Raw genomic sequence first — 115,343 nt, forward strand, 5'->3', positions numbered from 1 at the left:
CCCTCTTTTGCTTCTTTTGTTAAGAATGGTTTTTGTACTTTAAATTTCTCTCCAATAACCTTTCGCATACTTAATAACTGTTCCGACATTACTGTAAATGGAACCCATTCTCTTTTTGCTCTTTGCATCTTTACATCATTCATTTCTCTATCTCCTCGATTATTTATCCATTCTATTTCAAACATATTGTGCTTCGATTATTCTTTAATAATTGCTCGGCTCATATTTCTCCCGCATGAACAGGTAAGAAATCTCCTACCTCAAAATTCAAGACATACAAGGAAAGTAAGTCGAAAATCAACTCCCCGTAAACACCCGCTAATTACAGTTTCACTTTATTTCTAAATCTTATACTATCTACACTAAAAAGAACATTCGTTCTAATTATACACGAACTTACGTTCTTTTGAGAAGAGATTTATTTTTTCTTCATCAAACGATCTTTTCACTTCCTATTAAATGGGAGGTGAAAAGATCAACTAAAAAGTTTTAATTTTTTCGAGTTTATTAACCATCTATAAATGAAAGCATATATTATAAAGAACGAACTCACAAAATTTAAGGGATTTATAACGGACCTCCATTCGTTCCTTATGAATTTCTATGAAAAGAGAGCAATTTAAACACTCTCTTTTCGTACATACTGCATAAAACTATTCATTAATAATTCACTCTAATTATTAAATATATTTTGGTTGTACTATTATATGTAACTCCCTCTCTGTTACTGCTTTTTTCGGGTTTCGAAAATACTCTAATTCGTATTTTAATACCTCATATTCAACCATCCCGATTTTAATCCCTTTCGTTTCTTTTAAAATAGCTAATAGGTTATTTATATCTTCATCATACGATTCAAAAATTTTTCCTCCGTCTTCTCTTTGAAAAATTACTTTCACATTTTCTCCCCCTACATAATTTATTTATCTATTCAATAATTCATTTAAAAGTATTCATTCTTCTCCTTAAAATTTCATACTAAAAAGAACATCCATCTTAATAGAATGCTCTGCTTTTCACTTCATTTAACGTCAATATATTTCAATCTTATTGTATGTTTCATTCTGCAAATTATGTTTATCCACTTCTATAAAATGAAACTTTAATCAGTGGGGGTTTTCTTCATCCCCCACTGATTATTAGTTGAACCAATCGGACTTTTATGGGCAGTTGATCCCCACCTAACTTCTTTGCTTTCGCTGAATTTTGAGATGGGGGTCTTACTGCCCATTAAAGTGGGGTAAAGTGAAACTTTAATCCACTCAAGCTTTGTTCATTCCTGACTAATAATTAGCCTACGCAAATCTTACTGCCTACAAATAATGGGCTAAAATTAATTAATTCGTTTTATATTTAATGAGATGAAACAAAACATTATAATATCAATATTCTACGAAGTAATGATTAACCTACTCCAAGACAATTACATAAATTTCCATTGTAATTCTTAATATTTATATGTAATATTGTATTGTCTTACTATCTATTTATAACTCACACACTAACTAGAAAAGGGAACCTTTAAAGGTTCCCTTTTCTAATTACAGTCATTATTTCTTTTCTAGAAATTCAAATGTCTTTTTAAACTCTTTATCATTCACCTTAATATCAGCATCTTTCAATAAATCATTGACTACTTGTTGCTTCCATTTACCTGTCGTGTCTTGTAGTCTTTGCTGTTCTAAATCTTTACGAATATCATCTTTCACTTCATCAAATGGCTTCAATTCTTTTTTATCTGTCACTTTAATAATATGGTAACCGTAAGTTGTTTTTACTGGATCACTTACTTGTCCTGCATCTAATTTATATGCAGCTTCCTCAAATTCTTTCACCGTTTGCCCTGGTGCAAAACCAGCTATTTCTCCGCCTTGTTCTTTGGAACCGGTATCCTCTGAGTATTGCTTCGCTAAAGCCGCAAAGTCTTCACCATTATTTACTTTCTCTTTCACTTCTTTAGCAGTCTTTTCATCTTTCACTAAAATGTGACTTACTTTCAGTTCTGGCTTATAGTTATCTTTGACATCTTTTTCTGTGACAGTAGCTTTAATCGCTTTTTCAAATGCAATTTCTGGCTTCATTTTTTCTTTTAATTCATCTTCGTTTTTCAATCCAAGTTGTTCTAAAGTCGCTTTAAAGTTCTCACCCATTTTATCTTTTGCTTCTTCTACTTTCTTTTTTGCTTCCTCATCTGAAACTTTATATTTATCGAGCAACGCCTTACTTAACACCATTTGGTATAAAGTACTTTCCCCATATTTTTGTCTTAATTCTTTACTTAACTCTTTCTCTGTAACATTTCCTACTTTTGATGTTACTACGTTGTCTGAGGAACCACATGCGGATAATGCCAGTACTACGCATGAAATAATTGTTCCTAAAAATAGCTTTTTCTTTTTCAATTCAAAATACCTCACTTTTATTATTATACAAGAATAACTATACAATAAACTTGTGTAAACAATGTGTTTTCTACATGTAATTCATTTCATGTGAAAAAACTATGTATCAGTAGATAACATTAGTTAATCAATCTATCTTTTGCGCTAATATTAGAACCATTTTCTCTATTACTAATCTTCGTTTTTTGTAATTAATCTTCTTTATACTATGAAACATATGTATGAAAGTTAATTTACTGTATTTTTTGTGATTATTCTATATTAACGAAAACAATTTATCTCTCATTTCTTTTATATTTCAATTCAAAAATACTATCTTTACACTCTATATAAGATTCAGTAACAATTTTATCAGTGGAAGCCTCGTTTATCGTCCGCAATAACTCTACAAAATAACGTTAATGCATACGAAAAAGACATTTTCTATTAATGAAAATGTCTTCTCACAATTTAATAAAACAGTTTTGGTGTTAAATCTGTATTTTGTAATTGTGCACTTTCACTGCTCGGAACACAGCTTGTGGAGAATAATATTGGGATACCACAAACATCATCGTTCATTACATCATGAAATACATTTGCAGCAACACCAGTAAATGTTTGACATAAATTTGAAATGTCATCATTAAAAAATTGAATTACTTTTGCAGCAAAAACAGGAAAGACAACATTTGCCCCACCAGGGAGTTGAGGCTGTACAACAACTTGTTCGAAATAAGGATTATTTTCTAGCGCCACTTGAAATAAATGGGCAATTTCAAATGCATCTAGTGGACATGGCAGTGGATTTACAATGTCATTTTCATTATTAGTTACAATAACTGTTACACTTACATTCCCAAATTCCACAAAAGATTTTAGAAGCGTTGCTAACGCTCTCGCTTTTTCATCACTTAACGCGTGCACTAAAATAATATAATTCCCGCCAACTGGAATTAGCGGACCAACTGTAACTGTTGGATCAGCACCAATTGAATTTTTCAACTCATTGAAATATGTGATCCATGGTGGTGAAAGCTGAGGTTGAGCTTGTACATTTTCTTGCAATCTTTCATTACCTCCTAATACAATTCTTACTACTATAATATGTAGCAAGAAAAAAAGCGTATTAGATAAATTACTTATTTTTTACTTTTACCTATTATATTGATTATACATTGTATAGAACATTCTCAGTTTTTACTGCATTTTCCACATTTCCCCATGCCATAGAACTCCATATCATTATCAACTCAACTAAAAGTTCATATTATATTAGTACGTCTTTATAATTATGAACGAAAAAACGCAGTATACAATACTGCATCATAGGAGCTGATTTCATGGAGAAAAAACCTATTGTTTTCAAAGTTCCACCAAATTCAAAATTAAAAGTTACATTTTTCGGCCCTTGTAACGAGGTAATTACAAATGTTTCTATAATTAATCAACTTTCCACACCTAAATGTCAAACTATTACGCAATATCCAAACTATACGAAATACGAAACTGAAGTACAATCATTATCGAGTTGTTAATCCGTTCTATACACAATCCTTACAATTTGGTTAACTACACAACTTGATTAATAGACTAAAATTACTTATTTCATGATATTCCATTGATAATTTATTGATTTTTCACACATTTTCATTAACCAAGCATATATTATCGTATGGAGATTATCCACTCATAAAACCTATCTTTCTTTAGAGCGTACTTTTTATGTATGCTCTTTTTTTATTCATCCCTTATTCTGTACATATAAATCTGATTACTTTTATATTTCACGTAGTGTAGTAAATCGACCTGCCCTTTATAAACAATCTAGTCAAGGTGCCCCCATACTTCTTTATTATACATTCACTACTCTTTTAAATTAGTGTATCCATTCAAGCACCATTCACCTAATATATTTTCCTTCTAAATTGACCAAAGATGTATTAAAATTCTTTATATACTCAAGGAGGTCAAATATGTTCAAGTTGCACCCCATACTACTCATCTTAGGATTTATTTTATTTTTATATAGTGTACTTGCCTTAATGTTATTCCTTTCCATACAATAGTAATACCTGCGCAAACCGATGTTAAATATGTAATTTCTATATAGTAATGAAAAAGCCTGTAATTATACGGACATAAATTAAGATGTCTTTTTATACCGTTAGGCAACTAGCAAATGTAATGCCAAAGAACTTTTACAACCTTGTTACTTACTCTTTGTATTACCTGTAGAAGATCTCATACTTAAAATAAGATAGCCCTTTCGACATCAAAACTGTAAAAAATAATTTTAAAACTTTACCTTTCATCATTACATCTTTAGCATGTGAAATTTTCATGAAACAAACTATGTTTAATCGATTTACTTATATATTTTTAAAAAACAATAATAATCCCCCACCATTCGGTACAGGGGATTAACTAGACCTACTGAAAAGTATTTTATTCTCTTCGTTATTTAATTGGAGAAGGGAATCTTGCTGCTTCAAAATGTGAGACGTCTTCCGAAGTACTTAAAACTCCGTCTATGAAGCCAATCGGTGCTACATATATCCCCTCATCATTTATTTGCTTCTCCTCTAATCCTGTATTAACGGCATACCAAACGATATCAATAGTAGGAAACATATTTGTTACCTCTCGTCCTGGTTCGCGTTAGTAAATGTTCATGTATCCTTTCATATAGTGTCACTATCCATCATTTGTCATGATAAGATAATTCTCATTCTTTCTTCTATCGATATTTTCTTATCAAAAAAAACACTTGTAGAGTATGTATAAAGTTTCTCTCATCAGCTATTTACAAATTGTAGATGGAACGATTTGACGCTTACATATACACTCATCCCCCTCAATTGTTTCCGCTATTTGCGGCTACCTAAAAATTCGGCATATGCCATAAAGGTAGGTGGGAGCTGGGTTTCCCGTATATATCCAATTGATGATGGTTAATACTCGGTTTGAGTTACCAGCTCCCTACTAATTAAACTTTCCATTTATAAATTAAATACAGTTCCATATGGAATTGTAAGAAAAGAACTTCCATACGGTGTGATTTGATACACTGGATAAAAATACTCCATGGATGAATAATAAGGCTGGATACCTTGTTGCTGCATTTGCATTTGTTGTTGCATTTGTAACGCTTGTTGAACAGCTTGAACTGTACTTTGTGCTCCGCTAAACGTGATTGATGTACCATACGCTGGTCGCATACTAGGTTGATTAGCAAAATATGAATAAAACATTATTTTCAACTCACTTCCATATAAGCTATTACAAATCATAGTATGATTCTTTTTTTAGGAAGTGCTGAAAACTAGTACGTTAACTTTTAGTAAGTTTCTCATTTTATTCTTTCTTTTAATATCTTCAATTTCATATTTCAATTACTCGTTTCAATTATTAAACATGATTGAATTTTTAAAGCATAATAAAAAAATGAATAACCTTACATAAAATTCTAAATGGAACTTCATTAGACTCTAACTTAATTAACCTTATAATTATCATCAAATTTTTACAATATTACTAGTCTCATAAGAACACCTCCATTTTATTTACATATACTTAAAAAAAATGTTCCTGGGTATTTCACATATAACTTATACTCATAAACACATTACAATTAGAAGCAAATATTGATTATCAAATGTACTTACTATTTAAATTTTTTAAAAGGAGGTAATTATGAAAAACAATCAAAACTCAAACGACCCGTGCAAAAAGTTCCAATTTCCCTGTTTTATTTCTATATCCTCTTGCAATCAAAGTAATTGTTGTACACCTGTTTTTTTCTCATTTTCTCAACAACAAGAATTATTGTCCCTAATTAACCGATTAAACCAAGCTATCCTTTCTTTCTTTACCACGCCAAATCCGACAACTATACAAATACTCCAATCTGCATTACAGGCATTAAACGATTTAATTATTACAGTGCAACCAAATACTCCAAATAGAAATTTAGTTATACGAACTATAACTCAATTAATTAATTCCTTACCTACTGCATCGCTTACTCAAATCTCTGCGTTATTTCAATTTCTATTCCAAAATTTATCTTCGCTCATTAGTTGTTCCAATATATCAGACCCATTGTTACAACAAACATTCAACTTAATTTTGCAAGGAATATTGAATAGTTCTCTATTAAATATTACCGGAATACCCGGTCCTACTGGCGCGACTGGACCTAGAGGATTTCCAGGACCTAAAGGAGCGACTGGACCTCAAGGTGTCCAAGGTATTCAAGGGCCAGAAGGACCAGAAGGAGCGACTGGTCCTCAAGGTGTCCAAGGGCTTCAAGGGCCGGAAGGAATTGCAGGAGCGACTGGTCCTCAAGGCGTGGAAGGGCTTCAAGGGCCAGAAGGACCACCGGGACCGACTGGGCCCCAAGGTGTGCAAGGTATTCAAGGACCACCGGGACCACCAGGGCCAACTGGATCCGGAACCGGAATGGGAGTTCCTGGACCACCAGGGCCGACTGGACCTCAGGGGGTACAAGGAATTCAAGGGCCGGAGGGACCAGAAGGACCAACTGGACCTCAAGGTATCCAAGGTCTTCAAGGGCCAGAAGGACTCGAAGGGCCGACTGGACCTCAAGGTGTGCAAGGTATTCAAGGACCGGAAGGACCACCAGGGCCGACTGGACCTCAAGGTGTGCAAGGTATTCAAGGACCGGAAGGACCACCAGGGCCAACTGGAGAGTGTGAATGTCCACCGGGACCGACTGGGCCGACTGGACCGACTGGACCGACTGGACCTGCATGTAATTTCCTTGTTTATGTTACAAATGCAGGAGCCATAGATGATCCAACAAATGATACAGTATCTGTAATTAATACCGGAACAAATACAGTTGTTGCTACAATCACTGTAGGTAATGCACCTCTCGAAGTAACCGTTTCTCCAAATGGGACTCGCGCTTATGTTACTAATATTTTTTCTAATACCGTTTCTGTTATTAATACGGCTACGAATACAGTTATTGCTACCATCCCTGTTGGATCTAATCCAATCGGTGTAGCTGTTTCTCCAAATAACACAACTGTTTATGTTGGAAATCACGGTAACAATACGGTCTCTGTTATTAATGCTGCTACTAACACAGTTGTTGCTACCATTCCTGTTGGCAACGCTCCACAAGGAATCACTGTTTCTCCAAATGGGGCCTTTGCATATGTTGCAAACGAATTAAGCAACAATATTTCTGTTATTGATACTGCTACGAATACAGTTAGCGCTACCATTCCTGTTGGCATTCGTCCTAGAATAATCGTCTTTACACTAGATGGCACTCGTGCCTATGTCACAAATCAAAATAGCAATACTGTTTCTGTTATTGACACCACTACGAATTCCGTTATTAATACAATTAGCGTAGGTTCTGAACCGGTTGGTATAGATATTACACCAGATGGCACTCGTATTTACGTTGTAAATAAAGTAAGTAATAATGTATCAGTAATAAGCGTGGCGACAAATACTGTAATCGATACAATTCCTGTTGCTTTATCCCCGGATCAAGTAACGATCATACCAGACGGCACTCTCGCATACGTTACAAACCAAGGTAGTAATACTGTTTCTGTTATCAATACTGCTACAAATACGGTTATAGATACGGTTCCAGTAGGTGTTGCCCCAACTGGTATAGCAACCGGAACTATTTGTGAATAATATAAAAAAACAGAGGGACAAAATATGTCTCTCTGTTTTTTTATTTTTTGTGCTCCTTAAAAATTTCATATTTATAGCCGCCTTCTCTACGTACTTCTTGTTAATTGTAATATACATGAAGAGGATATTATTCGTCTCATTTCATATTATCTTATGTATACTTCTATACATTTGTTTGTAAACCCCATTGTATTAAAAGAAGTAACCGAGTATCTTTACGAGCTTAAATACATTCACAAATTCTCTATATCACGCTCTAACCTTATTTTCCTAACCTCCTATTCACCACCCTATAAAATTTCACAAAATAAAAAAGCAGCTATTATGCTACATTATATTCGTTTTATCCCCAAGAAAAATGATAAATATATTCTCCCGTTACACTTTGATTAATCCCAATAATTCTAGCAAACCTCATTAAGTCCGCTCCTTGAAGAAAATACATCGCAAGTGTAATTGGCACTTGTGACCACATGAATTGATAAAACTCTTCGACTCTTTGGTTTGTTGAAACAATTAAATCAGTTACAGGCCCTTGATTCCATGCAGAAGTTCTAACTGAATTAAACGGAAGATCTTTCCCATTAACCACTATTCGCGCCATACTTTGAGTTATGTCCACATCAATTCCCTCCATCATTACAAAAATCGGACCTGTGTATTTACTCCTTTCTTTATAAATATTCTTAACCTTCATAAATGTCTAAGGCAAACCTCTATTTTTGCTTCTATTCAAATGAATTTATTTCACACAGTAAACAGGCAAATGAAATTTCAGTATTACTCTCCTTCAACTTCCGTATCATTTACCCCCTTATTCAGCTTGACAATCCGGTATGCAAAATTACATATCTTATTATCTCAATATCACTTTATTTACTACAAGTTGATAGAAAAACATTCAAACCAATTGATAAATCAACGTTTGTAATTTAATTCCTTATTTTAAATTCCACCCCTTTATTTTTAAACACTATATTCGAATAATTATATTGGAATTTCTTGTTGTATACACATCTATCTTTTTCATGTATTATATACGAGAAGAGTAAGGTAAGAGTTACTCTTTGCCATTTTAGGAAAGGTCTTGTTGGAAATAACAGGACCTTTTTTCGTATTTGCAAAAGCAATCTTAATTTTCTCATTCCTTACATCTATCGCTTCCCTAAATACATTTTCAACCATTTCAGATTTAATCTCCCAAATATAAGATGCTATACGGACTCTTCTGAGTAAACGGCTACTCGTACTATGTGGGCTTCTCTTTACATACCCAACTTTACAATCCATCCCTACCGATTTATTGTCGTTAATCTTTTTAATTACCATAGATTGTTTGACTATTTCTTGAACATGATTTGTATCAACTTTCATTACTAATTCCTTTCTAACATAATTACTCTCCGTGTTAATTCATTAATCGTTTGTTGCAGTCCAGTAACTTGAATTCTTAATTCAACAATTGCAAATTCCATTTTTTTATTTTGATTATCCATCCTTCATTCTCTTCCAAAATTACTCTAATTCAGTCTTGAAATTCTCTAAAACTCATTGTATTATATTTTTGTATTTTCTCAGTTCCCAAGCCGAGAAAACATCATCACTTCTGAAAAGGACCCGAACTCCAGCGGGTTCTTTTCATTTACTTGAACTCATTTTCAAATCATTGTATTATATTTTCGGGTCTTACTTCATAAATCATTATCAGGAGAATCTGCATGTTTGCAGGTTCTTTTTGCAAAATAAAAAGCATCCACTACGTGAACACTTCATGTTATTGTGCTTCAGCTGCTTTAATTCAGATTGATATGCAGGTGAAACGAATGGAAAATAAAGAACATGAACAAAAATACGATTTAAGCAAAATATACACATACGAAGAACATCCTGATAATAAGATCAGCGGTCGCTGTGATAATTGTGGTAATTCCGTATTCAAAAGTTCCATTAAAAATTTCATCTTCTCAAGAGAATGCCGTCATTGTAGCATGAAGAAAATCATCTAGCCCCAGATAGGGCTTTTTTCTTTATAAAATAAAAAGCAGCGAATTCGCTACTTTATAGTAAATGATTTAATCTTGAATTTCCTTTACCTTCCTTCCCAGTTAAGGAGTACATTATATCTTGATGTTTAATCATCCTTTTATAATTCCATGGTACTTTAAACCCTTTTCTATATTCTTTAATTGTAATTATAGTTTGGCAATCTATATTCAATGCTTTCGATAACAAGTAAGGGTTATATCCACTATCTATCAATGAGATAACCTCATAAAACATAACTTTCCCATCAACCATCCTTAATAAATCTTTTTTTTATTTTTCTCTTTTTCTAGCTCTTTTGTTTTATAGATCACGTACTTCTGCTGCGAACTTCTGTCTCTTTTCCTCTTCTAACCTTTGTTTTGCCTGTTCAATTCGTTGAGTTCGTTTGTTTTGTTTAAATGGACTAATCTATCAATTCTATAAAATCAATTAATTCAACTATTACATATTAATAATCCGTTCATATACTATAGTAGATTGCTAGAAAGGAGGCGTAACCATGGATAGTTGCGTTGTGTTTGTAAATGGACAACCTTTTTTAGTTCTTTCAGTAGCTGGTATCGAAATTGCTAGATTAGAGATTTCGCTTCAAGTAGCATTGGCTCTAAGAGTGCTTGGAATACCAATTTGTGATTAATTACCACATCCAAAAAAAGAGAGCATTAGCTCTCTTTTTTTATTTTCCCTATTATCCCTGAACAAAAAAGAGCGCTTTTCTTCAAAGCACTCTTTCCAAGGAATTTACCAATTTCGACGATCATCATGATCATGATCACGATCACGTTCATGATTACGTCTGCGACGACACTCATCACAATCGCAGTCACGATCACGTCTACAACGACGGTCATCACAATCTCTGTGTCTGCATCTGCCAAACATTAAATCATCCCAAAATCTATCACAATCTCGAAAATTATTATTCCATCCCATAAATATGATTACCTCCTCTATAAATAGAATTCATTATATTCTATGAATAAAAGGGGAAACAGCTTGTTTACTAGCCTATGTTTTGTGTTTTAAACTAATAATATTCCTATTTATTCTTCAAATTGCTAGTCTACCTCTTTATCTTTCCTTAACAACAAACAAGACGCCCACCAGATCACAAGCAACGCCTACGATAATTGATATTGTTTTAACCATTATCATCATTCCTATCTCCTAAATGAAACTAAATCAATGGCTGTTATATTTACTCTTTTTCTTTATTGATTAACTGAGTACTTTCATAGACACCGTTTATCAAAGATTCCCTATGTCTTCACCCCTTGAATATTTTTCAAATAAAAATACATACTATTTTCAAGCCGCCGTATCCACGGCTAATACTTCTTTCTTTTGTTACAGCAGAAGCAGATAGGTTCTTCACTTATCTGCTTTCTGTGTATATTTTTTAAAATATCGAAAATAATACTAACAAGCTGTTTGAACTAGCAGCTTCACTCTTCTCGCAATGGGAATGCAATTTATCACAATTAGCTAACTCATTCGACTCACTGGCAGACAACCAAAATCGTTGTCTGCTTTTTGTATGAGATTTTTTCGTTTTACATATACTACTTTTGAACCTGTAGACCAATACGAGCCATTTTGGTGCTTGGGATTTCGCTTCCTAGAGACTGTCCCAAAAAGTGCTTTTTAGTCAAAATCGAATAAAAAGTGAAAGGCAGAAACGTTGATTTAATAACGTTTCTGCTTTTTCAATTTCATGTGATTTTACTTCCAAAGAGACTTATGAGACAGCTCCTTTTTTTGTATAGACACGTACATTTAGGTTAAAACTAATTACAAGCAGATTTTCTGTTTATTCGTAGTTTTAACCAAGAATACTTTTCTCCTACTAAAGGACGGCAGGTACGACTGCTAGTCCTCTTTTTCTTATATCGCATACTCTCCCTTCTGGTAGCTTCGAACCACGTTCCCCTCATCATTATAGTAAGCAATTTCCCAATAAGGATGGCAATTATGCTTCTCAATTTCCCCATCGAACAAAACGAATAGATCAGTTTTCCAGTTTCCAACGATCGCGTACCCCACATGCCAGCTACATTTTCTTAAACGCTTGTTCTGCGCTATACATTCGCTTGCTATCAAAAACACCTTCATTCTCGCACGTTACAAACTTCATGAATTCAGCCATCGGCATTATTAGAAACTTTGTTCTGAACTTTCGCCAATACAGGAATCTTGCCTTTCCTTCAGTTTCTGCTACCACATATTCTTCATTCGGCCATTGTTCGAAAATGGTAGTGAGTTTGAATTTGTAAAGGACCACTAGCCTTTCACCTCCCCCTTAATTCGCAATCAACTTACGGAACAGTTTTTCATTTCTTTTGTCTAGTGCGTAATCAATGAGTTGGTATTTTATTGACTTGTCAATTTCATCGTGATCTTCCCCATCAATATACGTTTCAAGTGAACACTCATCATCTTCATTTGAGCTGTATAAAATCGGCAAATCATGGCGATACCGCTAATCAATGATTTGATAGTAATGGAAGGATATTGATTTTGAAGGAAGAACTTTATCTATTAATCGTTCCCTCTCTCATATCACAAAAAAATTTCATAAACCTAAAACATCTATAGGAAATAGATTGCTGGTTTTGCCTGACATTACTTTAATGGCATTAAATGACCATCTGCAAAAAATTTCTGAGGAAAACGAGCAATATGGTTGAAGGCTATAACAACTACGGTTTGGTTTGTCCGCCATATAACGGTAACCCATGTAATTTCAGAAGTTTGACATAGCTCATGAAAAAGCTTATAAAGAAAAGTGAGGTTCCTAATATTCGTTACTAGGATTTAAGGTGTATATCCAAAAATCACAAATGAATGATCAGGACATAGAAGCAGTCGAAGATATTGCAAACAATCTATTTCATCAAAACTATTGTTTGCAATATGTTTGCAATTACGGATTTTGCATAAAAATACTAGCATATCCGATTGACATTGAGAGGAGTCAAAAACATGAAAGAAATCAAATCAGAACAGGAATTCAAAGACATCATCGCAAGCGAGGAGCCAGTAGTTGTTAAGTTCTATACTACATGGTGTCCAGATTGCGTGCGTATGGACAACTTTATCGGTGATGTGATGGAAGAGTTCAATAAGTTTGAATGGTATTCTATTAATAAAGATGAGTTCCCAAGTATCGCTGAAGAGTATCAAGTAATGGGTATTCCAAGTTTACTTGTATATCAAAATGGTGAGAAGCTAGGCCACTTACATAGTGCTAACGCAAAAACTGAAGAGCAAGTTACTGAGTTTTTAGAAGCATACTAAGATGAAAACCCTCTGAAAAATATTTTCTAGAGGGTTTTTATTTTTTCCAAATCAGCTGTCAGAAGTGTACATATTTGAACTCCCTTCTCCTCCCCCTTCCGTTATACATAGATCCAAATCGCGTTCATATCCTAACTTTGCACTTTACAACATATTTTTCCTTCACGAAACTTTGTTATCCCCTTCTTAAAAAGCTAAAAAACGTCAACAATGTTTGTATAGACCCACACGACTTTCGTTTGATACTCTATTTATAGAAAGAAATTCCTTGTAGAAAGGTGAGTGATTAAAATGGATACTCTTTCTCATAAAGAAGCTGATAAAGGTGCGATTGTCAGCATTATGGCCTACATATTTTTATCCTCTATGAAAATCATCATCAGTTATATTACCCTCTCTAGCGCATTACGTGCTGACGGTTTAAATAACTTAACGGATATCGGTGCTTCTTTAGCTATATTAATTGGTCTAAAAATCTCTCGGAAACCTCGTGATCCAGATCATCCTTATGGGCATTCGCGTGCAGAACAAATTGCATCACTTGTTGCTTCTTTTATTATGGCAACGGTCGGATTAGAAGTTGTTATTAGTGCCATTCAATCTTTTTTAAATCCGAAACAAGCTGCACCTAATGTACTTGCTGCATGGGTAGCTTTATTTTCTGCTGTCGTTATGTACTGTGTGTATTTGTATACGAAAAAGATTGCAGCACGAACAAGAAGTAAATCATTAGAAGCAGCTGCAAAGGATAATTTATCAGATGCCCTCGTAAGTATTGGTACAGTAGTAGGTATTGTCGGTTCGCAGTTCCAAATGCCTATTTTAGATCCTATTGCTGCTTTAATTGTCGGTCTTATTATTTGTAAAACTGCATGGGAGATTTTCGTAGAAGCTTCTCATATGTTAACGGATGGAATCGATCCAGATAAGATGGAAGAGTACGCTGATGCGATTGAACATATTGGTGGCGTGGAAAACATCGTAGATATTCGCGCTCGTATGTACGGGAATCAAACGTACGTTGATATTACAATCGAGGTAGATGCTCGTATGGATGTTGGAGAAAGTCACTGTATTACTGACAACATCGAGGCAATGCTTCGGAAAAAATTTGGCATTTATCATGCGCACATTCATGTTGAACCAATGGAAAAAGAACCTATTATGACATAGGTTCTTTTTTAATGAACGTTTTATGAAATATAACACATAAAACGAGCCAGCTACCGCCAGCTGCCCATCCTGCTAATATGTCAGATGGATAGTGAACGCCAAGATATATTCGGCTAACTGAAATAGATAATACAACAAAGCTCGCTATAAAAATAATCAACAATTTTTTATGCAACGTAATACGTTCTTCTGTAATCGTGACGTATGCAATAAATCCTAAAAAAGCAGTAGCATTCATCGTATGACCGCTCGGAAAACTATATCCAGTTGCAGTAACAAGCTGTGTTACATCAGGTCTTGCTCGCTCGTACCATAGTTTAAGCATACTGTTTAAATAACGAGATCCATAATAATTAATTGTTAGAAGTAAAGCACTAAGCAACTTTTTTCTAACGAGAAAATACATTACAAGAATAATGAGTAACGGAAAATATATTCTTTTGGAACCGATAAAAGACACCCAAGTAAAGTAGGCTGTCAAATAATCGTTTCGAAAACTTTGAATAAAATGTGCGACTATATTGTCAAATTTCTCAATACAAGCGGTATGATACGAAAGTGATAATACGACAAAACAAATGAGTAGCGTAAAACTTAACAAGTATAAATGTCGATATCGTTTCACATACATAACCTCACTATGCAAAAAAATGGAGCGGTTGTTTTAGTTTTCCTCTCCATTTCTTTTTTATGCATAGTTTATTAAAAAATATAATTGTTAATTGTTTCTTTCATCGTTGGAATATCTTCATTCGTTACTGTAAAGCGACTCACTTTCTCATCAAGATCAAGTGCTTCTGCAAATAAACCTGCTAATCCGCGAGATTTTCTGTCTACTTCCATAATAATCTCTAGGCGATCGTAAGCACTTGGTAAAATTAATAATTCTAGTTCATCTAATTTTCCATAATACTCTCCGGAAACAGGAACAAACTCAAATTCTTGTGCAAATGGAACTTGCTTACGTAATCGATACGGTAATTCTTCACATTCTATATGACGCGCTTTAAAACCTAATACCAACGCTTGCTAAAAACTTTTGAAACATGGATTCTCCATCCTTTCTAAAGCAAAAGCTACATCTTTTTTTAAATCTTGTACATTCTCATAGTACGGCGTTTTTATTTGTAACATACGCATCAACATTTCACGGTTGTAATTTTCCAAAGTTAATTCGTCATACCATGGCTTTTCATGTTTTTCATTAGATTCATAGCCTGCATATAATAAAAATAATGAGAAATGACCAAGCGCATAAAAATCGCTACGAAAGTGAACTTCTCGCATCAAAGCTTGTTCACCCTCATAAGTTGTAGCTCGTTCATCCCCCTCGCCTTTCAATTTCGCCAATCCAAAATCAATAATACTAATTTCGTTTTCTTTCATTAATATGTTTGGAATGCGTAAATCTCGGTGAATAATACCTTTACTATGAAAAACTGATACAATTTCTAATATTTCATATAAAATTTTAAAAACTTCACGTTCTGTATATACATGCCCATCCGAGAAAATATAATCCTCGAAATTTTTACCAGGCATATATTCCATCACAAAAAAGCTTTTTTTCTCCCATACGAAATGATCATATAAACTAGGAATTGCATGATGGTTTAATGTTTGTAAAATCATTTTCTCATGCTCAAATGATTTTCTACCGGACTCATATCTTTGTTTACTTTGTCTTAATTGTTTTAAGACTTTATATCTATTTATTTGTAAATCATTAACGACATATGTAACCCCATAACTGCCCATTCCAATTACTGATTCAATTTTATAACGTTCTGCGACAATTGTGTTTTTTCGTAGTGGTCTATCTAATAAAGCTAGTATACGACGCCATTTCATTAGCTACTTGAAAAGAAGCTACGGCTTTTACGTTTTCTTTTATAATGATGATGCCCATAACCAGATGAACGTCGTTTATAATCGCTACTTGAATAAGAGCGACCTCTATGGCGATAATCACTACTAGAATACGAACGATATTTTTTCTTTCCTAATAAAGAATCAATAATTTTTTTGAACATCCCTTCACCTCTTGAGTAAAATTTTCTTTTAATTATACCAACTATTGCTGGCTACATTTGTGACAAGTTTGTAAAGAGTAAAAAACGACGAGTTAGGCCCGTCGTTACTTTCACTCATCCTCTTCATCAAAAACTTCATCAATCATACATTTCTCTAATAAGTACTCGAATGTAATATCTGCAAGATCTTCAATTTCTTCTCGTTTTGGGACGTATCCTCTTTCAATTAGTTGCTCATAAAAAAACTCCGCAATCTCTTCCGTATCAATTACGACTTCAATTTCCTTCATGAGCATCACTCCTTTATTTCTGTTTTATGAAAAAATCTCAAAATTATGTATATGAGATTAGAAAAATAGTTTTTCTTTTTTTATAGGTCATATCCTTTGGACGAGATGCATACGATGGTAGTACAAGCTATCAAAAGGGGGAAATAATTATGGAATATCAATACGAGGTAACGCAAGAAGTAGGGCAAACAAAAGAAGAGTTCATGCATGAAGATCAATGGGCAGACTCTCTTATTAAATGGCTTTTTATTTTTTTAATAGTTGTAGGCATACCTTATACTGCATATGTTGTTGTTCAATTCATTCTCTCTTTCTAGTTAACTATTTTTTCTCTGTCAATTTAACTAAATAATTATGAACAACATCCATAACAATTTTGTATTCTTCATCTTTAAATGTATCAAATAACAATTGGTAATCGTTATAAATATCAAGTAATCCATCAATGATTTCTTGACGATTTGTCTTAACACTCACTTTTTTTGAGTTGTTAATTGACTTTAATTTTCCTAAATCTAATTTATTCATACCTGCTTTATCTTGTTTCATTTTCTTCAAAATTGCATTTGCCGTTTGAGCATTAGCAAGTAACGTTAAATCTGACTCATCCGCTTCTAACCATTCACCATCCGTAATTCGTGATAGTTCATATATTGTATCTTCCCATGCGTCATTTTTATATCTCCATACTTCTGTACGAAAACCAACAATTCGAAACACATCTTTATCGTATCCTGTTACTTGCACGAGATCACCAAATGTGAAATTATAGTTTAATTCAATCCACTCAGTTTCACCTTTTTTCATATCTTGCTCAGTAACATGCTGCAATGTTTGCTCTACGTAAAATCCATCATGATTATTGACTTCGTATACGTAAACTCCATCTAAAACCTTCATATTTGTGATTTTACCAACGGTTCCATATAGCGTAATCACGACTATGTCCCCTACGTTATATTTAGGTTGCTTTTTCCTTGCCATCTATATCTCTCCTTTTTTTGACGTCGTGATTTTGATAACAGTATATGCAACCTACATAAAAACGCTTATCACAGAAGCGTATATTCATAAATTTTTTCAATAAAAAATATCACCATATGAAAATTTATTTACAACGTAAAAAAAGCTAGCAAATAGACTAGCTTCACGTCAAAAAAGTTCATATAGTTTTTATCTATCTTGTATGTATAACTCCCACGCTTCATCAAATATAGACATACTTGCTAGCATTCCACTTAGCTCTAAGTATGAACTAATTTCATCGTAATCTTCAGATTGCTTCGGAAAACTTAAATCATCGTACATTGCCTCTGCTAAATTCGATATTTCATTACTAAATAAAGCTGCACGATGCTTCATCATATAGTGGTAAAATGTCTTTTTCAAAAATATTCCCTACCTTTCTAACTTGGGTACATTATACAAGGCAAAAAAGAAAAAAACCAGCATAAAAGCTGGTTAAAAGTCAAAATAATTTCTTTTTAATAGACGGGGTCTTCCCATTAATTCTTCATATGTTAGTTGTTTTGGTAAATCTTTCGTATAAATTAAAAACAATTGATCTTCTATTTCTTTCACTGTTTGATCTGATTGATAGTCCATACCACATGAGGAACAAGAAATGCATGGTGTCTCTTGGATTTCAATGGCTTTCGTACCATCTGGCAATTCCCAATATACAGTATTTAAGCTTTCTTTTGCTTCTGTACTGTCACACCACATACAATTCATACTGCATCACCCTCGGTTTTTTTGTCGTTTTCTTCTAATTTAGCCATTTGTGCTTGATATTTTTTATCTTTCAATTGGTCCCGCTTATCACGTTTATCTTTTAATGTTGCATGCGTTTCATTCTCTTCATAGTCTTTACGACGGTTCATACGCTGTAAGTCGTCTGGAACAAGGTTGAATTTCTTATCACTCATAAGGCCTGCGATACCAACATCTGAACGTTTTTCTTCGTAGTTTGGATAAATTTCTTTAAAGTACCCTTCTGCTCTTCCTGGAATGTAGCTTTCTGGCTCTGGATACGTTGTGATAACACCTTCAAAGTTACGAAGTACAACTTTATCTGCACTTTGCGAGATTAAATAGTTTGGTTGAAGCGCAATTTTACCGCCCCCTCCTGGTGCATCAACAACGAATGTTGGTACTGCATAACCAGACGTATGTCCGCGTAAACCTTCAATAATTTCAAGACCTTTAGAAACTGGTGCACGGAAATGACCAATACCTTCAGATAAGTCACATTGATAAATATAATATGGACGTACACGGATTTTTACTAAGTCATGCATTAGTTTTTTCATAATTGGAACGCTGTCATTAATACCAGCTAAAATTACTGCTTGGTTTCCGACTGGAACACCAGCATTCGCTAACATTTCACATGCTTTTTTCGATTCTTCAGTAATTTCAATAGATGTATTGAAATGTGTATTTAACCATACTGGATGATATTTTTTAATAATGTTACATAAGTTTTCTGTAATACGCTGAGGGAATACTACCGGCGCTCTCGTTCCGATACGAATAATCTCAACGTGCGGAATCTCTCGTAAATTTTTTAATACATATTCTAAAATTTTATCGTTAATAAGAAGACCATCACCACCAGAGATTAATACATCTCGTACTTGTGGTGTTTCACGAATGTAAGCAATTGCATCATCTAATTGTTTCTTCGGCACACCCATTCCAATTTGTCCACTAAAACGACGGCGTGTACAGTAACGACAATACATAGAACATTGATTCGTTACTAAGAATAGTACGCGGTCAGGATAACGATGTGTTAACCCTGGAACTGGTGAATCTTCATCTTCATGAAGCGGATCTTCTAAATCATATTTTGTTTTATATAACTCTTCCGAGATCGGTACAGATTGCATCCGAATCGGACAGCGTGGGTCATCAGGATTCATTAACCAAGCATAGTACGGTGTAATATTTAACGGGATCGTTTTCGTTGAAATTTTAACGCCCTCTTCTTCATCAGGTGTTAAGTTAATCACTTTCTTTAAGTCATCTAACGTTTTGATCGTATTCGTTAATTGCCAAACCCAATCATTCCATTGCTCTTCAGTAACATCTTTCCATAATTCGATATCCTTCCAGTGACGATTTGGTTTGTATACATCATGTAACATTGCTATTCCCCCTTTTTATACGCTCATCCTTTATATAAGCAATAGTTATGCCAACTTTACTTTATTGATAAGTAAATGTACGGATAACCCTATTATATAAGCGAAAAAAATATTTTTAAGCACTGTATGAAATCCATACATACTATCATATTCATTACTTTTTATATATGTAAACGCTCTTTTATTGGTGCAAACACACAAAAACCGCCAATTATTCGGCGGTTTTGTCGTACTTACTCAGTTTATATTGAAGCGTCTGACGAGGGATACCTAACATTTTTGCAGCTTGTAATATATTCCCTTCTGTTTCAATTAACGCTTGATCTATTAATTCTTTTTCCGTTTGATGAAGTGCTTCTCTAAGAGGCAATATGCCCTTCTTCTTTGGAAAACTCTCTTTCCGAAATGTACGCGGTAAACAATTAGCTGTTAATGTATTCCCTTCTGCAATAATGACAGCATGTTCAATCGTATGTTTTAACTCCCGAACATTTCCAGGCCATTGGTAAGCTTGTAGTCTTTCTTTCGCTTCCTTATCCATTTGAAGTACACCTTTTTTATAACTTTTATTATATTCTTTCAAAAAATAAGACGCTAACAATAATACATCCTCCGTTCTTTCACGGAGCGGCGGAATATATAATGAAAAGACATTTAATCGATAGTATAAATCAGTGCGAATTTTATTCTCTTTTAAACATATTTCTGGTGGCTGATTCATTGCGGTAATAACGCGAACATCTACTTTTCTCGTCTTATTATCACCAATACGACGAATAACACCATCTTCTAATACACGTAGCATTTTCGCTTGTAAATCGAGTGGCATTGAATTCAGTTCATCTAAAAACAATGTCCCTCCATCTACAAGTTCAAATAAGCCCGCTCGTTCAATTGCCCCCGTATAACTACCTTTCGTCGTTCCAAACAATAAACTTTCTAATAGAGACTCTGGCAAAGCTGCACAGTTTTGTGCAATAAACGGCTTGTTCTTTCGCTTAGAGGCTTCATGAATCGCTTGTACAAATAACTCTTTCCCTGTTCCTGTTTCCCCATATATTAAAACATTCGCATCGGTTGGGGCTACTTTTTGTGCTAATTCTTTCGTCTGTTTAAACCGAGCATCATTCGTCACGATCGTTTCAAATGCAACATCCTTTTTGACCGCTTTTTTTCTAGATGACCGCTTTATTTTCGACTGCAAATCGACTATTGTATCGGTAAGTTTTTGTACTGTGGAATAATCTTTTGCAATTTCAACAGCTCCAGCAATATTTCCATCTATGAAAATAGGTAACGTCGTATTTACTGTACAAATGTCTTCCCCATTTAAGTTTTGATAATGCTGCACTTGATGAACGATTGGTTTTTTTGTATCTAATACTTTCATCAACGTACTTGTTTCCCTAGATAAAGAAGGAAACGCTTCTAACAAATGTTTACCTAACACTTTTTCAATTTTTGATCCATCGTGTTTTGCAGCTACAGTATTATAGAAAATTGTAATACCATTTTCATCTACTGCGTGTATAGCCTCATCAATACTGCCCAAAATCGCCTCAATGACTTCTTGTGTCGAAACTGCTAGCAATGTCATCCCCCCTCTTGCCGAAAATCCAGCAAATACTATGCCGAATTTCCGGCACACCTATGTGCGATTATAAGCATGACGATTCCGTTCTATTTTTATAACGTACTATTTAGACAAATCTTTTACCCATATATTCATATCTTCTAGCTTATCAAAAATGTAGCAATTGTTCGCCAATCTTCCTGTATACGTATAGCCTAACTGATGAAAGGCTGCATTCATTCCGAAAGAAAGCGATCGAGCAATTGTATAAGAACAGAAAATCGATTTTTCTTGAAGTTCTTCTTCTAACTTAATTAATAAACTTTTCATAAACCCATGTTTACGATATTCGGGTAAGGTCGCACAATTCGTTAATTCTGCATTTCCTTCTTTTATATTCATTTCTGCAGACGCTGTACTAATTATTTTCCCCTCGAATTCATACACATAGTAAATTGTATCGTCTTCTTTCATCGTTTGTTTTACATAACTCGCTTCGTTTAAAGGAGTCGGATACACTTCAAATACTTCTCCAAAGACAGCTGCTAATTCTTCTGCGTCCTCTTCTGTCGCTTTTCTTAATAGGAATTTTTCCGGAACTATTTTTTCCTTTACTTCTTTTGCTTTTACACCGCTTAAAATAGTATCTTCCTCAGCCCAATGAATACTATTTCGTCTTTCATCATTATTAAATTTCACGAAGAAGTATGCATCGTGACCTTGAAAATAATGTGGTATTGTTGCTTCTAATAAAAAACCGAAAGAGAGCCATGTTGAAACATGCTCTCCCTTTCCTTTAACAATACATTTAGTGAAAGAATGTTTCTCTGCTAATTCGTCAATTGTTTGGATGATTCTCTCAATATTTCCTGTGTAGTGGTCTACTCGAATACGTTTATTAAAATAGTCCAAAACGCCTTCTACTGTATGGCCATTCGTCTGTTCTCTAAAAGATTCATAGTATTTCATTTTTTCACCTCACACCAATCTAGTAATGTACATGCAATAATTTTTGCGGCAGCTATCATTTTATCAACTTCTATATATTCGTTTGGATAATGCGCTACTTTCGTTTCTCCTGGGCCAAATACTATCGTTGGTACACCGGCGATTTGTGTAAATAAGCCTCCATCAGTCCCCCACGGAGATGCTTCAATAATCGGTTTATTCCCTTCGATTTCAACGAAGTTATGCTCGAGCGTTGTAATTAACTCATGATTTTCTTCTAGTTCACCTGGAACCCATCTTGCTCCAAACCATTCCACTTCTACAGGATTTTCAACAAACCAATTGTTCACATCATTTAATTCAGCGATCCAATTCTCGAACTCTTCTTTTGCTGCCTCTATAGTCTCATTCGGCGCAATACCGCATCTTCCTTCTAAAATTAACGAATCAGGAACAGAACTTGGCCAGCTACCGCCTTCAATTTTCCCAATATTAATTGGAATTGGGATCGGGATTCCTTTAAATAATGGATCTGTAATTCGGTCATTTCTCTTCTCTTCCAGCTTTCTCAAATGATCTACAACAAACATACTTTTTTCAATTGCACTTACTCCTTCATAACGCGTCCCACCGTGTGCTGCTTTCCCTTTCACATGTAGACGAAACCACATGGATCCTTGTTGTTTCGGGAAAAACTTCATATTTGTTGGCTCCGGAATAATAACACCATCTGCTTTATATCCTCGTAATATAGTTGCTAATGTTCCTGCTCCGCCGCTTTCTTCTTCTATTACACTTTGAAAATAAATATCTCCTTTTAATTCAATACGAGATTCAATAATTGCTTCCATCGCAAGCATTAATGCGACATTGCCGCCCTTCATATCTGTTGTTCCACGACCATATATACGATTTCCTATTTTCTCACCACTATAAGGATGATGATCCCACTGATTCACATCTCCTTCTGGTACGACATCAATATGCCCATTTAATATCATAGATTTCCCGTCGCCGCTTCCTTTAAGGGTTGCCACAATGTTCGGGCTATCTGAAAAACTTGTACGCGGTGATACAAAATAAGGATGATCTTTCATTTTAGAAAATGATGGCTCCCATATATCAAGATCTAAACCTAGCTCACGTAATTTTTCAATTACAATTGCCTGCGCACCACTTTCCTCACCAGATACGCTCTTTTCTTGAATTAATCGTTTTAAAAATTTTACGCTTTCTTCTTCATGACTCTCAATATAATCACAAACTTGTTTTTTTAATTGCTCCATATATTACATCTCCCCTCATTCAATTACTAGTAAATTAGAACCAATTTTAAAATTTGCTTCTGTATGTTGTTTTATATCTTCTACTGTGTATGGGCTCATTAATTCTTGCAAAATAAGTCCATCCTGCGTCACTTCCATTACTGCCATATCCGTAATAATTAAATCTACACATTTTTTTGAAGTTAATGGTAATGTACACTCCGAAACAATTTTTGCATTTCCATATTTATCGACATGATTCATCACAACAACGACCCGCTTCGCTTTTTGAGCTAAATCCATTGCTCCTCCAATACCTGGAACGCGTTTCCCTGGAACAATCCAGTTTGCTAAATCACCATTCTCACTTACTTGTAATGAACCAAGAATCGTTATATCTAGTAAACCTTTTCGAATCATCCCAAACGCTGTGCAACTATCAAAATAACTTGCTCCTGTAATAAGAGAAGTTGGCAAACCTGCTGCGTTACATAAATTTTCGTCTTCATTTCCTTTACTTGGCGTAGGTCCCATACCTACAATTCCATTTTCTGCATGAAACATAACGTTTATATCGTCAGGCAAATGATTCGGTACAAGCGATGGTATACCAATTCCCAAATTTACAATCATACCATTTTGTATTTCTTTCGCCGCACGTCTAGCAATCTTATCTCTCACTTCTACGCCCATACCCATTTCCAATTCACTCCTTCCGACGGTACGATATAATTTACAAATACTCCTGGGACAACAATTTCTTCTGGATCTAAACTTCCAAGTGGAACAATTTCTTCTGCTTCTACAATCGTTATATCCCCGGCCATAGCTACGTGAGGGTTCATGTTACGAGCGCTCTTATCAAACACAAGGTTACCGAATGGATCCGCCTTTTTCGCGTATACAATCGCAACCTCAGCAGTTAATGCTGTTTCAACTAAATATGTTTTACCATTCATTTCAACAGTACGTTTTCCTTCTTCTACAATCGTATCAACACCTACATCAACTAATACGCCACCAAGTCCTACACCACCAGCGCGAATACGCTCTGCTAATGTTCCTTGAGGAGAAAACTCAATTTGTAACCTTCCTTCGTTTAACTGTCTTCCTGCATTTGGATTTGATCCAATATGAGAAGTAATTAATGATTTTACTCTTTCATTCGTAACGAGACGACCGATTCCTACATCAGGAAATCCTGTATCATTTCCAATCAAATTTAAATTTGTAACTCCTTTTTCTAAAATCGCCTGTATTAAAGATGGAGGGGATCCAATCCCCCCAAATCCCCCAAACATTAATGTCATATCATCGTGGAATAAAGAAATTACTTCCTCTATCTCTTTTAATTTACTGAATGTATTCGTAATAGTTGTCATGCGATACTATGCCCTCCTTTTTGCATCATTTCTTCAACACTTTTTGCAAAAATTGAAAGTAATTCATCTAACTCGGAATATGTAGTTGTCATTGGCGGTGCTACAAGCAGTGCACTATCTTCTTTTCCTGCTTGCCCTGAAACAGCTTGGTATAAAAGAAGACCATTTTTAGCTGCAACCGAAATAAGTTCCGACGCTTTTGTAAACGGTTGCAATTCTACTCCAATTAGCAACCCTTTTCCGCGCACATCAGCAATGATTGTCGATTGTTGCTGAACTTTCTGTAATCCTTTTATTAAATACTCTCCCTTTTCAGCTGTTTTTTCAGGTAGATTATGTTTCTCCATATATTCAATAACAGCTAGAGCTGTTGCTGCAGATAATGGATTTGCACTTAACGTATGCCCACTCATAACAGAACGCGATCCTCGTAAAATTGGCTCCATTACACGGTCACTTACAACCGTCGCTGCCATCGGTGTGTATCCAGCTCCTAAACCTTTACCAAGGGTCATAATATCCGGTTCTACACCCCAATGCTCCATCGCAAACCATGCGCCAGTACGACCAAGCCCAGTCATTACTTCATCAGCAATAAATAAAATATCGTAATGACTACAAATATCTTTAATAACTTTATAATATTCTTTCGGCGGAACGACTGCGCCTCCAGCTGCTCCGATAATCGGTTCAGCGATAAAAGCTGCGATATGTTCTGCACCAATTCTTTCGATTGATCTTTCTAGTTCAGTCGCACAAGCAAGCTGACAAGTTGGATATACTTTTTGCACCGGACATCTAAAACAATATGGAGCTGGAATAGTTGGATAATCTTCTAAAATTGACACGAAACGTTGTCTACGCAGTGGATGCCCAGACATTGATAAGGCGCCCATCGTAATACCGTGATAACTCATCCATCGTGACAAAATTTTATGTTTCCCTTGAATACCTCGCTCTTGAAAATGTTGAATTGCAATTTTCATAGCTGTTTCATTTGCTTCCGTACCACTATTTACAAAAAAGCTCCAGTTCAAATCTCCTACACTTAAATCGCTTAGTTTCTTAGCTAATTTTTCAGCTGGTTCACTCGTAAACTGTGATCTATAAACGAAAGCAATCTCCTCAGCTTGCTTTTTGATAACGTCCGCAATCTCCTTTACGCCATGCCCAATACCTGCCGTAATTGCTCCTGACGAGCCATCAAAATATTTATTTCCGTTTTGATCATACAAATACACACCTTTTCCATGTGAAATCATTGGATACGGCTGACCAACAAGTGGTTTAATTAAGTAATCGCGCATAGCGCTCCCCCATTTCTCCAATTTGTATATATATATGAAGAAAATTGACGTTTCTTTCATAAAAAAGAACCCTCTGCGAAAGCAGTGAATTTATCAAAAAACTATTATAAAATATACAAATGAGTGCTAAATATCAATTTAAAAACAGAAAATTCAGAACTTAAATTAAAGACCAACCCTTATCTATACGCTCAAATAACCCTCCCTTATATAAAATTAACGCTTCACTAAATATTTTTCCAACATAATGTCAGCTTCCCTCAAATGCCGACATTGTGTAAACTTCGACGAAACTCCCTTTAAACTCCTTCCTGTTCTCCTACTTTATATTGCATATTTTCAAACAAATCTCGACAATTAATCCTACTAAATGCATAGCAATTATTTTTATAGAACCCAATATTTCACATACATTCTCCTCCATTTATACAATAAAGTGAAACTTTAATCAGCCCTCACCAATCGGACTTTTATGGGCAGCCCGACCCCCACCTAACTTCTTTGTTTTCGCTGAATTTTGAGATGTGGGTCTTACTGCCCATTAAAATCGGATAAAAAAAGAACCGATTAACCACATTAATCAGTTCGGCACGACGCTCTTTTATCAGTTAATACCGTCACTTGCTAACGTAAATAGAAACAATAGTATTACAAAATCACAATTCATCCTACAGTATAAAGCACAACACCGTCCATAACTCCATTCACAATTCCTTGCGGGATATCCCCATCCCAAGGTTTCATTCCTTTCCTTAATTTCAAACTACCTTTCCTTTATAATTTATGTAGGACAATTATTACTTTGTATGTGTATTTGCCCATAATTTAAAAAATCCCTAGTTTCCTAAGGGTTTCAGGACATGGTTTCGACATGTCACGTATTATGCTCTCAAATTTTTCATTTCGAAATATACACTTCATCAGCCAATATGGATGATATATTTTTGTATCCTCTAGAAAATTATAACTCTCGTTCACCTAAACTTAACTTATCCTTAAAAAATACTTATTATTAATTTTGAACCTTTCTCCTTTAAAAAACAATTTTTTTCGCATAACCTCATTCTTGCTAAGCATATAGTTTTAATGATGACAAAGGAGGAATGTTCATGTCTCAATCTGAAATCGAAAAATATGGACAAGAAGCTGCACGTTACGAACAGCTCGCTCGTTACTATCAATTTCATAATCCAAAAAAATATGCAGAACTATATATGAAATATTATGATGCGCTTACGAATCTTGTACAGGCATACGAAAAAAGAGATTCACAAGAAGCTGCTTTACCATCGCACATAAGATTTTTTCACTCTGCTTCAAATACACCTGCCGTTGACATTTTAGTAAACGGGCAAAAGGTAATTAAAAATATTTCATTTAAACAATTTAGTCCCTATTTAACATTAGTACAAGGTAAGTACCGAATAGATATTGTTCCTGTCGGAAATGAAACGCCCATCTTTTCAGCTTTAGTACCAATAATGGGAAATCACTCTTATACTTTTGCTGCAATAAATAGTGATAATCATCTACAATTACAACCTATGCTTGATAATACTCATTTACCAGCAGGCCAGGCAAAAATACGCTTTGCGCACTTTTCTCCCGATACCCCTGTTGTAAATGTAAGTTTAAAAGGTGGCGATCATTTATTTGAAAATGTACTCTTTAAACAAATAACAGATTTTTTAGAAGTTAGCCCTGGTACAGCGGATATAGAAGTTTCACTCGCAGATCATCAAAGTGTCTTACTAACTATACCGGATTTCAAAGTCGAACCGAACATTATTTATACAATTTCAATTTTAGGTTATTCAACGAAAGATCCTAAATTAGAAGCCGTTATACTTACGAATTAAAACAGTCTACACCATTCATTTGGTGTAGACTGTTTATTTTTGAAATGCAATTTGAAATTCTGTCCAATCATTATCTGAACGACACATGATGGACCCATTATGCTTTTCTACAATTTGTTTACATACAAATAACCCAATACCAGTTCCTAACTTTTTAGTAGTTACAAATGGTTCAAAAATCGTTTCTACATTTTCAGCTGGAATCATTGGCCCGTTATTTTTTATTACAATCCGAATCGATTGATCTTCTTCAAATACATCAATGATAATTTTTCGTTCTTCTTTCATTGATTCAAGAGCGTCAATTGAGTTCATTAATATATTTAAAAATACTTGTCTCACTTCACTCCGATAACCAGTAAGCGGAATTGGATATGGCAAATTCTTTTCAATAGAAACATTTGCATTGACCAAACTTGGATATAAGAACTGTATAATGTCTTGAAATAAATCATTTAGCCAAAACCGTTCAGATTCAGTCCACATTTCTTTTTTCGATACGAGTAAAAATTGCGAAATGCGAAAATTTAATTGGTCTAATTCATGAGAAATAATATCTAAATACGATAAACTAGGATGGTCTGCCTTTAATAATTTGACAAACCCCATAATGGAAGTAAGTGGATTACGAAATTCATGTACAAAACTAGCTGACATTTGCCCTAAAATCGTCAGCCTTTCTTTATGTGTTTCGTTAATATATTGCTGTTTTTCCTCTAAATTTCTTGATATAATTTCCGAGTATTTTAAAACAGTGTAATAAATTAATTTGTCAAAACAAGTATGTATTTGGGCCATAATTGGTTTCAATTCACGTGCACTAACATCTAATTCACACATCGCTTCGAAAAGCTCATTTCTTCCCACATTTGCATTATAAACAAAATCACCTATATTCGCATCTGCTCCTGCACGTTCAATAGCAATTTTCTCGCATAATGGCTGAAGATAATTTATATCTTTTTCTTCCATAGTAAGTTCAATAATAAACTCTAATAAATCCTCTCCATTTTGAACTGCTTCTAGTCTAAATGGATCTTTATCGGAAATTATCATTTTGTTTTTCCAGTTCTCAACGAATTGGTGCCTGTTGTTTTTCAAGTGCGAACAAAATACTTCTTTAATATCCTTATCGATTGGAAAAACCTCCATTCCTCCATTTCCATGCGACGAACACCCTTTATATTTTGAATATTAACACAAAAAACATGATTCGTTAATAGATTATTGTCACATTTTGTTAATATGTGTTGATAAAATTTTTATAACTTTATTAATTGTTTAGATTGTTACATTCCATTTTCCTTCCTTTCATTCAAATTTTTTATATTCGATGCGACTTTTTTTGCATCCTGCTTCATTCTTTCGTACAATAGAAAAGGAAAGGTGTGAAAAATATGGTAAATAAAAATGTGGAAGATTATCTCCAAGAAGGCATTTACGGCCAAAAGCAAAACAAACCAGAAGAACGTAATATGTATTTAACTACATTACGTGAGCGTGTAGAAATCGCTTTAACTATCGGTCAAGTAATGCAAAGTAATGTATATTCTGAAGTAGCTAGTAGCATGCGCTCTTCTCAATCATTACAAATATTCCTAAATGGTGGCATTGCTTACCCACATTTATCAAAATACATTAAATTAGCGAATGAAAAAAATGTTCCTTTTACAATTGTTCAAAATAAAGGTATAGAAACACCAATCGGTTTAGTATTATCTCATAGCACTGCTGTCGACAAAGAACAAATTTATGTAGAAGATGCTATTTTCAAACAAGAAATGAAGTAAAAGGTACACTTGATTAAATGAAATCATTCTAAGAAACGTCAAATAAACAAAAAAACGAGTATGGAATCGTAAACATTTCCTACTCGTTTTTTTGCGATGTTTAAGTTCTAGTTACTTTATTTTTTAATACACACTAATTTCATTTCTGTCATTTCTTCGATTGCATATTTAATTCCTTCACGCCCCGTACCACTTTCTTTCACACCACCGTAAGGCATATGGTCTACTCTGAACGTTGGAATATCATTTATCATGACACCACCAACTTCTAATTCATCAATTGCACGCATTGCTTTAAACAAATTATTTGTAAATACGCCTGCTTGTAGACCGTAACGCGAATGATTTACTTGCTCTATGGCCTCATCAAATTCTTTAAATGTATTTACTGTCATAAGTGGACCGAATACTTCTTGGCACTGTACAGATACATGCTCTGGAACATTCGTTAATACAGTTGGTTTAAAAATCCTTTCATCACGTTTGTTACCACCATACAAAACGCTCGCTCCTTCTTTAACTGCTTCTTGCACCCAGTTATCGATACGCTCGACATCTTTTTTCGAAATTAAAGCTGATACATCCGTTTCCTCAAGCAACGGATCACCAACAACAACTGTTTCCATCGCTTTCTGTAACTTAGATAAAAATTCATCCATTCTCTCTTCATGTACAAAAACACGTTGTACCGAAATACAAACTTGTCCATTATTAACAAATGCTCCCCATTTTACTCGTTCAATTAATTCATCTGTTAATTCAACATCTTCATCAATAATAACAGCAGCATTCGATCCTAGTTCTAACGTAACTCGCTTTAACCCAGCCTTTGCCTTAATTCCAAGTCCAACTTTCGGACTTCCCGTAAAAGTAATGGAAGCAACATCATCATTTGTAACTATTGCTTCTCCTACAGTTGAACCCGGACCAGAAATAATATTTAAAGCCCCTTTTGGCAATCCTGCTTCTTCAAATAGTTCAACTAATGCATAAGATGATAGAGGCGTTTGATCAGCTGGTTTTAACACAACTGTATTTCCAGCAGCAATTGCAGGGCCCACTTTATGTGCCACTAAATTTAATGGAAAATTAAATGGTGTAATAGCTCCTATAACCCCAATCGGTTTTCGTATTGTGTATGCAATGCGCCCATCTGCACCAGGTGCTGCATCAAGTGGCAGTGTCTCACCGTATATACGCTTCGCTTCTTCAGCTGCAAATTTGTATGTCTGAACGGTACGATCTACTTCTCCCCTTGCAGCACGTATTGGTTTTGCAGCCTCTTTTGCAATAATCTCTGCAAATTCTTCTCTTCTTTCATCCATTTTTTGTGCGACTTTCTCTAAAATAGTCGCACGATCATATGCAGATAATCTATTCATTTCTTTCATTGCATTCTTTGCAGCAATAACAGCCTCTTTTACATCTTCTTCCGTTCCTTGCGCGATTTCCGCTAATGTTTCTTCAGAATATGGTGCATATAATGGTTTATACGTATTTACAGACTTCCAATCTCCATTTATATATAAATGCTTTTTCATAATTCTTCCCCTTTCAAATATATGTATACAACAATACTTCACCTAGTGAAAGGTCTGACTTATGTCATTGTAACATAGCCCTTATTCTGCAAAAAACATTATGCTCAAAAAAACTCTGCCATCTAGCAGAGTCTACGAACTAATTTGTTCTTGCAATGAAATTTGTTTTTCATCTTCTAAAATAACAATTGATTCTACAATTTTTGTAACTTCTAGTCTCTTTATATAGTGTCCATCTAATTCTTTTACGCAAAACTTATAATTTTCAATTTCAATGAAATCCTCTTCAGCAATTTCTATATTCTTCGTTAAAATCCATCCACCTATTGTGTCAACACCATTATCATCAATCGTTAAACCTAATAACGTATTTACTTCACTAACAAGTACTTTTCCCTCTAGTATTGTTTTCGTTTCACTAACTTGTTGGATTTCTGGCTGTTCATCTGTATCAAACTCATCTTGAATATCTCCAACTATTTCTTCTAAAATGTCTTCAACAGTAACAAGTCCAGACGTACCACCATATTCATCTATCAATATAGCAATATGTGTTCTTTCTTTTTGCATTTTTAAAAATAAGTCGTGTATTGGGATGGAGTCGATAACTAAAATAATCGGCCTAATATATTGCTCTACTTTCTTATTACTAACCGCATTATGCTGCACAAAATCTGTGAAAATATCTTTAAAATTCACAAAGCCTATTACGTGATCTTTGTCGCCATCAACAACTGGATATCTCGTATATTTTTCCCGAGACATTTTTTGCAACGCTTCTTCAGCAGGCATTTCTTTACTTATAATATGCATCTCAGTTCGGGGTACCATTATCTCTTTTGCTATACGATCATCAAATTCAAAGATTTTATTTACATATTTATATTCAGACTGATTAATCTCTCCGTTTTTGTAACTTTCTGAAACTAATAACCGTAATTCTTCTTCTGAATGAATTTCATCGTGCCCTTTCGGTGGTTTCAGCCCTAGCAACTTCATAATTATTCGGGCTGATCCATTTAATAGCCAAATAAAAGGAAACGCCATACGATAAAAGAAAGTTAACGGTTTAGCAACAAATAAACTCACCTGTTCAGCTTTTTGAATCGCAAATGTTTTTGGAGCCAATTCCCCTATTACAACGTGTAAAAATGTAATAAACAAAAACACTAAAATTACAGCAAAAATATCTGCTAGTTGAGTAGAAATGTTCAAATTCACAAAAAATGTGTCAAACATTTGCTTTAACGCAGGTTTACCGAACCACCCAATTCCCAGTGCTGTAACTGTTATTCCTAGCTGACAAGCAGATAAATATTCGTCTAAGTTTGTAATGACTGTTTTGACAGATGTTGCGCGATTATTTCCTTCTGCAATTAAATAGTCAATTCTTGAACTTCGCACTTTAACAATTGCAAATTCTGCTGCAACGAAAAATGCCGTTAAGGCAATTAAAACAATCACTATACTTATACTATATATGTCCAAATACTTTTCCTTACTTACATTGTAAGCAAGGAAGCCACCTCCTACTTAATTTTATTCAAGTGAAGTAAGCATTCTAATACTCTAACAAAATTCTACATTAGCAACCACCTTTTTATATATTATATGCATACATAAAAAAGATATTTATCATTATGATAATCTAATTCATTTCCCTCAGTCAAATGATTCTAAATTTTAAGATAAAAACTTTTATATTCACGATATATTCTTCCTAACTTCATTTCGTGAAAAAACACTTTCTTTGCCGATTCCACACTTCTTTTGTCACACTAGAAGGGAACTTACTTCATAGATCGAAATCATTCAACAGGATATATATAGGAGGGATTATTTTGGAATATAAAACACCATTTATCGCAAAAAAATTAGGTGTTAGCCCAAAGGCTGTTGTCCGGATTGCACAACAATTAAATCTTACTATAGAAAAAAATAAATATGGTCACTTTATTTTTACACAAGATGATTTAGACCAAATGTTAGAATACCATCTTTCACTAATAGAGAAGTCCCAAAACACTCACCCTACTCAAAAAACATCATCAAATGATGTTGAAGAATTGAAAACTCAAGTAAATACAATTGTTCAAAACATATCATCACATGATTTTGAGCAATTAACCGCTCAATTAAACACAATTACGAGAAGACTAGATCGAATGGAAGAACAAATGCAAGATAAGGCAAATGATGTTGTTACGTACCAACTTTTACAACATCGCCGTGAAATGGAGGAAATGTTAGAGCGAATTCAAAAACTAGAAGCTACCCTCAAGAAAGAGGAACCAATCTATATTACTCCCGATACAAAGCCAATATATGAACGTGAAAAGAAACCGAAGCGCCGTAAAATGATTTTTAGTATATTTGGATTATAATTTTTAGACCCTTATTAAAATAATAAGGGTCTTTTTCATGAAGAATGATTTCATTTTAAAATCGCATTCTCTTTATTATACATATTCATTTCGTTTTATTTGGTTAACATAATATTCTTACTGTATTCTGCGATTAATGCCTGTGCATGGGCATTTCCTTGAATTACATCTCGAAATTCTTTTAAAGAATACAAATGCGTAGCCCCTTTTCGGGCATGAATTCGTACTGGTACACCTTGTAAAGTATCATGAAATTGAAATGGCTTATCTATCGGTTCAATTGGGAAACCGAGTGTTAATAAATACATATACATTCTTTTTGTAACCGCTGCAATATACCATTCTGCTTTCGTTTCTAATGCATGCATAAATAAAATAGCTGTTAGTCTTTTGAAGTGTCCTCTCCCACGAGACGTTTTCGCAATACTTAACTTGCCTATTTCATATACATTTTGCAAATCTTTCACTAAATCATTTTTAGAAAACGGATAGAAAAACTCAGAATTTGATTGTTCTGGTACCGTATACTTAATACATTCTACTGTACCGATATGATGTTCATCTTCTATTAATAAAAATCGTGATGGATTTAAATTACGTTCTACGAACATTAAGTTTCTTTCTTCACAAAAATCTCCCCACAGTTGCTCGAACCAAAAATGTTCTTCCTTTGTTTGAACACGCTGGAACATATTTCCCCGCCTTTCCCATCGCCGCTCTGTTTTTGATAACGCTTTCACTATCTATCATATAAGAACAAATCTTCGTATGCAACTAAAAACATTTACGCCTTATTATATTCTGCAAAATAAATTAAATTCCATCATAATCGCCTTTTATCCCTCATGTACCGTTCTTCTCAAAATATATTTCTATCACTTGCAAATTCATATCATATGAAGCTGTCTCCCATACTGCATATAATTCTTCTTAATCTAAAAAAATCCTTTATAAAAAAGGATTTCTTTTACTTCTTCATGCTTTTTAACCACTTCTCAAAAATTTGTACCATTCCATGTTTTCCCGCTAATTTCTCTTCTCCTTGTTTCGTTTTATATGGGTATAATTGCAAGAAAACACCGCATCCAGACTCAATTTTTTTACTATGCATATGACTTCCTGGGTATACACAAATGACTTCATAAATGGCCCTTCGATGATAGATTCGCTTTCCATCCTGTTCTTCTACAAATTTTATAGACCAGTACTTATACATTTGCTCAGTTGCTTTCGTATTCCCAACGTGCTGAAAAATATTGTACATTGGGCTATACTTCACTTCAATAATAATAGAAGATTGATATACGTATTTCTCTTCCTCCTTTACATAACAGTCTAATCGAATATCTGGCTTCTTCGTGTCTTCTCCATTATAAAAATTACTCCCTTTACTTAATGCAATAAGAGGATGTGTTTCAATTAAATCATTAAATGCGACATGGACTTTCATATCATCTCGATGTAAAACTACTGTCGTTCCATCTTGTAATCCATCTACATAAAAATGTTCTTGTATTTGTTCACGAATGGAATTTCTAGCTTCAAAACCAATTTGCTCTAACATGGAAATAACGATAAAGAAAGCGTAATATTCATACACTAAAAAAGTTGGTTTATAAACAAATAATAAAGATGGAGATTGATCTGTATATTGTGGAAGTAAATCTAAATGCTGTAGTAATTGTTGATGTGGTATCGGTAAATTATGTGAGTTCATCTTACCCGTTTCAGAAACTTCTCTCCAAAATGGAGAATACATTAAAGTTTGAAAGTATTGTACACTATCATGTACAAAATGCGCTAAAATTTTATATTCTTGTATCTTCATAGAACTTTTTCGTAAATCCGCCTCTTTTAGTAAATGTATATTTTTATATTTTTGTTTCTCTCTATCGGTCACTGATCCATTACGCTCAATTGTTTGTATAATCGTTTTTACAGCTTGAAATTCTTCTGATTTCTTCTTTTTTTCTCTTTCTAATATTTCAATTGTTTGACGCAAAAAATTTTCCGCTTCAAGTAAATAAAGATAAAATTGCATCGCTTTAAATTTAAGAAATGCATTTTCCATACTATTTTTTTGTTCGATAAACTTACGATTATAATATTTTGCATACGGTTTTCTTTCCGCCACTACCGCTCCTTTCCTCGTTGCTTTCCGCTCCTTTTCTTCCCATTTATATTCATGTATAAATTTTGAACTCGATTCTATTTTCTTAAAAATTTGCTTTATCTTTTTCATTTTTTGCGGCAACTTTCTAAGTAACACTAAATAAGAAGAATCTTCAATATCGCTAAGTGCAGAGAAAGTCTTTTTATAATAACCTCTATCTAAAATCAACTCATTTAAAATCGACTTCACATAGTTTTGAATCATTTCAAATTGATCATCAAAAAAATTTTTGGGGACGACTTGAAAAGCGCCATAATACGTTCGATCTTCTATATTCACTTCAAAATGATATAAACCACAACGCCATGGATAAAAGAATTCCGTTTTTCCATGTTCATATATTAATACCTTTTGTTTTTGGTCATTTATTTCATATTTTGTCTCTTTTATATTCTTCTGTCCCTCATAGACTTTATTCCATATAAAAGTAATATTCATTGGATTTTCATAATGGTATTGCAATCTAATTGGTTTTAATTCTTGCACTTTATAAATACATTGAGCTAATGCTGTTGCAGAGGTACAAAGACGATTTAATAAAATATATTCTCCTTTTGACTCCGTTCCAATAATTAACTTTAATACAAAAGGAAGCGTTTCTTTCGTATCAACGATTTCTGTTTCGTATCGTCCATCATTTTGCATAACCATACAACTCCAGTTCTCTACGCTTTTCTCTTATATATGCTAAAGAGTGTTCAAATGTAGATACTCTGTTTGCAAGTGGAGATTGCAAAAGAGGTACTAATGTTGCCCCCCTTTTTACTTCCTCTGAAAGTAAAGACCCAACCATCATTTCAGTCCCTCTTATTTTCGTCAATACACGTTGCTTTATTTGTAAATCAAATCCTTCCTCTCTACTAATCATATAAGAATGATTATTTTGGAACGGTATATTTTGCAAATAAGTAGCAATTGCATTTGCACATCGAAAAGAAATTCCCTTTGACGTATCGTGTGATGACAATACACCATGTAACTTATCTAATAGCTCTAACTCTTCTTCAGAAAACACCTCAATCATCGTTTTATTCCTGACCCAATTTATGCGAAATTCTCCTGCAGTTACTTTCAGAGGTGGTTGTAATACAACTTTCTCTTGCTCCATACACATCTCACAAAACGGAATCTTTCGTAAAGTTATTACATTCGTCCGATCTAATAATCGATCTGAGAGTTCCTTCGTCGCTTCATCAAAATTCACAGTACCAACAAATATAATATTTTCTCCAATTTCAATTGTTGGCGGAATTGGATTTTCTTTTTCTTGCACACCTTCATATAAATTTAAAATACGATTTTGCTTTTCAAGTTGAAGAACAGATAGAAATGGAGTAAACCAATGCTCAATATGTGACATATTCATTTCATCAAAAACGATTATATACAGCTGATTTTGATTTTCTTTTGCCTTCATTAACGCCCTAACTAATTTTGTTTCACTTTCAATAAAAGTACCATTTGGGTGAAGGTAACCAAGTAAATCATGTGGTTCTTGATATGATGGTGAAATCGGGATCCAAACCAATTCTTCCCCGTATTGTAATCCAAGTGCTTCTGCATAAGCTTGCACAAAACTTGATTTTCCAGCGCCTGGTATACCACCCAGAATCGTCAACATATTTGTTTTTGTACTTATATGAAAGTTATAAATATCTGTTTCATCCAAATATAGCCCTTTATTACGTACAAAACTTTTCACATACTGTAAAAAGACGGATTCACGCTCATCCCATTCATCCTTTTGCACTTTTATTTCCTCTACCTCTACAAGCTTACCTTCTTCAGTTATTCGTTTTTTTAATTGCTCATACACATGATTGCTTACAAAATATAATTGATCTTCTACCGCTATTTCTACATACTTCATCCAGTCATTAAGTTCTATATACTTACATTCCCGCTGCTGTTCAAAATATGCGATTGAACTAATTGACGATGACTTTAAAGATATATTTCCATATAACCTTCCCTCATGCCACAATAACTCAGGAGGCTCAAAGTCTTTCGGATATTTTGGCATTAGAAATGACAAATAACCATTACTAAGTTTTCTTTCTAAAGACTCTCCCTTTTTATAATCGGAAACTTTAGGTACTGGAATCATTTTATAACCGTTTGCTATTTCTCGCGCTTCTTCTGTACAAATTAACTCCACGTATATATGTCCTCTTTCATAATAGAGACGAAACATAATCAATTGCTTTTCTAGTTTTCTTTTCTTTAATTCCAAAAAGACTTTTTCATTCTTTTTATTGCTACATAAACCTTCAAATACATATGGTTCATTTTTCAATTGCTCTTGCAATGTGAATGGTATTGGCGATAGGCATTGTACAAAGAAATTCTCTCCACTCTTCTCACTCTCTGCTTTTGTAAACTTCCCAATAAACCTCATATAGTACATTCGTTTTATAAAACTTGGCTGAAGAGCTTTATGTAATTTCACCTTCGTCACCTTCTTTTTTTCATACTATTCTTAGTGTATGAAAGAAACGCAAAACTAGAAACAAAAAACCTGACGTTATCCGCCAGGTTCAAAATGAAATCGTATATTAATGAGATGGAAATGCGTTTTTCTCTTGTAAGATGGCATTATGAGCAATTTTCATTTTAGCAAGTACATATCGTAAACGATCTTCAGCGTTTTCATCTTTATGTTGCTGTAATTCCGCCAAATTCTCTACCGCACTCGCTAAATTTTCAATCACTCCTCGCAGTTCAGGATGATGATTAAAAAAAGATTCTTGCACTAACACTTTCCTTACTTCACTCGCTAAATCAACAATTCTGTTCAACTGTTCTTTTCCTTCCATTTTCATCCCTCCTGAATATCTTATGTATTAAATATTCTATAGACAAAGAAAAAAGCCCTTTAAATGAAAAGGACTTTTACATTTTTATATTTCCAGTCAATAACATATAAAGAGATGTAACAGCTGCTACAACAATTGCCCACATTACATATCTCTCTATACGAGTAAAACAACGATTTCCTTTTTCTTTTCTTGCGTACACATAAACAATGATCCCAATTCCGTATACGATTGAGACGAGCAATAAATTCTTCAAACCAGCTGCATAAATAAGCCATACAGAGTAAAGTGAAGCAATTAAAGCTAGCGAACCATTTTTCACTTTTGCATCTTTTAGTTCATTTGTAATCACTAATTTGAATTGGAATAAGGCTGATAATAAATATGGTACTAAAATTGATGTTGACGCTATGAAATACATAATTTGATATGTTGACTCTGAAAACAGAACGATTATAAATATAACTTGGGCAACGCCATTTGAGATCCATAATGCCATATGCGGCGTTTGTTTTTTATTTGTTTTCGTAAAGACTTTCGGAAACACGCCATCTTTTCCTGCTACATGGGAAATTTCAGAAACAAGTAAAAACCAACCTATTAATGTACCTACAAGTGAAGCAACTAACCCGATGTTAATCGCTACTGCGCCCCACGTCCCAACAACATGTTCTAATACATGTCCCATTGACGGCGTTTCTAAAACAGAAAGCTCTCCTCTTGTCATCGCTCCCATTGACAAGACAGAAATTAAAATATAAATAGACATTACTAAAATAAGTCCTAATACTGTCGCTTTACCGACGTCTCGACTATTTTTCGCTCTTCCAGATAATACTACCGCTCCTTCAACCCCGATGAAAACCCAAAGAGTTACAAGCATTGTATTCTTCACTTGACCAAGTATAGAGGAAACTGAAATAGTTCCTTCTCCCCAAAAATCATGTGTAAATGTATCCCAGCGAAACGCTGTTACCATTACAACAATAAATAATACGATTGGTACCAATTTCCCTATTGTTGCAATCACATTCATAATAGATGCTTCACGAATTCCAAATAAAATTAGAAAATGAAGTGTCCATAATAAAAGTGATGCTCCTACGATAGACGCAACACTATTTCCACCTTTAAAAATTGGGAAGAAATAGCCTAATGTACTAAACAGTAACATGATTGTTGCAACGTTTCCTAAAATTCCTGCTAGCCAGTATCCCCAAGCACTGTTAAATCCAATATATTCACCGAAACCAGCACGTGCATAACTATAAATTCCGCCCTCAAGCTCTGGTTTTTTTCTTGCTAACGTTTGATATACGAGCGCGAGTGGAATCATTCCCATCGCTGTAATACACCAGCCAATTATTATAGAGCCACTATTTGCTCCTACTGCTAAATCATGCGGTAAACTAAAAACACCGCCACCAACCATTGTTCCAACTACTAATGCAATTAATGGAAAAAAACCTAACTTCTTTTCTATTTGTACCACCCCATCTGTCATTCTAGGTGTTATGTTCGTTCAACTATTAAAGTCACCTTTTTCTCTAATAGACGCTTCTCTTATATTTTTTCAGGAAAACATTACTTATTCTAAAAGAAAATGAAGAAAAATGGAATACTTTTTTGAAAAAATGTATAAGTATGCACAAAAAAACCGTTCATTTTGTAATGAACGGTCATTTCATACATATAAATTTGTATATTTCTTGTAAATTTAACGAAGTAAGTTCTCTTTTTGTAAAAATTGTTTCGCTACTTCTTCACTACTTTTACCATTTACATTTACTTCATAATTCATTTTTCGCATTTCTTCATCTGTAATCTTTCCAGATAATTTATTTAATACTTTTTCAAGTTCAGGATATTTTTGTAACGTCTCTTTTCTTAATAAAGGTGCACCTTGGTATGGTGGAAATAATCCTTTATCATCTTTTAGCACTTTAAGTCCATATTGTTCCAATTCACTATCTGTTGAGTATGCATCAATTACATTCACATCCCCTGATTGAATTGCACTGTAACGTAATTTTGGTTCCATCGTTTTCACATTTGAAAACTTATAGTTATATAATTTTCGCATTCCTTTATAACCATCTTCACGATCAGCAAATTCTAATGTGAATCCTACTTTCGCATTCTGTGCAATTTTTCCTAAATCAGAAATTGTACTTATATTATTTTGATCTGCTATTTTTTTCGGCATAGCTAGTGCATATGTATTGTTATACTCCATCGGCTTCAACATAACCATATTATATTTCTGTTCCATTCCAACGCGAGCCTGTTCATATACTTCATCCCGATTTGTACTTTTTGGCTCTTCTTTCACAAAAGTAGATAAAGCTGTTCCCGAAAACTCAGGGTATATATCTACTTCTCCTGATTTTAACGCTTCAAATACAAATGCTGTTTTTCCAAGACCTGGTTTTAATTGTACGTGTAAATCGGTATCTTGTTCGATAAGTTGCTTATACATTTGAATTAAAATTTCAGGTTCTGATCCAAGTTTGCCCGCAATAACAATATCTTTCTTTTCTGTATTCCAAAGAAATGGAGAAGCAACCATTATACAAACAATACATATCGTCAATATAACACGCTTAGACGAGCGTTTTGGCCTCTCAAGCACTCGAAGTACTACATCAAAGAATAAAGCGAGTAACGCGGCTGGTACGGCCCCTAAAATGATAAGTGCATGATCATTCCGATCGATACCGAGTAATATGAGTTTACCGAGCCCACCAGCACCTATAAGTGCTGCTAATGTAGCCGTTCCAACAATTAATACCATTGCCGTACGAATACCGGCCATAATAATTGGTAAAGCAAGAGGAAGCTCTACCTTCCACAGTCTTCTCCAGCTATTCATCCCCATAGCTTTCGCTGCTTCGATTAAAGATTCATCTAACTCCCGTATTCCTGTATATGTATTGCGTAAAATAGGTAATAGTGCATACACAACTAATGCAATAATGGCTGGCAGTTTTCCGATTCCTACTAACGGAATTAATAATCCGAGTAATGCAAGTGATGGCACCGTCTGCATAACTGCAGAAGTTCCTATAATAAACTCAGCCATTCGTTCTTTTCTCGTTAATAAAATGCCAAGCGGTACCGCAATAATTACTGCAAAAAATAATGAAATAAGCGATATTTGTAAATGCTCACTTAATGCAGTTAGTAATTCTATTTTTCGTTCTTGAAACGTTTGTATAAAATCAGTCACTGTTTAGCCTCTTTCCTTCATTTGTTCAACAATATAATTGACAATATGACGACTTGTTAAAGCTCCAACATATCGACCATTTTCTTCAACTGGAACGACTTCATCAGCTCGCAGGCGAACTAATGCTTCTTGTAAAGAAGAATGTAATGATAGTGCTTCCCCTTCTATCCGCATACTTTCATCAAGTGGCAATACATCTTCTATACTTTTCCCCTCATACCAAGGTCGCCCACGATTTCCAATGAACTCTTCTACAAATTCATTTTTTGGGTTATGTATAATTTCTTCTGGCGTATCTAATTGAACAATTTTTCCCTCTTTCATAATACAAATGCGATCTCCAAGTGATAATGCTTCTTGCATATCATGTGTTACGAATACAATTGTTTTTTGAATCTTCTTTTGCAATTGTACGATATCCTTCTGAAGCTGTTCTCTACTTAATGGATCTAGCGCACTAAATGGTTCATCCATAAGAACGATTTTCGGATTTGCGGCTAATGCCCGTACAACACCAATACGCTGCTTTTGCCCACCTGATAATTCATCAGGCATGCGATCGCGATATACGTCTGGATCTAGCCCGACCATCTGGAGCAATTCATCGACACGAGCTTTTATTTTTTCTTTGCTCCACTTTCTCATTTCAGGAACAACTGCAATATTTTCAGCAATTGTCATATGCGGAAACAAAGCGATTTGCTGCAACACGTACCCTATATCCCAGCGTAATTCATTAATATTGTATTCTTGAATATCTTTTCCATCGATTAAGATTGAGCCTTCTGTCGTTTCAATTAAACGATTAATCATTTTCATTGTCGTTGTTTTCCCACAACCACTCGGACCAATAAGGACAAAAAATTCTCCATTTTTAATTTCTAAATGCAATGAATCCACTGCTTTTGTGCCACCTTCATATGATTTTGACACTTGATTAAACTGAATCACAAATACAACTCCTTTATCGTTGTTTCCTTTATTTTGATGGAATATGGAATTCATTTCAAATGATACGCATTATTCAACAAAAAAAGAGCTCACACTTGAGCTCTAACGGTCTAACAATATTGTTTTCATTATAGCGGCATATTCACGGACATACATTTTTCTCTTAGAGCGCATTGGCGTTTCAGCAGCTAATGCCTCCATCCTCATGCCTAAACGCTTCGCAATTATTTTCGTTCTATATAAATGATACGTATTGCTTACAACTACCGCATGTTTCACATCATATAAATCTATACTAAACTTTAAATTCTCATACGTATTTGTAGATTGATCTTCTATTAAAATACGACTCTCATCTATACCATGTACCATTAAATAGTTCCTCATACTATGAGCTTCCGGTATATCTTCATCTTCTCCTTGACCACCTGAAACAATTACTTTCGCTTCAGGATGAGAAACTAAATATTCCAATGCTACATCCAAACGGTTTTGAAGAGATAAAGACGGTCTATCTCCAAATAACTTTGCACCTAATATAAGAACGTATGGAGAGCGATGACTCAACTTTTCACGAGCAGCTTTCTTCATTCGAAACGTCATATAAAGGATGTATAGTGGAGGTAATAATACGATTATAAGTAATATCCATTTGTTCATATATATGTGTGCACTCCCTTTCTTTTTAATTATATAGAAAAAGATAGGAAGGCAGAAGTATTTTTTATCCCGCTTTAATGGCCAGTAAGACCCCCACCTCAAAATTCAGCGAAAGCAAAAAATTTAAGTGGGGATCGGGCTGCCCATTAAAGCCCGATTGGTGAGGGGTGATAATCAGTGGGATGGAAAAAAACCTACTGATTATTAGTTTCACTTTATATGATTGATTTATTAGAAACGTTCGTTCTTACTTTACGCATTGAAAGTACATAATAGATAGCGATTCCTAATGAAAAGATCAATATGCAGCTTAATACGTAAAAAGGAAGCATTACCCCAGCTTTAGATACACCAGCTGTAAACAGCATTAATAATACAATTCTTATTCCTGTACCAATTAATCGAAATAAGCTGTCAACACGTCCCATTACTTCGTTTGGGATTTCCTCCATCATCAATACATTTCTCGCCACTCTTGTCCCCGCATTTCCAATCGCATGAAAAATCGCTAGTCCATATAAGAACATTACGGAAGGTTCAATAATCATTGCGGTAATTGAAATTACATAAATGCACATCGTCATAACGATTGAAACTTCTGTTTTGACATATTTCATTATGAGTGGAATACAGATTCCTGCAACAACAGCTCCAACACCGTACATCATTCCCTCTATCGCGTATACAGAGGCATTAGCTTTAAGTATATCCGAAATATAAACTGGTATTAAATAATTTGCCATCATGACACCTATAAACGGCATATAAGTGGCAAGTAAGAACCAAAAGATCTTAGGACGGTTTTTCATAAAGTAAATTCCTTCGAACAATTGCTTCTTAAATGTTATTTTCTTTTTAATCTCTTTTTTCTTGACATACGGTATACATAAAAACAGCAAAAATGCTCCTGCAAAAGTTAACATATCTACTAACAATATCCACTTCAAAGACACAACTTCAATTAGGAAGCTCGCGGCTGCTCCTGAAATAACTTGTGTTAACTGTCCTTGTATTTCCATCGTTCCACTTAAACTTTTATAATGTTCTGCTTGAAAAATTTCTTGGTTGAACGCAAAAATTGTAGGATAAAATAATAGATAGTAAAAAGAGCCTGCTATATAAATAAGAATATAATGAATAGAATGATAGGTTTGCCCAGCAAATCCCCATATAACCATTATTCCGATTACGGCTATCCCAATACCTTCATTACATAATAATAAAGATTTTCTTGAAAAACGATCAATACTTTGCCCGATAAACGGAGTTAACAAAAACATAATCAGTGTTGAGATGATGGAAACATAACCAAACGTTGTCTCTCCTCCACTCTCTTTAATTAACAACCATGGAATCGTTATCATTACAATACCGGAGCCAATAGCTGATAGACTATTGGCCCCTAGAATGAAATACAAGCGTGAATCTTTATAAAGAGATGACATATCACTCAACTCCTAGTTGCTTTTTCACCTCTTTATATACGCTCATATATGCTTTCAATTCTTTAACTACATCATGAATTAATGGTTTTGCATCTTCCCCAAGTTCACCGTCTTGTACATGAAGTCCATCAAGCACAACTTGTTTTGGGATAGCATTGGCGTATACCCCTCTAGCAACAGTACGCATACTGTTTAATGCGTTAATTCCACCTTTACCGCCTCCTGCAACTGCAAGTAATGCGACAGGTTTATGAACAAATTCACTACTACTTAAGTAATCTAGCGAATTTTTCAACGCCCCACTCATTGCATTATGATATTCAGGTGTACATAGCACTACGCCGTCTGCATTTTTCACTAACGCCTTTAATTTTTTTACCGCTTCTAATTCACGTTGTGATTCTTCCCCATTATATAAAGGTAGTTCTTCTACTGCTAAATCGAATAACTCCCCTTCAAATTGGTCAGCAATATATTTTGCTACCACACGAGTTCTACCGAATTTTCTTGGTGTACCGTTAATAACAACTAGTTTCATCATCATTTCTCCCCTTTGTTTTCAAGTTATACTTATATATTATCAGAAATTTCTATACAAAACACAATATAAAGAGGGAACTAGCTTAATAAAATAGTATGATAGACGAAAAAAGAACTCATACGAAAGTATGAGTTTTTCACATTTACTTTTCTTTCTCTTTATTGCTCAGTATGCCATTGCTTCTTTTAGCTTCAAAATGGTTATACGCTTTTTCTGCTAATTTGATACGTTCTTCTGGCAATTCTACATATTTCATAATATTTTCTATTATTTTTTCATACGGAGTAAATACAATTCCCGGCCAATCTATTTCGTCCTCTGGGTTGCTATTTTCCGAAATAATAAATTTCTTATTTGCCACTGCATAAGAAACTCGAGGAGTTTCAAGAATACCAGATAAGTAAAAGTGGATATTTAATATAATTTTAGATCTGGCAATTAACTCATTTCTAACAATTCCCCACGCATTATTTTTAAAAACAATATTTAAATTCGGGGCAACGACTTTTAATTGATCCAATATAGCTTGCCGTCTTGGGTTAAGAGCACCTATAAACAGTATATCAATGTCTTCAGTTAATTCTTCATCAAATGCATCTTTTTTTATTTCTAAAGTTGGTGCATAGTTCATGCCTACATGTTTTATTTCTTTTCCTACTCCTCTTTGTTTTAACCATTCTATATTTTGTTTACTATAATCCCAAATTTCCTTATCTTTTAATAACATTAAATAAAGAGGATGCGCATAAGGGCTTCCTTCATATAGCTGTTCTAAATTATAAATAATTGCATTTTTCGGAAGGAGATGTGGGCTATGTGCATATGTATGCGCTCCAAAAACAATTGTATTCCCCACATTTTCGAGTATTGTTTCTGATATGATTGCTGTATTTCCCTCTTGCTCCAATCGCCATTTCAAAGCTCGCGCAACATCTATAAAACTACCATACGTCTTTGGGCATATAAACAAACAATAATCATATTCTTTATTCAAATAAGCTTCCATTAGCCTTAAATTATTCTTATATAAATCCACATCCGGATATTTCAGTAAAAGATCCTTCGCATGTTTTTTTGCTACTTTATATAGTCCAGCATAATAAGCAGCAATGCACCTTCTTAATTCGATTCTTTGCTGATGTTCATCTGATACGTCCATGTTTAACAGAAGATTTGCAATACAATACGCTTTTAAATGATCACGATCATAATAATAATCTAGTAGTGGCAACAATTCTTCATACGTATTTCCATGCACAGATTCTCCTAGCTCTAGCGCCCATCGTATTAATTCCATTATTACTCCACTACTCCTTTAACCGAAATTGTATTCAATAAAATTTCGCATTACTTTCTACCATATTTGCTATATGCAACGGTAGCTCTTCTTTTTTCGATTCCAAAAATTTTTGTGATACTGCACCTAAATGTTTTTTATGTGGTATATAAAATGCACTTATAGAAATTTCATAGTCAAATAAGTAATCATACACATGATAATCTACAAATAGAAGATCATCTTTTGGAAAAGGAATTTCCTTCCCTTGCAGGGCATACATCAAAGCAATATTATTTTGAGATTTTAATCGATACATTCTTGCAAGTTGGTATAATGGCTCAGCCCGAGTTGGTCTATATTCCCACGCTTTTTGAAAATAAAAAATAGCTAGCGCTGAATATTGCTCTTCTTGCGTCTTAGCATTTTCCATTTCATCTGCTTCTGTTACTTCATGTTGTTTATTTGCTGCACGGTTTGCTAATTGTTCATAACAAAACCCTATTCGCAACAACGAATAGAACACCTCTTCAACCCATCCTCCTGCTTCCACTCGTTTTTTATACCATTTAATCGAATCTTCAAATTGACTTAAATGAAAATAAGTTTGGGCTAAATAAAATAAATATCTTATATGCAAATCTGGCGTTGTTTCTGGATCACTCAACCCTTGTAACAACAGCCTCTCATCTCTTTCAAATTTATCCGCTTTACTCCCACCATCACCAGGGTCATTAACGACAAGCGTCTCCAGTCTAGCTACTCTCGTATTGTAATTCTCTCCAACTTTGGAACGATCTATATCCCAATACTCATGAGTAACACCGACAGATTTCCATGGTAAAGAAGCTTTTAACAGACGTGTAAGCCAATATTTAATATGAACATCATATTGCAATGTAAGATAATGATCTTCCGTTAAGCTCGTTTTATCGAAATTCGGATCAACCTCTAAAATCATATCCGCATCTAATATTAATAAATAATCTGCTTCTGGGTATGTTTTTTGCGCTAACGAAACAGCTAAGCTTCTGTTATAACCAAAGTTTTGAAACGGCTCATGATGAACCGTCCCAGGTATCTCATTTTCCTTACACCAATTTTCAATAATTTCAGGTGTATTATCCGTCGATCCAGTATCACAAATAGAAACAAAATCTACAATTGATTTCGTAGCATTTAAACATCTTTCCATAATCCTAGACTCGTTTTTAACAATCATACAAAGACATAACGTTTTTTCTTCCTTTACAGACTTCACTTGCTCATTTCCCATTTAACCACCTCATATTTTATTAACACGCTCTTTTCATATGTAACATCATTTCTTAGCTACACTGATGACATAACCATCCTTTTACTATTTATGAAAACTTCATTTTATTTATTCTTATTTTTATGTTGGGACATATTTCATGCAGCGCTTTATACTTGACACAATCAATACAAAAAACATAATGCGGGAATCCGTACATTTCAAAGTCTAAGAGGAGGTTTTATTTTGTTGGATTACATTTGGCTAGATGACAAATCACCCATTTTAGTACAACTACCAAGCAACTTTAAGTCTGCTGCTATATTGCTACACCCTTTTTCTTAAACTATAAAAAAGAAACTTGCGCTTATGCACAAGTTTCTTTTCAAAAATCATCCTCTATTTTTTCACAACCTCATGTCCACCGAACTGATTACGAAGGGCTGAAACTACTTTTCCGTGGAATGTATCATCTTCCTGAGAACGGTAACGCATAAATAATGACATTGCGATTACTGGTGCTGCAGCTTGCAGTTCAAGTGCAGTTTCAACAGTCCACTTTCCTTCTCCTGAAGAGTTCATTACACCTTTAATGCCATCTAGTTTCGGATCTTCTGCAAATGCTTTTTCAGTTAAGTCCATTAACCAACCACGGATAACTGATCCGTTCGCCCATACTTTTGCAACATCTTCATAATTGAAATCAAAATCACTTTTATCTAACACTTCAAATCCTTCAGCGATTGCTTGCATCATGCCGTACTCAATACCGTTATGAACCATTTTTAAGAAATGACCACTACCAACACGGCCAGCATAAGAATACCCATTCTCTACTGCTAAATCTTTAAATAAAGGTTCTAATTGATCGTAAATTTCTTTTTCTCCACCAACCATTAAGCAAGCACCGTATCTAGCTCCTTCTACACCTCCTGATGTACCGATATCTACGTAATGTAAACCAAAGCTTTTCGCTTCTTCAGCACGGCGTAACGTATCTTTATAGAATGAATTCCCGCCTTCAATAACGATATCGCCTTCCTCTAATAATGGATAAACTTCTTTTAATACTGACTCAACTACTTCCCCTGCAGGTACCATTACCCAAATTGTACGAGGAGCTTCTAGTTCAGCAATCATTTCTTTTAATGAATGGCGAGCAGTGATACCTAATTTATCCGCTTTTTCAACAAGTTCTTTATTTACGTCATATACAACTACTTCATGCTTGTCTTCATATAAATGTTCCGCTAATGGGAACCCCATTTTTCCTAATCCAATTAAACCTAGTTTCATATTAATCAATCTCCCATTCTATACAAATATATTTAATAACGAAATGAGTCCAAGTGCTACTACAGATAGTATAGTCTCCATTGCAGTCCATGTTAATAACGTTTCTTTCACAGTCATTCCGAAATACTCTTTAATCATCCAAAATCCTGAATCATTCACGTGTGATAAAATTAATGATCCTGCACCAGTTGCAAGTGCTAACAATTCAACATTTACACCTGGTGTACTTGCTGCAATCGGTGCAACAATACCAGCTGCTGTCATCATAGAAACAGTTGCCGATCCAGTTGCGATTCGAATTAGTGCCGCAATTCCCCACCCTAATAATATTGGTGAAATATGCGATTCTTTCGCCATATCTGCAATTGTCGTTCCAATTCCAGAATCTAATAATACTTTATTAAATGCGCCGCCTGCACCAATCACTAACAATATGTTTGCAATTGGCCCAAGGCAATCATTTGTAAATTGTAATACTTTATCTTTTGAGAAACCTTTTGCATATCCAAGACTAAAGAAAGAGTAAATGGTTGCAATTAATAAAGCGACAATCGGATCTCCAATAAAGTGTAATACTTGTGCTAGTTGACTCGTTTTATTTAATGCAACTTCCGCTATTGATGCACCAAGCATAAGAAATACTGGAAGTAAAATTGTAAACAATGTATTTCCAAAGCTAGGAAGCTCTTTTTTATTATCTTTTTCAACAAATTGCTCCGCTATATCTAATGGTACTTCCTTATGTATACGAGCACCAATCCATTTTCCATAAAGTGGACCTGAAATAATTGCAGTTGGAAGTCCGACAATTAACGCATATAAAATTGTCTTCCCTACATCTGCTTTAAAAATACCTACCGCTGCCATCGCTGCTGGATGCGGTGGCACTAGTCCGTGTACAACGGATAATCCTGCTACTAGTGGAATACCGATTGTAATAAGTGATACCCCTGTTTCTAATGCAATTGTAAATACCAATGGAATTAGTAGTACAAATCCAACTTGGAAAAATACCGGAATCCCTACTAAAAATGCAACAAACATCATTGCCCAGTGAACACGTTTCTTCCCAAAACGATCAATTAATGTGTTAGCAATTCGTTCAGCACCGCCAGATTCGGCCATCATTTTTCCAAGCATCGTTCCTAATGCTAAAACTATCGCTAAAAACCCTAACGTATTACCAAGCCCTAGTTTAATAGAATCAATAATCCCTGGATCTTTTGGTGAAGTTCCAATCAATGGCATTCCCATTGCTAGCCCTACACCAATTGCTGTTAAAATTAACGCGACAAACGGATGCCATTTTACTACCGTAATAAGTAAAAGTAGTATGACAACTGCCGCTAGTACGATTCCAACTACCATTTCTCCCAATCCCCCTATTGTTTACGTTGGAAAGCAGCTATACAATCAAATTCTTCTTTCAAGCGATTATAAAGTCGTTCATACATATAAAACATTTCTAAATATATAGCCGTATTTTCTTTATTCGGTACATGGTGATGAACAATATCAATCCAATCCTTAACCTCTTCAAGAGAATCAATTTTTCCTACAGCATATAAAGCAACTGCCGCTGCCCCAAGCGCAGATGCTTCATGACTTTCAGGAACAAGCAATTCTTTTCCCATCATATCGGATAACATTTGTCTCCAAAATGCAGATTTCGCAAATCCTCCTGAAACGCGTATTTCAGTAAGTGGCCCTGTACAATCCCTGATTGCGAGTGCAACAGAATATACGCTCATACAAACCCCTTCCATGACTGCACGAATAAAATGTTCTCGTTTATGCTGAAGATTAATTCCGAAGAATGTACCACGAGCATTTGCATTCCAGTAAGGTGCACGTTCTCCAGATAAGAAAGGTAAAAATAGCAATCCACCTGCTCCAGCTGGTACACTTTCCGCATATTTAATTAATAAATCATACGGATCAATGCCAAGTTTTCTTGCAACTTCTTGTTCTGGGCTACCAAATTCATCACGTAACCATCTCAGTAATATGCCACCATTATTCGTTGGTCCGCCAATCACCCAGTGCTCGTCTGTTAATGCATAACAAAACGTTCTTCCTTTTTCATCTGTATTAACATTAGATGAAATTGTTCGAACTGCACCACTTGTTCCAATCGTAATTGCAGCTGATCCAGGCGATATGGCCCCAACGCCTACATTCGCAAGAACACCATCACTTGCACCAATAACAACTGGAGTATCTTCACGAATACCCATCTTTTGTGCTAATTCCGGTTTCATACCCGATAAAATATATGTAGTTGGTACTGGGGTTGATAATTGTTCTGAAGAAATATTTAACATTTCCAGCACATCAACATCCCAATTTAACGTTTCTAAATTGAATAACCCTGTAGCAGAAGCAATAGAATAATCAACTACGTAGCGTGAAAACAATTGGTAAATAACATACTCTTTAATAGAAATAAATTTATAAGCACTTTTATATAATTTTGGTTCCTCTTCTTTCATCCATAGTAATTTAGATAGTGGCGACATTGGATGAATTGGTGTACCTGTACGTCTATAAATTTCATGTCCATTCATATGTTGTAATAATTTTTCCGCTTGTTTCGTACTACGATTATCTGCCCAAATGATAGAGCGCGTTAACGGCACACCCTTTTCATCTACTGCAATTAATGCGTGCATTGCTGTACTAATACCAATTGAAGAAATATCTTCTGGTAACACGTCACTTTTTTCTATGGCAACGCTTACAGTTTTATAAACAGCAGCACATATTACATCGGGATCTTGCTCAGCCCATCCGACGTTCGGTTGAATAATTGGATAATCTACTGCATGTGATGCAACGACTTTTCCTTTTTCTGTGAACACAACCGTTTTTGTACTTGTGGTACCGATATCAATCCCGATTACTCTCCCCCTTGTTTCCATGCGAATCTTCCCTTCGTTTCTAGCAAAATATGATCTAGTAAACCGTTTACATGAATTAGTATATAAAATATTTTTTCTTTAATCAAGTTTTAAAAAGAAAATTTTTTTCATAATAAAATATAATTCCCCTCATGACATTTCACTTACATACTAAATTTAAATTCCCCCCCGGCGGTAAAGTTACGTTATATTCGTTACGCAACACACTATTTTTCTTTCATTAACAACACATTCATACATAGTCCTTCCAAACTTTACTTTTTACTCATTTGCATGAAAAAGGTGTTGAAAAACAATATAAGAAAAATGATTAGAGACCCTTATTTTTTATACAAGTCCGAAAAATAAGGGCTATTTTCAAAAAAAACATTAAGGAAGTAATAGTTAATTGATTAGGCATGTATTTTTATTTTTCACTAATAAAGGGAGCGATTACTTTTTTTTCATGAGAAGATAATACAATATTTGTTGATGGCGTACCATATTGCATTGAATCATCAATAAATTGTTCTAAACTTTCTACAGAATCAGTTGCTAATTTGACAATATAGCTAATTTCCCCCGCTACTCTGTAACACTCAATTACATCCGGATGATTATAACAAAAGTTAGATAACGCTTTACAATTCGTTGATTTAAACAGAATAAGTGCCGAAATTGGGCGGTTAATTTTTTTTAGGGAAATATGTGCATGGTAACCTTCAATAATTTGTTGCGCCTCTAGCTTTCTTACTCGCTCAGTTACTGACGGAGAAGATAAGTGAACTACTTCAGCTAAATCCTTCATTGAAATTTTTGCATTTGACTGTAATAACCCTAAGATTTTTTTATCAATTTGATCCATAAAGTACCCAACCTTTTTTTATAAAATATAATAATCTAAATTCTTTACATAATAAAGCCAAACAATTAAATATCCTTATTTAACTTATTCATCAGCTTTTTATATCCATATAAAATAAGGATATTAGGAGGCGATTTACTATATGAAAAAGATTTTATTATTATTAGCTGACGGATTTGAAGCAGTAGAAGCTAGTGTATTTACAGACGTACTAGGTTGGAATAAGTGGGAGGGAGACGGGTCAACCGAGGTCATAACAGTTGGTCTTCGGGATAAATTAACTTGTACTTGGAATTTTACTATCATACCCGAAAAAACGGTTGATAATATTCAATTGGATGAGTTTGATGCACTAGCTATTCCAGGAGGGTTTGAAGAAGCTGGTTTTTATCGGGATGCATACAGTAAAGAATTCTTACATGTTATTCAACATTTTCATGTCAAACAGAAACCTATTGCAAGTATTTGTGTTGCATCATTAGCACTTGGTAAAAGTGGAATTCTTATAGGTAAAAAAGCTACCACATACAGTCATCCAACGAGTAAACGAAAAGAGCAGTTAAAGAATTTCGGTGCAAAAGTACAAAATGATTTAATTGTTCAAGATGGAAATATTATTACATCTTCAAATCCAGGTACAGCTTTTGATGTTGCATTTTTATTACTTGAAAAACTAACATCTAAACAGAACGCTAAACATGTAAAGGATCTTATGGGGTTTTAAGCAATGAACTTCAACAAAGAGATACTTTTGTAACTCGCTAGAAGTAATGTAAAGAATCACCACAATCTTGTTTTTTGTTGAAACAATTGAAAAGAATAGTAATTGAATAAAATAGAAGAACTTTTATGATTGCTCTATCACCGGCTAATATTGTATTTTGGATAGGGGTCTTCGGTCTGGTTCTAGTCTCTTCATTAGATAATGCAAGTACATCTACATTTATCATAATAGCTGTTGGTATCTTTTAGGCTTTGTTCATTTTACTAGAATTTTTCTAAATCCAATCTTAATTAAATGGATATCTAAATCAGCCGCAATAGTACTATTTGGATTTAGTGGTTATTTTAGTTACGAGTTTAGATAAAAGTATAACTCTTATAAACTTAAATATATTGATTACAATGTATATGAAACAATATGCATTTCAAACAAAAACACAACATAATTGTAAATTTGTTATATGACGCAGGTGCCCTCCTAGGTATTCATTGATCCCTAGGAGTTTTTTAAATTCCCCACACATAACCTAAAAGAAGAAACAATCTCACCTAAATTGTTGGGTTTCACCCATAACACAAATTAGATGGAGTTTTCTTGCCGAAAAGGATAAAACCTAATAATATTTTTATTTTTCAGAAAAATAAAACAATATTTCAAACTTTATTGTATAATGTTGTAAAAAGATGTCGGAGGGATTTAATGTTACATAAAATATCTCAATTCACAATTAAGCTTTCATCCATTTTTTTATCACTGTTACTATTATTAAATTTACCTTATTTATTTATCACTCAAAACGGATTTACCTTTCAACCAATTCTTTTTTTTAATCAGATTGTTACTATGTTAAAGGATGTTTTCTCCCCTGAATCATTAGTGGTTATAGGATCAGACCCGAAATTTGGTAGTTTCAAAAAAACACCCTTATTCCCAACCGTTTTAGAACCTTACCTATATTCATTTACTGTATTATTTTTAGCCTTTTTACTTGCGCTCTTTCTATCAGCTAGCATGGCATTTTTTTATTTTTTAGCAAAAGATTATATAAAAAAATGGGTAAATCGAATTGTGTTCATATTAGAAGCTGTCCCTGATATGATGATGATGATTTGTTTGCAAATATTTTTCATATGGTTACTTAAGAAATTCGGGGAAACTCCTGTCACCATTATTTCTTTTAATGAAAATCGAGCTTATTTACTCCCTATTTTATCTTTAGCGGTCTTACCTACATTACAAATGTTTCGGATGATGGTGTTATACATAAAAGAAGAACATGGAAAAGCTTATGTAGAAGTTGCCTATGGAAAAGGCCTTTCATCAAGTTATATACTACGCATTCATTTATTCAAAAATATATCTATCCACTTCTTCCACCATTTAAAAACGATTTTTGTTTTCTTACTTTCTAATTTATTCATTTTAGAATTTGTTTTTAATATGGATGGCATTATTCAATTTTTATTTAATAAGGCGTTTATTTCACCTCCCGCTGCATTTATCATACTGGTCATGATTATTTTACCGTTTTATACTATTTTTCAAATAATCTCATTCATGATGAATAGATGGCACAAGCACTTGAAAGGAGTAGCATTATGAAATCTATTTGGAAATCAAAACGCTTTTTAATCGGTTTCACTTATTTATTCATACTTATTTCAGCTAGTTTTATTTATAGTTGGTTCTTTAAAGATAACATCCCAAAACCTCCACAGTTACTTTACAATGACAATAACGAATTACTTGGAAAGGCCCCCTTTCCACCATCGTTAATTCCGCCTTTTGGATCTGATCGTTTTGGTGAGTCTGTTTTCTTACAAATTATAGAAGGAGCAAAATTCACTATTTTATTAGCCGTGGCAATTAGCTTCTTTCGAATTTTATGCGGAACATGTATAGGAATCCTCTTAAGTTTATTTGCTCCAAAACTCAAGAGATTTTTCCAGGCATGCTCAGAAGTTTTTTATTATATTCCAACTTTATTTATCGCATTCATACTCATCACACCCGTTAATATTGTAATCACATCAAATGCTGATGGGTTAAATCCAAATATTTCATTTACGTTTTATCAAGTACTTGTACTTATTTTCGTCGCTCTGCCTACACTTTCTTTATATATATCCTCAGAGGTTGATGAATTTATGAAACGAGATTACATTTTAAGTTCACAATTATTGGGTGCTAGCCGTTTTCATATTATGAAAAAACACTTACGAGTCTTATTACTTGACCGCTTATTTGTATTATTTATGGAACATATCGTCCAAACACTCATACTCGTTATCCATTTAGCGTTGCTTAACATTGTAATTGGCGGGATACAAATGCGGGAACTCTATGACGGAGTGCTGAAACCTGTTTCTCTATCTAATGATTGGGCAGGACTTATTGGATTAAATCGTAATGAAATGAATCTTTCATGGTGGATTATTTTTTACACCCTTGCTTCATTCTTTATTACGATTCTATTTATTAAGCTTATGACAATCGGGATTCAAGATGCACTGAAAGCAAGAGATACGCAAGTTGTAGCAATTCAAAGCGTTCCAGATCGTAAAAAATTTGTTAAAGGTAAAGATTCTTTTTCGTTTGTAGATAAAGTGAACCTTTAATCCTTTCCCATTACTCGATATTGATAGTAGTGAAATGCAAAGAAGATGATCCCTGCATTTAACAGGGATCATCTTCTTTCTGTCGCCTAACTTTTTTACATGTCTTTAGCTAGACTCATACTTGTTATATTTAAAGTGAATTGCAATCACAATTATTGTGTTTAAAATCGATTACCATACGTCCTTGAATTCTACCTTGTTCCATTTCTTCGAATACATGTTGTACTTTATCTAGAGAACAAGTTTGAACGACCGGCACTACTTTTCCTTCTGCACCGAACATGAATGCCTCTTCTAAGTCTTTACGAGTACCGACTAAAGAACCAACTACTTCAATTCCATCTAGTACAAGTCGTGGAATGTTTAAATCCATCGTTTCCACTGGTAAACCTACTGCAACGACTTTACCACAAGCACGTACCGCATCTACTGCTGAGTTGAATGCTACTTTAGAAACGGCTGTTACTACAGCTGCATAAGCACCACCAAACTCTTCTTGAACAATCTTATCAGCAGGACCTTGAGAAATTGGATTGATAGTCATATCAGCGCCAACCTCTTTTGCTAAGGCTAATTTATCGTCATTAATATCTACTGCAATTACCTTTGCACCAAATACGTTTTTAGCATATTGAATAGCTAGGTTACCTAATCCACCACAACCATAGATGACGATAGGTTGGCCAGGTTTAATATCCGATACTTTTATAGCTTTATATGTAGTTACACCCGCACATGTAATGGATGATGCTTGAGCAGGATCTAATCCTTCTGGTACTTTCACCGCATAATCTGCTGTAACAATACATTGTTCAGCCATACCACCATCTACTGAATAACCAGCATTCTTCACTTCACGGCAAAATGTTTCTCTACCCGTTACGCAATATTCACAACGCCCACAAGATTGGAACATCCATGCAATACTTACACGGTCCCCCACCTTTAGTGAAGTAACATCATCAGCAATTTTCGTCACAATACCTATACCCTCATGACCAAGAATACGGCCATCTGTGTTTCCAAAATCATGATTTGCAACGTGTAAATCAGTATGACAAACTCCACAATACTCTACATCTACTAGCGCTTCACCTGAGTGTAACGGACGTAATTCCTTTTCAATAATTTCAATGTTTGCTTTACTATTTTTATTAACTACTACTGCTTTCATATGTGATCTCCCCTTTAGTGTTTTAGAATTTTTCATGAGTTCATCTCATAACTTCTGTCTTCACTAGTTTGGCTAATCATTGTGCCGAGTTTAAGTGTTCAATCATTATTACATGTTCATCATAACATGACACTTCAAAAACAAATTGTGAAATTATGAACAATGTTTGAATTGTTGTATAAATCGTTTTTTATTTTTTTAAATGAGAGTCATCACTGGCTATAAGTAAGTCACATATTTCTACAAGAAAATAAATAAACTATTCACTAATAAAAAAGGGGCTGTCTCATAAGTCTCTTTCGAAGTAAGATCACATGAAATTGAAAAGGCAGAAACGTTATAAAATCAACATTTCTGCCTTTTACTTTTTATTCGATTTTGGCTAAAAAGCACCTTTTGGGACAGCCTCTTTTTTATATTCGTTTCATCGAAATTGTTTCACGGATACTTTGTAAATTTTGCAACGTTTCTTCTTGGCGTTGTAACGATAACCCAACGTACAAAGTATCTAATAAACTTAACTGCGCTAATCTTGATGAACTTGCTTCTGTGCGGAATTCCGTTTCACGTGTTGAAGTGTATAATGTAATATCAGCCAGTTGACTTAATGCCGATTTCTGATAGCTCGTAATCGCAATAATTTTAGCTCCTCTTGCTTTCGCTACTTCTAACGCTTCCAGTAACCCTTTATTGCTACCAGAATGAGAAATGCCGATAACAACTGAATTTTTCGAGAGTAAACCTGCTCCCATAATTTGAAAATGCGAATCAGTATGAGCAATACATGAAATACCCGTTCTCATAAATTTATGATATGCATCCATCGCAATAATACCAGAACCACCATTTCCGTAAAACTCGATTCGATTTGCTTCTTGCAAAGCTTTTACAGCTTGCTCTAATGCCGTATCATTTAACAAATGCAATGTATCTTGTAGTCCTGTAATATGTGAATGAAAAACTTTTTTAGCAACAGTTACCATACTGTCTTCTGCTGATACTTCTTCATGAATATTTTGCATCGGTGTATGGACAATTTCACGAGCTAATGTAATCTTTAAATCTTGGAACCCTTGCAAACCAAGGTGTTTACATAAGCGAAATATCGTAGCCTCGGAACTATTCGTAACTTCTGCTAATTCAGTAATAGATTTATGTACAACATCTTGTGGATGTTTTAAAATATGTTCAGCAATACTTCGCAATTTCGGTGATAAACCGTTTAACGAAGCTTGAATCTTTCCAATCCCACTTCTTGTACCAGGCATAGCATATCTTCTCCCTCCATCGTAGCTTTATCCCGTAAAAACACAATTGGTATGCGCTAATAATCAGTGGGGAATAGCCCCTCCACTGATTAAAGTTTCACTTTATTGTACCTAATTATTGAAAGAAGAAAAACCTTTATTCAGCTTCACTATATATTTTATTAGCTTTTATGCATTTTTTCGTAACATCTTCAAAAGATAATGATCCTGTTTTTGTATTTATTTTTATTTTTTCATCAACGTATTTCGTTCGAAACATTGCAACTTCCTCTTGAAAAGAACAAAGATACAGCTCAAGTTTATACAATACACCATAACGTTTCGGCACTATAACATAGAGTTTATTTTGTTTTTCTATAACTTGAATTACTTCATTGTTTTCTGTTATATATTTCCCCACACATTTTAATTTATCGAAAAAATTCACCTCATACACCTTTATAGGTCTCGGCATCTGAATCTCTTCCCCATTTATAATCTTAGCTATGTTATTTGCAATCTCTATGACCGGTGTAATATTTATATTACTTAGTACAATAATACAAACATTATCTTTTTCATATCGAATCAAATAATTCACAAAACCATTTATATCACCAAAATGACTAGTAGAAATATATTCTTCTTGTTCAATAGCCCAACCATATCCATAATGATCCGAATATGCAGTAAACATTTTTTGAAGTGAACTTTCTGAAATCACCTCTCTACTACGCAATGCTTTATGCCATTTAAACAAATCTTTAACTGTTGAATACATTCCATATGCCCCTAATGGAAATGACATATCAATATGTTCAGTTTGTTTTATATCTCCAAATATCGTATATCCTGTTGATAAAGATTCTACTATTTCTCTACCCTCATCCTCACATCCGGTATTATGCATTTGAAGTGGTTGACATATATATTTATGTATATATTCTTTATATGATAAACCAGTAATCTTTTCGATTATAATTGTTAATAAAATATAACCAGAATTTGTATAACTATATCTCTCACCTGGTTTAAACTCTAACGGGTACGTCTTTAATACATGCACAATGTCTTCTTTAGATACAGATTTTCTCATTATATCCGACCAATAATTAGGCCAACTTGTAAAATTTGAAATACCCGATGTGTGAGTTAATAGATGGTGAATTGTAACATCTTCTCCATAAGAGAATCCCTCTATATATTTTGAAATTGAGTCTTCTACCGAGAGCAATCCACGTTCTTCTAATTGTAAAATTGCTGTACTGGTAAACCCTTTCGTTAATGAACCAATTCGAAATTTTGTATCAATAGTATGAGGAATGTTAAATGTGAAATTCGCTGTTCCAAATGCTTCACTTAACAATATTTCATCATTTTTTGCAATCAGTACCGTACCATTAAAATAACTAGCCTCAGACAAACTTGACATGTACCGCTGTAATGTAGTCCTTACTTTCATACACTCCTCCTAAATAACCCCATATTTCACCGCATATAATGCAGCTTGCGTACGATCATCTACTTCCAATTTAGCTAAAACATTTGAAACATGTGTTTTTACAGTTTGTTCTGTAATATGAAGCACTGCTGCAATTTCTTTATTGCTTCGCCCTTGCGCAATTTCACGAAGTACTTCTTGTTCTCTTTTCGTTAACATAGAAAAAGGGTTTTCTTTTTCTTTCTTGACTACTGATCGTCCTAATAGTGCTGGTGTTACTTTCGGATGAAAATTCGTATTTCCTTCATGTACTGCAATAATAGAAGCTACAAGTTGCTCAGGTTGTACTTCTTTTAATTGATAACCATCTGCTCCGGCTTCAAGTGCTGGTAAAACATAATCTTGCTCTGAAAAACTGCTTAATATTAGTATCTTTATCGTTTCATCATATTGTTTTATTCGTTTTGTTGCTTCGATGCCATCCATCTTCGGCATTGATAGATCCATTAATACTACATCTGGCCTTTTTGTTTGGACGAATGTTAACGCATCTTCTCCATTTTCTGCTTCCCCAACAATTTCAAATTCTTCTCTCGTTTTCAAAAAGAATCCAAGTCCTCTTCGAACGATATGATGATCCTCAACTAGTAGTAATTTAATTTTCAACCTTCTTCTCCCCTTCAAACTGGCAATTGAATTTCAATTTTCGTACCTTTTTTCAGCTCCGTTTTTATTTGAAATGATCCCCTCATTAACTGAATACGTTCCTTCATACTTTTTAAACCGAGTGCTGACTCTCGTACCTGATCTTGTATAAATCCTATTCCGTTATCCTCTATGCAAAAATATAACTGGTTATCTTCTATTTTTAAAAGAACATGTACCTTTTCACACGAAGCATGTTTTTTACAATTATGTATCGCTTCTTGACTAATACGCCATAAAACTTCTTCTATTTCATCACCAATTGAAACCATTCCATCAATTCGAACTTCCACGTGAATTCCTAACAACTTTCCGTAATTTTTAATTGCTTCAGCTAACCCTTTCTCTAATCCTTCCGGTCTTAATTGCCAAATCAAGAGTGTCATCTCTTGTAATGCTTCCTGTGATAATTCTCCAATATAGCTCAACATCTCTTGCAAGTCTCTATCTTGCGTCATATTTAGCGTACCTTTTGCGGTTAACATGATAGAAAATAACAATTGTTTTACTGAATCATGTAAATCACGTGCAAGTCGATTTCGTTCTGCTACAACTACATATTTACGTTCTTTCTCTACTAATTGAATACGTTGTATAGTTGTTCCTATTTGAAATGCAATCGATTCCAATAATGCTAATTCTTCCTCTGAAAAATGTGTTTTTTGAGGAGAGGCGACATTTAATAGACCAAACTTCTCCGATCCAGACCTAAGGGGAATTGTCGCATGGTGCGTAACATTTTCGGTATCTCCCCAATTACATTCAATCGCATCCTCTATTCGCTTACATTCAATAATATTTGTCGCTTTTTCCAATCTTCCATTCACAAAACGCTCTACACACCAACAATCTCCTTCACACATCGGCTTCTTCTCTTGCCACGTAAGAGCTGGCGGTAAGTTTTCATCCACAAGCATACGGTGCTTTCCACTTTCATCAATAAAAAAGATCCAGCCTGTTTGCAAATTCATAACTTGTAACAATGTATGTAACACTTTTTCCAACATGTCTTGTAAGTCTGTTGCTTCATTTAATAATTCAGCAATTGCTTTTAATGCCTCTAAACGATGCATCTCTTTTTCTTCAAAGTTCATTTTCATCACCATCTATCATTATAACATTAAGAAATTTCTAAATTCTACAAATTAAAAAGAACTGAATTTCTTCAGCTCTTTGTTTATATCGATCATTTTATTATTATTTTTCTATCCAATGTTGAAAACAGCATTTCCGTTACCAAACTATTCTACTTTAGCTGTCCGATACAGATTGTCCGCTATGGGTATGCTGTAAACTTTCAGTAGTAACGACCATATTTGCTGCTGGCATTTGTACTCGATTCTTATGAAATATAGACATTAATTCAAATCTTACTTGTCTAGAAGTTTCAAAATAATCTTCTGGCTTTATTAAACCTGTAATACAAAATTCATATCCAACGTATTTCAGATTCGGATTTAAATCTGTAACACCTACATATTTAAAAGGTTCAACAGCTTCATCCTCTACTTTATAAAGACTTGAGGCCAATTTTTCATTACAGTTCACACAAACTTCCTCTAACAATTCCTTAACTCTTGTCGGATCTTCCTGATAACTTACCGTAATTCGTTCAATTACGCGCATCCAGCCTTTATTAAAATTTTGTATCGTTCTAATCTCTCCGTGTGGTATGGTAAGGAGTTTTCCTGACCATTCACGAATTTGCATAAAACGAATACTAATTTCCTCAATCGTTCCTGAGTTTGTTCCGTTAAAAGTAACAAAATCGCCAACACGAAACTCTTTGTCCGCTAATCTCGCAAAGCCTAATATAACATCTTTCAGCATCTGTTGTGCAGCAAAACCGATAACAACCCCCGCTATCCCTGCGCCTGCAATGATACTTTTTATATCTACAAATTGGCTAATTAAATATATGATTAGACTAATGATAATGATATATCTAAAAATAGATCGAATCACACTTTGAATCGTTTGCTCTACCTCTTCATCAAAAAAGCTTGATTTCCTAAAAAACCAATCAATAATGCGGTTTATGACAAATGAAATAATGATTAGAACGAAAGCAAATAGTAAAAATCTTAAAAGTAAAAACTCTCTTACATAATTAAAAAATTCTTCAGTATACGTTAATAAACTCATCTAACCACTTCCTTACTAATTAAAAAATTCATAATCGTCTCAGTTTGTTCTAGGAAAATCTATTATCTACTCTAAAATGCTGCTACCCTTACTATGTATTTTGACTTTATTACTAATTCACTTTAAACAGTATGTCTAGCTGTTCTTTTCCTTTCCCTTTAAATATACCCTTTTTAATAACCTAAGGGGAGCTAATCGTGAAATTTTTTAAACGTTAAAAGGTTATTCTACTCATTACGATTTCAACTAATTTATTCATTAACTAGATAAAAAAAGAGCTGAATTTATCAGCTCTTTTATTCGATATTAATTGTTGTTTTACTGTTTTTTTCTTCTTTCAATTTTGGCAATTCAATTGTCAGTACGCCATCTTTATAATTTGCTTTAACATTTTCTTCCTCAACTCGTTGAAAATTAAAGCGTCGAGTTACAGAACCTATAGAACGTTCTTTACGAATATATATGCCATTCTCATTTTTTTCTTCTACTTCATTATGATTAGTTGCTTGAATCGTTAATACATCTTGTTCAAATTCAACTTGAATGTTTTCTTTTTGAAAACCAGGTAAATCTGCTTTTACTGTATATTTATCAGACTGTTCATGAACATCTACTTTAAAAGTATCCATATTCATCGGTTTAAAGAAAGCATCTGTCATCCCTTCTAATAAAGAAGGCCCAAAATCAAAAATACCATTTTGACGTTTTGTTATCTCTGGAAATAAATTACGCATATTTTTTCCTCCTTATTATTTATGAATGAAAGATTATCTCTTTCTGTCTTTATTATAACACTTGGTCAAAAAAGGTCAAAGATTTTGTTTGACCTTTTTTGATGTATATTTTACCAAATAAAACAAATAAGTTATATGACATCTCTCCCTCTTATAAAGAGGAAAATATTAACATAACAACGAATAGTATATTTGCTCTTATTTTTCTTACGGAGGTTACATACAATGGGGTATATTGAAGAACTTAGAAAAATTGTCGGATCCAGACCACTCAATCTAGCAGGAGTTGCTGTAGCTGTTTTCAATAAACAAGGACAAATATTACTTCAACAAAGGCAGAATGGTATTTGGGGTGTCCCTGGTGGATTCGTTGAACTTGGTGAATCAACAGAAGAAGCTGGGAGACGAGAAGTGTTCGAAGAAACAGGAATTGAAATAGGAACCTTACAGTTAATAAGCGTATTTTCTGGAAAAGAATTTTTTGTAAAATTACCAAACGGGGATGAGTTTTATCCTATAACAATCGCATATCTTTGCAAAGACATTAAAGGCGGCTTGCTTAAAGCTGATGGGATCGAATCATTAAGTGTACAATTTTTTGATTTTGATAAGCTACCAGAGAATATTAGCCCATTTATAAAAAAATTAATTGAGCAAAACCTCGTCTCAATTTAAACGTAAAAAGAGACCTTTTTTAAAGGCCTCTTTTTTTCACTTCACTTCTGCGTTTAAGCAAGATTTAAAATGTCCAAGTGCAAATTCATGCCCTTGCGCACTAAAAGATGCAACTGCCTTTTCATAAACTACAATTTTAAATCCTTTGTTATAAGCGTCTACGGCTGTGTGAAGAACACAAATATCAGTACAAACCCCTACAAGATGCACTTCTTCTATTCCTCTTTCTCGTAACTTCATCTCTAGGTCTGTTCCTGCAAATGCACTATATCGTGTTTTATCCATGTAATATACATTCTCTGCATTTTTATATGTTTCGTACACATCTTGTAATTCACCAAACAAATCTCTTCCATTTGTACCCGTTATGTTATGAGGCGGGAATAATTTTGATTCAGGATGATATACATCATTTTCTTCATGTTTATCGATCGCAAAGACAACGTAATCTCCATTTTCAATATATTGCTTCGTTATATGTACAATTTCTTTCTCAATTTCTTGGCCCGGCTTACCGCAAGTTAAAGCACCTTTCTCAGCTACAAAATCATATGTATAATCAATATTTATAAGAGCTCGTTTCATTAACTATCTCTCCTTCTCCTGTTTCACAGTAAACAATAGAAAATTTGTTATTACGACATCGTACGTACTATTCGACATTTCAAATGAAATACCTACATTTTTCTTCTGAAACTTACCTTATTCCGAGTTTATCATATAATAGCTAAACAAGGGTAAAATAAATAGCCCCTATTAATAAGTCATGAATTTGATAATGGAGCGTAACTTGCATAACCTCCTATATCATAAACCAAATTACTGACATCATCATATTAATCAAGAAGATACAAATACACCGATTCACCTCTTCAACCTCTTTTTCTGTCATAGTAGTAACGAGTGATCTCTTCCTAATTTAATCATATTAGAAAACGAAACAAGTGATTCACTATTACATCCTCTAGTATAAACAAAAAAGTACACTACTTTTTGAGTAATGTACTTTTTATTCTTCTTATGACGCTGGTTTTGTTTCGAATGTTGCCTGATTAAAACTAATAACCTTTCCTTTCGGATCATTGTTTTCATACTGAACTGCCGTAATCGTATGACTACCTGTTTCAAGCGTCTTTTCTTTTAATTGTACTGTTGTCTGTGTTGTACTAGTTACTTGATATTTATCTGCAAACACTCGATCTACAAATACGAATGTTTCTTTATCATTTTGAAAATTAGAGAGCTCTAATTCAACGTGTTGAATTAAAGTATCCTTTTTAATGAATACAGCTGGTATATTACCATTCTCAGAAGTACCGTCTGGTGTAATAACTTTTACTTTTCCTTCTCCGACTGGCACTGCTCCTTCAGGAAATACTACTATATTCTCATTACTTGCGTTTACAACTCTTTCTTCCTGCTTTGATTGCGCACCCTCTTTTTCTTGTGGAGCGCCGCAACCGGCTAATAACAATACAGACAATCCAGTGATTATGAATTTTTTCAAAATTCATCCCCCCTGTCATTTCATTATAATTTATTATACAAAAATAACTTTTAAATTTTAAAACTATTTTCAACACTTTCATGAACAAATAGAATATTGCTCACGATTAATGTATCATACTTTCCTTAATAGAACATTAATTTTTTTATGAAATAAATTGGGATAAATAGTAATTCCCTCTTATCTATCATTTTAGCCTAACAGATTAATTACATACCTATCCAAAATAAAAAGACATTGTTTATTCAATGTCTTTTTATTTTGAGCTTTAAAAAACAAATGTTGTAATCTCATCTACTTCTTTTCTTGGAAGTTTCTTCGGCTTATCTTTCGGAAAACCGAGCGATATAACCATATTTATTTGTTTTTCAGGCTCAATTTGTAAATATTGTCGTAGTTCATCTTGAGCTAACAATACCGGTCCTGTCATTGGGCATGTCCCAAGCCCCTTCGCATGTGCAGCCAACATTAAGTTTTGTGCCGCTAAACAACTGCTCTTAATTCCTTCTTCTTCCCAAACTGAATCTGGAACAAAAGCAATCGGATCAAATATCTTTTCACGAAACTTTGATTCATATGGCGTTGCCAAACATACGATTAATACTGGTGCCTCCGAGAAAGCTGTTGCATATGGTCCGAAAGAACGTGTAAGTAATTTCCCCGCTTTCTCTTCTCCGTTTTTTGCCGCTTTTGCCGCAAGTTTATGTAATGCATCCCATGTCATTTGTTCAATTTCTTTAATTTTCTCTCGGTTCATAATGACCAAGAACTCCCAAGTTTGTGAGTTCGTATCACTCGGTGCATAACGAGCACAATCAATAATATCTTTTATATCACTAGTGGCTACTTCTTGTTCCGTGAACTTTCTAACACTTCGTCTACCGTGAATTACTTCTTTAAAATCTTCATAATTCATACATTAAATCCCCTTTTTACAGCGTTTTCAAATCTTGTCCTATGCTTGAATTATATCATGAAAAAAAAGCTGGAGTAATACCAGCTTTTTTCTTCAATATTAGTTCGTAACTTTAAACAAACGAATACTTTCTTCATATGCAACTTGGAGTTTCTTTGTAATCGGTCCTCTTTCGCCTTTTCCGAACTGCTCGTCACCAATTTGAACGACTGGGAATATTTCAAGTGGCGTCGCTGTGAAGAAGCATTCATCGGCCTCATACACTTCTTGAAGTGAAAATTCTCTTTCTTCTACTTCAATATGTAACTCTTTCGCTAATGTAATAACGTAGTGACGTGTAATGCCGTGTAGAATGAAATTGTCAGCCGGATGTGTAATCAATTTATTATTTTTCACCATAAAGAAATTTGAATGACACCCTTCCGTTACAATTCCTTCTCGTACTAATATCGCTTCTTGATAGCCTTGTTCGTTTATTTTATTTTTAATCATAATATTAGGTAGCAGATTTAAGGATTTTATATGACAAAACTTCCAGCGTATATCCTCTTCTACAGTAACTTTTATTCCTCGTTCCATAGCCGTGATTGGCCTTGGAAAAGAAACAATGTTTGCAAAATATGTTGGTTGCATATTTGACTCATATACATGATTACGTGCTTGAGCACCTCTTGATATTTGCAAATATACATTACCATCTTCTTGAAATTGATTTTTTTCAATCATTTGATATAACTCTTCCACTAACTCTTCCTTAGTAAACGGTGGAATTAATTTTATTTCTTCCATAGAATGAAAGAATCGTTCTAAATGTAAATCTAATAAATGTGGCTTCCCATCATATAGTCTGAATACCTCGTATATACCATCACCAAATTGAAAGCCTCTCTCCTCTAATGGAATCATCGGCTGTTCTTCCTTCGTATTTACAATTCTTCCGTTAAATAAAACCCAATCTTTATGAGTAGCTTTCATTTATTCCCACTCCTTTATTTCATGATTATTTTAATTGTACAACTTATGCACACTCAAAAGAAGGAATTTTCTGTATTTTAACAAAATAAAAAGTGCATCACCTATTTAAAGTGATGCACTAGATTATTCATTTACTTCAGAAAATATTTTTCAATATCATCTAACATAAGATTTGCAGCTACAATACCACCTGCTGTATTCCAAATCACTTCATCTACTTGGAATACTTTATTATCTTTAGAAGCCTGCAGTTGTTTAAATAGTGGATCTTCTGTCCATTCTTTTGCTAATGTATTTCCTTCATTATTCTTATCCGCGTCTTTATCAGATGTGAAATAGAATAAATAATCCCCGTCCATATTTGGAATTTGCTCTTTTGTAATTCCTTTAATTGCAAATTCATCTTTATCTTGTAATGGTGGTCGTTTAAATCCAATATCATTTAATACAACACCTGAGAATGAATTTTTTTGATAAATACGAACATCACCAGGGACGAAGCGAATAATTGAAACTTTAGAATTAATTTTATCACCTAATTGTCCTTTTATTGCTGCAATACGCTTTTTATAATCATTTAGAGCATTTTGCCCTTCTTTTTCTTTATTTACAGCTTTTGTATAAAGTGTGAAGTTTTCTTTCCAATCACCGCGTAATGTTTCAGCATATACTGTTGGCGCGATTTCTTTTAACTGCTCGTATATTTTTTCGTGACGCATTTTATTTCCTATAATTAAATCCGGCTGAAGCTTCATTACTGCTTCTAAATTAATGTCACGCTCAGTTCCTACTACTTTCGTATTTTTTAACTCTTTCGCTAAATGAGGATACCATTCATCACCAGCTCGTGGTTTCGTCGTTCCAACTGGCGTTACTCCAACAGTTAAAAGTGCCTCAGCACCCTCATTTGTTAAAACAACAACTCTTTTTGGCGTACCATTTACTGTCGTTTCGCCCATTGCATGCTTTATACTATAAGAATCTTTTGCCTTTACTAATGTATCTTTATCTTTCTTCTCTTCTTCTTTACCGCACCCTGCGATTACGACCATTAGTAACATAACGCAAAGTATAAGAATATTTTTAGTGCGTGTCATAAGCCCTCCTAGATGAAATTGATTATCATTTACACTTAAAGATTAATGTATATCTCATACATTGTCAATAGATATATCAGAAAACTTTTTCAATATATATAATTCCGCCCTCATTTTTATTCAAAATATTTTTGTACCTATTTACTACTCAAATTTTTTAAGCGTAACATGTAAAAAAGTAATGGGCATAAGAAAGTAATTGTAATTCCAGTCAATACATAACGTAAATAAAAAAACCGCCTTATGTAAGGCGGTTTCTATCATTTTGCTTTAACCAATTTAATATAAATATATACGATTGATAGTGAATATAACGTATGCAAAATAAAAGAAATAAAAGGGCTATGCCAGTGGTACTATACAGCAAACCGAACTTTAAAAAAACATTTAAAAGAGGTGGAAAGTTCGTTATGTTTTGTAATGTAAGTAGCATACAAAACAAAAGGAAAAACACTGGAGCATATTGTAATTCATACGGCTTTCTCTTCTTATTCATTCTTTTTCGAATAAACATATGGCTTAGCTCCGCTACTAAAAAACACCCTCCAATTAATACAAGACCAGAAGTCATCGTCATACATCCACCTGCCTTATATTTATCCCGCATAACTACTCATCGCTATATTTTCTTCACATATATTCCGTCTTCCACATTAAATCCAAAGCTCTCTATGAAAGATTTCACTGGTTCTGTTAATTCCGTTTGTAATACCTTTATCTCTTTCACATTTCTTTCTTTCATCATCATTTCAAATGTGAAATATGTATTTGTCCCATAACCGTAACTTTGATAGTCAAAGTGAATAATTAACTGAGATAAAATCGCAGTCTCCCCTTGAACACGATAATCTATTACACCAATATATGTATCATCGACTTTCACACAATACTGTACCTGTTTCTCACTTAAACTATGTGAGCGAAACATTTCTTTTACAACGTTTTCATTTTCTACAGTTACTTTTTCAAACGTAATCATATGTTGTCCATCCTTTTACTATTATTGTATCAATAATACGTCCTATTTATGAAAAAAACCTTAAGACCATATACGATCTTAAGGTTTTTCTAATTAAACTAAGCTATACGCACGTTTCGTTTCTTCGTGGAACTTATTCGTATCGTATTTATGCTCAACATAAATTTGATGCCATACCATAAACGCAAGTACAGTCCAAATTTTACGGCTATAATCGCCTTTATCTGCACAATGTGCTTCCAGTAAGTTTAATACATACTGTTTGTCGATTAAATGCTCTGTCTTACTCTCGTTTATAATATTGATAGCCCAATCATGCATTTCGTCTTTTAACCAGTGACGAATTGGTACTGGGAATCCAAGTTTTTTACGATCTAATACGTGATCTGGAACGATTCCGCGTGCTGCTTCACGTAAAATAGCTTTCGTAGTTCCGTTAGCAATCTTAAATTCAGTTGGAATTTTAGATGCAACATCGAATACTTCTTTATCTAAGAACGGTACACGAAGTTCTAATGAGTTTGCCATTGTCATTTTATCAGCTTTTAATAAAATGTCACCGCGTAACCATGTGAACATGTCAATGTACTGCATTTTGCTTACATCATCATAATCTTTAATTTCGTTATACAATGGTTTCGTGATATCCATATAGTTAACACTTTCATTGTAATACTTCATTAATTCAGCTTTCTCTTCTTCACGGAAGATTTTCGCGTTTCCATAGTAACGCTCTTCAATTGGCGTACATCCACGCTCTAGGAAGCTCTTTCCTTTAAAGCCTTCTTTAAGAGCACCACTTAGTGCTTTTAGAACGCTCTTACCTGGGCTAGGAATGTAAGAGAACATTTTCAGTGAGTTTGGCTCACGATAAATGTTATAACCACCAAATAGCTCGTCTGCACCTTCGCCTGAAAGAACAACTGTTACATGCTTACGTGCTTCTTTAGCAACGAAGTACAACGGTACAGCTGCTGGATCTGCTAAAGGATCATCCATATGCCAAATGATTTTTGGGAACTCATCCATAAACTCTTTCGCTGAAATGAATACGTTATGGTTTTTAACGCCTAATTTCTCAGCAGTTTCTTTCGCAACATCAACTTCACTGAAACCACGTTGCTCAAACCCAACAGAGAATGTTAAAAGATTTGGATTCATTTCTCTTGCGATAGAAGCGATGATAGATGAATCGATACCACCAGATAAGAATGAACCTACTGGTACATCACTGCGCATATGCACTTTTACTGAATCATATAACACATCACGAATTGCTTGGATATGCTCCTCTTTCGTTGCACTTGAAGCATTGAAATAAGGTTTCCAGTAGCGATGGATTTCCATCTCTTTACCGATTTCTTTTACGAAATAATGACCAGGTTCGATTTTATTAACATCAATTGTTAATGTTTCTGGCTCTGGACCATATTGGTACGTAAAATAATGTTGTAATGACGTTGGGTTAACGCCTTTATCTTCCATCACATGCATAATACTTTTCTTCTCAGATGCGAAGAATGTAGTATCACCTTGTTGTGCGATGTACAAAGGTTTAATACCGAAGTGGTCACGTGCACCGAAAAGTTTCTTTTCTTCACGATCCCAAATCATAAATGCAAACATACCACGAAGGTAGTCTACACATTTTTCTTTCATATGTGCATACAATGCAATGATAACTTCTGTATCAGATTGCGTTGCAAACGTTGCACCTTTTTCAAGTAACATTTCACGTAATTCTACATAGTTGTAAATTTCACCATTAAAAATAATTACATATCGATCATTTTCATAAGTTAGCGGCTGATGTCCTGCCTCTAAGTCAATGATACTTAAACGGCGGAAGCCAAATTGTACATGCTCATCACGAAAATATCCTTCGTCATCTGGACCACGGTGGAAAATCATCGTGTTCATATTTTCAAATTGATGTTTTTCTGTTTCTGAAAACTCTCTAGGGTTTTCACATAAACATCCTACAAAACCACACATACTTCTTACCCTCTTTCAGTTTTCATTCTGTCTCTATACTACTATATCAACCCTATTTATACTAGCATAATCAACTGAATATGGCGACCAAAAACTATAAAAAAATCACTCCATTTCACATTTTTAACAATTTTTTATGAAAACATGAAAATTAGGCAATCACCTTTCTCCGCTTTTGTCATATGATATTGCAAATTGATTTCTAGGAGGGAATACCATGAGTGAAGAAAAAAAAGACTCTTCTCGCCCACCGGTTCGCAATTATTTAAAGCAAATTGATGATTTCTTCGAGCAAACACCACTTCGCAATGTAATTGCTGATTTAAATCATTTTTTCCAAAAAGGAAATCGTTTATTAACATTCCCTGTAGATTTATACGAAGTTGGCGAAGAACTCGTTGTTACAGCTGAACTACCAGGTATACAAAAAGAACAAATTCAAATTGAAATACAAAATGAATACTTAAAAGTCTCTGTAAAAGAAGAGATACTGGAAGAAGAAGAGCAAACATCCCATAACTATTATCGCCGAGAACGTTCCATTTCAGAAGCATCAAGATTAATTAAGTTGCCGTATTCAATTAATAAAAAAGCAGCGAAAGCTTCATATCAAAATGGCGTGTTAGAAATTCGGGCACCAAAACTTCCACAGCAACATGACATTTTATCCATAGACTAATGTAAAAAAGAAGGGTGCTTTAATCTGCACCCCCTCTTTTTATTCTGCTAATCGTTTCATATCACGTATAATGTCTTCATACGGCGTATTGCTAATACCATTATACTTTTTCATTACTTTTCCGTTTTGATCAATTAAATAAAATGATGTTCCATGTATAACTTGACCATTCTCTGGTTTATCTACAAGTGATTGGAAATTATCTTTTGAAAACTTTGTAATATCTTCTAACGAATAACCTGTTAACAGGTTCCAGTTACTTGTATCTTCTGTAAACTTTTGAATGAAAGCTTTCAAGTTTTCTGGCTTATCAAGGTCAGGATCTACGCTAAATGATACAAACTGAACATCTAATTTCTCTTCCTTCGCCATTTTCTGTAATTTTGCCATATTAGCAGTCATTGGCGGACAAACTGTTTGACAGTTTGTGAACATAAAATCTGCAACCCAAACTTTCCCTTTTAAATCTTTTGTACCAAATGGCTTTCCATCTTGATTTGTAAATTGGAAAGTTTCTAAATCCCAATTTAATGGTTTACGAAGCTTTGAACCTGATCCACTACATCCAGCAAGTACAAAGAGACAAAATACAACCATAAGACCAATTATTTTTTGATAACGCTTCATTTATAAACCTCTTTTCTCTATCCTAAATTTAAATAGGCTATGCTTATCATAACAAAAGTTAACACTACGAGAAAATTGTTTACTACATTTGTTCACGAAATCGTACGAATTTACGTATGTTACTTCTTTATTTCAAGCGAATTACTAGACAAAATATATTTTTTCACTATTATTTCTCTAAATAGAAGTTGCAAAACTAATTTTATTGTTACTTTTGTAAATAGATCCCCCTATTTTTTAACAATTCCTTAAACATTCATCCATGTTATACACTGTATTCCTTAACAACATTTCGGTACAATACAATTACAACGATTTTAAATGAGGTGATGTTCATGGCAAAGCGCTATGAAAATATGGATAATGTGAGTACAAAAAAATCAATTCGCTCTTTTATACGCTGGCGTAAAGAACGAAAGCAAAACAAAAAAGATTTTTCTTTCTTAGTAGAACAATCACCCGTTAAACAAAGTGCATTTTTGCAAAGTAATGTTGAAAAAACGACTGTCACATGGATTGGGCATTCCACTTTTCTTATCCAAACGAATGGACTTAATATATTAACGGATCCAGTATGGGCCAATAAATTGAAGCTAGTCCCAAGACTTACTAAACCTGGTCTTTCTATACAAGAACTACCTAAAATTGATATTGTCCTCATTTCACATGGTCATTATGATCATTTAGATTTTTCAACACTTCGCCAACTTAATGATGACGTATTATACTTAGTACCCATTGGGCTAAAAAAATTATTTACTCGTAAAAAATTCAACAATGTAGAAGAGTATAAATGGTGGGAAAGTACGACTATTGATGATGTTTCCTTTCACTTCGTACCTGCTCAGCACTGGACGAGAAGATCATTATTTGATATGAACACATCTCACTGGGGTGGATGGATTATTAAAAATGACAATGTGGAGGAAACCATTTATTTTTGTGGAGACAGTGGCTATTTCCAAGGTTTCAAAGAAATTGGCAAACGCTTTTCAATTGATATTGCCCTTATGCCAATTGGAGCTTATGAACCAGAATGGTTTATGAAAATATCTCACGTTTCACCTGAAGAAGCAGTGCAAGCTTATTTAGATTTAAATGCTACACACTTTATACCAATGCATTACGGAGCTTTTGCACTCGCCGATGAAACACCTCGTGAGGCAATAACAAGACTTCGAAATAATTGGAATTTACGTATGTTACCGTGGGAACAACTGCATGTACTCTTTTTAGGTCAAACTTTCACTTATAATGGCGAAACACATGCTAAGAAAGTGAATGAAAAAATTAACACATTACATGTATAACGTAACTACTTATCTTCTATATCCAACATATACTATAGAAAATCATAAAGTGAAACTTTAATTAGTGGGTGTTTTCTATGAATGAATATTTACAGACTCGCTATATCATTAGCGGGAGTGCCTGTATAGCCCTTCTTATTTCTTACTTTCTATTCACATAAAAAAGCTACTTGAAATAAATTTCAAGTAGCTTTTTTATTACTCTGCTAAATACATAAATCCGATTGCACCCGGACCTGTATGAGTACTAATAATAGGCGTTGTAAAGAAAATTTCTGATTTAGCAAATCCACTTACTTTTTCAACAGCCGCTTTTACATTTTCAGCTAAAGGAATTGCTTTCGCATGCGGAATTGCCACAGCTTTTATAACTTTCCCAGCTGTATCTTCCTCAAATAACTTAGCTAACGTTTTTACAATTTGACCTTGGCTACGCACTTTCGTTACAGGGTTATAAACACCATCTTCAAGGCTAGCAATTGGTTTTATATTAAGCAACGAACCGATAAACGCTTTTCCTTTACCGATACGCCCACCCTTCACTAAGTTTTCTAATGTATCTACTACTACATATAAACGAGTATTCTTCCTTACTTCATCTACACGTTTTAAAATTTCTTCTAGTGAGCGTCCTTCATTTGCCATTTTCGCAGCTTCAACTACTTGATATGCTAAAGCATGTGTAATAAATTGCGAATCAACAACTGTTACTTTTGTGTCGGTCATTGATGCAGCACTATTTGCAGTTGCCACAGTACCACTCATTCCACTTGTCATATGAATGGAAAGTACTTCACTTCCATCTTCACCTAACTTGTCATACATTTCTACAAATGTACCCATTGCTGGTTGTGATGTTTTTGGTAGTTCCTCTGATTTAATCATTTCTTCAATAAATTCATCTGGTTGTAGATCAACGCGATCTAAATATGTTTTTCCATTTACAGAGATTGATAATGGTAGAACATGAATGTCATATTTCTCAATTACCTCTTGTGATAAATCTGCCGTTGAATCTGTTACAATTTTAATTTTTTGCATATTATATTCTTCCCTTTCCAATACGCTCTCCTTGTTATTATACTAGTATTCCCATTGCTTTCAACAATTTGAAACGAAATTTCATTAAATTAATTATATTTTTATATCTAAAATGAAAAAGACAGAGCTCTTAACCCTGTCCCCACTCTATATCATGCATTTTTTTCAAGAGTATTTGTTTTATATACATTTAAATAATCATTCCACTTCAAACAATTTTGTAAATATTCACGGAAAGAATACGAAAATCTTGGGTGCTTTTGTTTTTGAATTTTTGCAATAAATAATTGAAGACGAGACTGTATTAGAAACGATAATGGATGCTGCGCTTGTAGGACAGGGATTTCAAATATTTTAATACACTCCCCTGTTGAATGAGTGAAATAAAAACTTTTCGTAATCACAATATCAATCCTCTTTTTCATTGGATTTTTGAACTTCTTCTACTTTACGCTGTAACACGTTGTTTAAAGTGGCGACTCCCATGAATACAAAAGTATCCTTAGACAATCTCTGTAGTCCTTATGGTTAAAAGATTTATACTCTATTCATCTTCACCTAATCCATCCCCCATCCTAAATTCCTAATAAGACAAGGACTCGTTATCCGTATATTGCTTAATATATTCAGTATAAACTTATAAAAGCGCAAAGTTTGTCTAAATTTTGGAGATTCTATAATTTTTTTCTTCTCTATATTGTATACGTTTATAACTAGAGTATAACAAATAAATAAAAAAAGTGCCTTTATAACGAGGCACTTTTCGACTGAATTTCTTCTTCTCTTTTCTTTTTTCGCTTATTAACAATCTTTGATAAAGCGATACTAATTTCATAAATACAAATAAGCGGTACCGCAACTAAACTATGTGATAAAAAATCTGGCGGTGATATACACGATGCAATGATAATCAATGCTACGTAAGCATACCTTCTTATTTTTATTAGAAATTCCGCCGTCAATAGTCCAATACTCGTTAAAAACATTACTACTACTGGTAATTCAAAAATTACAGCAAATGGAACTGTTAAATTAAGAACAAAATGAAAATACTTTTCTGTCGTAAACATCGTATTAAACATTTCATTACCTATAGTAGTTAAAAAATGAAATAAAAACGGCATTACAACGAAATATCCAAAGCATAAACCTGCAATAAATAATATAGACAATACCGGTATATACATTAACGTCATCTTTTGTTCATTTGGATGTAAACCCGGTTTTACAAATAACCAAATTTGTATAGCAGCAAAAGGAATTGTACAAACGATAGCAAATACTGTAGCAATCGAGAAAAAAATCCACAATACATCACTTGGACCGAGAACAGTTAATTTCATTGGTAAGTCTTTTACAAGCCAAAAATAAATATCCTTCGTAAAAGTAAACCCAACAATTAAAAATAGTACAAAGGATAACACGGTATATATTACTCGTTTGCGAAGCTCAACTATATGTTCTACTACACTCATTTCCCGATCTTCCATCTCGTTCACCACACTTTATTTATCCATTTCGAAGAAAATTCATTACATTTTTTCTTTCTTTTCCTTCTCTTGAAATGCATCATCAGTCAATTCTTTCGTTGATTTTTTGAATTCTTTTAACGTTTCCCCTAAAGCCTTTCCGATTTCCGGCAATTTTTTCGGCCCAAATAAAATAAGTACAGCTACTAAAATTAAAATTAATCCTGGAAAGCCAATATTTGAAAACATTTCCCCATCCCCTTTATTAGTAGATTCCTTGTCCTACTATTACATAATTTTATTTTGTCAAAAAAGTTTGAAAACGTCAACAAATCCATTGGCTTTTGTCAAAAAAATTCAAAAATATAATCAATTATACAAATTTCATTTTCTATTGCCCTTGTGTATGATATGGTAAGAGAAAAGACATATTATTTTATGATAGTAGAAAGGATTACCATTATGACTGAAAAAATGACACGAATGACACAATTTGTGAAAGAAGAAATTGCAAATGCAATTACACATGGTATCGGTGCCATTTTAAGCATCCCTGCCTTAATCATATTGATTATTCATGCCTCTAAGCATGGTACCGCATCTGCTGTTGTTGCATTTACGGTTTACGGTGTAAGCATGTTCTTACTGTACTTGTTTTCGACATTGTTACATAGCATTCACCATCCAAAAGTAGAAAAATTATTTACTATACTAGATCACTCAGCCATTTATTTATTAATCGCTGGCACATATACTCCTTTTTTACTTATTACGCTTCGTGGACCATTAGGTTGGACGTTACTCGCAATTATATGGACACTAGCAATCGGAGGTATCATCTTCAAAATTTTCTTTGTACGTCGCTTTATTAAGGCATCGACGCTATGTTATATCATAATGGGATGGCTCATAATCGTTGCTATTAAACCACTTTATGAAAATCTAACTGGACATGGTTTTTCACTACTTTTAGCAGGTGGAATTTTATATTCTGTAGGAGCTATATTCTTTCTTTGGGAAAAGTTACCTTTCAACCATGCCATTTGGCATCTTTTCGTATTAGGTGGTAGTGCGATGATGTTCTTCTGCGTACTCTTTTACGTCCTACCTACAGCATCATAAAAAAGGTTTCAGCTTAATGTAAGCTGAAACCTTTTTTATTACTTATGTAATTGTGATGCGATAACATCCTGTGTATACTTCGTTAACTCTTTAATATCCATAGTCGCATACTCTTCAGGTGTAATCGGCTTAGAAATTGTTACTGTTGCACGAGCTCGCTTCATACGATTTCCATTCGCTTCAAACATTTTATATGTCCCATCTAATGTTACAGGTAAGATTGCTACACCAGATTTTACAGCCAGATGAAAACTCCCAGCCTTAAACTCTCCAATTTCGCCACCCTTACTTCTCGTTCCTTCAGGGAAAATTACGATAGAATGTCCATTCTTCAATAGTTCAATTCCATCTTTAATCGCTTGAAGTGATTGGCGACGATCGCTACGATCCATAAATACACAATTCATAAGTTCCATCCAAGTTGGTACAACTGGGAACTTTTTAATCTCCGCTTTTGAAACGAAGCCAATTGGTTTATTTAAATAACCTAGTAAAACAGGGATATCCATATTACTCTGGTGATTACTTACAACTAGTACCGGCTTATCTTTCGGAACATTTTCAAGTCCTTTAACTTCTACTGTTCCCCCAGCTACGCGCACCATTTTCTTACCAAACCAACTTGTCGTTTTGTACACAGCGTTATCTTTTTCTTGTGGCGACATCGTATTTACTTGTCTTTTAAGACGCCACATTCTTGGTGTAATCGCAATTACGATTAAAATTAAATAAAAGATTTTAAAAAACGTTTGAATCATACAGAACCCCCACCTATTATCATTCCGACCTTCATTATACTAGACAAACGAAGGAAAAAGAAGAAAAAAAGTCCAAACAACAAGTGTTTGGACTTTTTAACCATTCTATATTAGAAACGTTTTGCTAATTCACGAGCATTAGCAATTGCTGCTTCTTTAATTTCTTGTGCTTTTTCAGGGTTTGCATTCATACCTTCAACTGCAATATATTCAGTTTCATTTACACCAATAAATCCTAATACTGTTTTTAAGTGATTGCGGCCGAAGTCTACAGCTGCGTATGCTCCTTCAGAATAAACGCCACCTGTTGCTTGAATGTGAAGTGCTTTTTTACCTTCTAATAAGCCAACTGGACCATTTTCAGTATACTTGAATGTTTTACCTGCAATTGCTAAGTTATCTAAGTATGCTTTTACTACTGGTGGATAGCTAAAGTTCCACATTGGAGTTACAAATACATAACGATCTGCATGCATAAATGTTTCTAAGTTTGTGTTCATTGCTGCAACTTTTTGTTGTTGAGCTTCAGTTAAAGCTTCAAATCCTTCACCTGCTGCAAATTTACCCCAAGCAGCGAATACATCTGCATCGATTGCTGGTACTGCAGTATTGAATAAATCAATTGTTACAACTTCATCTTGTGGATGTTCGTTTTTATAAGCTTCGATGAAAGCTTCCCCTACTGCCATTCCGAAAGAACCTTCTGCTGAATTTGGATTTGCTGTAATAAATAGTACTTTTGTCATTGTATTCTCTCCCTTTTCTACATTTTATCTTTAATTTGAGATTTATAATTTGAAAGTAAATAACTTACCTTATGTAAGTATAATACGAAAAGTTTCGTTCGATGTCAATAAAAAATAGCTACTTTTTTTTCGTAAGTTAATGATTTGTTTTGTTTTCTTAAAATTCAGTATACAGATATTAAGGATTCCTTCATAGAAAAAGGCTAGCTCTACAAATTATAGAGCTAACCTTTTATTACATATTATTTTTGAAATACATGTTTTACTTTTTCAGCTGGAATATTACTTCCGCCTCTACCTTTTACATCTTCAATCATCATAGTAATAACCATATCTGGTGAATTTAAATCAAATGCAGCGAACCAGCCTAATTCTTTTCCTTCAGCCTCTTTTGATACTTTTAATTCCGCTGTACCTGTTTTTCCAGCAAGAGTCATGCCATCAATTTTAGCAATTTTCCCAGTACCATCTGGATCATTAATTACTTTCGTCATAGCAGTTTTTAATATATCCTGATTGCCTTTTGAAATTACATTCTCTTTCCAAGCTTTTGGTTGCTTATCTGTTTTAATTATATATGGAGAAGGTATGTTTCCTTCATTAACAATTGGTGCGTACGTTAATGCTAGATGGAGTGGCGTCATTAATACTTGTCCTTGTCCATAACCTGTGTCTGCCATTTGAATATCATTTTTAATACCATCATTTGCGATTTTAGAAGCTGGGAATCCATATTCAATTGGTAATTTCTCATCGAATCCGAATTTTTTCGCTTCACTCATAAATTTATCTTTCCCGATCTTCAAAGCTTCTTGTGCGAAATAAATATTATCCGAGTATTTCATCGCCTTATCAAAATCAATCGGATTTGCATCTTTTACACGTGTTACATAATAATTACCCCAAGAAGAATCTTTTGTCCATTTTAATCCTTCAATTTTTAACTCTTCTTTTGGATCAATTGTTTTCGTTTCAAGACCGATTGCAGCTGTAATCGGCTTAAATACAGATCCTGGAACTGATAATTGTGTAAATCGATTCGTCATCGGTTTTTTCGGATCATTATTTACCGCATCACGTTGCGCTTTTGACGCCCCTCTTGTAAGGGTATTTGGGTTATAAGCTGGCGTGCTCACAAGTGCAAGTGTTTCTCCAGTCTTTGGATTAATTGCTGCACTTGATCCTACCTCATTTTTCATTTCATTATAAATTTCGGTTTGAACTGCACTGTCAATCGTTAAAGTTACATTTTCTCCATCAACAGCATCTGTTTTTGCTAAATTTTTAATTTCTTTTCCTTGTGCATCTTCTACGAAGACACGACCACCTTTTTTACCGCGTAGCTTTTCTTCCAGTACTTGCTCTAAACCAGCTTTACCTACTGGATCATCTGCTTGATAACCTTTCTTTTGTAACGTTTTTAAATCTTCAGCATTCACTTTTCCAATATAGCCAGTAAGATGTGCGGCTTCTTCTCCCAATGGATATGAGCGAACATTTACTGGCTTTGTTGCAACACCAGGTAAATCTATGTACGTATTTTGTGTTGCTCCTTCAGGCAATATTCCAATTGGTACAAGGTAATTTGGTTTTACCCATTTAGCTGCTAGTTTTTGGTCAATTTCTTCGACAGACATATTTAGTAACTTCGCTACCGTTTCTTTCGTTTGCGGAGCTGCATCCCCTAATTTTTCAGGAATCAATCCGATTTCAGAAGCTTTACCATTTACCGCAAGATATTTACCGTTACGGTCATATATTTCTCCGCGCTTCGGCTCTGTCGTTTGCATACGCACTTTACTATCTTTCGTCATGCCTGGGAATATAAAATCAGGAGTCCAATCTATTTTCCAAGATTCTTTATCTCCATCCTTTTCTTTCACCATTTTTGCTTCATGGGCAAAATTGATTTTACCACCAACAGTATCCATGCTTACTTTAAAAGGAACAGGACCTTCATCTTTTTTATCTTCTTTTACTTCTCCTGCTTCTACTTTTAAGTCTTTCACTTCAATGCCAGAATAAATTTTTTCATATTTCTCAGTGAATTCTTTCTTTGAAATATCTTTTTTCGCCTTTTCTGACAATTGATCATACATTTCTGCAAATTTTTGTTTATTCCATGCTTTTGCATATGTATCAAATGCTTCTTGTGGTTTTTCTTCTTTACCACATCCGACTAACATGAATGTTAAGCAAAGAAAAAGAATCCCCCATACCTTTCTCAATCGATTCTCCTCCTCTTTCTATCTTAATACTCTTGAAAATTTTAGCATTTTTACATGCTACCATTCATTATAGCACTATCGAATCTCATCTTTAAACCTATATTGATGGATACAAATAAAAAGATTGATGTGAATTTTCACATCAATCTTTTTTACTATTGTTGCTTCTCATATACATGATAATAGTACGTATACGGATTTTTTTCATCCGTTAAACCTTTTTCAACAAAAATTTCTTTCCAATTTGTCATATCCATTTCTGGGAAGAATGTATCTCCTTCAAATGCATGATGGATTTTTGTTATATATAACTTGTCTACGTAAGGTAAAAAGAGATCATAAATTTGCGCTCCGCCAAAAATAAAGATCTCTTCTTCATTTTTGCATAGCTCAAACACTTCTTCTACAGAATGTGCTACTTCACAGCCTTCAACATGATACCCTTCATTACGAGTTACAATAATATTACGTCTTCCAGGCAGCGGTCTACCAATCGCTTCATAGTTTTTTCTTCCCATAATAAGCGAATGACCCATCGTTGTTTTCTTTACATATTGTAATTCACTCGGTAAACGCCAAGGTAAATTATTATCTTTACCAATTACTCTATTCTCGTCCATTGCGACCATAAATGAAACTATCATCTTTTCATCTCCTCTACAATTACACTGCAACCGGTGCTTTAATTGCTGGGTGTGGATCATATCCTTCAATCGTTAAATCTTCCATTTCAAAATCAAACACAGATTTCACATCTGGATTTAATGTAAGTTTTGGGAACGGACGTGGTTCACGCGCCAATTGCTTTTCTACTTGCTCAAAATGATTCGTATAAATGTGGGCATCTCCAATTGTATGAACAAATTCTCCCACTTCAAGTCCGCATTCATGTGCAATTAAATGTGTTAGTAACGAGTAACTTGCAATGTTAAATGGAATTCCAAGGAATATATCACCACTTCTTTGATATAGCTGACAAGAAAGTTTACCGTCTGCTACATAAAACTGAAATAACGTATGACAAGGTGGTAATGCCATACTTGGTACATCTTCAGGATTCCAAGCAGATACAATTAGGCGACGTGAATCTGGCGTTTTTTTAATCATTTCAATTACATCTTTTAATTGATCAAGCGTCTCACCAGCTGTCGTTTTCCAAGCACGCCACTGCTTACCGTATACGTCTCCTAAATAACCATATTTATTTGAGAAGTCATCATCTTCTAAAACGTTCTTTTTAAACAATTCCATTTGCTCATCGTACTGAACTTTAAATTCCTCATCTTGTTGTGAGCGAAGACCGAAATCAGTCATGTCAGGACCCGTATACTCGTCACTTTCTACCCAACTCTTAAATGCCCATTCATTCCAAATGTTGTTATTATGCTGCAATAAATAACGAATATTTGTATCACCTTTCATAAACCAAAGTAGCTCACTTGCTACAAGTCGAAACGGCACTCTCTTTGTTGTTAATAAAGGAAAACCTTTACTTAGATCAAAACGCATTTGATATCCAAATACAGATACAGTGCCTGTCCCTGTACGGTCTTCTTTCTTCGTACCATGCTCCATTACATGGCGGCATAAATTTAAGTATTCATTTTCAGCATGTTTCATATGTAGAAAAACCTTCTTTCAAATCTCTAGTCTATATGGATTTTATCATAAATTTAATGCTAACAGATTGAACAAACTAAATTTATAAAAAAACATTTCTATACTTAACAAAATTCTACTTCTGTATGTTCTTACAAAATCTAAATTCATATGCGCCTGAACCTAATTTCATTTCAGGCATATCACTTGACCTCCAATCATCTTCCACTATTCGTAATGTAGCAGATGTATTTGTTGGCACATCAACGTTTAATACTGCTTGTCCATGTTCTACACGCCAATCAATTTTAATTTCCCCATATGCTGTTTCACGCTTAATACAAACCCAATCTAGATTAGAATTAAAATGAGGCTGAATATAAAAATGTTTATATGCTGGTTTTGTTTCATCCACTTCTAATCCAATAATATATCGGTATATCCATTCAACGATAGAACCATATGCGTAATGATTGTACGAATTCATACTATCATTCCAAAGGGCTCCATCCTCTTTCACACCATCCCAATGTTCCCAAATCGTTGTGGCACCTTGTTTCACTTGGTATAACCATGATGGATAATCTTCATGAAATAGAAGCTTACAAGCAAGGTCATGACGGTTAAACTTGCTTAATATTAAATTTAAATACGGTGTTCCTATAAAACCTGTTGTTAAATGATTTTTATTTTCTTTTAAAAGCTCAATTAAGCGATTAAATACTTTCTCCTTCATATTATCTTTCACTAATTCAAAAAGAAGTACTAATATGTGGGCTGTTTGTGTATTTGAAATTAACCTACCATTCGGTGTAACGAATTCATTTTGAAACGCTTGAACAATATTTCCATGTAGCTCTGCATAAAACTTAGCATCTGTATTTTCACCTAAAATCTCAGCAACCTTTCGTAAAAGCGATGTAGAATACGCATAATAAGCTGTCGCAATAAAATGCTTGTCTGTTCCGCCTTCATATACATCAGGTTTCGTATCTAATGCGAGCCAATCCCCTAAATGATAGCCTGTATCCCATAAATACTCATTTTCACCTTGTGAACGTATGTAATCTATATACTTCTTCATACTGTCATATTGTTCTTTTAAAATGGATACATCTCCGTAATGTAAATAATGAACCCATGGACAAATAATTGCTGCATCGCCCCAACCGCCAGAAGTATCTAAATCAAAGTCCGGTCTTTTCCCAAATGCATCTGGAATAACTAACGGCACTGCTCCGTTAACATTTTGGTCTAATGATAAATCTTGGAGCCACTTTTTAAAGAACAATTGGACATTCATAATTTGTGTAGCCGTCCCAATGAACATTTGTGCATCTCCTGTCCATCCGAGTCGATCGTCTCGCTGCGGACAATCTGTTGGCACATCAAAAAAGTTCCCTCTTTGAGACCACTCCACATTATGATGAAGTTGATTGATTAATGGATTAGACGTTTCAAATGCTGTCGCTTTTTCCATATCTGTATGTAATACAATCCCTTCAAAATCTGCTATTTGAGGCGGCTGGGTTAATCCACTTATTTTTACATACCTAAAGCCTTGGTAGGTAAAATGAGGTTCAAACGTTTCCTCTTCCTCTCCTTTTGCTATATACACTATTTTTTGTTTTGCCTTGCGGAGATTTCCATTATAAAAACTACCGTCTTTATTTAATATTTCAGCATGATGCAATTCTATCTTTTGTCCAGTATAAACATGACGGACTTTAAACCGAACCCAACCTACCATATTTTGTCCCATATCAATAAGCCATTCATGATTTGGTAGTTTTGAAATAGCGATTGGTTTTATAATTTTCATTTTACGAATCGCTTCATTTTCCTGTGCAACAATTATTTGTTTGGCATGCTCAATTACTTCAACATCTTCTAGCTCTTGATCACTTTCTTCTAGCCTAGCGTCATAAACTTCTCCTTCATAAATTTCCGAATACAAAATAGGGCTTGGAGTTACTTTCCATGTTTCATCTGTTACAATTTTTTCTTTCGTTCCATCTTTATACGTGATATGTACTTGAGCAATTATCGCTCTCCTTCTCCCGTAATAATTACGTACATGATGCATAGTAATCGGCCCTTTATACCACCCATTTCCTACCATTGCGGAAATATCATTTTGACCAATCTTTAATACATGCGTTATATCATACGTTTGATACAACACTCTCTTATCATAACTTGTCCATCCTGGGGTAAAATAACAATCTCCAATACGCTCTCCATTTATAGAAGCCTCGTATAATCCTAAACTAGTGATATATAAACGTGCTTTTTCAACTAATTTTTTAATAGAAAAGCTTTTATTAAAAGACATTACCTTCGTGCGCTCTTTTTTCGCAGCAATCCAGTTCCCGCTCCAATTATCTTGCCCTTGTAATCCAGTCTCCCAAAATGCTACTTCTGACCAAGCTGACTCTTCTTCATGATTATCCCATGCCTTCACTCGGTAAAAATAGCGTGTTTCCCTACTATATGAAAACGAATTGATTGGTATATATAAACTTTGATCTGTCTCTACCTTCTGCGAATCGAATACTATAGTTTGAAACTCTTTATCCTTCGCAACCTGCAATTGATACGCAAGTTGTTTTACATTTCGGTTACTCGACTCGAGTTGCCAACTAATTTTAACAACTTTCGAATCTATACCTATCGGATTATTTTTATTATCACAGCGCAATTTCTTTATTATTAGCACACTTCTTCACCATCTTTTCTAAATATTAATTTAAATTAATTATAATAAAAACAAAATTCTAAATAAATAATAATTTCATTCATCCTTACAAAATTATTAACTTTCCATATTTATAAAGGTTTTTATTTTCTATTACCGAAAGTATAGTGCGGTAGAACAAAAATTATATTTGGAGGTTAGAAGTATGTCTAAAATTGAAACGCCTGTTATGACTTCTTTACAAACAACGGTTGAAAAAATGATGAAGGATTTAAACGTTCCGGGAGCTGCTGTAGCTATTATAAAAGACGGTGAAGTTATTATTTCAGAAGGATTTGGCTATCGAAATTTAGAGACAAAAGAACCAGTTACACCGCGTACTTTGTTCGCAATTGGTTCCTCAACGAAAGCTTTTGGCACACTTTCATTAAGTTTGTTAGCACAGCAAAAAAGGTTTAATTGGGATACTCCTGTCCAGTCTTATATACCTAACTTCTCTTTATCTGAACTACTTGCTAGTTCACAAGTTACAGGACGAGATTTAGCTTCTCATCGTACCGGGGTAAGTCGTCATGATGCCCTTTGGTACAGCTCTTCCTTATCTCGAAAAGATCTCGTTGAAAAAATAAAACATTTACCACTTGATGCACCGTTCCGCACATCATTTCTATATAACAACTTAATGTATGCGACAATTAGCTATATTGTAGAAAACATAACGAATCAAACGTGGGAGCAATACACTACAGAACATATTTTAGAACCTTTAAATATGAGACATACAAACTTCTCTGTTACCGATTCACAAACGACAGATGAATACGCTTTACCTTACATTGAAAATGACGGTGAAATAAAAGAAGTTCCATTCCGCAACATTGATACCGTTGGCGCTGCTGGTTGTATCAATTCTACAATTAAAGATATGGCAAATTGGGTACTTCTTCACTTAAATGAAGGAAAATTTGGAGATCATGAATTAATCTCCTCTGAATTATTACAACAAATGTATACACCACACAATTCCATTCCAGACCAACCGGTTTTATCACTCCCTGAATCTCCATTAAATAGTTACGGTCTTGGTTGGTTTATTAGCGCTTATCGTGGTAAAAAAGTGATTCATCATGGCGGTAATATCGATGGATTTTCAGCGCTTGTTTCATTCATACCAACAGAAAACATAGGCCTTGTCATTTTAACGAATGCTGGAGGAACATTACTTCCTACTTATCTCGCTAATCAAATTTATGACGAACTACTTGAATTAGAATCCATTGATTGGCATAAACGTGCTGTAGAAGATACTGAAAAAATGAAGGAAATGATGAAAGAAGCAACTGAATCCCTCCCAGAACAAATGAAAGGGACTACACCTTCGCACAAGTTAGAGGATTATACTGGTACTTTTGAACACCCTGCATACGGAACATTACAAGTATACAAACGAGATGATTCGTTATTTGTACAATTTATGGAGATGGACATTCAATTAACGCATCATCATTACGACATCTTTTCTGCAAAAGTTGATTTATTCCAAATGAAAATGAGTTTATTATTCGCTTATGAAATGAATGTGAGTGGTGAATTTCCATCGCTTCAGTTACATGTGCCAGCTACACTTAGTACTCAGCCACTTGCATTTAAGAAAACAAAATAAATATTTTAAAGAGGGACGATAACTCTTCCCTCTATTCCCCTTTTCTCTATGCAAAAAGGATAATACATAAAGGATACCGAATTCTATTATTTATCTAATTAAATTATCTGGAGGAAAAGCTATGTACACAGAAATTTTCAAAGAAGTTGTTTCAATTACTCATCACGATTATTCAGGCTGTATAGATAAGAAGGGATGGGACGATCCCACTACTTATTTACATTCAATCGAGAAACTAGAGGAACAAGGAGAACTAACACCAGTACGCTTTACTGAAATTGTAAATGACTACTTACTAGACTATAAAGACAATCATATGTTTTTCAAAATTAGCACTAGCGATCAACCTCTTAACAATGTGGGCTTCCAAGTGAAAAGATACGAAGATCGCTTATATATTACATCTACTTCAGCTGAAAAAAGAGTAAAAAAAGGACAAGCTATCCTTGCATTAGACAATATGAAAATCCCTGATTTATTAATAAAATATAAGAAGTATTTAAATGAGAATTCATATGAACGTGAAAAATGGGGATATGTTTTATCAAAGTTTTCAAATTGTACACTTATAGATGAAAATGGATTGACCCACACAATTACTTTACAAAAGTATAAACAGAGCAAATATACACCTATATATTCAATAGAAAAATGTAATAAAAATACACTCTTAATTACTTTGACGGACTTCGCAAATGCTGAAGCTATCAATACATTATTAGACTCACACAAAGATGAGCTTAATGCTTTTCCAAATTTAATCATAGATGTGCGATTAAATCGTGGCGGAAGTGATGATGCATTTTTCAACCTACTTCCTTACTTATTTGAAGACAAAGAAATTTCTCTTTTCGATTCTTCAGAAACAATGCAATTAAATCATACAGAACGAAACTTTCATTTACGTATGAAAGACATCGAAAGGGAAGATTATGATTCTTTAGACGAACTTTCCAAATTATTCACTAATATGTTTATTCAAGATTTAAAAAAGAATTATAAAAAAGGATTCGTTACATTTAATACTTCTAGTTTACCAAAAGAACTTCAATCATTAAAAATACACGGACGAAAATCACCTAGTAGAGTAGTTATATTAACAGATGTTACATGTGGGAGTTCTGGCGATTCTTTTGTAGAAGTTGCAAAAAAATCATTGAAAGTAAAAGTATTAGGTCGTCCTACTGCTGGTGTAAATGATTATTCTAATTTAGCAGTAATGGAATGGGCTGATACATTCGCACTTTACTATCCTACTTCAAGGCTTTCCATTATAGATAAAGGTGAAGGAATGTCCGGAATTGGTATACAACCACATATACATATCCCGTGGACTCCGGAACATATACAAGAAGATGTAGATTTAAAATTAGCATTGCAACTACTTCAAAACGAAGAATGGTAAAAAATAAAAGGCAGATGTGATTCACACCTGCCTTTTATTTTTTTATATCAATTTTTTCTGGTTGAAACCAAATTGGCTTTAATAGCTCAAAGTTTTTATGATCCTCTAAAACTACAGTAAGACGCTCTAGCGTATCATCTAACATATGTGGTGCTGCTCGTAATGTCCATACAACTGATGAGAACACTGTCATACCTACGTATACCGCATATAATTTCCAAAACTCCTCTGGTATTCTCCCATTAAAGTATCCTTCTATTTGTCCGATTGAATACGGAATACTAATGTCTCTTGCAAATAGTGCTATTTTTACAAAATCATGAAGTGGGTCGCCCCAATCATAACCATTAAAATCAACAACACCTACATATTTCCCATCCCGTACAATTATATTTTCTAAATGAAAATCATCGTGTTGAAATTGATTGGGGCGATTTTGTAAATACATTTCATTTTCATCAATAAACTTAATGATTTTATCATCATTTTTTATTTTTATTCCGCATGTTTTGTATGCCTCTACATATTTTTGATGTTTTTTCATGGCTCTTTCATACCATGGAAGTGTATCATTAGGAGCTTCATATGTATGCATTTTTGCTAAATCTTTTCCTGCCTCTATGCCAATTTCATATTGTTTTTTTGGTGAATACGTAGGCAATAGCTTCTTCGCATCTTCCCCTTCTAAATATGAAAAAATACTATAGCATACACCTTCTTCTTCCAATATACCTATTTCAATTGGCCTTTGTGCCTGTACGTTAAGTTTTACCATTTCATTTAAAATTTGAAACTCTATTTTTCTTCTTTCATACTCTTGTATATCGCCAATCCGTAACAAATATTTTTCCTCATCAATTGTCGTAACTATATATTTCTTATCCGGTGAAAAACCTTTAGAAATTTCTACAATATTCGTTGCATCTTTTACTATTTGTATATTGTTTTGCCATGTTGTAATTGTTTTCATGTATATTCCCCCCTTACATTTCTACATTTGGTGTATACGCTACCCAAAATTACATATGATGAATGCCTGCTCGAAGTTTATTCCTATTAAGAATACGCTCCTTGTACTACTTGCACAATTTCCATCGGTGTATTGACCATATAATCTGGTGCATCTTTTTTCACTGTTTCAATGACATCATATCCCCAAGATACCCATATTACGTTCACCCCAGCCTTTTTACACGCTGCTACGTCTCGCTGTTCGTCACCGACGTATAACATATCTTGCTCAGTTATTTTTTTCGATTTTAAAAATCTTTTTATCATTTTATCTTTACCGAACAAATTTTTAGAACAATATACTTCTTGTATATTTTCTATATTATTATTGTGTAAAAATGCCCGAATATGCTCTTCTGAGTTGGATGATATGACTGCAATTCCGTAGCCTTTTTTATGTAACTCATCTAATACATCCTTCATCCCATGGAACAAAATAAGATCTTTTATGGCAGGTTGATACAATTTATAAAACTCTAGTGCTAATATCGGTAGTTTATACAATGGTACATCGAGTTGTTTACATCTCTCTGGCATCGTTAATTTACGTAAATACTCAATTTCTTCTTCCTTTACCGTTTTATATCCGTGCTTTTTAGCAATTTGATTATAAATTGGTACAAATGTATTTTGTGAATCTACTAATGTGCCATCAAAGTCAAAAACAATATATTTTTGCATTCCCATACTCCCTTTGCTTCTTTTTCTAAACCTATCTTATTCAACACCGTAGTTGTCTTACCCTTCCATACACATAAAAAAGAACAAGATTTTCTCTTGTTCTTTTTAAGAAAGCCACTTTGGCGGTACATTCGTATTCCAATAAATATTCCCTAACTCATGGTGTCCAGAGTACCCATCATCAAAACGGTGATAGTGGAAATTAAAATAGTAACCATCTTGCGGTGGATGATCTCTCCTTACATGAAATCGCAATAAGTCATTTCCTGATTTCGTGTCATAAACGTGAAAGATTTTTTCATTATTCCCACCAGCTGGTTTTTGGGAAATCGCTAATGATTGTAGTGAATCTTCTGGTACATCATTGGCAAGCTCAGCAATTGCCTCTTCAATTTTCGGTAATATTACATCTTTAAATTCATCTTCAATTACTGGACCAATTTTAGTTCCAAACTTTTGCATCGACTGCTTCTCTGCTTCTTGCATTGCATACGTAATAAAAGTATCGGTGGTTAACCTGTCATTCGTTTCTTCATATGTATAGGACGTACTCTCCAAATTTTGTTGCCCAGCTGTGCTCGTAGGCTTGTCCGCAGCTTTGGCATTATCAAGCAATATGGAAGGAGGCGTCACTAAACCAAATGTAAATACGGTAATTAATGCGACTAAGGTTTTTCTAAACCAATTTGGCATGTATGTTTCCTCCCCTTTCACTCATTATATTTTATATAACGGTTGTTTTCTCTATTATACAAAATGATTGTAATTTTTGCACTTTACAATTTTGTTAACGTTCACATATTTTTCACTTGAATATGAAATTGTAAGATTTCATACAATAAAATACAACAACAATGAGGAGGAGATCCGATGACTTTAGATGTCATGTATTCCGCCGCAAGCATACTCGTTTTAGTATATTTTATTTATCAATGTGTTACGGATTAGAAAAAAGAGCCATTTTTCGGCTCTTTTTTCTATGGTAAGAATACTATCCAACCAATTAATACTATAAAAACAATTCCGGCAATTACAGCTGGTAATAAATAAAAATGAGAAAGTATAACTATTCCATACAAAAGTATTACTGGAAACAATAAATAGCGATCTGTCTTCCATCTTAACAAGAGTAATTTGCCTTCATCACAATATAAATGAAGAAACATTTTGTTCGTAAACTCATTCCAATAGTCGCGCGCATAACGGGAAATTGCAAATAAAGCAAATGCAAGAATAATAGCGGCAATCCACTTCGGACTCATAATAATACTAACAGTACTTATACATACAATTTGAATATAAAATATTCGCGCACTACTTGTACGGAAAAATTCTTTTAAAAAGGATTCAACAATACGAGAATCCTTTTTCTTCCCTAAAAACTTTTTAGAACATGGAAACATCCACGCCTTTTTATTCGAACTACTCGGTTTAGCTGTATGACCACCAACTTGCATAATCCGACTCGTCCAGCGCATACTTTCTTCTTTTTCTCTCTCAACTTCTTTAAAAAAGCAATTTTTATAATTTAATTTTTCTTTTATCAATATGATAATTAGAAACACTGTTAGACCGATACTTAGTATAGAATACCATGGATTTTTATAAATAAGAAACAAACTCAATCCAAAAAAGGATAGACTTATAGAAAATATTACATTTTTTATAATCCATAGTAGCCATCGTTTCCCCACACGTACATGAATAAATCTCGTTAATAACGCCAACAAAAATCGAAATACAGTAAAGAATAGCCAAAATAATACGACTTGTATCTTCGTCACTCCAATACTTTTCATCAACACTGGTAACATCGCAACAACAACTACTACATTCGTTATTGCTATTCGAATAAACGTATATGTCATGCCATACTGGATTAATTTTTGCATGTGAGCGGGGTACGAAATTAAAAATAAACTATCCGCTTGCTCAAAAAATGAGCGAACTCCTCTTCCATATGTAATCGCATAAAATGCGAGTAGACTTAATCCGAAATAAACAGTCTCTCCCATCGATAATTCTTCCGTCCATAGTGAACGATAATAAATCCCCATAAATATAAATGCTGGAATAACAATATATAGCGCAACCGTCCAATCCGTTATAGAACGTATGGACTTCCATTTCCGCCCTAGTTCATGGCGTAATCTTTTATAAAATTGTTTTTTAATCATGTTGTTCACGCCTTACAATTACATCAAAACAGTCTAATAATGAACCTCCTGGCATTTCTGCTAACATTTGAATTGCCTCTAAATGGCCATCTGCGACTAATGTACCTTGAGATATGAGTAAAAATCTTTCGCAAATTCTTTCAGCTGTATCTAATACGTGCGTACAAAGTAAAATTCCTGCCCCGCGTTCTTTTTCTTTATATAAATAACTTAAAAACTCTTTCGTAGCTACCGGATCTAAACCGATAAAAGGTTCGTCAATGATATAAAAATCTGGTTCAGTTAAAAATGCTAATATAAGCATCGATTTTTGTTTCATCCCTTTTGAAAACTTTGATAAATACTCATGTTTATGCTTATCCATTCGAAACATATGTAATAACTCTTCAGCTTTCCGTTCCCAGCTTCCGGCTTCGTTCTCGCGAGCAGCCATTAATAATTCAATATGTTCCCAAAGCGTTAAATAATCATAATATGTCGGGTGTTCTGGCACATATGCATACGGATTTTTCTTCTCGCCAAATGATATTTCACCATCCACATTTACAAGTAACCCGAGCATCGTTTTAATCGTTGTACTTTTCCCGGCACCATTTGCGCCAATAAGAGCAACTAATTCGCCTTGCTCAATCGAAAAGGCAATATCATGAATTGTTTTTTCACCTATTTCATATCCAGCAGAACGGATATTTACTTCTAACATACATTCCCCTTCTTTCCATTTCCAATACAAACTAGGAAAAGAATAACATATAACTATCTATATATCATTATAAAATATTTATTTTCATAGCAGGAATAAATATTTTTTAACAGAATACTTAATGTTTGATTACATTTAATTGGAGTGGATAATATGTCTTTTCAAATTCGTGAAGCTACGATAGACGATATAGATGCACTTTGTTCTTTAACAAAAGAATTAAAAGGTTCCTCTATTTCGTATGAAGATATGAACAACCGATTGCAATTCGTACAAATGAGTCCTTTTGATTTTTTATATGTTTATGAGGAAGAAAAAACTATACTTGGATTACTTGGGTTTCGTATACGTGAAAATTTAGAAGATGTAACTCGGTATGGAGAAATTTCAATTATTAGCGTTGATTCTACAATACGACGGAAAGGCGTTGGGCAAGCATTAATGGATTATGCAGAGCAATTAGCAAAGAAGCATAATTGCATTGGCACATGGCTAGTTAGTGGAACAAAAAGAGTAGAAGCTCATCCTTTTTACAAAAAATTAGGATATGAAGTGAATGGATATCGATTTGTAAAACATTTTTAAATTACTTCTTAATAGAAAGGACTATAACTATGACAACTATTAAAGCAATTTTCATTGATCGTGACGGTACAATTGGCGGCGACACTACAATACATTACCCAGGATCATTTACATTATTTCCTTTTACAAAAGCATCACTGCAAAAATTAAAAGCTAATCATATAAAAATTTTCTCTTTCACAAATCAACCAGGTATCGCGGATGGGATAGTGACCATAGCCGATTTCTCACAAGAATTAAAAGGCTTCGGTTTTGATGATATTTACGTATGTCCTCATAAACACGGTGATGGTTGCGAATGTCGTAAACCAAATACAGGCATGCTGCTACAAGCAGCCGAAAAACACGGGCTTGATTTAACACAATGTGCTGTAATTGGTGATCGCTGGACTGATATCGTTGCAGGAGCAAAAGTGAATGCGACAACGATTTTAGTACGAACAGGTGCTGGATACGACGCTTTACATACGTACCGAGACAAGTGGGCACATATTGAACCAAACTACATTGCAGAAAACTTTGAAGATGCGACAAATTGGATTTTAAGTCAACTATAATGCGAATTAAAAGAGACGCCTTCAAAATGAAAGCGCCTCTTTTAATTTAATATTATTTAAAACGTTAATTCGTAATGGAAATAACGATTATCTCTCAAATATCCATTTTCAGCGTATAATCGCTGTGCTGATAAATTATCAATCTCTGTTTGTAATTTTACACCTTTTGCACCATTTTCTAAGGCGAATCCTTTCGCAGCTTCTAATAATTTTTTCCCTGTTCCTGCCCCGCGCTTAGCAGCTTGTACAAATAAATCATTTAAAATCCATAATTCTTTCATCGAAATAGAAGAAAATGATGGATATAATTGTGTAAATCCAATATATTCACCATCTTCAACTGCTACGAAGATAACAGATTCTTTTCTCTCCATTCGATTTCGTAAAAATACTTTTGCTCCTTCTAGATCGGAATCTTGTCTATAAAACATACGATAGTTATTAAAAACCGATGCTAGTCCATCTAAATCTGCAATTGTTGCCTCATATATTCTCATTTTACTCCATTCCCCTTCCAATACCGTTTCATTATATCCGTTGCCCATTTAGGCTGTACAATTTCTTCTTTCGGCATAAACTCTTTCATTATTGGCTTTATATCCAATACAGGGGTGCCATCAATAGCATCTAACCCCTCAACAATAATTGATTTACCTTCTCTTTTGATTACCTTTACAATGGTTGCTCCTATACGATTCGGACGATTTTTTCCACGCTGTGCAAAAATACCTACTTTAGGATAATCATGATTATTTCTAGGATATCTAGCAAAATATTGAATTTGTTCATCAGTTACTTTATGAAAATAAAAAACAACTTCAATATGTGAAAAATCTTCAATCCCTTGTATACTTTCTTCTGTATACATTTCAGTTAAAGTAATATAGGATTTTACTTCTCCCCACTCATCATCTTTTATTTCCTTTCTTTCATTATGTACAAATGCGATTGGTTGAACTGAAAACACACGCATTCCCCCTTCAATGTAACCACTTACATTATAAAATATTTTCTGAATGTTTTCCACATACACGAACTAGATTACATAATATAATTATAATCTATTTTGTAAGGCGAAATGAACTGCTTCAACTGCATGTATATAAGTTGTATCGAATATTGGAACTGATACGTCTTCCTGTTTAACTAATAATCCTATTTCTGTACAACCTAATATGATTCCTTGTGCCCCTTCTTGTACTAACTCTTCTATAACTCTCTTATAATACTCTCTAGATTGTGATACTATTTTTCCTAAACACAATTCCGTATATATTACTTCATTTATCTTATCCCTATCCGTTTTCGATGGAACTGTTACTTTTATATGATTTTCTTCAATACGTGACTTATAGAAATCTTGCTCCATTGTATATTTTGTTCCAAGTAAACCAACAGTTTGAATACCTTTTCTTTTCATTTCTTTCGCAGTTGCATCTGCGATATGTAAGACTGGAATATGAATATTCTCCTTTATTTTCTCAACTACTTTATGCATTGTATTTGTACAAATAATTATAAAATCTGCCCCTGCACTCTGTAACGAATATGCTGCATTCCCTAATACCTCTCCTGCTCCATTCCAATCTCCGTTAGATTGGAACCGTTCAATCTCTTCAAAGTCCACACTATTGATTATACATTTTGCTGAATGTAACCCTCCTAATCTCTTTTTTATTTCTTCATTTATGATTCGATAATATTCAGCAGTTGATTCCCAACTCATACCACCAATTAATCCTATTGTTTTCATAACTACTACACCTACCTCACACTATTTTTATAACCTGATTCAAACATTTTATTATGTATATTATACATAATAAAACAAGACTTTACGTTCAAAATATAAAGTCTTGTTTTAACCTATTTCCAAGGAAATTTTATAAGAATATTCTGAAATTAAAACTCTAATGTTTTTATAGAATCTTCATATCGATAATGAAAACATTCTCGATACAACTGTTTAATTTCATCATAGGATGGTACTCGTGGATTATTTGCTGGACTTCCACTTTCAATTGCATCTGATGCCATTTTAGAAATAGCTTTTTCAAATTCAACCTCACCAATTCCGTATTCTTTTAAATTTGGAATACGAAGATCAAAGCAAAGTTTTTTTATTTCCCCGAGCGTGTAATCGGCTACTTCTTCATCACAATAGGAATACATATCTTTATTTAAACAGCGTCCAATTTCTGCTAGTCTTTTTACTGCACTCACTTTTGTATACTCTAAAACTGTAGGTAATAGTATTGCATTTGATATACCATGTGGTACATGAAATAACGCTCCTACTGGTCTTGACATTCCATGAACTAATGTAACAGATGCGTTTGAAAATGCAATTCCAGCTTGTAAGGAAGCAATCATCATCGCTTCTCTTGCCTCCATATTCTCTCCATCTTCATATGCAATACGTAAATATTTCATAATACTTTCAATAGCGGAAAGAGCGAGTACATCTGTAAGTGATTGTGAAACTTTAGAAATATATGCTTCGACTGCATGACATAATGCATCTATCCCTGTTGCTGCTGTAATATGAGGTGGTACAGAACGTGTTAAAATCGGATCAATAATCGCTACTTGCGGGGTAAAACTCGGATGTTTCATCATCATTTTTACATCTGTTCGTTTATTCGTAATTACTGCTACACTTGTTACTTCTGACCCAGTACCCGAAGTTGTTGGAATTGCAATGAGCGGTAGCGGATCATTGTCTATTTCCATATCCTTTTGGACATAATCTTCTACTTCTCCGCCATTTGTATATAACACCGCAACTGCTTTTGCTGCATCAATACAACTTCCACCACCAAGACCGATAATAAAATCACACTTTTCCTCTTTACAAATAGTTAACGCCTCTAACACATGTATATTTGTAGGCTCAGCATTTACTTTATTATATGTAATAACGGTAATACCTTTTGTATTTAATTGTTGTATACAACTCTCAACATATCCTAAATTCTCCATAATTGTATCAGTTACTATAAAAGCTCTTTTTCCAAACTTCTTGGATTGTTCCCCCAGTTTTTCAAGCGAATTTCTTCCATATAATACAGACTTCGGCATACGAAATTCAGCAACTTCTTGCAAGTACTCCACCTCTTCTTTCCCTAATTAATATTTTCGTCTATAAAATATCTATTTAATAAATTCCTGTTAAAGTATAGAACGCGATAACTAAAAATACAGCAAACGTTTTCAAAACTGTAATAGCAAATATATCTTTATAAGATTGTTTATGTGTTAACCCAGTTACTGTAAGAATAGTAATGATAGCTCCGTTATGTGGTAATGTATCCATTCCTCCTGATGCCATTGATACGATACGATGCATTACTTCTAACGGAATATCGAATTGATTAGCTGCTGCAATAAACTTATCACCCATTGCACTTAAAACGATTCCCATTCCTCCTGATGCAGAACCTGTAATGCCAGCTAAAATATTCGTCGTGACTGCTCCGTTCACTAGCGGATTGGTAAACGTGGCAGAAATGCCATCTCTCATAATCGCAAAACCTGGAAGTGCTGCGATAACACCACCGAATCCAAACTCAGCTCCTGTATTCATTGTTGCAAGTAGCGCTCCACCAATACTTGTATTCAATCCAGCTTGGAATCCTGTTACTACTCGTTTCCAATATAATAATAACGTTGTTACTATACCTATGATAAGTGCTAATTCTACTGACCAGATTCCAACTACTGCACTTAATTCTACTTTTCCAAATGCTTTCATACCAATTGCAGAAAAATCAAAACCATTCGGATACCACTTCGGTATCATAATAGTAAAAACTTTATTCATTACACCTACTAAAATAAGTGGTATAAAAGCAATTACTTGCTGCGCTCTTGTAATTTCAATATTTTTAACCAGCTGCATATCTTTTTGTTCTGCTTGTAAAGAAGCTGCCATTTCCGTATTCCCATCGTTAAAACCAAAATATCCTTCTCCAGCTGCTTTCGCCTTCTTACGTCTACTCTCTAAATATAGTAAACCTAACGTAAGTACAAAAATTGCCCCTACAATACCAAGTATCGGCGCAGCATAAATGTCTGTTTTAAAAAACGTTGTAGGTATAACGTTTTGAATTTGTGGTGATCCAGGTAGCGCATCCATCGTAAACGTGACCGCTCCAAGAACGATTGTTCCAGGAATTAAACGTTTTGGAATATTCGCTTGTCGAAACAACTTAGCTGCGAACGGATATACAGCAAACACTACTACATATACACTAACACCACTATACGTTAAAATAGCACCCATTAATACAATCGCTAATATTGTACGTTTTTCACCAACTAACTCTATAATTGTCTTTGCAATTGAGTCCGCAATCCCTGACATTTCTACTACTTTCCCAAATATTGCCCCGAGTAAAAATACAGGAAAATATAGTTTAATAAAACCTACCATTTTCTCCATAAAAATATTCGAAAAGAACGGTAATACAAAACTAGGCTCTGTCAAAAATACCGCAAATAAAGCAAAAATCGGTGCAAATAAAATAACAGAAAAGCCTCTATAAGCTACAAACATAAGTAAACTAAGTGCTAATAATATAATAACTAGCTCCAATTATACCCCTCCTTTAACAGAAAATTCAAACTTTTATTGATAAACTTCTACTACTAATCTTTTGATTCTGACATCCCTCCTCTTATTCATACAAATTTTTCATGCTAAAAATGTCTAATTATACATATTCGATTACATATAAAAAATCCCTTTAAACAAAAACGATTTCATCATCATACGTTATAAAGGGATTATTAGTCTCTATATTTACTTCTTTATCAAACTATTTTCTAAACAAAAATGATGTAGTTCTTTTACATCATTTACGATATGAGTCGCACCAACTTCAGTCAATTCTGTTTCACTACCATAACCGTATAAAACACCAATTGAAGCAATCTCATTATAATTCGCACCGATTATATCGTGCTTTCTATCTCCAATCATAACAATTTCTTCTTTATTAAGTTCTTCATTTGTTTGTAAAATATGAGCAATGATTTCTTCTTTTTTTATTCTTGTACCATCTAAATTACTTCCAATGATACCTTCGAAATAATTTGTTAGTTGAAAATGCTCTATAACTTGTTCAGCAAATATAGTAGGCTTTGAAGTTGCTATAAATAAACGATTTCCAGTATCTTTTAATTGTTTTAAAAGATTTGGAATACCCTCGTAAACATTATTCTCCAACAATCCACGTTGCTTTAAATATTCTCTGAAATAAGAAACAGCTCGTTCAACTTCTCCTTCATTCATATTATATCTCTCTACAAATGATTGCTGGATGGGTGGACCAATAAATGAATCTAACTCGCTTATATGTAATTCTTCAATGCCAACCTTTTTTAATGCATACAATACTGAATTGACAATCCCTTCTTTCGGATCCGTCAATGTTCCATCTAAATCAAATAAATATGTTGTGTACACGTTTCAATCCCCCACTCATTTTACTTTATAAGTAACCTATAACAGCTTTTCCTATTACCTCTTTTATTATAATACTATCATTATCTTTTTTTCTGAAAAATTACTTTTCCTATGTCACATACTTTCAGTTACAAAAAAAGATACATATGGTAAAGTGAAAAAGTTACAATTATTTTAATAGAAACTGGTGAAACAAATGTCAATTACGTTAATTTTTATAATGGCTTTCACAATTATTATCCATGCGGTTGAAACTAGCTCTTATAGTATTCGATTAGCTGGTGTACGTTTAAAAAAGATTGCCGTTGCCTTATCCGTCGTAGGAATGGTACTGCTTATTTCTAGAACATCTAACTTACTACAAGCCTTTTTAATCGGTGGTATTGTCGATGAAGCAAAACTAGATTCTTCTATTGATTTAGAGCATATTATACGTCTCGTTCTATTATCTGCTTCTATCGGTACATTACTTGCAATTATACTGTATCCAACTTTGACAAAACTATTTGGATACGTCATTCAAAATTTTGAAACAGATGGTTCATTCATTCGAATGATGAAGACGAATAACATTCAAAAGTTAAAGTACACAAAAAAATATGTACGGTTTCCAAAGTTAGAAATGATTCATAGACTACGCATTGGTGGTATTCCAAAACGTATTATGCTTATTAATATGTTTGCTACTGCTATTTATACAGCAGGTGTTCTTTCTGCCCTTTACGCTTCTTTTCTAAATCCAGATTATGCAACAAACGCAAGTACAGCTTCTGGTCTTGTAAATGGTTTTGCTACAATTTTATTAACCGTACTACTCGATCCACGCATCGCTCTTTTAACAGAACGTGCTTTACAATCAGAGAATGGTGCTGAGTCTATGAGTAAAATGTACGGTTGGCTAATGATTTCTAGACTTTTCGGTACATTATTAGCACAACTACTATTTGTACCAGGTGCTTACTGGATTTTATGGATTATTGAACTAATACATTAATTTACTAGAAAGGTGAATATATCAATGAATATCCAAACAGAGCAACATATCATTCGCTTAATAGAAAACGACGAATGGATGATGAACGTATTACAATTAGCAAAATCACTTGAGCTACCTGATTGGTGGATTTGCGCCGGGTTTGTTCGTTCTAAAATTTGGGATACTTTACATAACTACGAAATAAGAACAACTACACCAGACGTTGATGTCATTTATTTTGACCCTTTTCGTAAAGATGAGATATACGAACAATTATTAGAAAAGAAACTAATAAATTTGGATGCCTCTATACCTTGGTCAGTAAAAAATCAAGCTCGTATGCATGTAGTGAATAATATGCTACCGTACTCTTCTTCTGTTGATGCTATTTCTAAATTTCCTGAAACAGCAACGGCTTTAGGGGTTACATTAGACGAAAAAAACAATGTTATATTAACAGCTCCGTGCGGTATTGAAGATGTCCTTTCCTTACAAGTGAGACCAACAGCTCATTTTCTTGAATCAAAAGAACGATTACATATATACAAAAACAGAGTTATAAAAAAGAATTGGCAAAGTAAGTGGCCTAGCATTACAATCACATATCCAGAAATTTAGAAAGGATGCTTCTTATTTAGAGAAGCACCCTTTTCTTCATTTCAAAAAATGTATGACTGTTTCTGCAAATCTATCTGCTTCCTCATAATGAGGTGAATGACCGCTCTCTTCAAATACGATATACTTGCCGTTTCGGGCATCTTTATTAAATATTTCAATTTGTTTTTCACACGTTACTACATCATGTTTTCCTACAATTAATAGCATTGGATTTTGTACATCTTTTATTTTTCGTAATAATGAAGTATGAAATGCTCCTTCTAATTTTAATCTATCAAAATGAATCTTGGAGCGATTTGAAAATTCTTCCCACTCTTCATCACTATATAAACTCTCGTCTGTCACATCTTCCTTATAATTGTAAAGTTCCATTCTTTTTTCTTCTAATTCATCACTTATTCTTATATAAGCTTCTAACAACTCTTTTGAACAAGCATCGCTAGATGAATAAGCAAAGCACTCTTTTGCTACTTCTTCTTTTCCATACTTTTTTAATAAATGCCCTGCCTTTTGTAACAAAGCCCTACTTGTTAATGCGAAATCGAAAGTTGGTCCTTCAAATATTATTTTCTCTATTGAACTTGGATATATCGATGCATATAACAATGCTAAATATCCACCGAAAGAATGTCCAATTACAGACCACTTCTCAATTTGTAATACTTTTTTTAATTCCTCACAGTCTTCAATCAAATCATTTAATCCAAAAGCTTCGTCTTCAGTAATTTTTTCTGAGCGACAAACACCTCTTTGATCTATCATAATTACATATAAAGAATCTTTTAAACGTTCCGCTTGATGAAATGAAAAATCATAGCAACTTTCCCCTGGTCCACCATGCAAGTATAGAACTGGCTTATTTTTAGGATTTCCATGTGTTTCAACGTATAGCTTTTTCCCTCTAATATGCATGTATTCCCCTGTTTCTATCAAATTCGCCTTTATGATCATCACCTTCTTTTTTTACTGAATATTATAACATCTGCTGTTAAATAATCCCTATTACATTTAAAAAGACGATAATGATTGCGAGTGGTGCTACAAATCGAAGTAAAAACGCCCAACAAGTAAATACTTTCTTTCCATAATTACCACCTACAAAAAACTCTGCTTCTAATACCTTGTTTTCCATTTTAAATGAAACGAAAATACTAATAAATAGTGCACCAAGTGGCATTAATATATTACTAGATAAGAAGTCTACTGCATCAAAAATATTCTTTCCGAAGATCGTAATATCACTCCATATTCCAAATGATAACGCTGATGGTATACCTACTAAGAAAATGCCGAAACCGATCATCCATGATAATTTCGTTCTCTTTTCTTGTTCCCCATTTGCTAATGCTGAAACAACTGTCTCTAGTAAAGAAAATGCCGATGTTAATGTCGCAAATGTAAATAGTGCAAGGAATACTGTTAAGAAAAACCCACCAAATGGAATTTGACTAAATACAGATGGTAATACGATAAATAGTAATCCAGGCCCTTCTGTTGGTTCCATTCCTAATGAAAATACAGCTGGAAAAATAGCAAGACCCGCAAATAATGAAACAAATAAATTCAACCCAACGATTGTTATTGCTGATTTTGGTAAACTTTCTTTTTTATTTAAATAGGAACTATATGTGACCATTATCGAAATCCCGATACTAATCGCAAAGAATGATTGACCCATTGCGAACAAAATACTTTCTGAAGTAATCTTTGAAAAATCTGGTTGTAAGAAAAACTTCACACCTTTCATTGCATTATCAAGTGTTAATGAACGAATAATAAGAGCGACAAATAAAACGAACAACGCTGGCAACATATATTTACTTGCCTTTTCAATTCCATTTTGTACACCTTTTGATACAACCCAAATCGTAATAAACATAAAAGCAAAATGTCCCATAATCGCCCAAGCCGGATTTCCAATTGTTTCAGTAAATAATGCTCCGTAATTTTGTCCCGGTGTAATTAGTTGTCCAGTAATTCCTCTGAATAAATAAATTAACACCCATCCACCTACAACACTATAAAATGAAAGTAGTATAAAACACGTTCCAACACCAAGGCGTCCAATCCAGTGCCACCCTGTATTTGGTGCAATACTTTTAAATGCGCCAACTGCTTGTTTTTGCGTACTACGTCCAATCATAAATTCAGCTATAAGTAGTGGTAATCCAATTAATACAGTAAATAATATAAAAATTAAAAAGAATGCTCCTCCCCCGCTCTTCCCGGCGATATAAGGAAACTTCCATATTGCGCCAAGTCCTATTGCTGATCCTGCTGCAGCCATTATAAAACCTAATTTCGAAGTCCATTGCTCCGTTTGTTTCATCTTATTTTCCTCCCAATTAAATCTTTTTATATAAATAATTAAATTTTATGAACCTATCCAAATAAACCCTCCATTTCTTTTTCTATAAAATAAAAAATGGCTCAGCATCTCTTTATATAAAGAGACGCTAAGCCATTTACTTAACGCGGTACCACCCTTATTGATTCCATTATGAATCCACCTTAGTAGTAATCGTTTGATTACAAACCTAATATCGAAGGTTAACCGTTAAGATTTACTAAGAATGTGATTCCGTTCCACCTTACTGCTCCTAGGCGAGTTCAGGATGTCATTTGACTATGTCACACCAACCCATAGCTCTCTGTACAAATATACGACCTTACTACTCCTATTCAACACATTGTAATATTTAGAATATATTTTCTTTTGAAATTAATATGAAGTATATCGGTTATATTTGTAACTGTCAAGGGATATATTGATTTTTTTGTCGAAAAGGATTATTTCGGCCCTATTTTATTTTTTACTATCGTTATTTTAGCTGTATATATGATGTTATCTGGAATGCAAAATACATAAAAAAATGAAATAGTTCATATTGATAGCTCACTTTTACTAAGTTTTTTAGCAAAAGAAAGGATCACTATTTCCCCTTTTTAAACCAACTATAAAATAGCATTAAAAAAGAATCTTCGCGATAATCGCGAAGATTCTTTTTATGGTATAAGACGAGTACAATCTCTCGGAAAAGCACTCGCCTCTCGTACGTTTGTTAATTCTAATAGTTTGTATACAACTCTCTCTAATCCAATTCCAAACCCTCCATGTGGTGGACAACCGTATCGGAATGTATTTAAATACGATTGAAATGTATCTGGATATAATCCTTTTTCTTTAAACGAAGCGCGTAACATTTCATAATTATGAATTCGCTGTGCTCCTGAAGTTATTTCTAATCCTTTATATAGTAGGTCAAACGAATCAGTAATAGCTGGATTCTCGTTATTCGGCATCGTATACATCGGTCTCGCTTCTTTCGGATAATGTGTAATGAAAACAAATTCACTCTTATATGTTTCCTGCACATATTTCCCTAGTAGCTTTTCACCTTCTGTATCTAAATCCCCAATTGGCGATTCTTTCCTATACTTACTTTTCAAAATTTCTTGTGCTTGTAACAATGTAATTTTCGGTATTTCTGTAATAACAGGTACTTCTATTTGTAATAGTTGTAGTTCTTTTTTACAGTTTTTTGCTACTTGTTGAAACATATATCGTAAAACATCCGTTTCTAATTGCATCACTTCATGAAAATCATGAATAAAGCCAAGTTCTACGTCTAACGATATATATTCATTCAAATGACGGGAAGAATTATGATGCTCCGCTCTGTAAACAGGTGCAATTTCAAAAACACGTTCTAAGCCTCCAGCTACCATCATCTGTTTATAAAACTGTGGTGATTGTGCTAAATAAGCTTCTTTTTGAAAGTATGGAAGCTTAAAAACATTCGCTCCTCCTTCTGCCCCTTGTGAAACAATTTTCGGAGTAAATATACGTGTGAAATCGTTCTCTATAAGAAATTCACTAAAGCTCTGAACAAGTGTAGATTTCACTTTAAATATCGCCGCGATTCTCTCATGTCTTAATGATAATACCCGCTCATTCAGTAGTTGATCTAAGCCAACTTGCAATTTCTTTTTATTTATTTCAAACGGAAGTGGTTCTGCGCGATTTAATATTTTCACTTCGTGAGCGAGCACTTCAACTCCTAATTCTGTTTTCGAAGTCTCTACTATTTGGCCTACTACTTGAACGACACTTTCCACATCTACCTTATATCCAGCTAACTCATTTTCTAATACACATTGCATAACTCCTGAGCGATCTCTTATTAATAAAAAACTAACATTACCTAGATGACGAATCTTTTTTACCCATCCTTGAAGTAATACAACTTTTCCGCTTTGCTTTGTACATTCTTTTGTGAGTGAACGCTTCATTATTGACTCCATTATTTTTCCCTCCAGTAATTTTATATTTATTTACGTTATTGTTGTTGTCATCGTCATCATCCACGGTCACTCACCTCCCTTAAAAGAATACAAAAATCCGCCCCTATAAATAGGGACGGATTTTTCCGCGGTACCACCCAAATTGTCATAATGACCATCTTAGCCCTGATAACGGTAGGTACCGTTTGCTTTTACTAATTATCACGTTCAAAGCAACACTCACAGGTGTCTTTCCATCATGCGGTATCGCAATCTTCTCAGCAACCGATTGCTCTCTGTAGACCTTTGCATCATGTACTTTTCCTGATCATCACTTTTTATATTTACAGAGTATTCTATCTCTTTAACTTATAAAATGCAAGCACTTTTAAATATATTTTGATTTTTCACATCCAGTTTTGTACAATCTCCTCTAAAGCCATTCCACGTGAACCTTTCAATAAAACAACATCCTTTTTCGTTATTACTTTTAATACTTCCTCTGCTATCTCGTCTTTATTATCAAATGACTGTACTTTTCCTGTATGATAGTTCTTTCTTGCTTCTTCCGCTACGATTTCAGATAACGCTCCATACGTAAATACATATTGGATGCTCTCTTCATTTAACATTTTACCAATTTCTCTATGATATGTTTTAGCTTCCTTCCCTAACTCTAACATATCCCCAATTACGATTATTTTTTTCTCATAGGCATTTAATTTCTGTAACGTTTCAATTGCAGCCTTCATTGAGGAGGGACTTGCATTCCATGCATCGTTAATAATTGTAAAACCTGTTTTAGCGGTTAAAAACTGAAAGCGCATTTGTGTAATATTTATTTGCTGCAATGCTTCTTGTATTTTTTCTATAGGGACTTTGTAAAATTGCCCTACAGCAATTCCGACAATCGCATTTAAAATATTATGTTTTCCATGTAAGGGAACATCGTACTGTATTTTTGTATTATTTAATTTAAAATGAACACCATATTCATCTAATTGTACGTTCGTTGGAAACAAATCATTTGTATACTTTCCACCAAATGACTTACTTTCTATACCTAGCATATTAATATTTTGAGAAAGTAATGGCTCGTCGCCATTATATAGGAACAGTCCATCGTCATTTAATCCGTCTATAATTTCAAATTTAGCCTTTGCAATCTCTTCTCTTGATCCAAGCGTCTCTAGATGTGACTGTCCAATCATTGTAATAATCGCTACATCTGGCTGTGCTATTCGTGATAAATTTCGAATTTGTCCTTTTTCACTCATTCCCATTTCAAGTATTAAAAACTCTGTATCTCGTTTCATCTCTAAAATTGTTAACGGCAAACCGATTTGACTATTAAAATTACCTTTTGTTTTATGCACTCGATAAGTTGAACTTAAAATACCTCCTATTATATCTTTTACCGTAGTCTTGCCATTACTACCTGTAATTCCAATTACTTTTACATTTATCTCTCTTCTATAAAATTGTGCCAATTGTTGCAAAGCAAACAAAGTGTCATCTACAAATATAATTGGAATCCCTTTTGGCGGAGTACCGTAAGACTTTTTCCATAAGGAAGCGACAGCTCCATTATCCATTGCTTCTTTCACATACTTATGCCCATCTTTCACCCTAATGATTGGAACAAATAAATTTCCTTCTTTCATGTTTTTGGAATCTATACAGACACCATGTATTTCTAAATGATGAAACGATTCGTATAACCCTTCTCCATCTATTACCTCTTCAAGTTTTTTCAAATTCATTCGAATCAAAGTATTAATCACCTTCCATTTAATTACATATTTTCCGTTTTATTTACGCATATTAATAAAAATTTTATAGTGAGGTGTTAATATGAAAAAAGCGATTAGTTTCTTTCTTCTTTTGTTATGCCTAATTGTAGTGAATGAAACGTACGCATACTCACCAAAATCTTTACCTATCTCTCAAAACTCTGATCAATGGCAAGTGAATATTGCTGAACCGAAAAAAGTAAACAAAAAAAAGCTTCAAGCTAAAAAAGATGAATTCCAAACTTATCAATTTTCAGTAAAAAATGTTGGAAACAGTGAAGTATATAACGTACAAGTCGAAGTATTCCGTAACGAACCAAAAACAAAAACGAAATATGAACTCTTTTCTCTAAAGGAAAGTCGTTTAGCAAGTGGAAAAACTGGATTTGAACATGTTAATTTTCCAGTTGCTACAAAAGCGGATGAAGTTGATGTAATTATTACTTGGCAAGAACACCCTTTCCGCTCCATGAGAAATGGTCAAAAAGTAGAGTCTAGAAAATTTAAAGAGCATTTTGTTTTTAAAGACGAAAAAAACAAATGAAATGCGAATAAATTCACATTATCATTCGTATAGCTTACTTTACTAGTACCAGTTCTTAAGCAAATTAAAAAGTCGTGGCTTATACATGCCACGACTTTTTATATTAATTCGTACTAATTCCTCTCGCTGCCCAAATACGATCAATATCCGCAGCATGTTGTCCGCCATATAAAAGAGCATCCGCTTGTTTAATCGCTTTTGCTCCATCACTGAATTTAGAGTTTGGTGTTAATGACCAGTGCGATTGTAAAATAATTTTCGTTGCTACATCACGACCAAATGCTTGCGCCATTTCATATTGGCCTTGTGCCCAAATTTCTCCATCATCATGTACTTCATTCGTAATATCTTTCGGATACACTTTATTATTATCTAATCGGCGTAAGCACGTTGGATCTGAACTAGAATAAGCAGTCGCATCCCATTCTCCAACACATGCTTTTCCGTACCCTGTAGTTGATACTGCATCTTCATACGTAGCACCTAAGAAGTCTCCAAATCCTTCTCCCATCGCTCCGCCTTCTGCCGAACTACCAAAACCAGGAACTTGATTATCTTGAATCGAATGTCCATATTCATGTGCGATAATACCCGCATCTTCTGCATCATCTACTCCGCCAGTACCAAATGTTAAAGCTTTCGTTGTCGGAGAATAAAATGAGTTGTCCGCCGTCGTTCCATTTACATTCACTTTAATAGAGCGATTATTAATATTTTTAAAACCTAAACTTTGAATGTAACGTTGCAAAGTATCGATATGATAATACGACATGACATCTTCAAAGCTATCATTTGCGCGTGTATAGTTAAATTGTAAATTTGTAGATTTCGTTTTTGCTTTTGAAGAAATCGTTACATACTCTCCAATTAAAAATCCTGTCCCATCTAAACCTTTTAACGTAACAGTCTTTAATTGGTTCGTTAATGCTGTTGAATCTGCATCATTGTTATCTTTTAACCCTACTTTACTACCGCTAGATACGACTGGGTTAGGTAAAAATACTTTTCCTGATCCTTCTGCTTTACGGTTTATATCAACCTTTTTAATTAACTTTCCATTTTCTGCATCAACAAATGTTTCCCATGCACCAAATGGATTATTAGAATGGACTACAACTTTATATACTGGACGAGCAATTCCCTCTTCAATAATATATCCAAATTCTTTCTCTGTAGGAGCCCATAAGTTTTGTTCACTTGCTTCTCCAACATACGCCATTGATTTTTGTATTGCATCTTTTTCACTAATTTTTGTCGTAGCTTCCTTCACACCTTTAACAGATTGATAATCAGAAACAGCAAGTACTCCTTTTCCCTCACCGTTAAGAGTAACTGTAATTTGTTTTGAAAATACAGGCGCACCATTCACAACTTGTTGGAACCTAACATATGAAGCTACTGACGTTTCTGTTGTAGAAATATATTGCAAGTCTGAAAGGTCTGCTTTTAATCCATACTGCGCAGCATTTTCTTTTAAATATTCAGTTGCTTTTTTCTGCGGCGAATAAGCTTCTAGCTTTACTTGCTGTTGTTTTTCCAATGCCGAAACTGTAGTAATCGTCCCCATTACTAACGGCACAGTCATTGCCATTGCCACCATTTTTTTATTAAACATAGAACCACTCCCCCTAATAAAGTAGCTCAACCTTATCCCATTACCACTAGGCAATCATTCCCCATAAAATGGGGGGAATAAAAATTGAATCTACGAGTAATTCTCTATGAACAATTCTATTACCTTTCCATTCAGGGGGCGTGAAATTTTCTCAATATTTATGTGTAAAGCGAAAACAATACTTTAGAAAGAAATTTTCTTGAGGTCCTATCGAATCGATTATGAAAAAATTAGCCGGATAAATATCTATCATACAAAAAAGGAAGTTGGAATGATTCCAACTTCCTTTTCTTTACTTAGTCGCGCTTAATTTAATACGAACTTTCGTCTCACCTAAAGATAGTTCATCATCTTCATTCGTTAAGTGACCAAATGTAAATTGTTTAACGAGTAAGTTTTCTTCCAACAACTCTTTATGATTCGTTAACGTTTGCTGTAGTTCTTCCTCTGTATCAAGAATTACATCTACTCGTAAATTAACAGGTAAATTCAACTGCTTACGATATTCTTGAACGGCGCGAATGAATTCACGTGCTACTCCTTCTTGTAGCAATTCTTCCGTTACATTCGTATCTAACATTACTGTATATTGTCCGTTAGTTGTATTAGAGAATCCAGATTTCGCAACTTTCTCTACTAATACATCTTCAGTCGTTACAACTATTTCTTCTCCTGATGCACCTTCGTAAACCGCTCTTTCTGTAGAAACAAAGTTTTGTACCTCGTCTTGTGGTAATTGTTTTAGCCAACCATTTACTGCATTCACATTTTTACCGAACTTCGGCCCAGCCGTTTTAAAGTTCAACTTTAATTGATAGGACGTGTATTTCGTTTCATCGAGTTCAACATGGAACGCTTTTACATTTAACTCATCCATGACGATATCACGATAAAATTCCCAATCCATATCATTTTCATTATGCTCAAGTAATACAAGTTCCGCTAACGGCTGTTTTACTTTTAAAGAATGTTGATTACGGTTACTTCTTCCAAGTTCAACAACTTGTAAAACTGCATCCATCTCCGCTTCTAATTTCGGTTGAAGTAGTGATTCATTTACAATTGGATAATCCTCTAAATGAACGCTACTTCCAGTTAAATTTAAATGAATATCTTCAGCGACAAACGGTGTAAATGGTGCAATTAATTTACTAATTGTCACAAGTACTTCATGAAGTGTCTCATACGCAGCTGCTTTTTCAGCATTCATACCAGACTCCCAGAAACGATTACGCGATCGCCTTACGTACCAATTACTTACTTCATCTACAAGCGTCGCGATTTCACGAGCTGCATTCGTAAATTGATAATCATCAAGTGCAGTTCTCACTTTTTTCGTTGTACTATGCAATCTTGATAATACCCATTCATCCAATTTCGTTCGCTTTACGTCATATGTTTCATCTGGATTATACTCATCTAAATTTGCATATAAAACGTAGAAGCTATACACATTGACTAATGTATCTACAAACTTAGATTTCGCTTCCAATACTGTTCTTTCAGAAAAACGCTTCGCATTCCACGGAGCACTGTCAACGAGAAGTGCCCATCTTAAAGCATCTGCACCAAACTGATTTACTAAATCAACTGGATCTAGTGCATTCCCTTTACTTTTAGACATTTTCTGTCCTTCTTCATCTAATACATGCCCTAGTGATAGCACTCGTTTATACGGTACTTTTCCAGTATATAGTGCCGATACTGCTAATAAACTATAAAACCAGCCGCGTGTTTGATCAATGCCTTCTGCAATTACATCTGCTGGAAACTGTTCTTCAAATAACTCTTTATTTTCAAATGGATAATGATATTGCGCAAATGGCATCGAACCACTATCAAACCAAACATCAATTACTTCTGGTGTACGATTCATCGCACCTCCGCATTTTTCGCAGCTAACTTGCACTTCATCTACATACGGCTTATGCAATTCTAAATCTTCAGGTGTTTCTTTCGTACTATGCTTTCTTAAATCAGCAATGCTTTTCGGTGCGAATTGATGATCGCAACTTTCACATTCCCATACGTTTAATGGTGTTCCCCAATATCTATTTCGGCTAATATTCCAGTCCACCATATTTTCTAAAAACTTACCAAAGCGTCCATGTTTCATATGGTCTGGATACCAAGTAACAGTATCGTTATTTTGTAAAAATGTATCCTTAATTGCAGTTGTTCGGATTAACCAACTCTCTCCTGCATAATAAAGAAGTGGTGAATCACAGCGCCAGCAATGCGGGTAGCTATGTTCATACTTTTCTTTATGGTATAGTAAGCCCTCCTTCGCTAAATAACGAACGATATCTACGTCACTATCTTTAACAAATTTACCTTTCAAAAATGGTACTGCCTCTGTATACTCACCTTTCTCATCTACAACATGCAAGAATGACAATCCTTCACTTTGAACGACTCTATAATCGTCTTCCCCGTATGCCGGTGCGATATGAACGAGTCCTGTACCACTATCTGCCGTGACAAAATCGGCTGCGATAACGTGGTAACCATTTGTAACTTCCTTCATTGGAAATGGTGGCATATAAGATGTATTTACTAATTCTTCGCCTTTATGGACAGATAATACTTCATAGTCTTCTTTTAATACATCTTGTACACGTTCTTTCGCAACAATGTATACATGACCTTCTTGTTTCGCTTTCACGTATTCCATATTTTGATGTACAGCGAGCGCAACATTGGCTGGAAGTGTCCAAGGTGTTGTCGTCCAGCCTAGGAAATATTCATTTTCACTATCTTTCACTTTAAATTTAACTGTTGCACTTAAATCTTTTACTGTTTTATACCCTTGTGCAACTTCATGTGAACTTAGTGAAGTTTGACAGCTTGGGCAGTATGGTGAAACTCTATGTCCTTTATACAATAAACCTTTTTCATGAATCGTCCCTAAAATATGCCATACACTTTCGATATATGGATTCTCTAACGTAACGTATGGATCATCCATATCTACCCAGTAACCGATGCTTTCAGTGAATTCACGCCACTGCTTCTCATATGTGAATACACTCTCTTTACACTTTTTAATAAATGGTTCAATTCCATACTCTTCGATTTCATGTTTACCAGAAATACCAAGTTGTTTCTCAACACCTAATTCTACAGGTAAACCGTGTGTATCCCATCCCGCTTTTCTTAACACTTTATAACCAGACATCGTTTTATATCTTGCTACTACATCTTTAATTGTTCGTCCAAGCGCATGACCTACATGCGGTAATCCATTCGCCGTTGGTGGTCCTTCATAAAAAACAAACGATTGTGCGCCTTCTCGATTCTGAATTGATTGCTCGAAAATACTTTGCTCGTTCCACTGCTTACGAATACGTGTTTCTCTCCCTACAGCTGACTCTTTTACATCTACTTTCTTCATCTACAATCACTCCTTTTTATGTTTTAAAGCACACAAAAAACCCGTCCCTATGAAGTAGGGACGGGTTTAACCGCGTTACCACCCTAATTCTATTAGCTCTTCGCTAATAGCACTTAGCAACGTACTATCATACGTGTTCTTTGTAACGGTAGACATCCGTCCGGGCTTACTTACTTTCAGCCTCGGCTCCTCGGAGATGATTTTCAAATAACGTCTGCACACCGGCTTTCAGCAACATACCGGCTCTCTGTGGAACAGTACACTATTTTACTCTTTCTCGTCTTCAGATTTGTATACTTTGTTAAAAGCTATTTTATGCCATTGGATAATAAATTGTCAACTAATTCAAAATATATTTTCATTTATACCCTTTTTCGTGATTGTTATACAATTACTTTTCAAATTCTCGCAATGCTGCTAAATTTTCATCATCCTCGATAAGTTCAGCGAAAAATCCCGACTCATCCTCACGAAGTACAATTTCAAGCTCTTCCTTCGCCTCTTCATTTCTGTTTAACTGCGCTAAATAACAAGCACGATCATATCTTGCTAACAAATCACTCGCATCCATTGTTAATACTTCATTTGTTATTTTTTCTGCCTTTATCGTTTGGCCGGCACCATGATAAGAAGATGCTAAAGAAAGAAGAATTGCTGTTTCATTCGGATGATGTATAGAAGCATTTTCTAATACGTGAATTGCCTCTTCAAACCGTTCTTGACTTTGATATATTTCTCCTAAAGCAAGAAACGCTCTACTTACAAACGGTGTTTGCTCCGTTAATTGTAAAGTAATCTTCTCTGCTTTTCTTTCTTCTCCCATTTTAAAGAATACTTGTGCTTGTAAAAGAAGCGTATCATAATCATCTGGTAACTCTCGAACCATTTGCTTCGTTAATTCTGCAGCATCCCGTAACCTATCTTCTTCCTCACACTCTATGAAAAGATTTACAAGTTGCTTGGCTACATCGTAATCCCATTTACTTTCTAATGATGTTTGCAATACATCTATCGCCTCTTTATACATCACCACATTCTCGTAAAATAGTGCAAATCGCTGCGCTGCCATACTATTTTTTTGATTTAACTTTAATGAGATTTCATATAAATCAATGATTGTAGTAATAATCGAAATTTCTTTC

Annotated in this window: 110 protein-coding genes, 7 pseudogenes and 3 other annotated features (2 of these 120 cut by a window edge); of the genes and pseudogenes, 27 read left to right on the plus strand and 90 right to left on the minus strand. The window is 34.1% G+C overall.

Annotated elements, in window-relative coordinates; genetic code table 11:
* The 4 genes from PDK19_RS05365 to PDK19_RS05380 all read right to left on the minus strand — a co-directional run.
* Nucleotides 1-143, minus strand: the 5' end (the start) of a protein-coding gene (locus PDK19_RS05365; RefSeq protein ID WP_001000621.1) for a YolD-like family protein. It extends 193 nt beyond the left edge of the window; only the first 143 of its 336 coding nucleotides appear in the window; it begins with the start codon at nucleotides 141-143; its stop codon lies beyond the left edge, outside the window.
* A gap of 537 nt (nucleotides 144-680) precedes the next feature.
* Nucleotides 681-899 (minus strand): hypothetical protein, encoded by a 219-nt coding sequence (locus tag PDK19_RS05370; RefSeq protein WP_000864286.1) that lies wholly within the window; start codon nucleotides 897-899, stop codon nucleotides 681-683.
* Nucleotides 900-1,550: 651 nt separating this feature from the next.
* Nucleotides 1,551-2,402: a peptidylprolyl isomerase PrsA gene (locus PDK19_RS05375; protein ID WP_074615477.1), complete on the minus strand. Its 852-nt coding sequence runs from the start codon at nucleotides 2,400-2,402 to the stop codon at nucleotides 1,551-1,553.
* Nucleotides 2,403-2,852: 450 nt separating this feature from the next.
* Nucleotides 2,853-3,449: a hypothetical protein gene (locus PDK19_RS05380; protein WP_014893767.1), complete on the minus strand. Its 597-nt coding sequence runs from the start codon at nucleotides 3,447-3,449 to the stop codon at nucleotides 2,853-2,855.
* A gap of 275 nt (nucleotides 3,450-3,724) precedes the next feature.
* Here PDK19_RS05380 and PDK19_RS05385 point away from each other — a divergent pair, with 275 nt between their 5' ends.
* Nucleotides 3,725-3,919, plus strand: coding sequence for a hypothetical protein (locus PDK19_RS05385; protein WP_000412566.1), 195 nt, complete (start codon nucleotides 3,725-3,727; stop codon nucleotides 3,917-3,919).
* A gap of 922 nt (nucleotides 3,920-4,841) precedes the next feature.
* On the opposite strand, the pseudogene PDK19_RS05390 reads toward PDK19_RS05385, so the two are convergent.
* From PDK19_RS05390 to PDK19_RS05400, 3 genes and pseudogenes are all read right to left on the minus strand, one after another.
* Nucleotides 4,842-4,916 (minus strand): annotated as a pseudogene (locus tag PDK19_RS05390) (ABC transporter permease); the annotation flags it as partial.
* Nucleotides 4,896-5,030: pseudogene (locus tag PDK19_RS05395) on the minus strand (anti sigma factor C-terminal domain-containing protein); the annotation flags it as partial. The pseudogenes PDK19_RS05395 and PDK19_RS05390, both read right to left, overlap by 21 nt.
* A gap of 353 nt (nucleotides 5,031-5,383) precedes the next feature.
* A complete protein-coding gene (locus PDK19_RS05400) occupies nucleotides 5,384-5,635 on the minus strand; it encodes a DUF3947 family protein (protein WP_014893769.1) in 252 nt (83 codons plus the stop codon).
* Between the two features lie 442 nt (nucleotides 5,636-6,077).
* Here PDK19_RS05400 and PDK19_RS05405 point away from each other — a divergent pair, with 442 nt between their 5' ends.
* The gene (locus PDK19_RS05405) at nucleotides 6,078-8,069 is read left to right on the plus strand and encodes a beta-propeller fold lactonase family protein (protein WP_153044308.1); all 1,992 of its coding nucleotides are present in this window, start codon (nucleotides 6,078-6,080) and stop codon (nucleotides 8,067-8,069) included.
* A 343-nt stretch (nucleotides 8,070-8,412) separates the two neighbouring features.
* Here PDK19_RS05405 and PDK19_RS05410 read toward each other — a convergent pair whose 3' ends face one another.
* Nucleotides 8,413-8,766, minus strand: a complete 354-nt coding sequence (locus PDK19_RS05410) for a hypothetical protein (RefSeq protein WP_074567774.1) — start codon at nucleotides 8,764-8,766, stop codon at nucleotides 8,413-8,415.
* Between the two features lie 329 nt (nucleotides 8,767-9,095).
* Nucleotides 9,096-9,443 (minus strand): terminase small subunit, encoded by a 348-nt coding sequence (locus PDK19_RS05415; protein ID WP_074567773.1) that lies wholly within the window; start codon nucleotides 9,441-9,443, stop codon nucleotides 9,096-9,098.
* A gap of 449 nt (nucleotides 9,444-9,892) precedes the next feature.
* On the opposite strand from PDK19_RS05415, the gene PDK19_RS05425 reads away from it, so the two are divergent.
* Together PDK19_RS05425 and PDK19_RS05430 are read left to right on the plus strand one after the other, a co-directional pair.
* Nucleotides 9,893-10,075, plus strand: coding sequence for a hypothetical protein (locus PDK19_RS05425; protein WP_270706798.1), 183 nt, complete (start codon nucleotides 9,893-9,895; stop codon nucleotides 10,073-10,075).
* A gap of 539 nt (nucleotides 10,076-10,614) precedes the next feature.
* Nucleotides 10,615-10,752 carry a DUF3956 domain-containing protein gene (locus tag PDK19_RS05430; protein WP_000376554.1) on the plus strand — a complete coding sequence of 46 codons (138 nt, stop codon included), beginning with the start codon at nucleotides 10,615-10,617 and terminating at the stop codon, nucleotides 10,750-10,752.
* A gap of 104 nt (nucleotides 10,753-10,856) precedes the next feature.
* Here the strand turns inward: PDK19_RS05430 and PDK19_RS05435 are convergent, their stop codons facing one another.
* Nucleotides 10,857-11,048, minus strand: coding sequence for a hypothetical protein (locus tag PDK19_RS05435; protein ID WP_071713387.1), 192 nt, complete (start codon nucleotides 11,046-11,048; stop codon nucleotides 10,857-10,859).
* Between the two features lie 1,117 nt (nucleotides 11,049-12,165).
* Nucleotides 12,166-12,396: a hypothetical protein gene (locus PDK19_RS05440; RefSeq protein ID WP_071713386.1), complete on the minus strand. Its 231-nt coding sequence runs from the start codon at nucleotides 12,394-12,396 to the stop codon at nucleotides 12,166-12,168.
* A gap of 277 nt (nucleotides 12,397-12,673) precedes the next feature.
* Between PDK19_RS05440 and PDK19_RS27365 the strand changes: the two are divergent.
* The 3 genes and pseudogenes from PDK19_RS27365 to PDK19_RS05455 form a co-directional block, all read left to right on the plus strand.
* A pseudogene (locus PDK19_RS27365) lies at nucleotides 12,674-12,872 on the plus strand (site-specific integrase); the annotation flags it as partial.
* Nucleotides 12,873-13,097: 225 nt separating this feature from the next.
* Nucleotides 13,098-13,412, plus strand: a complete 315-nt coding sequence (locus tag PDK19_RS05450) for a thioredoxin family protein (protein ID WP_270706708.1) — start codon at nucleotides 13,098-13,100, stop codon at nucleotides 13,410-13,412.
* Between the two features lie 291 nt (nucleotides 13,413-13,703).
* Nucleotides 13,704-14,585, plus strand: coding sequence for a cation diffusion facilitator family transporter (locus PDK19_RS05455; protein ID WP_000380386.1), 882 nt, complete (start codon nucleotides 13,704-13,706; stop codon nucleotides 14,583-14,585).
* Here the strand turns inward: PDK19_RS05455 and PDK19_RS05460 are convergent.
* The 5 genes and pseudogenes from PDK19_RS05460 to PDK19_RS05480 all read right to left on the minus strand — a co-directional run bounded on the left by PDK19_RS05460 (nucleotide 14,575) and on the right by PDK19_RS05480 (nucleotide 16,908).
* On the minus strand, nucleotides 14,575-15,210 hold the full coding sequence (locus tag PDK19_RS05460) for a phosphatase PAP2 family protein (RefSeq protein ID WP_000833365.1): 636 nt from the start codon (nucleotides 15,208-15,210) through the stop codon (nucleotides 14,575-14,577). The genes PDK19_RS05455 and PDK19_RS05460 overlap by 11 nt on opposite strands.
* A 77-nt stretch (nucleotides 15,211-15,287) precedes the next feature.
* Nucleotides 15,288-15,602 (minus strand): annotated as a pseudogene (locus tag PDK19_RS05465) (sporulation protein); the annotation flags it as partial.
* A gap of 12 nt (nucleotides 15,603-15,614) precedes the next feature.
* On the minus strand, nucleotides 15,615-16,436 hold the full coding sequence (locus tag PDK19_RS05470; RefSeq protein WP_049111072.1) for a serine/threonine protein kinase: 822 nt from the start codon (nucleotides 16,434-16,436) through the stop codon (nucleotides 15,615-15,617).
* The gene (locus PDK19_RS05475) at nucleotides 16,436-16,618 is read right to left on the minus strand and encodes a hypothetical protein (RefSeq protein ID WP_000473370.1); all 183 of its coding nucleotides are present in this window, start codon (nucleotides 16,616-16,618) and stop codon (nucleotides 16,436-16,438) included. Before PDK19_RS05475 ends, PDK19_RS05470 begins: the two co-directional genes overlap by 1 nt.
* Before the next feature lie 110 nt (nucleotides 16,619-16,728).
* Nucleotides 16,729-16,908: a YozD family protein gene (locus PDK19_RS05480; protein WP_000658451.1), complete on the minus strand. Its 180-nt coding sequence runs from the start codon at nucleotides 16,906-16,908 to the stop codon at nucleotides 16,729-16,731.
* Between the two features lie 149 nt (nucleotides 16,909-17,057).
* Between PDK19_RS05480 and PDK19_RS05485 the strand changes: the two genes are divergently transcribed.
* Nucleotides 17,058-17,225 carry a DUF3930 family protein gene (locus PDK19_RS05485; RefSeq protein ID WP_011040294.1) on the plus strand — a complete coding sequence of 56 codons (168 nt, stop codon included), beginning with the start codon at nucleotides 17,058-17,060 and terminating at the stop codon, nucleotides 17,223-17,225.
* A 4-nt stretch (nucleotides 17,226-17,229) separates the two neighbouring features.
* Here PDK19_RS05485 and PDK19_RS05490 read toward each other — a convergent pair whose 3' ends face one another.
* The 10 genes from PDK19_RS05490 to PDK19_RS05535 all read right to left on the minus strand — a co-directional run bounded on the left by PDK19_RS05490 (nucleotide 17,230) and on the right by PDK19_RS05535 (nucleotide 26,535).
* Nucleotides 17,230-17,892 (minus strand): hypothetical protein, encoded by a 663-nt coding sequence (locus PDK19_RS05490; RefSeq protein WP_000101501.1) that lies wholly within the window; start codon nucleotides 17,890-17,892, stop codon nucleotides 17,230-17,232.
* 189 nt (nucleotides 17,893-18,081) lie between these two features.
* Nucleotides 18,082-18,297, minus strand: a complete 216-nt coding sequence (locus tag PDK19_RS05495) for a YozE family protein (protein WP_000750723.1) — start codon at nucleotides 18,295-18,297, stop codon at nucleotides 18,082-18,084.
* A 72-nt stretch (nucleotides 18,298-18,369) separates the two neighbouring features.
* Nucleotides 18,370-18,642 (minus strand): YokU family protein, encoded by a 273-nt coding sequence (locus PDK19_RS05500; protein ID WP_000995764.1) that lies wholly within the window; start codon nucleotides 18,640-18,642, stop codon nucleotides 18,370-18,372.
* Nucleotides 18,639-20,060, minus strand: coding sequence for a lysine 2,3-aminomutase (gene ablA, locus PDK19_RS05505; protein WP_000902137.1), 1,422 nt, complete (start codon nucleotides 20,058-20,060; stop codon nucleotides 18,639-18,641). Before ablA ends, PDK19_RS05500 begins: the two co-directional genes overlap by 4 nt.
* A 211-nt stretch (nucleotides 20,061-20,271) precedes the next feature.
* On the minus strand, nucleotides 20,272-21,657 hold the full coding sequence (rocR, locus tag PDK19_RS05510; RefSeq protein ID WP_011040293.1) for an arginine utilization transcriptional regulator RocR: 1,386 nt from the start codon (nucleotides 21,655-21,657) through the stop codon (nucleotides 20,272-20,274).
* A 99-nt stretch (nucleotides 21,658-21,756) separates the two neighbouring features.
* Nucleotides 21,757-22,602 carry a putative beta-lysine N-acetyltransferase gene (ablB, locus tag PDK19_RS05515; RefSeq protein WP_000878610.1) on the minus strand — a complete coding sequence of 282 codons (846 nt, stop codon included), beginning with the start codon at nucleotides 22,600-22,602 and terminating at the stop codon, nucleotides 21,757-21,759.
* The gene (locus tag PDK19_RS05520) at nucleotides 22,599-23,867 is read right to left on the minus strand and encodes a peptidase (protein ID WP_000436704.1); all 1,269 of its coding nucleotides are present in this window, start codon (nucleotides 23,865-23,867) and stop codon (nucleotides 22,599-22,601) included. The genes ablB and PDK19_RS05520 overlap by 4 nt, the downstream gene beginning before the upstream one ends.
* A 15-nt stretch (nucleotides 23,868-23,882) precedes the next feature.
* Nucleotides 23,883-24,545, minus strand: coding sequence for a CoA transferase subunit B (locus PDK19_RS05525; protein ID WP_000525281.1), 663 nt, complete (start codon nucleotides 24,543-24,545; stop codon nucleotides 23,883-23,885).
* The gene (gene atoD, locus PDK19_RS05530) at nucleotides 24,530-25,228 is read right to left on the minus strand and encodes an acetate CoA-transferase subunit alpha (RefSeq protein ID WP_000208119.1); all 699 of its coding nucleotides are present in this window, start codon (nucleotides 25,226-25,228) and stop codon (nucleotides 24,530-24,532) included. Before atoD ends, PDK19_RS05525 begins: the two co-directional genes overlap by 16 nt.
* Complete coding sequence (locus PDK19_RS05535) at nucleotides 25,225-26,535, minus strand: aspartate aminotransferase family protein (protein WP_001205894.1); 1,311 nt, start codon at nucleotides 26,533-26,535, stop codon at nucleotides 25,225-25,227. The genes atoD and PDK19_RS05535 overlap by 4 nt, the downstream gene beginning before the upstream one ends.
* A gap of 1,109 nt (nucleotides 26,536-27,644) precedes the next feature.
* On the opposite strand from PDK19_RS05535, the gene PDK19_RS05540 reads away from it, so the two are divergent.
* The gene (locus tag PDK19_RS05540) at nucleotides 27,645-28,394 is read left to right on the plus strand and encodes a DUF4397 domain-containing protein (RefSeq protein ID WP_074615010.1); all 750 of its coding nucleotides are present in this window, start codon (nucleotides 27,645-27,647) and stop codon (nucleotides 28,392-28,394) included.
* Nucleotides 28,395-28,427: 33 nt separating this feature from the next.
* Here the strand turns inward: PDK19_RS05540 and PDK19_RS05545 are convergent, their stop codons facing one another.
* On the minus strand, nucleotides 28,428-29,546 hold the full coding sequence (locus PDK19_RS05545) for a BA2291 family sporulation histidine kinase (RefSeq protein WP_000451748.1): 1,119 nt from the start codon (nucleotides 29,544-29,546) through the stop codon (nucleotides 28,428-28,430).
* Nucleotides 29,547-29,791: 245 nt separating this feature from the next.
* On the opposite strand from PDK19_RS05545, the gene PDK19_RS05550 reads away from it, so the two are divergent.
* Complete coding sequence (locus PDK19_RS05550) at nucleotides 29,792-30,184, plus strand: YueI family protein (protein WP_000247570.1); 393 nt, start codon at nucleotides 29,792-29,794, stop codon at nucleotides 30,182-30,184.
* 116 nt (nucleotides 30,185-30,300) lie between these two features.
* On the opposite strand, the gene PDK19_RS05555 is transcribed toward PDK19_RS05550, so the two are convergent.
* Both PDK19_RS05555 and PDK19_RS05560 read right to left on the minus strand, forming a co-directional pair.
* Entirely contained in the window at nucleotides 30,301-31,725 is a 1,425-nt protein-coding gene (locus tag PDK19_RS05555) for an aldehyde dehydrogenase family protein (protein WP_000716444.1), read from the minus strand.
* Nucleotides 31,726-31,857: 132 nt separating this feature from the next.
* Complete coding sequence (locus PDK19_RS05560; protein WP_270706710.1) at nucleotides 31,858-33,213, minus strand: hemolysin family protein; 1,356 nt, start codon at nucleotides 33,211-33,213, stop codon at nucleotides 31,858-31,860.
* Between the two features lie 353 nt (nucleotides 33,214-33,566).
* Between PDK19_RS05560 and racA the strand changes: the two genes are divergently transcribed.
* Complete coding sequence (gene racA / locus PDK19_RS05565) at nucleotides 33,567-34,109, plus strand: chromosome-anchoring protein RacA (protein WP_000456004.1); 543 nt, start codon at nucleotides 33,567-33,569, stop codon at nucleotides 34,107-34,109.
* 95 nt (nucleotides 34,110-34,204) lie between these two features.
* Here racA and PDK19_RS05570 read toward each other — a convergent pair whose 3' ends face one another.
* From PDK19_RS05570 to PDK19_RS05625, 12 genes are all read right to left on the minus strand, one after another.
* On the minus strand, nucleotides 34,205-34,801 hold the full coding sequence (locus tag PDK19_RS05570) for a hypothetical protein (protein WP_000487803.1): 597 nt from the start codon (nucleotides 34,799-34,801) through the stop codon (nucleotides 34,205-34,207).
* A gap of 275 nt (nucleotides 34,802-35,076) precedes the next feature.
* The gene (locus PDK19_RS05575; protein WP_014893777.1) at nucleotides 35,077-36,927 is read right to left on the minus strand and encodes a hypothetical protein; all 1,851 of its coding nucleotides are present in this window, start codon (nucleotides 36,925-36,927) and stop codon (nucleotides 35,077-35,079) included.
* A complete protein-coding gene (locus PDK19_RS05580) occupies nucleotides 36,917-38,731 on the minus strand; it encodes an AAA family ATPase (RefSeq protein WP_270706712.1) in 1,815 nt (604 codons plus the stop codon). The genes PDK19_RS05575 and PDK19_RS05580 overlap by 11 nt, the downstream gene beginning before the upstream one ends.
* Before the next feature lie 106 nt (nucleotides 38,732-38,837).
* Entirely contained in the window at nucleotides 38,838-39,098 is a 261-nt protein-coding gene (locus tag PDK19_RS05585) for a hypothetical protein (protein WP_000398576.1), read from the minus strand.
* A 76-nt stretch (nucleotides 39,099-39,174) separates the two neighbouring features.
* Entirely contained in the window at nucleotides 39,175-40,602 is a 1,428-nt protein-coding gene (gene arcD, locus PDK19_RS05590; protein WP_000129464.1) for an arginine-ornithine antiporter, read from the minus strand.
* A 213-nt stretch (nucleotides 40,603-40,815) separates the two neighbouring features.
* Complete coding sequence (locus PDK19_RS05595) at nucleotides 40,816-42,327, minus strand: ABC transporter permease/substrate-binding protein (protein WP_000129130.1); 1,512 nt, start codon at nucleotides 42,325-42,327, stop codon at nucleotides 40,816-40,818.
* A gap of 3 nt (nucleotides 42,328-42,330) precedes the next feature.
* A complete protein-coding gene (locus PDK19_RS05600; RefSeq protein ID WP_270706714.1) occupies nucleotides 42,331-43,278 on the minus strand; it encodes an ABC transporter ATP-binding protein in 948 nt (315 codons plus the stop codon).
* 102 nt (nucleotides 43,279-43,380) lie between these two features.
* Complete coding sequence (locus PDK19_RS05605) at nucleotides 43,381-43,938, minus strand: YdcF family protein (RefSeq protein ID WP_270706715.1); 558 nt, start codon at nucleotides 43,936-43,938, stop codon at nucleotides 43,381-43,383.
* Nucleotides 43,939-44,153: 215 nt separating this feature from the next.
* Nucleotides 44,154-45,383, minus strand: coding sequence for an MFS transporter (locus PDK19_RS05610; RefSeq protein ID WP_270706717.1), 1,230 nt, complete (start codon nucleotides 45,381-45,383; stop codon nucleotides 44,154-44,156).
* A gap of 1 nt (nucleotide 45,384) precedes the next feature.
* On the minus strand, nucleotides 45,385-45,921 hold the full coding sequence (locus PDK19_RS05615; RefSeq protein ID WP_208735872.1) for an NADPH-dependent FMN reductase: 537 nt from the start codon (nucleotides 45,919-45,921) through the stop codon (nucleotides 45,385-45,387).
* A 145-nt stretch (nucleotides 45,922-46,066) separates the two neighbouring features.
* Nucleotides 46,067-47,221, minus strand: coding sequence for a hypothetical protein (locus PDK19_RS05620; RefSeq protein ID WP_041184531.1), 1,155 nt, complete (start codon nucleotides 47,219-47,221; stop codon nucleotides 46,067-46,069).
* 34 nt (nucleotides 47,222-47,255) lie between these two features.
* On the minus strand, nucleotides 47,256-48,476 hold the full coding sequence (locus tag PDK19_RS05625) for a tetratricopeptide repeat-containing glycosyltransferase (RefSeq protein ID WP_000526234.1): 1,221 nt from the start codon (nucleotides 48,474-48,476) through the stop codon (nucleotides 47,256-47,258).
* 139 nt (nucleotides 48,477-48,615) lie between these two features.
* Between PDK19_RS05625 and PDK19_RS05630 the strand changes: the two are divergent.
* Nucleotides 48,616-48,794 (plus strand): annotated as a pseudogene (locus PDK19_RS05630) (DUF2711 family protein); the annotation flags it as partial.
* Nucleotides 48,795-48,854: 60 nt separating this feature from the next.
* On the opposite strand, the gene gnd reads toward PDK19_RS05630, so the two are convergent.
* The 4 genes from gnd to PDK19_RS05650 all read right to left on the minus strand — a co-directional run bounded on the left by gnd (nucleotide 48,855) and on the right by PDK19_RS05650 (nucleotide 53,516).
* Nucleotides 48,855-49,751, minus strand: a complete 897-nt coding sequence (gene gnd / locus PDK19_RS05635; RefSeq protein ID WP_000765989.1) for a phosphogluconate dehydrogenase (NAD(+)-dependent, decarboxylating) — start codon at nucleotides 49,749-49,751, stop codon at nucleotides 48,855-48,857.
* A gap of 18 nt (nucleotides 49,752-49,769) precedes the next feature.
* Nucleotides 49,770-51,119, minus strand: a complete 1,350-nt coding sequence (locus tag PDK19_RS05640) for a GntP family permease (RefSeq protein ID WP_000260196.1) — start codon at nucleotides 51,117-51,119, stop codon at nucleotides 49,770-49,772.
* Between the two features lie 14 nt (nucleotides 51,120-51,133).
* A complete protein-coding gene (gntK, locus tag PDK19_RS05645; RefSeq protein WP_000450017.1) occupies nucleotides 51,134-52,672 on the minus strand; it encodes a gluconokinase in 1,539 nt (512 codons plus the stop codon).
* Between the two features lie 406 nt (nucleotides 52,673-53,078).
* Nucleotides 53,079-53,516 carry an Lrp/AsnC family transcriptional regulator gene (locus tag PDK19_RS05650; protein WP_049112869.1) on the minus strand — a complete coding sequence of 146 codons (438 nt, stop codon included), beginning with the start codon at nucleotides 53,514-53,516 and terminating at the stop codon, nucleotides 53,079-53,081.
* Nucleotides 53,517-53,658: 142 nt separating this feature from the next.
* On the opposite strand from PDK19_RS05650, the gene PDK19_RS05655 reads away from it, so the two are divergent.
* From PDK19_RS05655 to PDK19_RS05670, 4 genes and pseudogenes are all read left to right on the plus strand, one after another.
* Nucleotides 53,659-54,240, plus strand: coding sequence for a DJ-1/PfpI family protein (locus PDK19_RS05655; RefSeq protein ID WP_000722332.1), 582 nt, complete (start codon nucleotides 53,659-53,661; stop codon nucleotides 54,238-54,240).
* Between the two features lie 122 nt (nucleotides 54,241-54,362).
* Nucleotides 54,363-54,604 (plus strand): annotated as a pseudogene (locus tag PDK19_RS05660) (LysE family translocator); the annotation flags it as partial.
* Between the two features lie 335 nt (nucleotides 54,605-54,939).
* Nucleotides 54,940-55,842, plus strand: coding sequence for an ABC transporter permease subunit (locus PDK19_RS05665; RefSeq protein WP_049112871.1), 903 nt, complete (start codon nucleotides 54,940-54,942; stop codon nucleotides 55,840-55,842).
* Nucleotides 55,839-56,858, plus strand: coding sequence for an ABC transporter permease (locus PDK19_RS05670; protein ID WP_000836561.1), 1,020 nt, complete (start codon nucleotides 55,839-55,841; stop codon nucleotides 56,856-56,858). Before PDK19_RS05665 ends, PDK19_RS05670 begins: the two co-directional genes overlap by 4 nt.
* Before the next feature lie 130 nt (nucleotides 56,859-56,988).
* Here PDK19_RS05670 and adhP read toward each other — a convergent pair whose 3' ends face one another.
* From adhP to PDK19_RS05705, 7 genes are all read right to left on the minus strand, one after another.
* Nucleotides 56,989-58,032 carry an alcohol dehydrogenase AdhP gene (gene adhP, locus PDK19_RS05675; protein ID WP_000649103.1) on the minus strand — a complete coding sequence of 348 codons (1,044 nt, stop codon included), beginning with the start codon at nucleotides 58,030-58,032 and terminating at the stop codon, nucleotides 56,989-56,991.
* Nucleotides 58,033-58,445: 413 nt separating this feature from the next.
* The gene (locus tag PDK19_RS05680; protein WP_001119639.1) at nucleotides 58,446-59,300 is read right to left on the minus strand and encodes a MurR/RpiR family transcriptional regulator; all 855 of its coding nucleotides are present in this window, start codon (nucleotides 59,298-59,300) and stop codon (nucleotides 58,446-58,448) included.
* 136 nt (nucleotides 59,301-59,436) lie between these two features.
* On the minus strand, nucleotides 59,437-60,741 hold the full coding sequence (locus PDK19_RS05685; protein ID WP_014893780.1) for a serine hydrolase domain-containing protein: 1,305 nt from the start codon (nucleotides 60,739-60,741) through the stop codon (nucleotides 59,437-59,439).
* A gap of 9 nt (nucleotides 60,742-60,750) precedes the next feature.
* Nucleotides 60,751-61,386, minus strand: a complete 636-nt coding sequence (locus PDK19_RS05690; RefSeq protein WP_000694618.1) for a response regulator — start codon at nucleotides 61,384-61,386, stop codon at nucleotides 60,751-60,753.
* Nucleotides 61,387-61,400: 14 nt separating this feature from the next.
* Nucleotides 61,401-62,498 (minus strand): sensor histidine kinase, encoded by a 1,098-nt coding sequence (locus PDK19_RS05695; RefSeq protein ID WP_139303041.1) that lies wholly within the window; start codon nucleotides 62,496-62,498, stop codon nucleotides 61,401-61,403.
* 178 nt (nucleotides 62,499-62,676) lie between these two features.
* Nucleotides 62,677-63,570: a mechanosensitive ion channel family protein gene (locus tag PDK19_RS05700; protein WP_000055419.1), complete on the minus strand. Its 894-nt coding sequence runs from the start codon at nucleotides 63,568-63,570 to the stop codon at nucleotides 62,677-62,679.
* A gap of 296 nt (nucleotides 63,571-63,866) precedes the next feature.
* Nucleotides 63,867-64,304, minus strand: coding sequence for an Hsp20/alpha crystallin family protein (locus tag PDK19_RS05705; RefSeq protein WP_001245061.1), 438 nt, complete (start codon nucleotides 64,302-64,304; stop codon nucleotides 63,867-63,869).
* A 225-nt stretch (nucleotides 64,305-64,529) separates the two neighbouring features.
* On the opposite strand from PDK19_RS05705, the gene PDK19_RS05710 reads away from it, so the two are divergent.
* A complete protein-coding gene (locus PDK19_RS05710; RefSeq protein WP_000540510.1) occupies nucleotides 64,530-64,979 on the plus strand; it encodes an NUDIX hydrolase in 450 nt (149 codons plus the stop codon).
* A 36-nt stretch (nucleotides 64,980-65,015) separates the two neighbouring features.
* Here PDK19_RS05710 and PDK19_RS05715 read toward each other — a convergent pair whose 3' ends face one another.
* From PDK19_RS05715 to asnB, 9 genes and pseudogenes are all read right to left on the minus strand, one after another.
* Nucleotides 65,016-65,564, minus strand: coding sequence for a cysteine hydrolase family protein (locus tag PDK19_RS05715; RefSeq protein WP_000816765.1), 549 nt, complete (start codon nucleotides 65,562-65,564; stop codon nucleotides 65,016-65,018).
* Nucleotides 65,565-65,997: 433 nt separating this feature from the next.
* The gene (locus PDK19_RS05720; RefSeq protein ID WP_000713485.1) at nucleotides 65,998-66,486 is read right to left on the minus strand and encodes a hypothetical protein; all 489 of its coding nucleotides are present in this window, start codon (nucleotides 66,484-66,486) and stop codon (nucleotides 65,998-66,000) included.
* Nucleotides 66,487-66,754: 268 nt separating this feature from the next.
* Nucleotides 66,755-67,402, minus strand: coding sequence for a nitroreductase family protein (locus PDK19_RS05725; RefSeq protein ID WP_001105292.1), 648 nt, complete (start codon nucleotides 67,400-67,402; stop codon nucleotides 66,755-66,757).
* A gap of 99 nt (nucleotides 67,403-67,501) precedes the next feature.
* Nucleotides 67,502-68,377: a D-amino-acid transaminase gene (gene dat / locus PDK19_RS05730; RefSeq protein ID WP_000648394.1), complete on the minus strand. Its 876-nt coding sequence runs from the start codon at nucleotides 68,375-68,377 to the stop codon at nucleotides 67,502-67,504.
* Between the two features lie 131 nt (nucleotides 68,378-68,508).
* Nucleotides 68,509-69,474: an ABC transporter substrate-binding protein gene (locus PDK19_RS05735; RefSeq protein WP_000198716.1), complete on the minus strand. Its 966-nt coding sequence runs from the start codon at nucleotides 69,472-69,474 to the stop codon at nucleotides 68,509-68,511.
* A gap of 137 nt (nucleotides 69,475-69,611) precedes the next feature.
* Nucleotides 69,612-69,707 (minus strand): annotated as a pseudogene (locus PDK19_RS27370) (phosphatase PAP2 family protein); the annotation flags it as partial.
* 8 nt (nucleotides 69,708-69,715) lie between these two features.
* The gene (locus PDK19_RS05740) at nucleotides 69,716-70,045 is read right to left on the minus strand and encodes a hypothetical protein (protein WP_000200470.1); all 330 of its coding nucleotides are present in this window, start codon (nucleotides 70,043-70,045) and stop codon (nucleotides 69,716-69,718) included.
* A 48-nt stretch (nucleotides 70,046-70,093) separates the two neighbouring features.
* On the minus strand, nucleotides 70,094-70,453 hold the full coding sequence (locus tag PDK19_RS05745) for a GNAT family N-acetyltransferase (protein WP_000627505.1): 360 nt from the start codon (nucleotides 70,451-70,453) through the stop codon (nucleotides 70,094-70,096).
* A 93-nt stretch (nucleotides 70,454-70,546) separates the two neighbouring features.
* Nucleotides 70,547-72,448 carry an asparagine synthase (glutamine-hydrolyzing) gene (asnB, locus tag PDK19_RS05750; protein WP_000333816.1) on the minus strand — a complete coding sequence of 634 codons (1,902 nt, stop codon included), beginning with the start codon at nucleotides 72,446-72,448 and terminating at the stop codon, nucleotides 70,547-70,549.
* A gap of 217 nt (nucleotides 72,449-72,665) precedes the next feature.
* Here asnB and PDK19_RS05755 point away from each other — a divergent pair, with 217 nt between their 5' ends.
* On the plus strand, nucleotides 72,666-73,127 hold the full coding sequence (locus tag PDK19_RS05755) for an Hsp20/alpha crystallin family protein (protein ID WP_001288082.1): 462 nt from the start codon (nucleotides 72,666-72,668) through the stop codon (nucleotides 73,125-73,127).
* A gap of 39 nt (nucleotides 73,128-73,166) precedes the next feature.
* Here the strand turns inward: PDK19_RS05755 and PDK19_RS05760 are convergent, their stop codons facing one another.
* Entirely contained in the window at nucleotides 73,167-73,754 is a 588-nt protein-coding gene (locus PDK19_RS05760) for an SCO family protein (RefSeq protein WP_000833339.1), read from the minus strand.
* Between the two features lie 335 nt (nucleotides 73,755-74,089).
* Here PDK19_RS05760 and PDK19_RS05765 point away from each other — a divergent pair, with 335 nt between their 5' ends.
* On the plus strand, nucleotides 74,090-75,064 hold the full coding sequence (locus tag PDK19_RS05765; RefSeq protein ID WP_001129621.1) for an MBL fold metallo-hydrolase: 975 nt from the start codon (nucleotides 74,090-74,092) through the stop codon (nucleotides 75,062-75,064).
* Between the two features lie 198 nt (nucleotides 75,065-75,262).
* On the opposite strand, the gene PDK19_RS05770 is transcribed toward PDK19_RS05765, so the two are convergent.
* The 4 genes from PDK19_RS05770 to PDK19_RS05785 form a co-directional block, all read right to left on the minus strand.
* The gene (locus PDK19_RS05770; protein WP_270706724.1) at nucleotides 75,263-76,105 is read right to left on the minus strand and encodes a DegV family protein; all 843 of its coding nucleotides are present in this window, start codon (nucleotides 76,103-76,105) and stop codon (nucleotides 75,263-75,265) included.
* A gap of 152 nt (nucleotides 76,106-76,257) precedes the next feature.
* Complete coding sequence (locus PDK19_RS05775) at nucleotides 76,258-76,509, minus strand: DUF2535 family protein (RefSeq protein WP_000629015.1); 252 nt, start codon at nucleotides 76,507-76,509, stop codon at nucleotides 76,258-76,260.
* A 342-nt stretch (nucleotides 76,510-76,851) separates the two neighbouring features.
* Nucleotides 76,852-77,595 (minus strand): twin-arginine translocase subunit TatC, encoded by a 744-nt coding sequence (gene tatC / locus PDK19_RS05780; RefSeq protein ID WP_000390138.1) that lies wholly within the window; start codon nucleotides 77,593-77,595, stop codon nucleotides 76,852-76,854.
* A 42-nt stretch (nucleotides 77,596-77,637) separates the two neighbouring features.
* Nucleotides 77,638-77,823 (minus strand): twin-arginine translocase TatA/TatE family subunit, encoded by a 186-nt coding sequence (locus tag PDK19_RS05785; RefSeq protein WP_000492443.1) that lies wholly within the window; start codon nucleotides 77,821-77,823, stop codon nucleotides 77,638-77,640.
* Between the two features lie 213 nt (nucleotides 77,824-78,036).
* Here PDK19_RS05785 and trhA point away from each other — a divergent pair, with 213 nt between their 5' ends.
* Nucleotides 78,037-78,696, plus strand: a complete 660-nt coding sequence (gene trhA / locus PDK19_RS05790; RefSeq protein ID WP_000136895.1) for a PAQR family membrane homeostasis protein TrhA — start codon at nucleotides 78,037-78,039, stop codon at nucleotides 78,694-78,696.
* A gap of 38 nt (nucleotides 78,697-78,734) precedes the next feature.
* On the opposite strand, the gene PDK19_RS05795 is transcribed toward trhA, so the two are convergent.
* From PDK19_RS05795 to PDK19_RS05820, 6 genes are all read right to left on the minus strand, one after another.
* On the minus strand, nucleotides 78,735-79,454 hold the full coding sequence (locus PDK19_RS05795) for a lysophospholipid acyltransferase family protein (protein ID WP_000616593.1): 720 nt from the start codon (nucleotides 79,452-79,454) through the stop codon (nucleotides 78,735-78,737).
* Nucleotides 79,455-79,564: 110 nt separating this feature from the next.
* Nucleotides 79,565-80,200, minus strand: a complete 636-nt coding sequence (locus tag PDK19_RS05800) for an FMN-dependent NADH-azoreductase (protein ID WP_000170014.1) — start codon at nucleotides 80,198-80,200, stop codon at nucleotides 79,565-79,567.
* A 242-nt stretch (nucleotides 80,201-80,442) separates the two neighbouring features.
* Nucleotides 80,443-82,428, minus strand: coding sequence for a penicillin-binding protein 3 (pbpC, locus tag PDK19_RS05805; RefSeq protein ID WP_001233539.1), 1,986 nt, complete (start codon nucleotides 82,426-82,428; stop codon nucleotides 80,443-80,445).
* Between the two features lie 155 nt (nucleotides 82,429-82,583).
* Nucleotides 82,584-83,072 (minus strand): dihydrofolate reductase, encoded by a 489-nt coding sequence (locus PDK19_RS05810; RefSeq protein WP_014893782.1) that lies wholly within the window; start codon nucleotides 83,070-83,072, stop codon nucleotides 82,584-82,586.
* 19 nt (nucleotides 83,073-83,091) lie between these two features.
* On the minus strand, nucleotides 83,092-84,048 hold the full coding sequence (locus PDK19_RS05815) for a thymidylate synthase (protein ID WP_000679600.1): 957 nt from the start codon (nucleotides 84,046-84,048) through the stop codon (nucleotides 83,092-83,094).
* Between the two features lie 115 nt (nucleotides 84,049-84,163).
* The gene (locus tag PDK19_RS05820; RefSeq protein ID WP_049122570.1) at nucleotides 84,164-86,746 is read right to left on the minus strand and encodes an alpha-L-rhamnosidase; all 2,583 of its coding nucleotides are present in this window, start codon (nucleotides 86,744-86,746) and stop codon (nucleotides 84,164-84,166) included.
* A gap of 184 nt (nucleotides 86,747-86,930) precedes the next feature.
* On the opposite strand from PDK19_RS05820, the gene PDK19_RS05825 reads away from it, so the two are divergent.
* Both PDK19_RS05825 and PDK19_RS05830 read left to right on the plus strand, forming a co-directional pair.
* Nucleotides 86,931-88,388, plus strand: coding sequence for a serine hydrolase (locus tag PDK19_RS05825; protein ID WP_000034340.1), 1,458 nt, complete (start codon nucleotides 86,931-86,933; stop codon nucleotides 88,386-88,388).
* A 121-nt stretch (nucleotides 88,389-88,509) separates the two neighbouring features.
* On the plus strand, nucleotides 88,510-89,793 hold the full coding sequence (locus PDK19_RS05830) for a S41 family peptidase (protein ID WP_049112309.1): 1,284 nt from the start codon (nucleotides 88,510-88,512) through the stop codon (nucleotides 89,791-89,793).
* A gap of 34 nt (nucleotides 89,794-89,827) precedes the next feature.
* Here the strand turns inward: PDK19_RS05830 and PDK19_RS05835 are convergent, their stop codons facing one another.
* From PDK19_RS05835 to PDK19_RS05855, 5 genes are all read right to left on the minus strand, one after another.
* Nucleotides 89,828-90,763 carry an aminoglycoside phosphotransferase family protein gene (locus PDK19_RS05835; protein ID WP_270706728.1) on the minus strand — a complete coding sequence of 312 codons (936 nt, stop codon included), beginning with the start codon at nucleotides 90,761-90,763 and terminating at the stop codon, nucleotides 89,828-89,830.
* A gap of 86 nt (nucleotides 90,764-90,849) precedes the next feature.
* A complete protein-coding gene (locus PDK19_RS05840) occupies nucleotides 90,850-91,485 on the minus strand; it encodes an HAD family hydrolase (RefSeq protein ID WP_001175006.1) in 636 nt (211 codons plus the stop codon).
* Nucleotides 91,486-91,590: 105 nt separating this feature from the next.
* Nucleotides 91,591-92,178 carry a YpjP family protein gene (locus tag PDK19_RS05845; protein ID WP_001134412.1) on the minus strand — a complete coding sequence of 196 codons (588 nt, stop codon included), beginning with the start codon at nucleotides 92,176-92,178 and terminating at the stop codon, nucleotides 91,591-91,593.
* Between the two features lie 284 nt (nucleotides 92,179-92,462).
* Nucleotides 92,463-93,662: an ABC transporter permease gene (locus tag PDK19_RS05850; protein ID WP_270706729.1), complete on the minus strand. Its 1,200-nt coding sequence runs from the start codon at nucleotides 93,660-93,662 to the stop codon at nucleotides 92,463-92,465.
* Nucleotides 93,655-94,365 carry an ABC transporter ATP-binding protein gene (locus PDK19_RS05855; protein ID WP_270706731.1) on the minus strand — a complete coding sequence of 237 codons (711 nt, stop codon included), beginning with the start codon at nucleotides 94,363-94,365 and terminating at the stop codon, nucleotides 93,655-93,657. The genes PDK19_RS05850 and PDK19_RS05855 overlap by 8 nt, the downstream gene beginning before the upstream one ends.
* Nucleotides 94,366-94,518: 153 nt before the next feature.
* On the opposite strand from PDK19_RS05855, the gene PDK19_RS05860 reads away from it, so the two are divergent.
* Nucleotides 94,519-94,950, plus strand: coding sequence for a GNAT family N-acetyltransferase (locus PDK19_RS05860; RefSeq protein WP_000009784.1), 432 nt, complete (start codon nucleotides 94,519-94,521; stop codon nucleotides 94,948-94,950).
* 29 nt (nucleotides 94,951-94,979) lie between these two features.
* On the plus strand, nucleotides 94,980-95,507 hold the full coding sequence (locus tag PDK19_RS05865; RefSeq protein WP_000207510.1) for an HAD-IIIA family hydrolase: 528 nt from the start codon (nucleotides 94,980-94,982) through the stop codon (nucleotides 95,505-95,507).
* Between the two features lie 56 nt (nucleotides 95,508-95,563).
* Here PDK19_RS05865 and PDK19_RS05870 read toward each other — a convergent pair whose 3' ends face one another.
* The 6 genes from PDK19_RS05870 to PDK19_RS05895 all read right to left on the minus strand — a co-directional run bounded on the left by PDK19_RS05870 (nucleotide 95,564) and on the right by PDK19_RS05895 (nucleotide 100,977).
* Nucleotides 95,564-96,004 carry a GNAT family N-acetyltransferase gene (locus PDK19_RS05870; protein ID WP_001223874.1) on the minus strand — a complete coding sequence of 147 codons (441 nt, stop codon included), beginning with the start codon at nucleotides 96,002-96,004 and terminating at the stop codon, nucleotides 95,564-95,566.
* Nucleotides 96,001-96,474, minus strand: coding sequence for an SAM-dependent methyltransferase (locus tag PDK19_RS05875; RefSeq protein ID WP_000493234.1), 474 nt, complete (start codon nucleotides 96,472-96,474; stop codon nucleotides 96,001-96,003). The genes PDK19_RS05870 and PDK19_RS05875 overlap by 4 nt, the downstream gene beginning before the upstream one ends.
* A gap of 87 nt (nucleotides 96,475-96,561) precedes the next feature.
* Nucleotides 96,562-97,260, minus strand: coding sequence for an aspartate/glutamate racemase family protein (locus tag PDK19_RS05880; protein ID WP_000848545.1), 699 nt, complete (start codon nucleotides 97,258-97,260; stop codon nucleotides 96,562-96,564).
* A gap of 149 nt (nucleotides 97,261-97,409) precedes the next feature.
* On the minus strand, nucleotides 97,410-98,612 hold the full coding sequence (eutG, locus tag PDK19_RS05885; RefSeq protein ID WP_016717364.1) for an alcohol dehydrogenase EutG: 1,203 nt from the start codon (nucleotides 98,610-98,612) through the stop codon (nucleotides 97,410-97,412).
* 52 nt (nucleotides 98,613-98,664) lie between these two features.
* Nucleotides 98,665-100,104, minus strand: a complete 1,440-nt coding sequence (locus tag PDK19_RS05890; protein ID WP_000424303.1) for a GntP family permease — start codon at nucleotides 100,102-100,104, stop codon at nucleotides 98,665-98,667.
* A gap of 207 nt (nucleotides 100,105-100,311) precedes the next feature.
* Nucleotides 100,312-100,977 carry an HAD family hydrolase gene (locus PDK19_RS05895; protein ID WP_270706733.1) on the minus strand — a complete coding sequence of 222 codons (666 nt, stop codon included), beginning with the start codon at nucleotides 100,975-100,977 and terminating at the stop codon, nucleotides 100,312-100,314.
* 196 nt (nucleotides 100,978-101,173) lie between these two features.
* Between PDK19_RS05895 and PDK19_RS05900 the strand changes: the two genes are divergently transcribed.
* Together PDK19_RS05900 and PDK19_RS05905 are read left to right on the plus strand one after the other, a co-directional pair.
* Nucleotides 101,174-101,971: a lipid II flippase Amj family protein gene (locus tag PDK19_RS05900; RefSeq protein ID WP_000028910.1), complete on the plus strand. Its 798-nt coding sequence runs from the start codon at nucleotides 101,174-101,176 to the stop codon at nucleotides 101,969-101,971.
* Between the two features lie 24 nt (nucleotides 101,972-101,995).
* Nucleotides 101,996-102,571, plus strand: a complete 576-nt coding sequence (locus tag PDK19_RS05905; protein WP_001025801.1) for a nucleotidyltransferase family protein — start codon at nucleotides 101,996-101,998, stop codon at nucleotides 102,569-102,571.
* A gap of 36 nt (nucleotides 102,572-102,607) precedes the next feature.
* On the opposite strand, the gene PDK19_RS05910 is transcribed toward PDK19_RS05905, so the two are convergent.
* The 4 genes from PDK19_RS05910 to PDK19_RS05925 form a co-directional block, all read right to left on the minus strand.
* The gene (locus tag PDK19_RS05910) at nucleotides 102,608-103,522 is read right to left on the minus strand and encodes an alpha/beta fold hydrolase (protein ID WP_074568035.1); all 915 of its coding nucleotides are present in this window, start codon (nucleotides 103,520-103,522) and stop codon (nucleotides 102,608-102,610) included.
* 37 nt (nucleotides 103,523-103,559) lie between these two features.
* Nucleotides 103,560-104,900 carry a sodium-dependent transporter gene (locus tag PDK19_RS05915; RefSeq protein WP_014893785.1) on the minus strand — a complete coding sequence of 447 codons (1,341 nt, stop codon included), beginning with the start codon at nucleotides 104,898-104,900 and terminating at the stop codon, nucleotides 103,560-103,562.
* 117 nt (nucleotides 104,901-105,017) lie between these two features.
* Nucleotides 105,018-105,266, minus strand: a binding site (T-box leader).
* Between the two features lie 311 nt (nucleotides 105,267-105,577).
* Complete coding sequence (aspS, locus tag PDK19_RS05920; protein WP_074568036.1) at nucleotides 105,578-106,876, minus strand: aspartate--tRNA(Asn) ligase; 1,299 nt, start codon at nucleotides 106,874-106,876, stop codon at nucleotides 105,578-105,580.
* A gap of 108 nt (nucleotides 106,877-106,984) precedes the next feature.
* Nucleotides 106,985-107,196: a binding site (T-box leader), on the minus strand.
* A 66-nt stretch (nucleotides 107,197-107,262) separates the two neighbouring features.
* On the minus strand, nucleotides 107,263-108,627 hold the full coding sequence (locus tag PDK19_RS05925) for a UDP-N-acetylmuramoyl-tripeptide--D-alanyl-D-alanine ligase (RefSeq protein ID WP_000620654.1): 1,365 nt from the start codon (nucleotides 108,625-108,627) through the stop codon (nucleotides 107,263-107,265).
* 82 nt (nucleotides 108,628-108,709) lie between these two features.
* On the opposite strand from PDK19_RS05925, the gene PDK19_RS05930 reads away from it, so the two are divergent.
* Nucleotides 108,710-109,192 (plus strand): hypothetical protein, encoded by a 483-nt coding sequence (locus tag PDK19_RS05930; protein WP_000709327.1) that lies wholly within the window; start codon nucleotides 108,710-108,712, stop codon nucleotides 109,190-109,192.
* Nucleotides 109,193-109,295: 103 nt separating this feature from the next.
* Here the strand turns inward: PDK19_RS05930 and PDK19_RS05935 are convergent, their stop codons facing one another.
* The 3 genes from PDK19_RS05935 to PDK19_RS05945 form a co-directional block, all read right to left on the minus strand.
* Entirely contained in the window at nucleotides 109,296-110,807 is a 1,512-nt protein-coding gene (locus PDK19_RS05935) for a M36 family metallopeptidase (protein ID WP_000482289.1), read from the minus strand.
* Between the two features lie 292 nt (nucleotides 110,808-111,099).
* Nucleotides 111,100-114,201 (minus strand): isoleucine--tRNA ligase, encoded by a 3,102-nt coding sequence (gene ileS / locus PDK19_RS05940; RefSeq protein WP_270706735.1) that lies wholly within the window; start codon nucleotides 114,199-114,201, stop codon nucleotides 111,100-111,102.
* A 53-nt stretch (nucleotides 114,202-114,254) separates the two neighbouring features.
* Nucleotides 114,255-114,494: a binding site (T-box leader), on the minus strand.
* Nucleotides 114,495-114,592: 98 nt separating this feature from the next.
* A protein-coding gene (locus tag PDK19_RS05945; protein WP_049112916.1) for a bacteriocin-processing peptidase family protein crosses the window boundary here: on the minus strand, nucleotides 114,593-115,343 show its 3' portion. Its footprint extends 3,452 nt past the window's final position; the window shows 751 of its 4,203 coding nt (coding positions 3,453-4,203); the start codon falls outside the window, past its right edge; its stop codon occupies nucleotides 114,593-114,595.

This window comes from Bacillus cereus group sp. BcHK124 (genome assembly GCF_027712065.1).
GTDB lineage: Bacteria > Bacillota > Bacilli > Bacillales > Bacillaceae_G > Bacillus_A > Bacillus_A pacificus.

What these genes read in the sequence shown, in the direction of transcription:
- PDK19_RS05555 (WP_000716444.1), bottom strand. Translation starts at nt 31,725, where the DNA reads ATGAAAAAGCATTTATATATAAATGGAGATTGGAAGTCTGTAAATACG.
- PDK19_RS05705 (WP_001245061.1), bottom strand. Translation starts at nt 64,304, where the DNA reads ATGCGTAATTTATTTCCAGAGATAACAAAACGTCAAAATGGTATTTTT.
- PDK19_RS05935 (WP_000482289.1), bottom strand. Translation starts at nt 110,807, where the DNA reads ATGTTTAATAAAAAAATGGTGGCAATGGCAATGACTGTGCCGTTAGTA.
- PDK19_RS05640 (WP_000260196.1), bottom strand. Translation starts at nt 51,119, where the DNA reads ATGGTAGTTGGAATCGTACTAGCGGCAGTTGTCATACTACTTTTACTT.
- PDK19_RS05415 (WP_074567773.1), bottom strand. Translation starts at nt 9,443, where the DNA reads ATGAAAGTTGATACAAATCATGTTCAAGAAATAGTCAAACAATCTATG.
- PDK19_RS05450 (WP_270706708.1), top strand. Translation starts at nt 13,098, where the DNA reads ATGAAAGAAATCAAATCAGAACAGGAATTCAAAGACATCATCGCAAGC.
- PDK19_RS05740 (WP_000200470.1), bottom strand. Translation starts at nt 70,045, where the DNA reads ATGACTTCTGGTCTTGTATTAATTGGAGGGTGTTTTTTAGTAGCGGAG.
- PDK19_RS05695 (WP_139303041.1), bottom strand. Translation starts at nt 62,498, where the DNA reads ATGCATCGTTTAGAGGCATTAAAAGCAATTGCTGAATTATTAAATGAA.
- PDK19_RS05665 (WP_049112871.1), top strand. Translation starts at nt 54,940, where the DNA reads ATGTTACATAAAATATCTCAATTCACAATTAAGCTTTCATCCATTTTT.
- PDK19_RS05575 (WP_014893777.1), bottom strand. Translation starts at nt 36,927, where the DNA reads ATGCAAAATGATGGACGATACGAAACAGAAATCGTTGATACGAAAGAA.
- adhP (WP_000649103.1), bottom strand. Translation starts at nt 58,032, where the DNA reads ATGAAAGCAGTAGTAGTTAATAAAAATAGTAAAGCAAACATTGAAATT.
- PDK19_RS05525 (WP_000525281.1), bottom strand. Translation starts at nt 24,545, where the DNA reads ATGGGTATGGGCGTAGAAGTGAGAGATAAGATTGCTAGACGTGCGGCG.
- arcD (WP_000129464.1), bottom strand. Translation starts at nt 40,602, where the DNA reads ATGACAGATGGGGTGGTACAAATAGAAAAGAAGTTAGGTTTTTTTCCA.
- PDK19_RS05800 (WP_000170014.1), bottom strand. Translation starts at nt 80,200, where the DNA reads ATGACAAAAGTACTATTTATTACAGCAAATCCAAATTCAGCAGAAGGT.
- PDK19_RS05795 (WP_000616593.1), bottom strand. Translation starts at nt 79,454, where the DNA reads ATGATTCAAACGTTTTTTAAAATCTTTTATTTAATTTTAATCGTAATT.
- PDK19_RS05855 (WP_270706731.1), bottom strand. Translation starts at nt 94,365, where the DNA reads ATGTTAGAAGTAAATATCCGTTCTGCTGGATATGAAATAGGTGAAAAA.
- PDK19_RS05385 (WP_000412566.1), top strand. Translation starts at nt 3,725, where the DNA reads ATGGAGAAAAAACCTATTGTTTTCAAAGTTCCACCAAATTCAAAATTA.
- gntK (WP_000450017.1), bottom strand. Translation starts at nt 52,672, where the DNA reads ATGGAAACAAGGGGGAGAGTAATCGGGATTGATATCGGTACCACAAGT.
- trhA (WP_000136895.1), top strand. Translation starts at nt 78,037, where the DNA reads ATGACTGAAAAAATGACACGAATGACACAATTTGTGAAAGAAGAAATT.
- PDK19_RS05455 (WP_000380386.1), top strand. Translation starts at nt 13,704, where the DNA reads ATGGATACTCTTTCTCATAAAGAAGCTGATAAAGGTGCGATTGTCAGC.
- PDK19_RS05835 (WP_270706728.1), bottom strand. Translation starts at nt 90,763, where the DNA reads ATGAAAACAATTACAACATGGCAAAACAATATACAAATAGTAAAAGAT.
- ablB (WP_000878610.1), bottom strand. Translation starts at nt 22,602, where the DNA reads ATGAAATACTATGAATCTTTTAGAGAACAGACGAATGGCCATACAGTA.
- PDK19_RS05745 (WP_000627505.1), bottom strand. Translation starts at nt 70,453, where the DNA reads ATGATTACGTTTGAAAAAGTAACTGTAGAAAATGAAAACGTTGTAAAA.
- PDK19_RS05430 (WP_000376554.1), top strand. Translation starts at nt 10,615, where the DNA reads ATGGATAGTTGCGTTGTGTTTGTAAATGGACAACCTTTTTTAGTTCTT.
- PDK19_RS05900 (WP_000028910.1), top strand. Translation starts at nt 101,174, where the DNA reads ATGTCAATTACGTTAATTTTTATAATGGCTTTCACAATTATTATCCAT.
- PDK19_RS05480 (WP_000658451.1), bottom strand. Translation starts at nt 16,908, where the DNA reads ATGAAGGAAATTGAAGTCGTAATTGATACGGAAGAGATTGCGGAGTTT.
- PDK19_RS05620 (WP_041184531.1), bottom strand. Translation starts at nt 47,221, where the DNA reads ATGGAATTAATACGATGGGCGCTAGAGCTAGGAGAATCTGTGCATGGA.
- PDK19_RS05625 (WP_000526234.1), bottom strand. Translation starts at nt 48,476, where the DNA reads ATGGGAAATGAGCAAGTGAAGTCTGTAAAGGAAGAAAAAACGTTATGT.
- PDK19_RS05400 (WP_014893769.1), bottom strand. Translation starts at nt 5,635, where the DNA reads ATGTTTTATTCATATTTTGCTAATCAACCTAGTATGCGACCAGCGTAT.
- rocR (WP_011040293.1), bottom strand. Translation starts at nt 21,657, where the DNA reads ATGACATTGCTAGCAGTTTCGACACAAGAAGTCATTGAGGCGATTTTG.
- PDK19_RS05905 (WP_001025801.1), top strand. Translation starts at nt 101,996, where the DNA reads ATGAATATCCAAACAGAGCAACATATCATTCGCTTAATAGAAAACGAC.
- PDK19_RS05700 (WP_000055419.1), bottom strand. Translation starts at nt 63,570, where the DNA reads ATGAGTTTATTAACGTATACTGAAGAATTTTTTAATTATGTAAGAGAG.
- atoD (WP_000208119.1), bottom strand. Translation starts at nt 25,228, where the DNA reads ATGACAACTATTACGAATACATTCAGTAAATTAAAAGAGATAGAGGAA.
- PDK19_RS05670 (WP_000836561.1), top strand. Translation starts at nt 55,839, where the DNA reads ATGAAATCTATTTGGAAATCAAAACGCTTTTTAATCGGTTTCACTTAT.
- PDK19_RS05655 (WP_000722332.1), top strand. Translation starts at nt 53,659, where the DNA reads ATGAAAAAGATTTTATTATTATTAGCTGACGGATTTGAAGCAGTAGAA.
- PDK19_RS05810 (WP_014893782.1), bottom strand. Translation starts at nt 83,072, where the DNA reads ATGATAGTTTCATTTATGGTCGCAATGGACGAGAATAGAGTAATTGGT.
- PDK19_RS05755 (WP_001288082.1), top strand. Translation starts at nt 72,666, where the DNA reads ATGAGTGAAGAAAAAAAAGACTCTTCTCGCCCACCGGTTCGCAATTAT.
- PDK19_RS05405 (WP_153044308.1), top strand. Translation starts at nt 6,078, where the DNA reads ATGAAAAACAATCAAAACTCAAACGACCCGTGCAAAAAGTTCCAATTT.
- PDK19_RS05815 (WP_000679600.1), bottom strand. Translation starts at nt 84,048, where the DNA reads ATGAAACATGCTGAAAATGAATACTTAAATTTATGCCGCCATGTAATG.
- PDK19_RS05410 (WP_074567774.1), bottom strand. Translation starts at nt 8,766, where the DNA reads ATGAAGGTTAAGAATATTTATAAAGAAAGGAGTAAATACACAGGTCCG.
- PDK19_RS05470 (WP_049111072.1), bottom strand. Translation starts at nt 16,436, where the DNA reads ATGAAATGGCGTCGTATACTAGCTTTATTAGATAGACCACTACGAAAA.
- PDK19_RS05910 (WP_074568035.1), bottom strand. Translation starts at nt 103,522, where the DNA reads ATGATCATAAAGGCGAATTTGATAGAAACAGGGGAATACATGCATATT.
- tatC (WP_000390138.1), bottom strand. Translation starts at nt 77,595, where the DNA reads ATGGAAGATCGGGAAATGAGTGTAGTAGAACATATAGTTGAGCTTCGC.
- PDK19_RS05860 (WP_000009784.1), top strand. Translation starts at nt 94,519, where the DNA reads ATGTCTTTTCAAATTCGTGAAGCTACGATAGACGATATAGATGCACTT.
- gnd (WP_000765989.1), bottom strand. Translation starts at nt 49,751, where the DNA reads ATGAAACTAGGTTTAATTGGATTAGGAAAAATGGGGTTCCCATTAGCG.
- PDK19_RS05825 (WP_000034340.1), top strand. Translation starts at nt 86,931, where the DNA reads ATGTCTAAAATTGAAACGCCTGTTATGACTTCTTTACAAACAACGGTT.
- PDK19_RS05540 (WP_074615010.1), top strand. Translation starts at nt 27,645, where the DNA reads ATGTCTCAATCTGAAATCGAAAAATATGGACAAGAAGCTGCACGTTAC.
- PDK19_RS05475 (WP_000473370.1), bottom strand. Translation starts at nt 16,618, where the DNA reads ATGTTCAAAAAAATTATTGATTCTTTATTAGGAAAGAAAAAATATCGT.
- aspS (WP_074568036.1), bottom strand. Translation starts at nt 106,876, where the DNA reads ATGGAGTCAATAATGAAGCGTTCACTCACAAAAGAATGTACAAAGCAA.
- PDK19_RS05570 (WP_000487803.1), bottom strand. Translation starts at nt 34,801, where the DNA reads ATGTTCCAGCGTGTTCAAACAAAGGAAGAACATTTTTGGTTCGAGCAA.
- PDK19_RS05870 (WP_001223874.1), bottom strand. Translation starts at nt 96,004, where the DNA reads ATGAGAATATATGAGGCAACAATTGCAGATTTAGATGGACTAGCATCG.
- PDK19_RS05760 (WP_000833339.1), bottom strand. Translation starts at nt 73,754, where the DNA reads ATGAAGCGTTATCAAAAAATAATTGGTCTTATGGTTGTATTTTGTCTC.
- PDK19_RS05605 (WP_270706715.1), bottom strand. Translation starts at nt 43,938, where the DNA reads ATGAACAAATGGATATTACTTATAATCGTATTATTACCTCCACTATAC.
- PDK19_RS05850 (WP_270706729.1), bottom strand. Translation starts at nt 93,662, where the DNA reads ATGATTAAAAAACAATTTTATAAAAGATTACGCCATGAACTAGGGCGG.
- ileS (WP_270706735.1), bottom strand. Translation starts at nt 114,201, where the DNA reads ATGAAGAAAGTAGATGTAAAAGAGTCAGCTGTAGGGAGAGAAACACGT.
- PDK19_RS05735 (WP_000198716.1), bottom strand. Translation starts at nt 69,474, where the DNA reads ATGACACGCACTAAAAATATTCTTATACTTTGCGTTATGTTACTAATG.
- PDK19_RS05680 (WP_001119639.1), bottom strand. Translation starts at nt 59,300, where the DNA reads ATGCCTGGTACAAGAAGTGGGATTGGAAAGATTCAAGCTTCGTTAAAC.
- PDK19_RS05485 (WP_011040294.1), top strand. Translation starts at nt 17,058, where the DNA reads ATGGAATATCAATACGAGGTAACGCAAGAAGTAGGGCAAACAAAAGAA.
- PDK19_RS05845 (WP_001134412.1), bottom strand. Translation starts at nt 92,178, where the DNA reads ATGCCAAATTGGTTTAGAAAAACCTTAGTCGCATTAATTACCGTATTT.
- PDK19_RS05535 (WP_001205894.1), bottom strand. Translation starts at nt 26,535, where the DNA reads ATGCGCGATTACTTAATTAAACCACTTGTTGGTCAGCCGTATCCAATG.
- PDK19_RS05770 (WP_270706724.1), bottom strand. Translation starts at nt 76,105, where the DNA reads ATGCAAAAAATTAAAATTGTAACAGATTCAACGGCAGATTTATCACAA.
- PDK19_RS05685 (WP_014893780.1), bottom strand. Translation starts at nt 60,741, where the DNA reads ATGAAAGTAAGGACTACATTACAGCGGTACATGTCAAGTTTGTCTGAG.
- asnB (WP_000333816.1), bottom strand. Translation starts at nt 72,448, where the DNA reads ATGTGTGGTTTTGTAGGATGTTTATGTGAAAACCCTAGAGAGTTTTCA.
- PDK19_RS05490 (WP_000101501.1), bottom strand. Translation starts at nt 17,892, where the DNA reads ATGGCAAGGAAAAAGCAACCTAAATATAACGTAGGGGACATAGTCGTG.
- PDK19_RS05500 (WP_000995764.1), bottom strand. Translation starts at nt 18,642, where the DNA reads ATGAATTGTATGTGGTGTGACAGTACAGAAGCAAAAGAAAGCTTAAAT.
- PDK19_RS05610 (WP_270706717.1), bottom strand. Translation starts at nt 45,383, where the DNA reads ATGTCATCTCTTTATAAAGATTCACGCTTGTATTTCATTCTAGGGGCC.
- PDK19_RS05830 (WP_049112309.1), top strand. Translation starts at nt 88,510, where the DNA reads ATGTACACAGAAATTTTCAAAGAAGTTGTTTCAATTACTCATCACGAT.
- PDK19_RS05710 (WP_000540510.1), top strand. Translation starts at nt 64,530, where the DNA reads ATGGGGTATATTGAAGAACTTAGAAAAATTGTCGGATCCAGACCACTC.
- PDK19_RS05550 (WP_000247570.1), top strand. Translation starts at nt 29,792, where the DNA reads ATGGTAAATAAAAATGTGGAAGATTATCTCCAAGAAGGCATTTACGGC.
- PDK19_RS05615 (WP_208735872.1), bottom strand. Translation starts at nt 45,921, where the DNA reads ATGAAACTAGTTGTTATTAACGGTACACCAAGAAAATTCGGTAGAACT.
- PDK19_RS05765 (WP_001129621.1), top strand. Translation starts at nt 74,090, where the DNA reads ATGGCAAAGCGCTATGAAAATATGGATAATGTGAGTACAAAAAAATCA.
- dat (WP_000648394.1), bottom strand. Translation starts at nt 68,377, where the DNA reads ATGAAAGCTACTCATAAAGATTGGGTTTTATTTAACGGAAGAATTGTA.
- PDK19_RS05425 (WP_270706798.1), top strand. Translation starts at nt 9,893, where the DNA reads ATGGAAAATAAAGAACATGAACAAAAATACGATTTAAGCAAAATATAC.
- PDK19_RS05725 (WP_001105292.1), bottom strand. Translation starts at nt 67,402, where the DNA reads ATGAATTATGAAGATTTTAAAGAAGTAATTCACGGTAGACGAAGTGTT.
- PDK19_RS05545 (WP_000451748.1), bottom strand. Translation starts at nt 29,546, where the DNA reads ATGGAGGTTTTTCCAATCGATAAGGATATTAAAGAAGTATTTTGTTCG.
- PDK19_RS05865 (WP_000207510.1), top strand. Translation starts at nt 94,980, where the DNA reads ATGACAACTATTAAAGCAATTTTCATTGATCGTGACGGTACAATTGGC.
- PDK19_RS05915 (WP_014893785.1), bottom strand. Translation starts at nt 104,900, where the DNA reads ATGAAACAAACGGAGCAATGGACTTCGAAATTAGGTTTTATAATGGCT.
- PDK19_RS05930 (WP_000709327.1), top strand. Translation starts at nt 108,710, where the DNA reads ATGAAAAAAGCGATTAGTTTCTTTCTTCTTTTGTTATGCCTAATTGTA.
- PDK19_RS05785 (WP_000492443.1), bottom strand. Translation starts at nt 77,823, where the DNA reads ATGTTTTCAAATATTGGCTTTCCAGGATTAATTTTAATTTTAGTAGCT.
- PDK19_RS05435 (WP_071713387.1), bottom strand. Translation starts at nt 11,048, where the DNA reads ATGGGATGGAATAATAATTTTCGAGATTGTGATAGATTTTGGGATGAT.
- PDK19_RS05650 (WP_049112869.1), bottom strand. Translation starts at nt 53,516, where the DNA reads ATGGATCAAATTGATAAAAAAATCTTAGGGTTATTACAGTCAAATGCA.
- ablA (WP_000902137.1), bottom strand. Translation starts at nt 20,060, where the DNA reads ATGTTACATGATGTATACAAACCAAATCGTCACTGGAAGGATATCGAA.
- PDK19_RS05520 (WP_000436704.1), bottom strand. Translation starts at nt 23,867, where the DNA reads ATGGAGCAATTAAAAAAACAAGTTTGTGATTATATTGAGAGTCATGAA.
- PDK19_RS05715 (WP_000816765.1), bottom strand. Translation starts at nt 65,564, where the DNA reads ATGAAACGAGCTCTTATAAATATTGATTATACATATGATTTTGTAGCT.
- PDK19_RS05880 (WP_000848545.1), bottom strand. Translation starts at nt 97,260, where the DNA reads ATGAAAACAATAGGATTAATTGGTGGTATGAGTTGGGAATCAACTGCT.
- PDK19_RS05585 (WP_000398576.1), bottom strand. Translation starts at nt 39,098, where the DNA reads ATGGAAGGAAAAGAACAGTTGAACAGAATTGTTGATTTAGCGAGTGAA.
- PDK19_RS05840 (WP_001175006.1), bottom strand. Translation starts at nt 91,485, where the DNA reads ATGCAAAAATATATTGTTTTTGACTTTGATGGCACATTAGTAGATTCA.